This is a genomic window from Franconibacter daqui (assembly GCF_014644275.1).
Lineage (GTDB): Bacteria > Pseudomonadota > Gammaproteobacteria > Enterobacterales > Enterobacteriaceae > Franconibacter > Franconibacter pulveris.
Window position 1 is genome coordinate 114173 of record NZ_BMKJ01000002.1, and the last position, 113856, is coordinate 228028.

General features: G+C 56.7%; 107 protein-coding genes, 1 other RNA gene and 2 pseudogenes (2 of these 110 only partly in view). 43 read left to right on the forward strand and 67 right to left on the reverse strand.

From position 1 onward, the window contains the following. The 6 genes from rpsO to mtr form a co-directional block, all read left to right on the forward strand. Positions 1 to 49: the end of a 30S ribosomal protein S15 gene (gene rpsO, locus IEX01_RS09865; RefSeq protein WP_024552689.1), read on the forward strand. It extends 221 nt beyond the left edge of the window; the window shows 49 of its 270 coding nt (coding positions 222-270); its start codon lies beyond the left edge, outside the window; it ends in the stop codon at positions 47 to 49. A 244-nt stretch (positions 50 to 293) separates the two neighbouring features. Beyond that, on the forward strand, positions 294 to 2432 hold the full coding sequence (gene pnp, locus IEX01_RS09870) for a polyribonucleotide nucleotidyltransferase (protein WP_024559296.1): 2139 nt from the start codon (positions 294 to 296) through the stop codon (positions 2430 to 2432). A 116-nt stretch (positions 2433 to 2548) separates the two neighbouring features. After that, entirely contained in the window at positions 2549 to 3433 is an 885-nt protein-coding gene (gene nlpI / locus IEX01_RS09875; protein ID WP_024559297.1) for a lipoprotein NlpI, read from the forward strand. Positions 3434 to 3540: 107 nt separating this feature from the next. Then, positions 3541 to 3621, forward strand: a complete 81-nt coding sequence (gene yrbN, locus IEX01_RS09880) for a protein YrbN (protein ID WP_125454242.1) — start codon at positions 3541 to 3543, stop codon at positions 3619 to 3621. Further along, positions 3614 to 5533, forward strand: coding sequence for a DEAD/DEAH family ATP-dependent RNA helicase (locus IEX01_RS09885; RefSeq protein WP_188723776.1), 1920 nt, complete (start codon positions 3614 to 3616; stop codon positions 5531 to 5533). The genes yrbN and IEX01_RS09885 overlap by 8 nt, the downstream gene beginning before the upstream one ends. A 144-nt stretch (positions 5534 to 5677) precedes the next feature. Next, the gene (gene mtr, locus IEX01_RS09890; protein WP_024559299.1) at positions 5678 to 6922 is read left to right on the forward strand and encodes a tryptophan permease; all 1245 of its coding nucleotides are present in this window, start codon (positions 5678 to 5680) and stop codon (positions 6920 to 6922) included. Positions 6923 to 6955: 33 nt separating this feature from the next. On the opposite strand, the gene IEX01_RS09895 is transcribed toward mtr, so the two are convergent. The 3 genes from IEX01_RS09895 to ubiU form a co-directional block, all read right to left on the reverse strand. Then, complete coding sequence (locus IEX01_RS09895; RefSeq protein WP_024559300.1) at positions 6956 to 7963, reverse strand: luciferase-like monooxygenase; 1008 nt, start codon at positions 7961 to 7963, stop codon at positions 6956 to 6958. Positions 7964 to 8114: 151 nt separating this feature from the next. Further along, positions 8115 to 8993, reverse strand: a complete 879-nt coding sequence (locus tag IEX01_RS09900) for a U32 family peptidase (protein ID WP_024559301.1) — start codon at positions 8991 to 8993, stop codon at positions 8115 to 8117. Positions 8994 to 9003: 10 nt separating this feature from the next. Further along, positions 9004 to 9999: a ubiquinone anaerobic biosynthesis protein UbiU gene (ubiU, locus tag IEX01_RS09905; RefSeq protein ID WP_188723777.1), complete on the reverse strand. Its 996-nt coding sequence runs from the start codon at positions 9997 to 9999 to the stop codon at positions 9004 to 9006. A 226-nt stretch (positions 10000 to 10225) separates the two neighbouring features. Between ubiU and ubiT the strand changes: the two genes are divergently transcribed. Together ubiT and IEX01_RS09915 are read left to right on the forward strand one after the other, a co-directional pair. Continuing rightward, complete coding sequence (gene ubiT, locus IEX01_RS09910) at positions 10226 to 10750, forward strand: ubiquinone anaerobic biosynthesis accessory factor UbiT (RefSeq protein WP_024559303.1); 525 nt, start codon at positions 10226 to 10228, stop codon at positions 10748 to 10750. After that, a complete protein-coding gene (locus IEX01_RS09915) occupies positions 10744 to 11247 on the forward strand; it encodes a GNAT family N-acetyltransferase (protein WP_024559304.1) in 504 nt (167 codons plus the stop codon). Before ubiT ends, IEX01_RS09915 begins: the two co-directional genes overlap by 7 nt. Here the strand turns inward: IEX01_RS09915 and IEX01_RS09920 are convergent. Then, positions 11244 to 11537 (reverse strand): GIY-YIG nuclease family protein, encoded by a 294-nt coding sequence (locus IEX01_RS09920; protein ID WP_024559305.1) that lies wholly within the window; start codon positions 11535 to 11537, stop codon positions 11244 to 11246. The two genes, IEX01_RS09915 and IEX01_RS09920, sit on opposite strands and share 4 nt — an antisense overlap. Positions 11538 to 11627: 90 nt before the next feature. Between IEX01_RS09920 and IEX01_RS09925 the strand changes: the two genes are divergently transcribed. Beyond that, positions 11628 to 12074, forward strand: a complete 447-nt coding sequence (locus IEX01_RS09925; protein WP_024560969.1) for a YhbP family protein — start codon at positions 11628 to 11630, stop codon at positions 12072 to 12074. Here the strand turns inward: IEX01_RS09925 and IEX01_RS09930 are convergent. After that, complete coding sequence (locus IEX01_RS09930) at positions 12054 to 12572, reverse strand: type 1 glutamine amidotransferase domain-containing protein (RefSeq protein ID WP_024559307.1); 519 nt, start codon at positions 12570 to 12572, stop codon at positions 12054 to 12056. The genes IEX01_RS09925 and IEX01_RS09930 overlap by 21 nt on opposite strands. Positions 12573 to 12715: 143 nt before the next feature. Here IEX01_RS09930 and IEX01_RS09935 point away from each other — a divergent pair, with 143 nt between their 5' ends. Together IEX01_RS09935 and IEX01_RS09940 are read left to right on the forward strand one after the other, a co-directional pair. Further along, positions 12716 to 13366: an NAD-dependent epimerase/dehydratase family protein gene (locus IEX01_RS09935; protein ID WP_024559308.1), complete on the forward strand. Its 651-nt coding sequence runs from the start codon at positions 12716 to 12718 to the stop codon at positions 13364 to 13366. Between the two features lie 75 nt (positions 13367 to 13441). Further along, entirely contained in the window at positions 13442 to 14479 is a 1038-nt protein-coding gene (locus IEX01_RS09940) for a permease (protein WP_188723778.1), read from the forward strand. Between the two features lie 45 nt (positions 14480 to 14524). Here the strand turns inward: IEX01_RS09940 and dolP are convergent, their stop codons facing one another. From dolP to IEX01_RS09960, 4 genes are read right to left on the reverse strand one after another with little or no spacing between them, the layout of a single operon-like run. Further along, positions 14525 to 15100, reverse strand: coding sequence for a division/outer membrane stress-associated lipid-binding lipoprotein (gene dolP, locus IEX01_RS09945; RefSeq protein ID WP_024559310.1), 576 nt, complete (start codon positions 15098 to 15100; stop codon positions 14525 to 14527). 9 nt (positions 15101 to 15109) lie between these two features. Further along, positions 15110 to 15700: a DnaA initiator-associating protein DiaA gene (diaA, locus tag IEX01_RS09950; protein ID WP_024559311.1), complete on the reverse strand. Its 591-nt coding sequence runs from the start codon at positions 15698 to 15700 to the stop codon at positions 15110 to 15112. 24 nt (positions 15701 to 15724) lie between these two features. Continuing rightward, positions 15725 to 16120 (reverse strand): YraN family protein, encoded by a 396-nt coding sequence (locus IEX01_RS09955; protein WP_188723779.1) that lies wholly within the window; start codon positions 16118 to 16120, stop codon positions 15725 to 15727. Beyond that, positions 16078 to 18204: a penicillin-binding protein activator gene (locus IEX01_RS09960; protein WP_188723780.1), complete on the reverse strand. Its 2127-nt coding sequence runs from the start codon at positions 18202 to 18204 to the stop codon at positions 16078 to 16080. The genes IEX01_RS09955 and IEX01_RS09960 overlap by 43 nt, the downstream gene beginning before the upstream one ends. A gap of 63 nt (positions 18205 to 18267) precedes the next feature. Between IEX01_RS09960 and rsmI the strand changes: the two genes are divergently transcribed. Continuing rightward, complete coding sequence (gene rsmI / locus IEX01_RS09965) at positions 18268 to 19128, forward strand: 16S rRNA (cytidine(1402)-2'-O)-methyltransferase (RefSeq protein ID WP_024559314.1); 861 nt, start codon at positions 18268 to 18270, stop codon at positions 19126 to 19128. A 35-nt stretch (positions 19129 to 19163) separates the two neighbouring features. Here the strand turns inward: rsmI and IEX01_RS09970 are convergent, their stop codons facing one another. The 5 genes and pseudogenes from IEX01_RS09970 to IEX01_RS09990 form a co-directional block, all read right to left on the reverse strand. Further along, positions 19164 to 20267 carry a fimbrial protein gene (locus IEX01_RS09970; protein WP_024560972.1) on the reverse strand — a complete coding sequence of 368 codons (1104 nt, stop codon included), beginning with the start codon at positions 20265 to 20267 and terminating at the stop codon, positions 19164 to 19166. A gap of 10 nt (positions 20268 to 20277) precedes the next feature. Continuing rightward, complete coding sequence (locus IEX01_RS09975) at positions 20278 to 22728, reverse strand: fimbria/pilus outer membrane usher protein (protein ID WP_444542683.1); 2451 nt, start codon at positions 22726 to 22728, stop codon at positions 20278 to 20280. 118 nt (positions 22729 to 22846) lie between these two features. After that, positions 22847 to 23548: a fimbrial biogenesis chaperone gene (locus tag IEX01_RS09980; RefSeq protein ID WP_024559317.1), complete on the reverse strand. Its 702-nt coding sequence runs from the start codon at positions 23546 to 23548 to the stop codon at positions 22847 to 22849. 99 nt (positions 23549 to 23647) lie between these two features. Next, positions 23648 to 24211: a fimbrial protein gene (locus tag IEX01_RS09985; protein ID WP_024560974.1), complete on the reverse strand. Its 564-nt coding sequence runs from the start codon at positions 24209 to 24211 to the stop codon at positions 23648 to 23650. A gap of 575 nt (positions 24212 to 24786) precedes the next feature. Beyond that, a pseudogene (locus tag IEX01_RS09990) lies at positions 24787 to 24987 on the reverse strand (transcriptional regulator); the annotation flags it as partial. Positions 24988 to 25049: 62 nt separating this feature from the next. On the opposite strand from IEX01_RS09990, the gene rnpB reads away from it, so the two are divergent. Both rnpB and IEX01_RS10000 read left to right on the forward strand, forming a co-directional pair. Next, positions 25050 to 25426: RNase P RNA component class A (rnpB, locus tag IEX01_RS09995), an RNA gene on the forward strand. 907 nt (positions 25427 to 26333) lie between these two features. Beyond that, positions 26334 to 27455 (forward strand): ribosomal protein uL16 3-hydroxylase, encoded by a 1122-nt coding sequence (locus IEX01_RS10000; protein ID WP_024559535.1) that lies wholly within the window; start codon positions 26334 to 26336, stop codon positions 27453 to 27455. Positions 27456 to 27516: 61 nt separating this feature from the next. On the opposite strand, the gene IEX01_RS10005 is transcribed toward IEX01_RS10000, so the two are convergent. The 3 genes from IEX01_RS10005 to IEX01_RS10015 all read right to left on the reverse strand — a co-directional run bounded on the left by IEX01_RS10005 (position 27517) and on the right by IEX01_RS10015 (position 29504). Continuing rightward, a complete protein-coding gene (locus IEX01_RS10005; protein WP_024560977.1) occupies positions 27517 to 28410 on the reverse strand; it encodes a helix-turn-helix transcriptional regulator in 894 nt (297 codons plus the stop codon). A 199-nt stretch (positions 28411 to 28609) separates the two neighbouring features. Further along, entirely contained in the window at positions 28610 to 28774 is a 165-nt protein-coding gene (locus tag IEX01_RS21945) for a protein YhaL (protein WP_505675176.1), read from the reverse strand. A gap of 28 nt (positions 28775 to 28802) precedes the next feature. Further along, entirely contained in the window at positions 28803 to 29504 is a 702-nt protein-coding gene (locus IEX01_RS10015) for a pirin family protein (protein WP_024556477.1), read from the reverse strand. Between the two features lie 103 nt (positions 29505 to 29607). On the opposite strand from IEX01_RS10015, the gene IEX01_RS10020 reads away from it, so the two are divergent. After that, positions 29608 to 30507 (forward strand): LysR family transcriptional regulator, encoded by a 900-nt coding sequence (locus IEX01_RS10020; RefSeq protein WP_024556478.1) that lies wholly within the window; start codon positions 29608 to 29610, stop codon positions 30505 to 30507. Here the strand turns inward: IEX01_RS10020 and IEX01_RS10025 are convergent. From IEX01_RS10025 to IEX01_RS10100, 16 genes are all read right to left on the reverse strand, one after another. After that, positions 30493 to 31515, reverse strand: coding sequence for a substrate-binding domain-containing protein (locus IEX01_RS10025; RefSeq protein WP_024560978.1), 1023 nt, complete (start codon positions 31513 to 31515; stop codon positions 30493 to 30495). The two genes, IEX01_RS10020 and IEX01_RS10025, sit on opposite strands and share 15 nt — an antisense overlap. A gap of 30 nt (positions 31516 to 31545) precedes the next feature. Continuing rightward, positions 31546 to 32961 carry a sucrose-6-phosphate hydrolase gene (locus tag IEX01_RS10030; protein ID WP_188723782.1) on the reverse strand — a complete coding sequence of 472 codons (1416 nt, stop codon included), beginning with the start codon at positions 32959 to 32961 and terminating at the stop codon, positions 31546 to 31548. Beyond that, the gene (locus IEX01_RS10035; RefSeq protein WP_188723783.1) at positions 32961 to 34331 is read right to left on the reverse strand and encodes a sucrose-specific PTS transporter subunit IIBC; all 1371 of its coding nucleotides are present in this window, start codon (positions 34329 to 34331) and stop codon (positions 32961 to 32963) included. The genes IEX01_RS10030 and IEX01_RS10035 overlap by 1 nt, the downstream gene beginning before the upstream one ends. A 68-nt stretch (positions 34332 to 34399) precedes the next feature. After that, complete coding sequence (locus IEX01_RS10040; protein WP_188723784.1) at positions 34400 to 35914, reverse strand: carbohydrate porin; 1515 nt, start codon at positions 35912 to 35914, stop codon at positions 34400 to 34402. A 164-nt stretch (positions 35915 to 36078) separates the two neighbouring features. Further along, positions 36079 to 37005, reverse strand: coding sequence for a fructokinase (gene cscK / locus IEX01_RS10045; protein WP_188723785.1), 927 nt, complete (start codon positions 37003 to 37005; stop codon positions 36079 to 36081). 125 nt (positions 37006 to 37130) lie between these two features. Further along, on the reverse strand, positions 37131 to 37496 hold the full coding sequence (locus IEX01_RS10050; RefSeq protein WP_024556484.1) for a DUF805 domain-containing protein: 366 nt from the start codon (positions 37494 to 37496) through the stop codon (positions 37131 to 37133). Between the two features lie 132 nt (positions 37497 to 37628). Then, positions 37629 to 38615 (reverse strand): glutathione S-transferase family protein, encoded by a 987-nt coding sequence (locus IEX01_RS10055; RefSeq protein WP_024561685.1) that lies wholly within the window; start codon positions 38613 to 38615, stop codon positions 37629 to 37631. A gap of 106 nt (positions 38616 to 38721) precedes the next feature. Further along, positions 38722 to 39114: a DoxX family protein gene (locus IEX01_RS10060; protein WP_024556486.1), complete on the reverse strand. Its 393-nt coding sequence runs from the start codon at positions 39112 to 39114 to the stop codon at positions 38722 to 38724. Positions 39115 to 39320: 206 nt separating this feature from the next. Next, complete coding sequence (locus tag IEX01_RS10065) at positions 39321 to 39611, reverse strand: YqjK-like family protein (protein WP_024556487.1); 291 nt, start codon at positions 39609 to 39611, stop codon at positions 39321 to 39323. Beyond that, entirely contained in the window at positions 39604 to 40011 is a 408-nt protein-coding gene (locus IEX01_RS10070) for a phage holin family protein (protein WP_024556488.1), read from the reverse strand. The genes IEX01_RS10065 and IEX01_RS10070 overlap by 8 nt, the downstream gene beginning before the upstream one ends. A 2-nt stretch (positions 40012 to 40013) precedes the next feature. Further along, positions 40014 to 40319, reverse strand: a complete 306-nt coding sequence (locus IEX01_RS10075) for an ElaB/YgaM/YqjD family protein (protein WP_024552653.1) — start codon at positions 40317 to 40319, stop codon at positions 40014 to 40016. Between the two features lie 34 nt (positions 40320 to 40353). Continuing rightward, entirely contained in the window at positions 40354 to 40722 is a 369-nt protein-coding gene (locus tag IEX01_RS10080) for a DUF1090 domain-containing protein (protein ID WP_024556489.1), read from the reverse strand. Positions 40723 to 40881: 159 nt separating this feature from the next. After that, positions 40882 to 41262 carry an EnvZ/OmpR regulon moderator MzrA gene (gene mzrA, locus IEX01_RS10085; protein WP_024556490.1) on the reverse strand — a complete coding sequence of 127 codons (381 nt, stop codon included), beginning with the start codon at positions 41260 to 41262 and terminating at the stop codon, positions 40882 to 40884. Positions 41263 to 41265: 3 nt separating this feature from the next. Next, positions 41266 to 41928 carry a DedA family general envelope maintenance protein YqjA gene (gene yqjA / locus IEX01_RS10090; RefSeq protein ID WP_024556491.1) on the reverse strand — a complete coding sequence of 221 codons (663 nt, stop codon included), beginning with the start codon at positions 41926 to 41928 and terminating at the stop codon, positions 41266 to 41268. A 320-nt stretch (positions 41929 to 42248) separates the two neighbouring features. Next, positions 42249 to 43028: a transcriptional regulator ExuR gene (gene exuR / locus IEX01_RS10095; RefSeq protein WP_024556492.1), complete on the reverse strand. Its 780-nt coding sequence runs from the start codon at positions 43026 to 43028 to the stop codon at positions 42249 to 42251. 114 nt (positions 43029 to 43142) lie between these two features. Then, positions 43143 to 44444, reverse strand: coding sequence for an MFS transporter (locus tag IEX01_RS10100; RefSeq protein WP_024556493.1), 1302 nt, complete (start codon positions 44442 to 44444; stop codon positions 43143 to 43145). 471 nt (positions 44445 to 44915) lie between these two features. Here IEX01_RS10100 and uxaC point away from each other — a divergent pair, with 471 nt between their 5' ends. The 3 genes from uxaC (at position 44916) to IEX01_RS10115 (ending at position 48523) form a co-directional block, all read left to right on the forward strand. After that, complete coding sequence (gene uxaC / locus IEX01_RS10105; RefSeq protein ID WP_188723786.1) at positions 44916 to 46328, forward strand: glucuronate isomerase; 1413 nt, start codon at positions 44916 to 44918, stop codon at positions 46326 to 46328. A gap of 31 nt (positions 46329 to 46359) precedes the next feature. After that, the gene (locus IEX01_RS10110; RefSeq protein ID WP_024556495.1) at positions 46360 to 47847 is read left to right on the forward strand and encodes a UxaA family hydrolase; all 1488 of its coding nucleotides are present in this window, start codon (positions 46360 to 46362) and stop codon (positions 47845 to 47847) included. 133 nt (positions 47848 to 47980) lie between these two features. Further along, positions 47981 to 48523, forward strand: coding sequence for a YgjV family protein (locus IEX01_RS10115; protein WP_188723787.1), 543 nt, complete (start codon positions 47981 to 47983; stop codon positions 48521 to 48523). Positions 48524 to 48555: 32 nt separating this feature from the next. On the opposite strand, the gene sstT is transcribed toward IEX01_RS10115, so the two are convergent. From sstT to IEX01_RS10140, 5 genes are all read right to left on the reverse strand, one after another. Next, positions 48556 to 49803: a serine/threonine transporter SstT gene (gene sstT / locus IEX01_RS10120; RefSeq protein ID WP_188723788.1), complete on the reverse strand. Its 1248-nt coding sequence runs from the start codon at positions 49801 to 49803 to the stop codon at positions 48556 to 48558. Between the two features lie 269 nt (positions 49804 to 50072). Then, positions 50073 to 51041: a TerC family protein gene (locus tag IEX01_RS10125; RefSeq protein ID WP_188723789.1), complete on the reverse strand. Its 969-nt coding sequence runs from the start codon at positions 51039 to 51041 to the stop codon at positions 50073 to 50075. Positions 51042 to 51521: 480 nt separating this feature from the next. Continuing rightward, on the reverse strand, positions 51522 to 52502 hold the full coding sequence (locus tag IEX01_RS10130) for a Gfo/Idh/MocA family protein (protein ID WP_024556499.1): 981 nt from the start codon (positions 52500 to 52502) through the stop codon (positions 51522 to 51524). Positions 52503 to 52588: 86 nt separating this feature from the next. Then, positions 52589 to 53272, reverse strand: coding sequence for a SanA/YdcF family protein (locus IEX01_RS10135; RefSeq protein ID WP_188723936.1), 684 nt, complete (start codon positions 53270 to 53272; stop codon positions 52589 to 52591). Between the two features lie 80 nt (positions 53273 to 53352). Next, on the reverse strand, positions 53353 to 53850 hold the full coding sequence (locus IEX01_RS10140) for a M48 metallopeptidase family protein (protein ID WP_024556501.1): 498 nt from the start codon (positions 53848 to 53850) through the stop codon (positions 53353 to 53355). Between the two features lie 85 nt (positions 53851 to 53935). On the opposite strand from IEX01_RS10140, the gene rlmG reads away from it, so the two are divergent. Further along, entirely contained in the window at positions 53936 to 55066 is a 1131-nt protein-coding gene (rlmG, locus tag IEX01_RS10145) for a 23S rRNA (guanine(1835)-N(2))-methyltransferase RlmG (protein WP_048888032.1), read from the forward strand. A 100-nt stretch (positions 55067 to 55166) separates the two neighbouring features. On the opposite strand, the gene IEX01_RS10150 is transcribed toward rlmG, so the two are convergent. From IEX01_RS10150 to lsrR, 3 genes are all read right to left on the reverse strand, one after another. Next, positions 55167 to 57188, reverse strand: coding sequence for an oxidoreductase (locus IEX01_RS10150; RefSeq protein ID WP_308423939.1), 2022 nt, complete (start codon positions 57186 to 57188; stop codon positions 55167 to 55169). Between the two features lie 355 nt (positions 57189 to 57543). Beyond that, complete coding sequence (gene lsrK, locus IEX01_RS10155; protein WP_028019974.1) at positions 57544 to 59133, reverse strand: autoinducer-2 kinase; 1590 nt, start codon at positions 59131 to 59133, stop codon at positions 57544 to 57546. A 43-nt stretch (positions 59134 to 59176) separates the two neighbouring features. After that, positions 59177 to 60145, reverse strand: a complete 969-nt coding sequence (gene lsrR, locus IEX01_RS10160) for a transcriptional regulator LsrR (protein ID WP_024556505.1) — start codon at positions 60143 to 60145, stop codon at positions 59177 to 59179. A gap of 214 nt (positions 60146 to 60359) precedes the next feature. Here lsrR and lsrA point away from each other — a divergent pair, with 214 nt between their 5' ends. The 6 genes from lsrA to lsrG are packed head-to-tail and all read left to right on the forward strand — an operon-like array spanning position 60360 to position 66112. After that, positions 60360 to 61859: an autoinducer 2 ABC transporter ATP-binding protein LsrA gene (gene lsrA, locus IEX01_RS10165; protein WP_024556506.1), complete on the forward strand. Its 1500-nt coding sequence runs from the start codon at positions 60360 to 60362 to the stop codon at positions 61857 to 61859. Continuing rightward, positions 61856 to 62893 (forward strand): autoinducer 2 ABC transporter permease LsrC, encoded by a 1038-nt coding sequence (gene lsrC / locus IEX01_RS10170; RefSeq protein WP_024560791.1) that lies wholly within the window; start codon positions 61856 to 61858, stop codon positions 62891 to 62893. The genes lsrA and lsrC overlap by 4 nt, the downstream gene beginning before the upstream one ends. Continuing rightward, on the forward strand, positions 62894 to 63898 hold the full coding sequence (lsrD, locus tag IEX01_RS10175) for an autoinducer 2 ABC transporter permease LsrD (protein WP_024556508.1): 1005 nt from the start codon (positions 62894 to 62896) through the stop codon (positions 63896 to 63898). It begins immediately after the preceding gene. A gap of 1 nt (position 63899) precedes the next feature. Beyond that, complete coding sequence (gene lsrB, locus IEX01_RS10180; RefSeq protein ID WP_029697666.1) at positions 63900 to 64916, forward strand: autoinducer 2 ABC transporter substrate-binding protein LsrB; 1017 nt, start codon at positions 63900 to 63902, stop codon at positions 64914 to 64916. 9 nt (positions 64917 to 64925) lie between these two features. Further along, positions 64926 to 65816 carry a 3-hydroxy-5-phosphonooxypentane-2,4-dione thiolase gene (gene lsrF / locus IEX01_RS10185; RefSeq protein ID WP_024556510.1) on the forward strand — a complete coding sequence of 297 codons (891 nt, stop codon included), beginning with the start codon at positions 64926 to 64928 and terminating at the stop codon, positions 65814 to 65816. After that, positions 65813 to 66112, forward strand: coding sequence for a (4S)-4-hydroxy-5-phosphonooxypentane-2,3-dione isomerase (gene lsrG / locus IEX01_RS10190; protein WP_024556511.1), 300 nt, complete (start codon positions 65813 to 65815; stop codon positions 66110 to 66112). The genes lsrF and lsrG overlap by 4 nt, the downstream gene beginning before the upstream one ends. A gap of 187 nt (positions 66113 to 66299) precedes the next feature. Here lsrG and ygjG read toward each other — a convergent pair whose 3' ends face one another. Further along, positions 66300 to 67706: a putrescine aminotransferase gene (ygjG, locus tag IEX01_RS10195; protein WP_024556512.1), complete on the reverse strand. Its 1407-nt coding sequence runs from the start codon at positions 67704 to 67706 to the stop codon at positions 66300 to 66302. A 428-nt stretch (positions 67707 to 68134) separates the two neighbouring features. On the opposite strand from ygjG, the gene IEX01_RS10200 reads away from it, so the two are divergent. The 3 genes from IEX01_RS10200 (at position 68135) to IEX01_RS10210 (ending at position 72788) form a co-directional block, all read left to right on the forward strand. After that, a complete protein-coding gene (locus IEX01_RS10200; protein WP_188723790.1) occupies positions 68135 to 69028 on the forward strand; it encodes a diguanylate cyclase in 894 nt (297 codons plus the stop codon). Between the two features lie 207 nt (positions 69029 to 69235). Further along, positions 69236 to 70768, forward strand: coding sequence for a methyl-accepting chemotaxis protein (locus IEX01_RS10205; RefSeq protein WP_024556514.1), 1533 nt, complete (start codon positions 69236 to 69238; stop codon positions 70766 to 70768). A gap of 469 nt (positions 70769 to 71237) precedes the next feature. Then, the gene (locus tag IEX01_RS10210) at positions 71238 to 72788 is read left to right on the forward strand and encodes a methyl-accepting chemotaxis protein (RefSeq protein ID WP_188723791.1); all 1551 of its coding nucleotides are present in this window, start codon (positions 71238 to 71240) and stop codon (positions 72786 to 72788) included. 74 nt (positions 72789 to 72862) lie between these two features. On the opposite strand, the gene IEX01_RS10215 is transcribed toward IEX01_RS10210, so the two are convergent. Continuing rightward, positions 72863 to 73426: a PadR family transcriptional regulator gene (locus tag IEX01_RS10215; protein ID WP_188723792.1), complete on the reverse strand. Its 564-nt coding sequence runs from the start codon at positions 73424 to 73426 to the stop codon at positions 72863 to 72865. A gap of 261 nt (positions 73427 to 73687) precedes the next feature. On the opposite strand from IEX01_RS10215, the gene IEX01_RS10220 reads away from it, so the two are divergent. Both IEX01_RS10220 and IEX01_RS10225 read left to right on the forward strand, forming a co-directional pair. Then, entirely contained in the window at positions 73688 to 74455 is a 768-nt protein-coding gene (locus IEX01_RS10220; RefSeq protein ID WP_188723793.1) for a siderophore-interacting protein, read from the forward strand. A 116-nt stretch (positions 74456 to 74571) separates the two neighbouring features. Next, entirely contained in the window at positions 74572 to 76740 is a 2169-nt protein-coding gene (locus IEX01_RS10225; protein ID WP_024560434.1) for a YgiQ family radical SAM protein, read from the forward strand. Between the two features lie 36 nt (positions 76741 to 76776). Here the strand turns inward: IEX01_RS10225 and IEX01_RS10230 are convergent, their stop codons facing one another. Next, positions 76777 to 78231 (reverse strand): DASS family sodium-coupled anion symporter, encoded by a 1455-nt coding sequence (locus IEX01_RS10230; protein ID WP_268237263.1) that lies wholly within the window; start codon positions 78229 to 78231, stop codon positions 76777 to 76779. A gap of 270 nt (positions 78232 to 78501) precedes the next feature. Here IEX01_RS10230 and IEX01_RS10235 point away from each other — a divergent pair, with 270 nt between their 5' ends. Next, positions 78502 to 78888 (forward strand): hypothetical protein, encoded by a 387-nt coding sequence (locus IEX01_RS10235; RefSeq protein ID WP_188723795.1) that lies wholly within the window; start codon positions 78502 to 78504, stop codon positions 78886 to 78888. A gap of 53 nt (positions 78889 to 78941) precedes the next feature. On the opposite strand, the gene dkgA is transcribed toward IEX01_RS10235, so the two are convergent. Beyond that, the gene (dkgA, locus tag IEX01_RS10240; protein WP_024560432.1) at positions 78942 to 79769 is read right to left on the reverse strand and encodes a 2,5-didehydrogluconate reductase DkgA; all 828 of its coding nucleotides are present in this window, start codon (positions 79767 to 79769) and stop codon (positions 78942 to 78944) included. A gap of 104 nt (positions 79770 to 79873) precedes the next feature. Further along, positions 79874 to 81037, reverse strand: coding sequence for an alcohol dehydrogenase (gene yqhD, locus IEX01_RS10245; RefSeq protein WP_024560431.1), 1164 nt, complete (start codon positions 81035 to 81037; stop codon positions 79874 to 79876). 194 nt (positions 81038 to 81231) lie between these two features. Between yqhD and IEX01_RS10250 the strand changes: the two genes are divergently transcribed. After that, the gene (locus IEX01_RS10250; protein ID WP_188723796.1) at positions 81232 to 82146 is read left to right on the forward strand and encodes an AraC family transcriptional regulator; all 915 of its coding nucleotides are present in this window, start codon (positions 81232 to 81234) and stop codon (positions 82144 to 82146) included. 34 nt (positions 82147 to 82180) lie between these two features. On the opposite strand, the gene yghB is transcribed toward IEX01_RS10250, so the two are convergent. Together yghB and metC are read right to left on the reverse strand one after the other, a co-directional pair. Then, positions 82181 to 82834 (reverse strand): DedA family general envelope maintenance protein YghB, encoded by a 654-nt coding sequence (gene yghB / locus IEX01_RS10255; RefSeq protein ID WP_024556878.1) that lies wholly within the window; start codon positions 82832 to 82834, stop codon positions 82181 to 82183. Positions 82835 to 82958: 124 nt separating this feature from the next. Beyond that, on the reverse strand, positions 82959 to 84146 hold the full coding sequence (metC, locus tag IEX01_RS10260; RefSeq protein WP_024556879.1) for a cystathionine beta-lyase: 1188 nt from the start codon (positions 84144 to 84146) through the stop codon (positions 82959 to 82961). A gap of 243 nt (positions 84147 to 84389) precedes the next feature. Between metC and exbB the strand changes: the two genes are divergently transcribed. Both exbB and exbD read left to right on the forward strand, forming a co-directional pair. Then, complete coding sequence (gene exbB, locus IEX01_RS10265; protein WP_024556880.1) at positions 84390 to 85124, forward strand: tol-pal system-associated acyl-CoA thioesterase; 735 nt, start codon at positions 84390 to 84392, stop codon at positions 85122 to 85124. A 6-nt stretch (positions 85125 to 85130) separates the two neighbouring features. Then, on the forward strand, positions 85131 to 85553 hold the full coding sequence (gene exbD / locus IEX01_RS10270) for a TonB system transport protein ExbD (protein WP_024556881.1): 423 nt from the start codon (positions 85131 to 85133) through the stop codon (positions 85551 to 85553). A 130-nt stretch (positions 85554 to 85683) separates the two neighbouring features. Here exbD and IEX01_RS10275 read toward each other — a convergent pair whose 3' ends face one another. The 4 genes and pseudogenes from IEX01_RS10275 to IEX01_RS10290 form a co-directional block, all read right to left on the reverse strand. Beyond that, positions 85684 to 86580 carry an SDR family oxidoreductase gene (locus tag IEX01_RS10275; protein ID WP_024556882.1) on the reverse strand — a complete coding sequence of 299 codons (897 nt, stop codon included), beginning with the start codon at positions 86578 to 86580 and terminating at the stop codon, positions 85684 to 85686. A 217-nt stretch (positions 86581 to 86797) separates the two neighbouring features. Next, on the reverse strand, positions 86798 to 87694 hold the full coding sequence (locus tag IEX01_RS10280; RefSeq protein WP_024556883.1) for an SDR family oxidoreductase: 897 nt from the start codon (positions 87692 to 87694) through the stop codon (positions 86798 to 86800). Positions 87695 to 88043: 349 nt separating this feature from the next. Continuing rightward, positions 88044 to 88454, reverse strand: a pseudogene (locus IEX01_RS10285) (cytoplasmic protein); the annotation flags it as partial. A 5-nt stretch (positions 88455 to 88459) separates the two neighbouring features. Further along, a complete protein-coding gene (locus IEX01_RS10290; protein ID WP_024556885.1) occupies positions 88460 to 88861 on the reverse strand; it encodes a hypothetical protein in 402 nt (133 codons plus the stop codon). A 104-nt stretch (positions 88862 to 88965) separates the two neighbouring features. On the opposite strand from IEX01_RS10290, the gene IEX01_RS10295 reads away from it, so the two are divergent. Together IEX01_RS10295 and IEX01_RS10300 are read left to right on the forward strand one after the other, a co-directional pair. Continuing rightward, complete coding sequence (locus tag IEX01_RS10295) at positions 88966 to 89466, forward strand: ESA_00282 family adhesion-associated protein (protein WP_024556886.1); 501 nt, start codon at positions 88966 to 88968, stop codon at positions 89464 to 89466. Positions 89467 to 89539: 73 nt separating this feature from the next. Then, entirely contained in the window at positions 89540 to 90034 is a 495-nt protein-coding gene (locus IEX01_RS10300; protein WP_024560003.1) for a TIGR00645 family protein, read from the forward strand. A 48-nt stretch (positions 90035 to 90082) separates the two neighbouring features. Here IEX01_RS10300 and IEX01_RS10305 read toward each other — a convergent pair whose 3' ends face one another. Further along, positions 90083 to 91123 carry an aldo/keto reductase gene (locus IEX01_RS10305; RefSeq protein ID WP_188723797.1) on the reverse strand — a complete coding sequence of 347 codons (1041 nt, stop codon included), beginning with the start codon at positions 91121 to 91123 and terminating at the stop codon, positions 90083 to 90085. 178 nt (positions 91124 to 91301) lie between these two features. Here IEX01_RS10305 and yghX point away from each other — a divergent pair, with 178 nt between their 5' ends. Both yghX and IEX01_RS10315 read left to right on the forward strand, forming a co-directional pair. Beyond that, positions 91302 to 92189 (forward strand): YghX family hydrolase, encoded by an 888-nt coding sequence (gene yghX, locus IEX01_RS10310; protein ID WP_188723798.1) that lies wholly within the window; start codon positions 91302 to 91304, stop codon positions 92187 to 92189. Between the two features lie 182 nt (positions 92190 to 92371). Beyond that, positions 92372 to 93475, forward strand: a complete 1104-nt coding sequence (locus IEX01_RS10315) for a mechanosensitive ion channel family protein (protein ID WP_024556890.1) — start codon at positions 92372 to 92374, stop codon at positions 93473 to 93475. Positions 93476 to 93505: 30 nt separating this feature from the next. Here the strand turns inward: IEX01_RS10315 and IEX01_RS10320 are convergent, their stop codons facing one another. The 8 genes from IEX01_RS10320 to IEX01_RS10355 all read right to left on the reverse strand — a co-directional run bounded on the left by IEX01_RS10320 (position 93506) and on the right by IEX01_RS10355 (position 100410). Then, on the reverse strand, positions 93506 to 94453 hold the full coding sequence (locus tag IEX01_RS10320; RefSeq protein ID WP_188723799.1) for a sensor domain-containing diguanylate cyclase: 948 nt from the start codon (positions 94451 to 94453) through the stop codon (positions 93506 to 93508). A 99-nt stretch (positions 94454 to 94552) separates the two neighbouring features. Then, positions 94553 to 95443, reverse strand: a complete 891-nt coding sequence (locus IEX01_RS10325; protein WP_035896645.1) for a DMT family transporter — start codon at positions 95441 to 95443, stop codon at positions 94553 to 94555. After that, positions 95440 to 96267, reverse strand: a complete 828-nt coding sequence (locus IEX01_RS10330; RefSeq protein ID WP_029696845.1) for a sugar phosphate isomerase/epimerase family protein — start codon at positions 96265 to 96267, stop codon at positions 95440 to 95442. The genes IEX01_RS10325 and IEX01_RS10330 overlap by 4 nt, the downstream gene beginning before the upstream one ends. A gap of 2 nt (positions 96268 to 96269) precedes the next feature. After that, a complete protein-coding gene (locus IEX01_RS10335; protein ID WP_024556894.1) occupies positions 96270 to 97010 on the reverse strand; it encodes an amino acid ABC transporter ATP-binding protein in 741 nt (246 codons plus the stop codon). Continuing rightward, complete coding sequence (locus IEX01_RS10340) at positions 97010 to 97672, reverse strand: amino acid ABC transporter permease (RefSeq protein WP_003031955.1); 663 nt, start codon at positions 97670 to 97672, stop codon at positions 97010 to 97012. Before IEX01_RS10340 ends, IEX01_RS10335 begins: the two co-directional genes overlap by 1 nt. A 43-nt stretch (positions 97673 to 97715) precedes the next feature. Beyond that, entirely contained in the window at positions 97716 to 98471 is a 756-nt protein-coding gene (locus IEX01_RS10345) for a substrate-binding periplasmic protein (protein ID WP_024559997.1), read from the reverse strand. Positions 98472 to 98536: 65 nt separating this feature from the next. Further along, complete coding sequence (locus IEX01_RS10350) at positions 98537 to 99367, reverse strand: PfkB family carbohydrate kinase (RefSeq protein WP_024559996.1); 831 nt, start codon at positions 99365 to 99367, stop codon at positions 98537 to 98539. A 5-nt stretch (positions 99368 to 99372) separates the two neighbouring features. Then, positions 99373 to 100410, reverse strand: coding sequence for an SIS domain-containing protein (locus tag IEX01_RS10355; RefSeq protein ID WP_024559995.1), 1038 nt, complete (start codon positions 100408 to 100410; stop codon positions 99373 to 99375). 230 nt (positions 100411 to 100640) lie between these two features. On the opposite strand from IEX01_RS10355, the gene IEX01_RS10360 reads away from it, so the two are divergent. Continuing rightward, a complete protein-coding gene (locus IEX01_RS10360) occupies positions 100641 to 101738 on the forward strand; it encodes a LacI family DNA-binding transcriptional regulator (protein WP_024559994.1) in 1098 nt (365 codons plus the stop codon). 15 nt (positions 101739 to 101753) lie between these two features. Here the strand turns inward: IEX01_RS10360 and IEX01_RS10365 are convergent, their stop codons facing one another. The 5 genes from IEX01_RS10365 to IEX01_RS10385 form a co-directional block, all read right to left on the reverse strand. After that, a complete protein-coding gene (locus IEX01_RS10365) occupies positions 101754 to 102110 on the reverse strand; it encodes a TehB family protein (protein ID WP_024559993.1) in 357 nt (118 codons plus the stop codon). Positions 102111 to 102185: 75 nt separating this feature from the next. Continuing rightward, entirely contained in the window at positions 102186 to 103319 is a 1134-nt protein-coding gene (gene norW, locus IEX01_RS10370) for an NADH:flavorubredoxin reductase NorW (RefSeq protein WP_188723800.1), read from the reverse strand. After that, entirely contained in the window at positions 103316 to 104785 is a 1470-nt protein-coding gene (gene norV, locus IEX01_RS10375) for an anaerobic nitric oxide reductase flavorubredoxin (protein WP_188723801.1), read from the reverse strand. The genes norW and norV overlap by 4 nt, the downstream gene beginning before the upstream one ends. Before the next feature lie 191 nt (positions 104786 to 104976). Next, a complete protein-coding gene (locus tag IEX01_RS10380) occupies positions 104977 to 105603 on the reverse strand; it encodes a DUF2238 domain-containing protein (protein ID WP_028019979.1) in 627 nt (208 codons plus the stop codon). A gap of 335 nt (positions 105604 to 105938) precedes the next feature. Further along, entirely contained in the window at positions 105939 to 109004 is a 3066-nt protein-coding gene (locus IEX01_RS10385) for an autotransporter family protein (RefSeq protein ID WP_188723802.1), read from the reverse strand. A 192-nt stretch (positions 109005 to 109196) separates the two neighbouring features. Here IEX01_RS10385 and IEX01_RS10390 point away from each other — a divergent pair, with 192 nt between their 5' ends. The 4 genes from IEX01_RS10390 to IEX01_RS10405 all read left to right on the forward strand — a co-directional run bounded on the left by IEX01_RS10390 (position 109197) and on the right by IEX01_RS10405 (position 111614). Continuing rightward, positions 109197 to 110042 (forward strand): alpha/beta fold hydrolase, encoded by an 846-nt coding sequence (locus IEX01_RS10390; protein WP_188723803.1) that lies wholly within the window; start codon positions 109197 to 109199, stop codon positions 110040 to 110042. Positions 110043 to 110407: 365 nt separating this feature from the next. Next, entirely contained in the window at positions 110408 to 110890 is a 483-nt protein-coding gene (locus IEX01_RS10395; RefSeq protein ID WP_029590420.1) for an Hcp family type VI secretion system effector, read from the forward strand. Continuing rightward, complete coding sequence (locus IEX01_RS10400; protein ID WP_024559986.1) at positions 110887 to 111366, forward strand: DUF2778 domain-containing protein; 480 nt, start codon at positions 110887 to 110889, stop codon at positions 111364 to 111366. Before IEX01_RS10395 ends, IEX01_RS10400 begins: the two co-directional genes overlap by 4 nt. Beyond that, on the forward strand, positions 111366 to 111614 hold the full coding sequence (locus IEX01_RS10405) for a hypothetical protein (protein ID WP_048887969.1): 249 nt from the start codon (positions 111366 to 111368) through the stop codon (positions 111612 to 111614). Before IEX01_RS10400 ends, IEX01_RS10405 begins: the two co-directional genes overlap by 1 nt. Before the next feature lie 1229 nt (positions 111615 to 112843). Here the strand turns inward: IEX01_RS10405 and IEX01_RS10410 are convergent. Then, positions 112844 to 113856: the 3' portion of a hypothetical protein gene (locus IEX01_RS10410; RefSeq protein WP_105535845.1), read on the reverse strand. The gene runs 154 nt beyond the window's last position; only the last 1013 of its 1167 coding nucleotides appear in the window; the start codon falls outside the window, past its right edge; it ends in the stop codon at positions 112844 to 112846.

The following is a 113856-nucleotide window of genomic DNA, read 5'->3' on the forward strand; positions in this document are numbered from 1 at the left end:
TGTTGCACGCTACACCGCGCTGATCGAGCGTCTGGGTCTGCGTCGCTAATTCTTGCGAGTTTCAGAAAAGGGGGCCTTTACGGCCCCTTTTTTCGACCAGGCGGCAGCAATTCTCTGGAAACTAATGTATTGTTGCTAAGAATGATCTTCATTGCAGAGGTTCGCGCGGCTAATGAGAGGCTTCATCCGCAAAGGCGGATTAGGGTTGTCATTAGTCGCGAGGATGCAAAGAAGGTCGGGTATAATCAGCACGGCCTTGGGCGTGCTGTTGTTCATTAAGAAAGGGTATAATTTTGCTTAATCCGATCGTTCGTAAATTCCAGTATGGTCAGCATACCGTCACGCTTGAAACCGGTATGATGGCCCGCCAGGCGACAGCCGCCGTTATGGCGAGCATGGACGACACCGCGGTATTTGTTACCGTTGTCGGCGCCAAAAAAGCCAAACCCGGTCAGGATTTCTTCCCGCTGACCATCAACTATCAGGAACGCACCTACGCTGCAGGCCGTATCCCTGGCGGTTTCTTCCGTCGTGAAGGTCGTCCGAGCGAAGGCGAAACGCTGATCGCGCGCCTGATTGACCGCCCGCTTCGCCCGCTGTTCCCGGAAGGGTTCGTTAACGAAGTTCAGGTTATCGCGACTGTCGTCTCTGTTAACCCGCAGGTTAACCCGGACATCGTGGCGATGATTGGCGCGTCCGCCGCGCTGTCGCTCTCCGGCATTCCGTTCAACGGCCCGATTGGCGCCGCTCGCGTTGGTTATATCAACGATCAGTATGTGCTGAACCCAACCCAGGAAGAGCTGAAGTCCAGCAAACTGGATCTGGTTGTTGCCGGTACTGAAAGCGCCGTGCTGATGGTGGAATCCGAAGCTGAACTGCTGAGCGAAGACCAGATGCTGGGCGCGGTGGTATATGGCCACGATCAGCAGCAGGTTGTGATTCAGAACATCAATGACCTGGTGAAAGAAGCGGGTAAACCGCGTTGGGACTGGCAGCCGGAAGCGGCTAACGAAGCGCTGAATGCGCGCGTTGCAGCCCTGGCGGAGTCGCGTCTGAGCGACGCTTACCGCATCATCGACAAGCAAGAACGTTACGGCCAGATTGACGCCATCAAAGCGGACGTTATCGCTACGCTGCAGGCTGAGCAGCCGGAAGGCGAGCAGCTTGACGAGAACGAGCTGGGCGACATCCTGCACGCTATCGAGAAAAACGTTGTGCGCTCTCGCGTGCTGGCTGGCGAACCGCGTATCGATGGTCGTGAAAAAGATATGATTCGTGGCCTGGATGTGCGTACTGGCGTACTGCCGCGTACTCACGGCTCTGCGCTGTTCACCCGTGGCGAAACGCAGGCCTTGGTTACCGCAACCCTGGGTACCGAGCGCGACGCGCAGAACATCGATGAGCTGATGGGCGAGCGTACCGACCGCTTCCTGTTCCACTACAACTTCCCTCCGTATTCCGTGGGCGAAACCGGTATGGTGGGTTCACCGAAGCGTCGTGAAATTGGTCACGGTCGTCTGGCGAAGCGCGGTGTGCTGGCGGTTATGCCTGCGGCGGACCGTTTCCCGTATACCGTACGCGTAGTGTCTGAAATCACCGAGTCTAACGGCTCTTCCTCCATGGCTTCCGTGTGTGGCGCTTCTCTGGCGCTGATGGACGCAGGCGTGCCGATTAAAGCGGCCGTTGCGGGCATCGCGATGGGTCTGGTGAAAGAAGGCGACAACTTTGTCGTGCTGTCTGACATCCTGGGCGATGAAGACCACCTTGGCGATATGGACTTTAAAGTTGCGGGTTCTCGTGAAGGTATCACTGCGCTGCAGATGGATATCAAAATCGAAGGCATCACGAAAGAGATCATGCAGGTTGCACTGAACCAGGCTAAGGGCGCGCGTCTGCACATCCTCGGCGTTATGGAACAGGCAATCAACGCGCCGCGTGGCGATATCTCTCAGTTCGCACCGCGTATTCACACTATTAAGATTAACCCGGACAAGATCAAAGACGTGATCGGCAAGGGCGGTTCTGTGATTCGCGCGCTAACTGAAGAGACCGGCACCACCATCGAAATCGAAGATGACGGTACCGTGAAGATCGCAGCGACTGACGGTGAAAAAGCGAAGCATGCTATTCGTCGTATTGAAGAGATCACGGCTGAAATCGAAGTGGGCCGCGTCTACAACGGTAAAGTGACCCGTATCGTCGACTTTGGCGCTTTTGTCGCAATCGGCGGCGGCAAAGAGGGTCTGGTACATATCTCTCAAATCGCAGACAAGCGTGTTGAGAAAGTGACAGACTACCTGCAGATGGGTCAGGAAGTTCCGGTTAAAGTCCTGGAAGTTGACCGTCAGGGCCGTGTTCGTTTAAGCATTAAAGAAGCAACTGAGCAGACTCAGGAAGCCGCTGCAGCACCGACTGCGCCGGAAGCCGAATAAGGTTTGCCATTTAGCTCTCCGCAGCGATGCGGAGAGCTGTTTGTTACCGGGCAGGACGCCTTGTTTGCAGCCGGGGGACAGGACGTTCATCCAATTGTTGTCTTCGGGAGTAGGAAATGAAGCCTTTTTTGCGCTGGTGTTTCGTTGCGACAGCTCTAACGCTGGCAGGATGCAGCAACTCTGCCTGGCGTAAGAGCGAAGTCCTCGCGGTGCCATTGCAACCGACATTGCAGCAAGAAGTCATCCTGGCCCGTATGGAACAGATACTCGCAAGTCGGGCTTTAACCGATGATGAACGCGCACAGCTTTTATATGAGCGCGGAGTGTTGTATGATAGTCTCGGTTTGAGAGCACTGGCGCGGAACGATTTTTCGCAAGCGCTGGCTATCCGACCGGATATGCCTGAAGTATTCAACTACTTAGGCATTTATTTAACGCAGGCAGGCAATTTTGATGCTGCCTATGAAGCGTTTGATTCTGTACTTGAGCTTGATCCAACTTACAACTACGCGCATTTAAATCGCGGTATCGCCCTCTATTACGGCGGACGTTACCGGTTAGCGCAAGATGATCTGCTGGCGTTTTATCAAGACGATCCCAATGATCCTTTCCGTAGTCTGTGGCTCTTCCTTGCTGAAAGCAAACTGGATGAGAAACAGGCTAAAGCCGCGTTGCAACAGCGTCTGGATAAATCGGATAAAGAACAGTGGGGATGGAACATCGTCGAATTCTACCTTGGCACCATTAGCGAAAAGACGTTGATGGAGCGCCTGAAGGCAGACGCAACGGATAACACCTCGCTCGCTGAGCATCTCAGTGAAACCAACTTCTATTTAGGTAAGTACTACCTAAGTCTGGGGGATAAGGACAGCGCCACGGCACTGTTCAAGTTAGCGGTTGCTAACAACGTACACAATTTCGTTGAGCACCGTTATGCATTGTTGGAATTAGCGCTCTTGGGCCAGGAGCAAGAAGACCTGGCAGAATCGGACCAGCAATAGCTGACGGACATCTATCAGCCCAAACATTTTTTAATGTCATCACCTTCGCGGGTGAGGGCTTTTTTGTTCCGTTAAACCATCTACTTTGAGCCGGTTCACACTTTTCAATGAAATTTGCTGATCAATTTCACGATGAGTTATGTAGACTGGCCGCCATTGATATTGAGGCACTCGTACTACATGGCTGAATTCGAAACCACTTTTGCAGATCTGGGCCTGAAGGCTCCTATCCTTGAAGCCCTTAACGATCTGGGTTACGAAAAACCATCCCCGATCCAGGCAGAATGTATTCCGCATCTGCTTTCTGGTCGTGACGTCCTGGGCATGGCCCAGACCGGTAGCGGCAAAACCGCAGCGTTCTCGCTGCCGCTGCTTAACAACATTGATCCGGAACTGCGCGCGCCGCAGATCCTCGTACTGGCTCCGACCCGTGAACTGGCTGTTCAGGTTGCGGAAGCTATGACTGAATTCTCTAAACACATGCGTGGCGTAAACGTCCTGGCCCTCTATGGCGGCCAGCGTTACGACGTGCAGCTGCGCGCCCTGCGTCAGGGACCGCAGATTGTTGTCGGTACCCCGGGGCGTCTGCTTGACCACCTCAAACGCGGTACCCTGGACCTCTCTCGCCTGAGCGGTCTGGTTCTGGATGAAGCTGACGAAATGCTGCGCATGGGCTTCATCGAAGACGTTGAAACCATTATGGCTGAGATCCCGGAAGGTCATCAGACCGCCCTGTTCTCTGCCACTATGCCGGAAGCTATCCGTCGCATTACCCGTCGCTTCATGAAAGAGCCGCAGGAAGTGCGCATTCAGTCCAGCGTCACCACGCGCCCGGACATCAGCCAGAGCTACTGGTCTGTTTACGGCATGCGTAAAAACGAAGCGCTGGTGCGTTTCCTCGAAGCGGAAGATTTTGATGCGGCGATTATCTTCGTGCGCACTAAAAACGCGACGCTGGAAGTTTCCGAAGCGCTGGAGCGCAGCGGTTACAACAGCGCGGCGCTGAACGGCGACATGAACCAGGCGCTGCGCGAGCAGACGCTGGAGCGCCTGAAGGATGGCCGTCTCGATATTCTGATCGCAACCGACGTGGCTGCTCGCGGTCTGGATGTTGAGCGCATCAGCCTCGTTGTGAACTACGATATTCCGATGGATTCGGAATCTTACGTTCACCGTATCGGCCGTACCGGTCGTGCTGGTCGTGCTGGCCGCGCGCTGCTGTTCGTTGAGAACCGCGAGCGTCGTCTGCTGCGCAACATCGAGCGCACCATGAAGCTGACCATTCCGGAAGTGGAACTGCCGAACGCAGAACTGCTGGGCAAACGTCGCCTGGAAAAATTCGCCGCTAAAGTTCAGCAGCAGCTGGAAAGCAGCGATCTGGACCAGTACCGTGGCCTGCTGGCGCAAATTCAGCCGAGCGCTGAAGGCGAAGAGCTGGACATCGAAACGCTGGCCGCTGCGCTGCTGAAAATGGCGCAGGGCGAACGTCCGCTGATCCTGCCGCCGGATGCGCCGATGCGTCCTAAGCGTGAATTCCGCGAGCGTGACGATCGTTTCGAGCGCCGTGGCGAACGCGGTGAGCGTGGCGAACGTAGCGACCGTCCGAAACGCGAGCGTCGCGATGCTGGCGAAATGGAACTCTACCGCATTGAAGTGGGTCGCGATGATGGCGTTGAAGTTCGTCATATTGTTGGCGCTATCGCTAACGAAGGCGACATCAGCAGCCGTTACATCGGTAACATCAAGCTGTTTGCTTCGCACTCCACTATCGAACTGCCGAAAGGCATGCCGACTGAGGTTCTGCAGCACTTCACCCGCACGCGTATTCTCAACAAGCCGATGAATATGCAGCTGATGGGCGATGCGCAACCGCGCGGCGAACGTCGTCCGGGCGGTCGCAGCTTTGGCGGCGAAGGTCGTGAAGGCGGCCGCAGTGAAGGCCGTCGCTTTGGCGGCGAACGTCGCGAAGGCGGCAATAGCCGTTTTGCCGGTGAACGTCGCGAAGGCGGCCGTTTCAGCGGTGAGCGTCGTGAAGGCAGCCGCGGTCCGCGTCGTGAAGAGGGCGCCACCACAGGTCGCCGTCGTTTCGGCGACGCATAAGGCCACTCGTTAAGCGCGGCTGACAAAGCGTAAAGTAAATAAGACAGCCCCGGTCAAAACGATCGGGGCTTTTTTTATCCGCTCCGTACTCATGTACTGGTACAATGCTGCATGCGATTTTGCCGTTCAGTTACAGGAATACCCATGTCGACTCTTGCTACCACGCGCGCCACGCCCTCTATCTGGGGCGGCGTTATTATCATCGCTGGCACCATTATTGGCGCAGGCATGTTTTCTTTGCCGGTAGTGATGTCGGGCGCATGGTTTTTCTGGTCGCTGCTGGCGCTGGGCTTCACCTGGTTTTGTATGCTGCACTCCGGGCTGATGCTGCTTGAGGCTAACCTTAACTATCGTATCGGGGCAAGCTTCGACACGATGACCAAAGACTTGCTGGGCAAAGGGTGGAACGTCATCAACGGCGCTTCGGTCGCCTTCGTGCTTTATATCCTGACCTATGCTTACATCTCCGCCAGCGGATCGATTATTCAGCATACGCTGGGTGAAATGGCGATAGCGTTTCCGGCGCGGATGGCGGGGCTGTTGTTCGCGCTGGCGGTGGCGTTTATCGTCTGGCTGTCGACCCGCGCGGTAAGCCGGATGACGGCCATTGTGCTTGGCGCCAAGGTCATCACTTTCTTTCTCACGTTCGGCAGCCTGTTGGGTCACGTTCAGCCCGCTGTGCTGTTTAATGCCGCCGAGGCGCACGCCAGCTACACGCCCTATCTGCTGATGACGCTGCCGTTCTGTCTGGCCTCGTTCGGCTATCATGGCAACGTGCCCAGCCTGATGAAATATTATGGAAAAGATCCGCGCACGATTGTTCGTTGTCTGACGGGCGGCACGCTGATTGCGCTGGGGCTTTATGTGGTCTGGCTGCTGGCGACAATGGGCAATATTCCGCGTCCCGGGTTTATCGCCATTGCGCAGCAGGGCGGCAATATCGACGTGCTGGTCGGGGCGTTAAGCGGTGTGTTGCACAGCCGTTCGCTGGACTTGTTGCTGATTGTTTTTTCTAACTTTGCCGTCGCCAGCTCTTTCCTGGGCGTTACGCTTGGGCTGTTTGACTATCTGGCGGATCTGTTTGGTTTCGATGATTCGCCACGAGGGCGCTTTAAGACGGTGCTGCTGACTTTCGCGCCGCCGATGCTGGGCGGACTTATCTGGCCGAATGGTTTTTTATATGCCATTGGTTATGCGGGGCTGGCGGCGACTGTCTGGGCCGCTATTGTGCCTGCGCTGCTTGCTAGCGCGTCTCGTAAGCGTTTTGGCAGTCCCCATTTTCGCGTGTGGGGCGGCAAGGGAATGATAATGCTTATCCTGCTGTTCGGCGTGGGCAATGCGATGGTGCATCTGCTTTCAAGCTTTAATCTTCTGCCGGTCTATCAGTAAAAAAAGAGGCGGGGAAACCGCCTCTTTTGCATTTTACAGGAGCTCTTCGCGAACCTGCATCGCCAGGTCGAACGAGTGCAGTCGCGCGTCGTGATCGAAGATCTGGCCGTTGACCATGATCTCGTCCGCTTCGGTCTCCCGCAGCACGGAAAGCAGGCCGTGGCGGACTTTCGCTTTATCCCCCACCAGCGACATGCCGAGCGCCTGCTGCACACCGTACTGCTCGGCAGGGCTCCAGACGCTATCCATGCTTTCAATCGGCGGCGGCAGCTGGCCTGTTTCGCCGCGACGCAGCTTCACAAAGGCCTGCTGCATCGAAGTGAAGAGAAACTCCGCATCCCGGTTGCTGTCAGCGGCGACAATGTTAATGCACACGGTGGCGTACGGTTTTTCCAGTCGCTCCGAAGGTTTGAAGTGAGTGCGGTAGAGGTGCAGCGCCTGGAGGAGCATATCCGGCGCGAAGTGCGAGGCGAAGGCGAAAGGCAAGCCCATTTGCGCCGCCAGCTGTGCGCTGTAAAGGCTTGAGCCCAGCAGCCAGACGGGGATTTTCGAGCCGTAGCCCGGCACCGGACGCACAGCCGGGTTCGGATCGCGGGCGTCAAACCACTCCACCAGCTCATTTACATCCCGTGGGAAGTTATCGATATCGGCGCTCATATGGCGGCGCAGCGCCATCATGGTGCGCTGGTCGCTTCCTGGCGCGCGGCCCAGCCCCAGCTCGATGCGGCCCGGATAGAGCGCATTCAGCGTACCAAACTGCTCGGCAATCACCAGCGGCGCATGGTTCGGCAACATTACGCCGCCGGAGCCCAGACGCAGCGTTTGGGTGTTCGCCGCCAGGTAGCCTATCAGCACCGAGGTGGCGGCGCTGGCGATGCCGGTCATATTGTGGTGTTCCGCCAGCCAGTAGCGGTGATAACCGCGCTTTTCAGCGAGGCGGGCTAAATCCAGCGAATGGCGAAAAGCGTCCTGCGCGGTGGACCCCTGCGGGATCGGCGCGAGATCCAGCACCGAGAAGGGCACTACAGATTTATCAGACATAACGGCTCACTTTGTTACAGCATAGTCATCAGATTGAAGGTCTTCTTCCAGCCTGGCTGCCGGAGCGGATTTGTCCAGCGAGCCGCCAGAAAGCTGTACTTTAATACTGCAGTAAAAACCGCCGAACGTTGTTAACAAAGCGAGCCTTTTCTCAGGGCTGCAGCGCCAGCCCGGCGAGACGTTTCCAGTAGCCGTTGCAGTCGTTCTGTTCGGTCAGCGGCAGCGGCGCCGCGCCCGACTCGTTCGCCCGGAATGCGTCTATCATTGCCAGTGTCTCATGCCCCATCGGCGAAAGCCGCACCATGTCCACCAGCCCGTGCATGGAAGCAAGTTCATTGCCCAGGTTGTAGACGTAGCCGCTCATGGTCTGAATGCCGTTGAGCACGAACACCTGCTGGTTTTCCTGAGAATCAACGCGACGTCCCTGCGGATACTTGATGCAGCAGGTTTCGCACTCATCTTTCGGCCGGTCTTCCGAGCGGGCGGTAAAACAGCGGGCGGAGTAAGCGAGCGGCAGGTGACCGTAGCTTAAGACTTCAACCTCGAACTGGTGACGAATGCCCAGCTCATCGCACTGACGGAGCACGTTGCTGAGCCAGTCGCGGGAAAGTTCGACCGGCATACACCAGCGCACCATGCCCTGTTTTCGCAGCAGGCGAAGGGTAACGGCGTTGTAGCAGTTAAGCGCATGCCCGGCGACAAACGGCAATTTGCGCTCGGCGGCGAGATTCACCGCGCCCAGGTCGTTGGCTTCAATGAGAAATTCGCCGTTATCCACGTAGCGCCTCAGCTCGTTGAGCTCAGAGGGCGCCTGCACCAGCGCAAGGGTGGAAAGCACCACCTGTTTACCGCTGGCGGCGAGCGTTTTCGCCATGGCCAGCCAGTCGCCTGCTTTGGTTTCACGGCGCTTGCTGCAGACCGCTTCGCCCAGATAGATAACGTCGGCGCTGCTTTGCGCCGCCGCCTGATAAAAACTCTCCAGCGTCGCTTTCGGCCAGTAGTAAAGCACCGGCCCTAAAGAATATTGCATCACGGCTCCTTTACTGCCATTTACGGTGATAAGCGCCAAGGGTGGTCTGCGCGCCTTCCGCCATTGCGCCCAACGCGTCCATCCATACCTGCTGCGGGACATAGTTGCTCGGGTCCGCCTTGCAGCTATCTATAGCCTGACGCCATACTTTCGCCACCTGGCTGACATAAGCCGGGCTGCGCTGGCGGCCTTCGATTTTCACCGACGCGATGTTCGCGGCGAGCAGTTCCGGCAGCAGCTCAAGCGTATTGAGGCTGGTGGGCTCTTCCAGCGTGTGATAGCGCTGGCCGCCTACCAGATAACGGCCTTTGCACAGGGTTGGGTAGCCCGCGTTTTCCTCTTCCTGATAGCGGTCAATCAGCACGTCGTTCAGACGAGATTCCAGACCCAGAGGTGTCTGTTGCCAGCGGACAAATTTCGCCGGCGAGCAGGCGCCTACGGTATTGGGCGACTCGCCGGTCAGCCAGGAGGAGAGATAGCAGCGGCCTTCTGCCATAATACAGAGGCTGCCGAAGGCGAAAACTTCCAGCGGCACGGGGGTAACGCGCGCCAGCTGTTTCACCTGATGAATGGAAAGCACGCGCGGCAGCACAACGCGCGCCACGTCAAAGTGGCGATGATAAAAGCGAATGGCTTCTTCGTTAGTGGCGGAAGCCTGTACAGACACATGGCGCTCAACGTGGGGATAGCGCGTGGCGGCGTATTCCAGCATCGCGATATCCGCGAGGATCAGCGCGTCGGCGCCCAGCTGCGCGGCCATATCCACCGCGCGTTCCCAGCGGGCATAGCCGTCCGGATGCGCAAAGGTGTTGATAGCGATATGCAGCTTGCGGCGATGCTGATGCACAAAGCTCACCGCCTCCTGTAACTTTTTCTCGGTGAAATTGAGCCCGGCGAAGTGGCGGGCGTTAGTATCATCTTTCAGGCCGATATAAACCGCATCCGCGCCATTTTCGATGGCCGCCTTGAGGGCCGGAAGGTTGCCGGCAGGGCAAAGCAATTCCATAGGATTTCCTGACCAGTAGGATGGCTGCTGAGGTGCAGCAAAATTGTTAATGAAGCGGGATTTTAGTTAACCTGCCTGCGACAATTTTTGATTTGAGGCAGTTAAAGGCGTATTGATGGCATCTATAAATGGGTACGCAAACCCGTGGAAAGCTTGATTTGAGCCGCTATGTCACCTGCCTGATATGGCACAATGAACGGGACTTTTTTATCAAGGAGTAAAGCTCGTGTTGGATATACTGCGTTCGCGCCTGGTTCAGCTTGGCCCTTCTGTGATGAGAACGCCGGTGAGACTGGCGCCTTTTGCCCTCAAGCGTCAGGTGCTGGAACAACTGCTTGGCTGGCAGTTTCGTCAGGCGCTGGAAGATGGTGAACTGGATTTCCTGGAATCGCGCTGGCTTGGCATCGAGGTGCGGGATATCGGCCTGACATGGTATACCTCGGTGGAAGACAACAAGCTTATTGTGCGTCAGGAGGCTAAAGCGGATGTGACGTTCCGCGCCGATGCCGCCGATTTGCTGATGATAGCCGCCCGCAAACAGGATCCGGATACGCTCTTTTTCCAGCGTCGTCTGGTCATTGAAGGCGATACCGAGCTTGGGCTTTACGTCAAAAATCTGATGGACGCTATCGACCTGGACGCGATGCCGAAGCCGCTGCGCGTCACGCTGCTGCAACTGGCGGATTTCGTTGAGGCCGGGCTTAACACCCCGCCGCAAACAAATGTAACTTCCATAGGTGAGCCATGCTGATTCGTGTAGAAATTCCCATCGACGCACCGGGCATCGACGCGCTGCTGAAACGCGCCTTTAAAGGCGATAAAGAGGCGGAGTTGGTGCGCGAGTTGCGTGAAGATGGCCAGCTGACGCTGGGCCTTGTCGCTACCGATGACGAAGGGCAGGTAGTCGGCTATGTCGCCTTCAGCCCGGTGACGGTAGAGGGCGAAGAGCTACAGTGGGTCGGGCTGGCGCCGCTGGCGGTGGATGAAGCCTGGCGCGGGCAGGGCATTGGTCGTCAGCTGGTTTATGAAGGACTCGACTCGCTCAATGAATTTGGCTACGCGGCGGTTGTCGCGCTTGGCGACCCGGCGTTTTATAACCACTTAGGCTTTGAGCCTGCCGCCCGCTACGGCTTGCACTGCCGCTGGCCTGGCGCTGAAGCCGCTTTCCAGGTCCATCGTCTTGCGGATGATGCGCTCAACGGCGTGAGCGGCCGTGTGGAATACCACACGCATTTTAACCGTTTCTAATCGGCTGGCGTCTGCAGCTCTGGCAGCAGCGCCTCAAACGCTACGCTTCCCGCCACAAGCGCCTCTTTCTGGCGCTTGGTCAGTTGCTTGATGCGATACTCCGCGCGCAGCGCCTGCGAACGGTCGCCCACGAGGGCGCTGAACACCAGCGTCAGCTCGCCTTTACCGCGCAATGCCTTCGCCCCTTTCCCCGCCTGGTGCTGCGTAAAGCGGCGCGCGACATCAGTCGTGATGCCGGTATAGAGGCGGTTATCCGCCGTACGAATCAAATAAAGAAACCAGAACGTCATAATAATGCGAGAGAGTCACCGTGCCCGCACCTTACCACGCTTTGCTGTGGTAGTCTTTCAGCCATCATGCGAACAATGCAGGAGAAGCGTATGGATGCCCTTGAGGCCATAAGCCGCTGGCTAACAAAGCAGCACGTGGTGACTTATTGCGTGGGTCGGGAAGACGATTTATGGTGCGCTAATGCCTTTTACATTTACGACAGCGAGCGGGTGGCGTTTTATCTGTTAAGCGATGAAAAGACGCGACACGCCCAGCTCGCGGGCGCCAGAGCGCGTGTGGCAGGAACGGTAAACGGCCAGCCTAAAACCGTGGCGCTGATTCGCGGCGTGCAGTTTTGCGGTGAGCTGCGACGGATAGAAAAGCCGGAAAGCGAGGCGTGGCGTGAACGCTATAACCGCCGCTTCCCGGTCGCCAGAGTCATGTCATCCCCGCTATGGGAAATTCGTCTTGATGAGATAAAGTTTACCGACAACACTCTGGGCTTTGGCAAAAAGCTTCACTGGCTGCGGGAGCCGTCAGGCCCCGAGCAGGCGTAAGGCCTCACGGTTAAAGGCGGGCAGGTCGTCCGGCGTACGGCTGGTAACCAACTGGTCTTTATCCACCACCACTTCCTGGTCATAGAATTCCGCGCCCGCGTTTTTTACATCCACCACAATGGGCTTCACCGCAGTGAGCTTACGCCCGCGGATCACATCGGCGCTGATAAGCAACTGTGGGCCGTGGCAGATAGCGAAAACCGGCTTGCCGGTATTGACGAAATCACGGGTAAACGTGACAAAACGGTCATCGCCGCGCAGGGAGTCCGGCGAGTGGCCGCCTGGCAGCAGCAATGCATCAAAATCCGCCGGGCGAACTTCATCGATCGCTTTATCAATAGTGACGGTCGCTTCGCCCTGTTTGCCGGTTATCGTTTTCCCCGCCTCTTTTTCAATAGTGATAACTTCGTGTCCCGCTTTGCGGAACTCCGCGGCCGGAGAAGTAAATTCCGAGTCTTCAAATTCATCGGTGATCAAGACTGCAATCTTCTTGCTCATAGTTCCTCCGTTATTGTAATTCCAGATGTCAGCGCTTTAGTGGTCGTTTTCACCACAGATGGTGAATACTTAAAGCACGGACTATTAAGCCTGGTAGAAGGGCGCGACATTGCAAGGCAGAGAATTCTGCAAAGGGGAAAGAGATGAGCCGAGTGTTGATTACCGGAGCGACCGGATTAGTAGGCGGTTATCTGCTGCGAATGCTGGTGGAAGAGCCGCGCGTTACGCAAATCATCGCCGCCACGCGCCGTCCGCTGCCACCGATGCGTAAAGTGCTCAATCCTCACGACCCGCAGTTGACCGACGTGCTGACTCAGCTCACCGACCCGGTCGATATTGTCTTTTGCTGCCTCGGCACTACCCGGCGCGAAGCGGGCAGCAGAGAGGCGTTCGTGCTTGCCGATTATACGCTGGTGGTGGATACCGGCATCGCCGGGCTGCGTCAGGGCGCAAAGCATATGCTGGTGGTCAGTTCCGTTGGCGCCAATGCCCAGTCGCCATTTTTCTACAACCGGGTAAAAGGCAAAATGGAGGAGGCACTGAAAGCACAGCGCTGGCCGCGCCTCACTATCGCCCGGCCTTCGCTATTGCTGGGTCACCGGGAGAAACAACGTCTGAATGAGTCGCTTTTCTCGCCGCTTTTTCGGGTACTGCCGGGACGATGGCGGGCGATCCACGCACGCGATGTCGCGCGGGCTCTGTTGAGTGAAGCGCTGTCGCCGGGGCACAGCGACGTCACCATTCTTGATTCCAGTCAATTGCGTGAGAAAGCTGAACAATCATCCATCTATTGAGCTTTCCCAACCCGCGCCGCGGGCGTAGTATTGACGCCGCTTATTTAACCTCGTCTTAAATTCCAGAGGAATGCTATGGCTGGTCAGTCTTCGTCTCTGGCGCTGAAACCTCACGCCTTGTGGAAACCTGCGCTTTTCTTTCTCGTTCTGATTGTGGGTTTATGGTACGTAAAATGGCAGCCCTATTACGGCAAAGCCTTTACCGCGGCCCAAACGCACAGCATCGGCAAATCGCTGCTGGCGCAGCCGGAAACCAACCCGCTACGCGCGGCGCTGGATTATGCGATGGTCTATTTTCTTGCAGTCTGGAAGGCGGCGGTGCTGGGCGTGCTGCTTGGCTCGCTGATTCAGGTGCTTATTCCGCGGGACTGGCTGATGCGCACGTTGGGACAGGCGCGTTTTCGCGGCACGCTTATCGGCACGCTTTTCTCGCTGCCCGGCATGATGTGTACCTGCTGCGCGGCGCCCGTGGCGGCGGGGATGCGCCGGCAGTCGGTTTCCATTGGCGGCGCGCTCGCCTTCTGGCTGGGCAACCCGCTGCTGAACCCGGCTACGCTTGTGTTTATGGGCTTCGTGCTGGGCTGGCATTTTGCATTGGTGCGTTTGCTGGTGGGACTGGTGATGGTGCCAGGCGTCGCCTGGCTGGTGCAGCGCTGGGTTAAAAATGATGGCGCCCCAACGCTGACGCTGCCTGAGTCGCAGCCGCAGCCGCAAGGCGCGTTTCTGGCCCGCTGGGGCAAGGCGCTGTGGACGCTCTTCTGGAATACGATCCCGGTCTATGTGCTGGCGGTACTGGCGCTGGGGGCGGCGCGCGTCTGGCTTTTCCCGCACGTGGACGGCGACGTGGGCAACACGCTGATGTGGGTTATTGCCATGGCGATAGTCGGCTGCCTGTTTGTCATTCCCACCGCGGCGGAAATTCCGATTGTGCAGACCATGATGCTGGCGGGAATGGGCGTAGCGCCCGCGCTGGCGCTGCTGATGACGTTGCCTGCCGTCAGCCTGCCTTCGCTCATTATGTTGCGTAAGGCATTCCCGACGAAAGCGCTGTGGCTTACCGGAGCGCTGGTGATGTGTTCAGGCGTAATCGTGGGGACGCTGGCGCTGCTGTAGGTTTTGCTGTGGCCCTCTCCCGGGCGGGAGAGGGCTGAAGTACAGTTACTTAATGTAGGTAAAAGCGGTGGTGACGTGCTTAACGCCGCTTACGCGACTGGCGGTATCCGCCGCGGCTCGCCCTTCACGCTCGGTTACCAGGCCAAGCAGGAACACCTCGCCATTTTCGGTGGTCACTTTCACGTTCGACGATTTCACCTGATCGCTCGCCAATAGCTGGGAGCGGACTTTGGTGGTAATCCAGGTATCCGTTGAGGCGGTACCGAGGCTAATCGGCTGGCCGTTGCGGATCTCGTTATAGACTTCTGTTGTGCCTTCAACGCCCATCGCTATCTGTTTAGCGCGGGAGGCGAGCTCGGTGTTCGGCGTCTGGCCAGTCAACAGGACTTTGCCCTGATAGGCGGTGACCTTCACGCGAGCTTCTTTTTTCAGCTGTTCGTCTTTATCCAGCGCGCTGTTTACGCGCAGTTCCAGCGTGCCGTCATCCACCTGCGTGCCTACCGTACGCGGGTCGGTGGCGGCTTTGGTTCCCACGGCGGCCGTACCCACTACCGCTGCAGCAATGCAGCCCTGCAACAGTAACGCGGTAATAATGACAGCGAGGGGCTTAATCGCCTTCATGAGTGCTCCTTAGTCATCCTGGTGTGGAAAAAGCGTGTTATCGATGAGATCGCATAAGCAGTTCACCGTCAGCATATGCATTTCCTGTATGCGCGCGCTGCGATGGGAAGGGATGCGAATTTCCACATCCTGCGGGCCGAGCAGCCCCGCCAGCTCGCCGCCGTCGTAACCCGTGAGGGCGACGATGGTCATATCGCGCGTGACTGCCGCCTCGACGGCTTTAACGATATCCCGGCTGTTGCCGCGGGTGGAAATAGCCAGTAAAACGTCGCCAGCATGCCCCAGCGCGCGCACCTGCTTGGCATACACCTCATCGTGCAGCCTGTCGTTAGCGATAGCCGTTAAGACCACGTTATCGGTATTAAGTGCAATGGCGGGCAAGCTTGGGCGCTCAGTTTCGAAGCGATTGATCATGCTGGCAGCAAAATGCTGTGCGTTGGCGGCGGAAGTGCCGTTGCCACAACAGAGAATTTTGTTGCCGTTCAGCAGCGACTGGACCAGCGTCATGGCCGCACGGGAAATGGCATCCGGGAGCGCCTCCGCGGCTGCTATCTGGGTTTGAATGCTTTCCGTAAAGCAAACTTTGATTCTTTCGAGCACGATTATCCTTTGCATTACGTCGTGTTAGGAGTGGCTGGAAAACGCGTCTACAATCCACTCGATTTCATTGCCGGTGAAGGCTAACACATCAAACCGGCAATCCACAGTATCAAAACTCGCATTATGGCGGGCGAGCCACAAGCGAGCCGTTTGTAATAATTTCTGTTGCTTGTTACGGGTGACGCTGGCGGCGGCCCCGCCGAACAGAGAGGATTTGCGATAGCGCACCTCCACAAACACCGTGACGTGCTGCTGGCGCATTATCAGGTCTATCTCGCCGCAGCGCTCGCGGACATTGGCTGCGACGAAGCGCAACCCCTGGCGTTCAAGCCACTGACGCGCCCGGTTTTCCCAGTGCGCGCCTGCGGCCTGTCGGTTTAGTTGACCGGAACGATTTGTCCTTGCTGGTATTTGAGCCACATTAACTTCCTGTTAATGACGCAATCCTGATTTGCCGTGAGCGCGCCGGTATTGCCGTTAATCTGGAATCCGGGCACCTGGCGCATTTGCGAGAAGTGATTGGCAAGCGACCATGCATCCACGCCCATGGCGTAAAGGCGCGCCAGCGAGTAATCGTTGTTGACGCTGGAAAGCGCTTGCTGCTGCAGCGACGGGTTGCCGCCCGCGAGCATCGGGATTTCGCTATATTGCAGCCCTTCCATTTCCAGACGGAAATCGGGGCCAGCGTTACTCTGGGCGCTGCGGGAGCTTGCATAAAGCGCCGCGCCGCCGTGACTGCCGTTGCGCATGGCGATCATTGGTTTGATCAGGGCGACTTCATCCTTCGTGGCGACGATATAGACAGCGTCCACATTGCCGCTGCTGCCGGCAGTAATCTGAGCATCTGTCGGCGGCGCCGGGATAGTCAGGCCGCCGATAGTGACGCCCTGCTGCTGCGGCAGGCTGGTGGTAACAGGGCTGCCGGTCAGCGCTATGCCGGAGCCGCTGTTGATGTTCATTTTCAGCTCCGCGACAGAGCCGAATTTCTGCTGCAGCACTGTGCCGCCGCCCAGATGCTGCCACTGCGCGGCGAAAGCGTTGGTAACGCGGTCGCCCAGCGCGCTTTGCGGCACCAGCACCAGCGGCGCGCGATGGCCTTCCTGCCAGATATGGTTGGCGGCGTCGCGAGCTTCATCTTCCGGGGAAAGCGCGAAGTAACAGATGTTGGCGCGGTTCTGCACCGACTCCGGCTGGTTAAGCGCCAGCACATTCAGCGGCGTGTTGCTGCGGATAACTTCATCCACTTTCTCCTTCAGCAGCGGGCCGACTACGATGCTTGCGCCATCCTGCTGCACCTGGTTGAGGATTTGAGTAAGCGGCTGCGAGCTGGTGTCGTAAACCTTCAGCTCTGCCGAAGGGTTAGCAGGCGTTGACGCCGCGGTTTGCTGAGGCGAAGGTTGCCCGCCAGCGGTAACCTGCTGAGCTTCTGTCGCAGGCTGCCCTTGCGCGGCTGGCTGCTCTGCGCCCGGACCGGGTTCAAGCGCAGGTTGTTCGGCGGCAGGCTCATTCGTTAAATCATTAACCGGCGCGCTGGCCGGGCTTGCAACAGCACCGGCCGCGACAGGGGTTGCCTGAGGCGTGGAAACAGACGCGGGTTGCGCTGCAGGCGGCTGGGATTGCGCAGGCGCGCCAACCGGTGCGGCGCCTGCGTTTTTCGCTGCTTCAAAACCTTGCTGGATGGCGCGGCCAAAGACAGCCGCCTGGCCGTTCAGCGGCAGCAGCAGCGCGATTTTTTCGGTAGAGGCGGGTTTGAAGTTCTCCACATTTACCAGTTGGGTTGGCAGCATCTGCGCGCCTGGGTTTTGCGGATAACGGGTTTGCCAGTCTTTAATGCCCGCCTTCATCATGTTTGGATCGTTGCGGTTATCAAACCAGACGCGTTGTAAGTCGAGCCAGCCTTGCAGCGTATTTTCATCGGCGTTAATCACCAGCGCGCGCGCCTGCTCCGGAGTCATTTGAGACAGCGCCTGCCAGGTGGCGTCGATATTTTTCTGCTTATCCGCGCCCTGAAGCAGCGGCTCCTGCGCTATCAGCGCGCGCAGCAGGGCGAGAGAAGGGCGACCCTGACTGACGGTGATTTGCGCCTGGTAGTAACGCGCCTGCTGCGATGGGTTAAGGTCAGCCGGGTTGAGATTGCCCAGCAGCGTGCTGGCGGCGGCGAAATCTTGCTGAGCGACTTTAAGCTCCACCGCCAGCAAAGCCTGTTCGCGGCGCTGTTCGTCGGTCAGCGTCTGGGGCAACTGGTTAAACAGCTCCAGCGCATGTTGGCTTTTGCCCTCTTTAAGCAGGGCACGTATGGCGAGTAATTGCCAGTTGGTCTTGCTATCATCTGTGCTCTGCTGCATTTGATGCAGGTAGTAGCCAGAATCCGCCTGCGTTTCCCCCTGCATATGCGCGGCGGTTTGATCCGGCGTCTGGGTGCCACAGCCTGCAAAAAACAACGCTGCCAGCACAACGGGCAGGCAGCGCGCGGCCTTCGAACGAACAAATTTAGACGGTACCATACTGTATCCAGTGAGTTTTTTATCGCTAATGTTCAATTTTAAATCGGCAATACGGACTAAACAATGAAACAACACGATTCGGCGGAGAATTCTCAAGGCCAGCTCTATATTGTCCCGACGCCAATCGGCAATCTCGGCGACATTACGCAACGCGCCCTGACAGTGTTGCAATCCGTCGATCTGATTGCCGCAGAAGATACTCGTCATACCGGCCTGCTGTTACAGCATTTTGCGATTAATGCGCGCCTGTTCGCACTCCACGACCACAATGAGCAGCAAAAGGCGGAAACGCTGATAGCGAAATTGCGTGAAGGGCAAACTATCGCGCTGGTTTCCGACGCCGGAACGCCGCTGATTAATGACCCGGGCTACCATCTTGTGCGCGCCTGCCGCGAAGCGGGGATCCGCGTCGTGCCGCTGCCAGGACCCTGTGCGGCTATCGCTGCGCTTTCCGCAGCCGGCCTCCCTTCCGATCGCTTTTGCTATGAAGGCTTTCTGCCTGCAAAACCGAAAGGCCGCCGCGATGCGCTCAAAGCGCTTGAGCAGGAGCCGCGCACCCTGATTTTCTACGAATCCACCCATCGCCTGCTGGACAGCCTGCAGGATCTGCGCGACGTATTAGGGGAGAACCGTTACGTGGTGCTCGCCCGCGAACTCACTAAAACCTGGGAGTCGATTCACGGCGCGCCGGCGGGGGAGCTGCTCGCCTGGGTGCGGGAAGATGAAAACCGCCGTAAGGGTGAAATGGTGCTGATCGTTGAAGGATTTAAAGCGCAGGAAGAAGAGCTTCCCGCCGATGCGCTGCGCACCCTGGCGCTGCTTCAGGCCGAACTGCCGCTAAAAAAAGCCGCTGCGCTGGCCGCGGAGATTCACGGCGTGAAGAAAAATGCGCTTTACAAGTACGCACTGGAGCAGCAGGAATAAATATACAGGGGGCAGCAGGCTCGCTGCCCCAAAATTTATCTTACGATGACGGTAATCGTTGCGGTTCCGTGAAACGGTCCGGAAGCAAGCGCTCCACCAATAAGATTGATGGGCTCCACGCGCATCTGGGCACTACCCTTTCCTGATTTATCCAATAAAATAAGCCCTTTATTGAAAGGAACGACTGTATTGCCGCCCTGAGTTACTTCATACATTTTTATACCAACATCGGGCTTATTATCACTTTCCCTGTGCCTCGCAATTAACAGTCCGTTACTATTAACCTCATCACCTTGTATTTCCATATCCAGTTGATTATGTATATTAGTGATATCTCCACAGTCATAGAGGATATTAAATTCAACCGGAGGGTAATCATCCGGGGCGCCATTTTTGGTAGTAAAGTTTTTTGCCGGAATAAAACCCATATTTACCTGAATAGTTGTGCCTTGATTAATTTCACATGACTGTGGAACGGTCACTTTACCCTGTATAGAAATAGTCGCTGTGTCTGCAAACATATTTCCTTTTGGTGCGGCTGTATTATTGCTCCATGCTGACTGAAGAGTGAAGATTTTTGTTTCAGGAATGATTAACTCTCCAAGGAATGGTCGCGTTACGTACAACTTAAATGTGACGCTTGATCCTATCGTAACGGGGGCGGCGTGTTTATCCGGAGCATCATTAGTACAGACGCTATTATTGTCATTAGCGGAAAAGCTGCCTACTCCCATTTTAGGAGCGTTCAGGCTTATAGGGATCTGCGTGGGGCCTACGCCAGGAATATCATTGATAGTCGTTGCAATATCAAGGCTATCATTAAGCTTATAGTAATTATTGCCATGGCCAGTAGGTAAATTGCTGACCGCCGCGTAATAGATATTGACTTTTGAGCCCGCTGGACAGTTACAGCTTAGTTTATAACTACCGCCCACGCCTGAAGTATCGATAACGTCTTCGAAACCAATCATATTATCTTCTTTGCGCCAGTCGCGCTCAATGGGTGACAGCCAGGGTTTAACGCCGCTATCAGCCGCACATCCACCCGTAGAAGCAATCAATGATGTACTATAGGATGCGGTAATAAATATAAAAAAAGCGAATAACGTTTTTAGAAGTGGGCCCTTTTTAGACAGCATTATAGTTTCCTTAATGGCAGGTTGCGCTTTCTCGGCTGATTGCATTGACAGATTTACTGGCTGGCAGACTGACAGTAACCGTGCAGTGTTGGGAGGGAGATTGTCCCCATTTTATATGCCAGACTTGAGGTTTTTCATTTATACCACTCAAATAAAGTACCCCACCTTCATCAACTATACTTTCCTGTAGCTGTGCTTCATTATTGGCTATCGCTCCAAAAGGTACCGGAGAGCCATCCGTTTGGTATAGCGTCAGTAAAAGACGATGGCCGATATGGCTGTTAAAATGGGCAGATACCGCCGCGCCTTTATCGGGGATAACGGTGACTACATTATCGGAAATATCAACATCATCAGGTAATGTTGTAGTATCTAATGTAATTCGATTTTCCTGGTAGGCAGTCAAGAAAGGGATCACGGCGTAACCAAAATAATCCGTTGCAACGCCCGGATAATTTTGGATGCGTATGTTTGCTGCTCCGTTAGCATCTATTATCGCGAATGCGCTGCCTAACGGCTGGGATAATGTAACGCCTTCCGGATGCGCAACTATTCCGCCAGCTAAGCCATAATTCAACTGGCGATTAGCTTCGCCATATTCATAACCTGCTGTCAGCGTGCCATACGCTGAACGATAGGAAGTATACAGGCTACTGCTATTACCTGTACCGTTATCCGAATGGCGCTGAAGTAAAGTGTAATTCAGTCTTCCATCATTCAGTAATGTGCCATTGAGCCCAACCTCATGCTGAGTAGCGCCATTATTATCATTGGTCAGGCGATAGGTTGCTCTGGTGTGCGGTAGCCAATAGTCCAGCGGTATGCTCATATTGAAAGATATAATTTGATCGTTATTTTCGGTTGAATAATCGTTATATTGATATGACAAGTTATAACTTATTGATGATAAGCTGCCACTGAGTCCAAGAGAAATGTTTTTATCCCGACGATTACTGTTCCAATAAGTTTGTTGGTAGCCAGAGGCATAGAAACTCAAGCCATCCAGTAATGGTTGGTTTAAACTGATCTGCAGCTGGTCATGCGAGCGTTCGTCTTCTTGATAATCTTTCTGGTTTGACTCAGAAAAATCAAAATAACCATCGTTAAGATATCGATAATAGTTGAGGGAAATAGTCGTTCCGGTCTTATCAAAATCTTTTATATATTGCGCTCGCCAGAGATAGCCGGTATTTTTTTTCCCGTCATAAAGGGTCGAATCAGCACGGCCAAAATCCGTCGATAACGAACCCAATTGAGCAAGCCCTGTCCCGGCACCGATGCCTACGGCCTGGTAATTCTGAGAAACCAATCCGCCGCCATACAGAGTCAGCATGTTAGTGACGCCATAACTTGCGTTACCTTCAATGAATTCAGGCTCGCGTGTGCTGTTTTCGTTTTCCGCGGCGCGGTAACGACCTGTTGTAATACTGTATTTAATCTTACCAGGCCGCTGCATAACGGCGAGTGTAGAGTAAGGTTGAATGAAACGTCTTATAGAACCGTCAGCTTCTTCAATTGTTACCTCCAGATCGCCGCTAAATGAAGTGGGAGAAAGGTCATTGATTTCGAAAGTGCCAGGCGCAACATTATTTTGATAAATGGTAAAGCCATTCTGTTTAACCGTGACGATAGCGCTTGAATTAGCGATTCCCCGAATTGTTGGAGCAAACCCTCTCAGGCTGTTAGGTTGCATATTCTCATCAGATGCCAGCTGGACACCGGTAAATAAATAGCTAGGAAAAGTTACCCCTGACGTTGCGCTTTCACCAATAACTAACTGAGATTTAAGGATTTTTATATCACGCTGAAGCCAGGTATTGATGCTATTCCAATGCGATTTATCGGCGTCATGAGTCCATGTTGAATAATTTCGTATTCTCCATACACCAACATTTACGCCATTTTGCATATTCAAATATTGTCTTTCACTACTTCCGCTATTACTGACACGAGAATGAGAGCCTGAAAAAGTATAGTTAGTGAAAGCAACTGGCATACCGCTGTCCCAACGGGCAGGATCAATATATCCTCTGGCTTGATAGTGAAGGAAAATCTGCGGAACGCTTACATCGAGTTTATTATGATTAATATCAAAATTAGCGGACATGCCTGGTATATATGAAGCTATATCAGGGATAACTTGCTGACTGTCCAACGAATTAAGCGCCGTAATATCTTCTACTTTAATACCTAATTCATAAAGAATCGCGGGGGTAAATTGTGGTAGCAGAGAACCGTTTTTAGCCGCTGCAAAATAAATCTGGCGACGTGTTTTCTTTTTATTGTTAACATAAATGTCAACAATATAGTTTCCCGGTAATTGAACTCTCTCTTTTGAAAAAAGAGATAGATCGACAGGTTGGAAACCACTATTTTTAGTTTCCAGTAATCTGGGGTCGAAATAAAAGGTTTCTGCCCTGAGGGAAGTGATATAGACAGAACAGCTCAATCCCCATGTCATTACTATGGTTTTAAAGGCGTATGCATAAAAAGCGCGTCGCTGGCTATAAGTATAACGTAAGACAACCTTACTTAAACGAATGCATCCATTCACTCTGATATTAACTCCCAATTCTCATTTATTCTTGTATGGAGCGCGTCAGTGTTTGTGTTACACCACCATAATCATTTATCGCAGCCCATTTAATAATGCTTCCCGAAGCGACTGGAACAGGCAGTTTTTTATGTTCGCCTGGCGAAATAAAATCAATTTTATCAGTTAACTCAGTATTGCCTATGGATAGGCCACTAAACACAACGAAATATTCAGTAGGGTTATATATATATAACGTGTCCTGGGTGCGATTAAATTGCAGCTTTTTATACGCGTCAACAGCTTTATCTTTTAGCGTGCCCGGGCGATAAAAAAGTTTAATTCTTGTTTTTACCACAAGAGTTAACAGATTTTTGTTGGTGTCAGACACGCTGGAGGCAGGGATTGCGCGGACATCAATATAAAATAAAGATTCTCTGTCTTCAGGTAGTGAAGCATCAGTTTTAATTATCCTGAGGGTTGAGCTTTCTCCACCATTGATTCGGAATAATGGCGGAGTCACAATAAAAGGCCCTCGGGAATTACCTTTTTCATTTTCAACCCAGGATTGAAGCAAGAAAGGCATGGTTCTGGCGTTATTAGTAACCGGCAGAGCCGCTTCTTTTTTGTCCGCATAGTAAATCACGCGTGTTTGACCAAGTACGATGCCTCCTGCATAGCAGGAAGAGGTCAACGCCCAAAAAAGCAGCAAGGCGATTATAGGTTGCATAAATAATTGTTTTTGCATTTGCGCTTTCAAATGTATTTATTTAATAAATAAAGACTAAAGGCATCATCAAAACACCTTATAACAGGCGTCTGAGATGATGCGCTTTAGTTAACTTAATTAACGGTAATCAAAAGTGATATCGACAACACCGTCGGCTTCACCGGCCGTGATGTCGGAAGCTTCGACGAGCGATTTATAATAAGCAGCAAGATCAAGATTCATGCTTCCTGCAGTAATCGGAAATTTTACTGCGGGCGTTGTCAGCTTATTCAGGGCAAGCGGAGTTCCATTTGCTGTTTCTATTTTGATACCAACACCTGTTGCGGCTGTATCCATAGATGCAGGTTTAACCATATCGTTGTTTTCACCTACCGTTTCGGCGGTTTGCAGCCAAATCTGGAAAGAGGCGTCAGTGGTGCCATCAATATGTTTCCATGCAGTTGTAGGACAATTCTTCAATGGAATTGAAAACGGAATGGTGGGGCTTTTATCGCCCGGATACTGGAATTGGTTTGCAGCATAGGATCCTAATTCAACGTTGACAACACCATCAGTGGTGTCAATGGTACAAGTATCAGTCATAATTGCGCCATTGAATTCAATGGTACCATCCACCGCCTGAGCAGAGCTTATTAATAGCGATAATAAGCCTCCAAGAGCAACTCTTGTAGAAAGGTTCATATAAACTATCCTTATTTATGATTGCTGATTTATTCTATTGTTCAGTTCTAGGGTGAACTGTCGTAGAGATAATATTGCACACTGATATTAACATTTTACTTTTATTTGAATAGTAAGGTCCGTTTGATTAGGCTATTTTACAGATAAAATTTAGGTGAGATGGTCAAAAAACGACCTTTACATCAGCCTTTATAATTTAAATTGCACCTTGCTTTTTTAAAGGCTGTTTGATATTTGTGAGTGGAGTATCAGGCATATGAATGAATTACTCATTTTAATAGTTACTTTGTAATTAATGGTTCATCTAAAGGATTAGTAGACCAGGGCAGGCAACATCCTGTTAATAATTTAATTAGCTTGTCGTTGTATTGAAATGAAGCCCTTGATATCAAGGGCTTCATTAGCTAACAGGGCTATTAGGGTGATCGTTAATTAAGGATTACATACCTGCTATAATAATTTTGTCATATTCTAACAACCCGTAATTAAACGCCGGTTTTTTCAGCCCAGCCTTATTTTTTTAGTGATGCCTTGAGCGGAAATAACGCAATCACTCTCCTCCATCGACAGAGAGAAGCTGCTGGCAGGCTATTCTTAATCACAGTGATATTGTTCATTTTCAGCAGTTGACTGGTAATCAGCAGCGTTGTGCCGCCGCTGTCGAGAATTTCTGCCATTCCTTCGGTGATGGCGGCGTGCGCAATGCGTTTTTTCGGGGCGCTCGCCAGCGGGTAACGCTCTTCCAGCCTCGCTTCCAGGTTCCCGCTTTCTGTCAGCAATGCGCAAAGAGAACGGGCGCGCGTGACAGGCGAGCGTAAACCCTCTATACTCCTGCGCCGAAGCTGACCAGACAGTCGCCGCTTCGTCGTCGTCCTTTCGGGGAGACGGGCGAAGGGGAGGAAAGTCCGGGCTCCATAGGGCAGGGTGCCAGGTAACGCCTGGGGGGCGCAAGCCCACGACCAGTGCAACAGAGAGTAGACCGCCGATGGCCCGCGCAAGCGGGATCAGGTAAGGGTGAAAGGGTGCGGTAAGAGCGCACCGCGCGGCTGGCAACAGTTCGCGGCACGGTAAACTCCACCCGGAGCAAGGCCAAATAGGGGTTCGCATGGTACGGCCCGTACTGAACCCGGGTAGGCTGCTTGAGCCAGTGAGCGATTGCTGGCCTAGATGAATGACTGTCCACGACAGAACCCGGCTTACCGGTCAGCTTCACACATTAAAAGCCCCGCTTCGGCGGGGTTTTGCTTTTTCAGCGGGTGGAAGATGAATGATTGTCCACGACGCTATACCCAAAAGAAAGCGGCTTACCGGTCAGCTTCACACATTAGTAACCCCGCTCCGGCGGGGTTTTGCTTTTTCAGCGGGTGGAAGATGAATGACTGTCCACGACGCTATACCCAAAAGAAAGCGGCTTACCATTCAGCTTCACACATTAAAAGCCCCGCTTCGGCGGGGTTTTGCTTTTTAAGCGGCTGGAAGATGAATGACTGTCCACGACGCTATACCCAAAAGAAAGCGGCTTACCGGTCAGCTTCACACATTGCTTTTTAAGCGGCTGGAAGATGAATGACTGTCCACGACGCTATACCCAAAAGAAAGCGGCTTACCATTCAGCTTCACACATTAAAAGCCCCGCTTCGGCGGGGTTTTGCTTTTTCAGCGGCTGGAAGATGAATGACTGTCCACGACGCTATACCCAAAAGAAAGCGGCTTACCGGTCAGCTTCACACATTAAAAGCCCCGCTTCGGCGGGGCTTTGCTTTTTCAGCGGGTGGAGGATGAATGACTGTCCACGACGCTATACCCAAAAGAAAGTGGCTTACCGGTCAGCTTCACACATTAAAAGCCCCGCTCCGGCGGGGTTTTGCTTTTTAAGCGGCTGGAAGATGAATGACTGTCCACGACGCTATACCCAAAAGAAAGCGGCTTACCGGTCAGCTTCACACATTGCTTAACTGGCGCACAAGATGGATGAGCGTCCGCGTAGCGCCTTCGCGTAACGTATGGCGAGCGAAGCGTTATCCGCCCACTCATAATGGTGCGGCTTTGACCAATGACAAAGCGGCCCGGCGCTTCGTCTCTCTATAATCAGGCCCGTTTTTCTTCTTACTGGTCTAAAGCGATGGCTTATCAACTCAACCTTAACTGGCCCGAATTCTTGGCAACTTACTGGCAGAAAAAACCTGTCGTCCTGAAGCGCGCGTTTGCGAATTTTATCGACCCCATCACGCCGGACGAGCTGGCCGGGCTTGCGATGGAGGCGGAAGTGGATAGCCGGCTGGTGAGTTTTAAGCACGGCCAGTGGCAGGCCAGTAACGGGCCGTTTGAAGATTTCGATAATCTGGGCGAAACCGGCTGGTCGCTGCTGGCGCAGGCCGTCAACCACTGGCACGCGCCGTCTGCCGAGCTGGTGCGCCCGTTCCGCGCGCTGCCCGACTGGCGTCTGGATGACCTGATGATCTCTTTCTCCGTTCCCGGCGGCGGCGTGGGTCCGCATATCGATCAGTATGATGTGTTCATCATTCAGGGGATGGGCAGTCGCCGTTGGCGCGTGGGCGACAAGCTGCCGATGCGGCAGTTTTGTCCGCACCCGGCGCTGCTTCACGTTGACCCGTTCACCCCGATTATTGATGAAGATCTGGAGCCGGGCGACATCCTCTATATTCCGCCCGGCTTTCCACACGATGGCGTCACGCATGAAACCGCGTTGAACTATTCTGTCGGTTTCCGCGGGCCAAACGGCAGGGATCTGGTGAGCAGTTTCGCCGACTACGCGCTGGAAAACGACCTCGGCGGCGAGCATTACAGCGATCCGGATTTAACCTGCCGGGAACATCCGGGCCGGGTGGAAGCGTATGAGCTGGATCGCCTGCGTGAAATGATGATCGCCATGATCAACCAGCCCGCCGATTTTAAACAGTGGTTTGGCCGCTTCATCACCACGCCGCGCCACGAACTGGACATCGCGCCTGCTGAGCCGCCTTACGCAACGCAAGAGATTGTCGAAGCCCTGAAGGCCGGGGAAGTGCTGACGCGCCTGAACGGGCTGCGGGTGCTGAACGTTGACGAGACCATTTTTATCAATAGCGAGCGGCTGGAGACGGCTGACCTGAAAGCCGCCGATGCGCTATGCCGTTACACCTTAATCAGCCAGCAAGAGCTAGGCGAAGCGGTTGATAACCCTGTATTTATGGCGGAGTTAACCGAACTGGTGAACCAGGGGTACTGGTACTTCGACGAGTAACAGCAACACAGCGCCATCAGAAACCCCACCCCGCAGCGCCGCGGGGTAGGGTTTTTTCTTACTACGCCGGCGTCAGTTCAGCGGCGTGCTGTTGCAATTCGCTGACGAATTTTTCCTGCCAGGCGGTGGGCGAAACGATGCGGATTTCCGGCAGCCAGTAGCGCACCCAGCGGAACAGCAACTGCGGGTCTGTCACCGAGGTCGATAACGTAACGCCGCCGTTAGGGTGGGTGCGTTCAATCTGCTGATGCGGGAACAGGGGACGACGTTGCAGATAACTGGCCGCTTTGGGCGTTGCTTCCAGCACAACGGTAGTCCGTTCACCAAACCAGATGCCGTTCTCTTCATGGATAGCGTTAAGCCGCGCTGTCTCCATGACAAAGGTTTGCGGGTAAACCTGTAGCCGTTGAATTTTCGCCAGTTCGAACGCCTTCATTCTCTCCGCTTCGCAGGCGGCCAGGTACCAAAGCCCGCTTTGATTAATCAGCTTATAAGGTTGCGCCAGCCGGGGTTTGCTTTTATAGGTGAATCCCACCAGTTGCCGCCTGGCGATGGCTTGTTTTAAATCGTGCAGGACGCTTTCAACCGCGCTGTTATTGCGCGTGCTGTTGCCCTTAATCATCAGGGTCTCACGGTGGTTAAGCGCTTCGCGCAGCTTTTTACCATCAGCGTCGGGAAAGAGTTTCGCCACATCGGTAAGCTGGGCGAATTCGCTTAGCTGGGAGTAGCTCAGGCCGGGCTGAAGCGTCGCCGCCAGACGATATTTGCCGGGCGAAATCTCATCCACGAGGTGGGCAATGCGGGAAATATCCCGGTAGGCAGTGCGGGGGGTGATGGCGTACGTTTCGCACAGCCAGTTTTTATCCAGCGTTTTTCCCTGGTAAAGCCGCTCGAAAATGCCAGACAGCCGCTCAATCAGAATCTGATGCTTCGCTGCTTTCGCTTCGCTGCTCATACTTTTCCTTACTCTGTGTTCGGCGCAAACAAATGTCCGCAGCGTTAATCTCGTCGTCACAAAAGGAAACTATAACGGCGACGAATGACAGGCCGCGTCACTCTGAAATCTATATCGACACAAAAGAGCAAAAAGATGAGGGGATTTTGATGCTGTGATAGAAACAGGCAGCCACGGAGGTCGCTGCCTGAGGAGGGAATTACGCCGCCGCTTCTTCTTCAGCAAGGCGTACCTGCGCGTCTTCAACAATCGCTTCCAGTTCGCTGAGCATGTGCTCGACATTAAATTCGCGATGTTCAGACAACGGTGCGGCAAGCGTAGCCGGTTGATGAGTCTTCATTTCTGAGCTTTTCATGGTTTTCATAATCTATTCAATACGTTTGAACGGCGGGTTACACCGGTAAATCAATCAACAATGCGCGCAGCGGCGTATCGGCAACAATGGTCAAATTAGCTTCGTCGCGAATAAACGCGCCGTCGCCGCAGGCGAGCGCTTCTTTCTCTTCCGCAGGCGTCACGGCATGAAACTGGCCGTGGATAGACTGCAAATAGGCGCGCGGCCCGTGCAGCGTAAAATCGAGCCGTTCGCCTTTATCCAGCTCAATGTGATGCAGCCAGACCTGCTGGCGCAACTGCAAACTCTGCTCTGCGCCGTCTGGCGAAGCGATAAGCTGGCGTGCCGCCTCCGCCAGCGTTATTTTCTGCACCGCCGGGTTTTCCCGCTCGGGGCAGGCATCGAGCCAGAGCTGCATACGGGTGAGCGATTTATCCTTGCTCAGGTTATGTTCGCTGTAGCTGATGCCAGGCTGCGTGGAGAGCAGCAGCGCATCGCCGGCTTTCGCCTGCACATGGTTGCCTTCGCTGTCGCGGTATTCCGCTTCACCTTCCAGAATGAGGTTCAGAATATCCACTTTCGGGTAGGTGCGTGGCTGGAAGGCGGCGCCGGGCGCCAACACCTCCTGATTAAGCACGCGCAGGGACGCGTAGCCCAGCAGTTTCGGGTCGAAGTAGTGTCCAAAGGAAAAGGTATAGCGAGCCTGCAGCCATCCATAGTCAGCTTGCCCGCACTGTTTGGCTGTTCTCGTCGTAATCATGTTCTTGACCTCTCTTTACTTGCTTTTATGGTAAAGGTCTGGACGGTGCAATGTTAGCCAGTTAATCTGCTGCCTATGTTCAAATTTCCTGAATGAGAACCCGATGGCTAAAGAAAGGGCGTTGACGCTGGAAGCATTAAGGGTAATGGACGCTATCGACAGGCGCGGCAGTTTTGCCGCTGCGGCGGATGAGTTAGGGCGCGTGCCGTCTGCGTTAAGCTATACCATGCAAAAGCTTGAAGAAGAACTCGACGTAGTGCTGTTTGACCGCTCCGGGCACCGCACCAAATTCACTAATGTCGGCCGGATGCTGCTTGAGCGCGGTCGCGTGTTGTTAGAAGCGGCGGATAAGCTCACAACAGATGCCGAAGCGCTGGCCCGCGGTTGGGAAACTCACCTGACGATAGTCGCCGAAGCGCTTGTTCCCACCTCCACGCTCTTCCCGCTGGTGGATAAGCTTGCGGAAAAGGCTAACACCCAACTTTCTATTATTACCGAGGTCCTGGCGGGCGCGTGGGAGCGGCTGGAGCAGGGGCGGGCGGATATCGTCATTGCGCCGGACATGCATTTCCGCTCTTCGTCGGAAATCAACTCCCGCAAGCTTTATAAAGTGATGAACGTGTATGTCGCCGCGCCGGATCATCCTATCCATCAGGAGCCGGAGCCGCTCTCGGAAGTCACTCGCGTGAAGTATCGCGGCGTGGCGGTGGCGGACACCGCGCGTGAAAGGCCGGTGTTGACGGTACAGCTGCTCGATAAGCAGCCGCGCCTGACGGTAACGTCGATTGAAGATAAACGCCAGGCGCTGCTGGCGGGGCTGGGCGTGGCGACGATGCCTTATGCGATGGTGGAAAAAGATATCGCGGAAGGCCGACTGCGCGTGGTTAGCCCGGAATACACCAATGAAATCGATATCATTATGGCCTGGCGGCGCGACAGTATGGGCGAAGCCAAGGCCTGGTGCCTGCGTGAAATTCCGAAGCTGTTTTCAGGAAGACACTGACGCCTGATGACGCCATTGCAGCGTGGCCGGAAGGTGGCGTTGCAGCGGCGTCGGGTCATTCTCATCCACCAGTTGGGTCAGCATTTCAAAGCAGTGGTACGCCAGCTGGCGGCAGTCCTGCTGTACCGTATCAATGCGCACCGAAAGCGAATCATAAAGATAGTGATCGTCAAAGCTGGCGAGATGGATATCGCTTTCCAGTAAACCGTGCTGGCTCATGTAGCGCAGCACCCCTTCCAGCAAGCCGCAGGCGGCGGTAAAGAGCGCTTTGGGCGGGCGCCCCAGCCTGGCGCACAGGGCGGCGAACATCTCGTAACCGCTGCTTGGGTGATAATTGCCGTGAATAATCCACTCCGGTCGCAGCGCCACGCCCGCCCGCTCAAGCCCCTGCTTAAAACCTTCAAGCCGGTCTTTCGTCGGCGAAAGCCTGGGCTGGCCGCCAAGAAAATAGATCTCGTCAGGATGGGCGCGCGCTACCCGCTCAACCAGTTCGGCGGTGGGCGTCACGGAATCGGTCATCACCAGCGGCAGGCGAGTATCGCTCATGTGGCGGTCAAACAGCACGACCGGCAACTGCTCGCTGAGTTTCACGTAATCGCTGTCGCTTAGCATGCTGGAGGCGACAATCAGCCCGTCTACCTGGCGCGCCACAAGGTTGTTCACCACCACCGTTTCCTGACCGGGGTTCTCATCGGTGCAGGAGATAAGCAATTGCAGGCCCGCTTCGCGGCAGAGGTTTTCCAGTTCGTAAGAGAAAACGGCGAAACCATAGTTGGTGATTTCCGGCACCACCAGCCCCAGCGTATGACTGCGGTTTTCCCGCAGCAGGCGAGCGTGAATGCTGGGTTGATAGTGCTGCTGCTGGGCGATAGTAAGCACGCGCTCACGTGTCTCTTGCGCGACGCGCAGCTCTTTGCCCCGTCCGTTGAGCACCAGGCTGGCGGTGGCTTTGGAGACCCCCGCCAGCGCGGCGATATCACTAATAGTAACGCGTTTGGTTTTTCTCACGGCGATGCACTGGTCAGGAAAAAGGGACCGTCATTCTACCATGCAGGGGCGCAACGACCAGTAGCGGGCCCGCAGTTCTGCGCTGCCGCTGAAAGTCAGCTGCGCCGGCTGCGTGGGAAAATAGCGGCTGCTCATGACCCCTTCGCCTTCATTGATAAAGATCTCAACGCTGGAGCTATCGCACAATATTTGCAGTTTATGCGCGTCGCCCTGCCAGTAGCGGTAAAGCCATTCGCCGGTTTGCAGGCTTCTGCGCGCGAGGCGCAACGCGTCGCGCCGCCATTCCACGAGCAAGGTATCGGCGAAGTTAAGCGTGACGTCGCCCGCGCTTTCCAGTTCCAGTTCCAGCTCAAGGCGTTGCGCGTTAAGCGCCGGCGCCGCAGCGGCGTTGCCCTGGTAACGCTCTTCTTCGCCGCGCAGCGCCTGAAGCTCGCGCACCGGCTGCTGATACAGCTTGCCGTTTTGCTCAGAAAGCTCACGCACGCAGGTCATCTGGTGGATCCAGCCATACGCGGTCGTGGGCTGGTGCATCTCTTCGCCATCCGGCACCCCCATCCAGCCCACCAGCAGCCGTCTGCCGTCGGCCGTCAGCGTGGTTTGCGGCGCGTAAAACTCAAACCCGGCGTCAATCTCATTTAGCGGGCCGTGCTGAAACGAGGCGCGCGCATAGTCAAACTCGCCGCTCAGATAAGCGCTGGGGTGAGCATTCAGAAAGCGCTTTTCCTCACGCTCAACGCCCTGCGGGCAGCAGAGAAGAAACGTTTTTCCGCCGAGGGCGAAAAGATCCGGACACTCCCACATGTAACCCGCATCACCAATGCCGTTCAGGCCGCTGCCGGCGATTTCGCCCAGGCTCTGCCAGTTCCACAAGTTTTCCGAGCGCAGCAACAGCACTTTGCCCTGCAGTTCGAGGTCCTGCGCGCCCAGCACCATGTACCAGTGATGTTCATGCCGCCACACTTTCGGGTCGCGGACGTGGCCGGTATAACCGCCCGGCAGCGGCACCACCGGCCCCCGTTTATCGAAGCCCCCTTCGGCGTTTTGCACCGCGAGACACTGCCAGGCGGTGCGTCCGCCGTCATCGAACTTTACGTTGCCTGTATAGCACAGCGTAAGCTTACCCTGGTTATCCACCGCGCTGCCGGAGTAGCAGCCGTTGCGGTCATACTCTTCATCGGGCATCAGGGCGATGGGCTCGTGCCGCCACTGCACTAAATCCGCCGAGCTCCAGTGACCCCAGCATTTGTACTTATGCTCACAGCCAAGCGGGTTCCACTGGTAAAACAGGTGGTAGCGCCCCTGGAAGTGGATAAATCCGTTCGGGTCGTTTAACAGCCCGGTGACCGGGGCGAGATGCCAGGCCGGGTAGTGGTCGTCACGCAGCGCCTGCGGCTGACCTTTCATCACTGCCTGCAAAATCGCAGGCAGCCGCGTTGTCGAAGCCATTATTCAGAATCCGTTTTGTATTTCAGCAGATAAGAAACGACAAAGGCGACGCAAAAAGCGATAACCATGCCGATGGCGTAATTCAGCAGCGAGCTGGCCTGCACAATGGCCATGCCGGGAATGCCGGTCAGGCCTACGGCGGTCATATAGACGTGAACGGAGACGACCCACGCGCCGCCCGCCGCGCCGCCGATAAGCCCGGCGATGAAAGGCTTCATAAAGCGCAGGTTGATGCCGAAAATGGCCGCTTCGGTAATGCCGAGCAGCGCCGAGAAGCCGGAAGGCAGGGTAATGGCCTTGATTTTAGGATCTTTCGTTTTAAACCACACCGCCAGACAAGCGCCGCCCTGCGCCACGTTCGCCATCGCCCAGATGGGCAACAGGAAATTCACGCCGATAGAAGGGTTGCCGAGCAGCCCCGCTTCGATGGCGTGAAAACTGTGGTGCACGCCGGTAATCACGATAACGGAATAGAGCCCGCCGAAGAGCAGACCCGCCAGCCAGCCGGCGTGGGCGATGAGCGTGCTTAGCACGAAAGAGATGCCGTCGCCCAGGGCCCGGCCCGCCGGGCCAATCACCAGCAGCGCGATAAAGCCGGAGATAATCACGGTAAAGAAGGGCGTTAAGATAAGATCGAGCGCATCCGGAATAACGCGGCGCAGCTGCTTTTCCACCAGACTCATAAACCATACCGCCAGCAGCACCGGGAAAACCGTGCCCTGGTAGCCTATCATCGCCACCTCAATGCCGAAGAAGTTCATGGTGTGGAAGCCTGCCGCCACCCCCCAGGCGTTAGTCAGCGCCGGGTGGGTGAGGATGCCGCCGAGCGTCGCGCCAAGGTAAGGGTTGCCGCCGAATTCACGCGCCGCGGTAAAACCGATAAGTATCGGCAGAATGATAAACGCCGCCGAGCTGCACATATCCAGCATGATGTAGAGCGCGTTATCCGGGTTGACCCAGCCGTAGGTTTTCACCATGCCGAGCAAGCCCATCAGCAGGCCGGAGGCGACAATCGCCGGGATTATCGGTACGAAAATATTCGAAAGCAGGCGCGCCACGCGCTGGAACGGGTTGAGCTTGCGCGCGGCGGCGTTCGCGGCTTCCGTTTTGCTCGATTCGTTAATGCCTGCGACCTGAATAAACGCGGCGTAAACTTTATTCACCACGCCGGTGCCGAAAATCACCTGCAACTGACCGGCATTGCGAAAGCAGCCTTTCACTCCGTCCACCTTGCCGATGGCGGCGGTATCGGCTTTCGCGTCGTCCGCCAGCACCAGACGAAGGCGCGTGGCGCAGTGGGCTGCGCTGGCGATATTTTCCTTGCCGCCCAGCAGCGGCAGCAGCGCGCGGGCAATCTGTTCAAAATCCATAACAACCTCTGTCTTATCGTTTTGGTAGTCTCAGCCCGGGAGAAGCGGCCCCGGAAGGGGCCGTGCTGTCAGAACCAGGTTTCCATCTGTACGCCGAAGTTCCACTCGCCGCCGGCAGCGAAACCGCTGCTGCCGAAAGCGTCGCCGCTGGCATAGTTATCCAGACGGTGATCCCAGTCCATCCAGGTGGCGAAAAGACGCAGTTCGGGGCGTTTGAGGAATTCGCCCACGTCGCTGGCTTTAAGCGTCGGCGCGACGGTGAGTTTATAGAAGTTACCGCTGACGGCGTTGCGGCTGTTGTAACCTTCCGGCCGCAGGTCCATGTACTGGTAGGTGCCTTCGTACTGCATCTCGAAGTTCTGGGTTATTTCCTGAATCAGGCGCGCGTTGACGGTCGCCCATTCGTAGCTGTCGCCCTTCACGTAGCGATCCTTGCTGCTCTGCGCCAGCACCGCCGGTGCGATGTGCCAGCCGCCGCCGAGCGGCGTGATGCCGTAGCTTGCCAGCCGCCAGGTGTCCGCTTCCGGCAGCAGCGCGCCGTCGGCGCCGATGGTTTTCACCTCGGCGCCCAGCCCGTGGCCATACAGCAGCGCGGTTTTCGAGGAGCCTTCACGCAGGCCGTAGAAGCTTTCGTTATGCAGGCCGAGCAGCGCATGAACGCCATGCTCCGCCGCATCGCCCTTCACTTCGTTGCCTTCCAGGTCGAGGCGGTCTTCATTATCTTTGGCGCGCATGCCGCTTACCATCAGCTGCACCGGGCCGAAGTAGTTATTCAGCGTCAGGATGTAGTTCTGGGCGGTGTTTTCGCTGTTTTCGGTATCGCCGAAGGTGCGGCCATAGAGCGAGAAGTTGCTGCGCGCCTCGTCGCTCCACGTCATGTCATAAATCCCGGCGCCGGTACCGGCCAAGAACACCACGTCAGAGTCGAGCCAGTGAATATCGTAGTTATCACGGTCAAAGCGTTTGCCCGCCCAGACGGTGGCGTCCTTGAACGCGCCGGTAAAGGTGGGCAGATGGCCGAGTTCCGTAAAGGCCTGGCGGACGTTGAGATCGCTGCTTTCGGCGGTCCAGTCGTTGTAAGTGCGCTGTCCGTCGGCAAGCATGACCTTAAAGCGCGTAGTGGCGCCGTTTGCGAGCGTTTGCTTATGCTCAAGGTTCATCTCGACGTAGGTATCCGGCTCGTTGCCCAGACGGCCTACGTGGCCGCCGGTCTCCCCGGCAGGGGTGACGGTCGGGCCGCCCTGGGTTTTGGTGGCGGAGTCGTTCATCAACAGACCGGAGCGGGCGTAGCCGTGGAATTCAAAACCGCCTTCGTCGCTCGCTTTTTGCTCAAGCTTTGCGGTGCGTTGCTCGACCTGCGCGGCGGCGGTACGGGTCTGCTGCTGCGCGGCGGCCAGTTCGCGAGCCTGTTTCTCTGCCGCTTCGGCGCGGGTTTCGGCGGCGTTGGCGCGCTGTTCCGCCGCCTGAAGACGCTGCTCCAGCGCGGCGAGACGCGCTTCAATGCTGCTCATGCTGGCATCGCCCCAGGCCGGGCCGGAACCGAGCAACAGGCCAAGGGTGACGGCGAGCGTGGTTTTTTTCATCGTTTTGCATCCGTGATAAAGAGGTATCGTCATTATGTAAGTTTGCTAAACCGGTTTAGGTTTAAATCATAATCACGGTTAATTTTGCAGGGCAATGAAAAGTGCTAAACCGATTTAGTGAATGTGAGACGGGTCGCAAAACGAGCCGCGAACGCGGCCCGGGATCAGGCAAGCTGTTGCTGAAGCTGATGAAAATAAGGCAGGGCGGTCATAGCCCCTCTGGCGGTAGTGGCGAGCGCGCCGCAGATTTGCGCGCTGGCGAGACAGGCGGCGAGCTCCGCTTCGTTTTGCGGCAGGCCGCGCTCCGCCAGCCCGGATAACAGCCCGGCGACAAACGCATCGCCTGCGCCCGTTGTATCGACGCTTACTACCGGCAGCGTTGGGTAATGGCGAATGTCGTTGCGGTGCCAGGCCAGCACTCCGGCTTTGCCCTGCGTCACCAGCAGAAGTTCAATAGCGTAAGTCTCAGCAAGGCGCGCCAAGCTGGTTTTTATCTCTGTCGACCCGGCGATAAGCCACAGCTCTTCTTCTGAAAGCTTAACCACATGCGCCTGCTTCAGCGCCTGCGACAGGCACTGGCGTAACAAGGCCGGGTCGTGCCAGAGGTCTTCGCGGATGTTCGGGTCGAAAGAGACAAAACCGCCCGCCGCGCGCATGCGCTCCATCGCCGTAAAGGCCGCGGTGCGAGAAGGTTCGGCGCTCAAAGCAATAGAGCAACAGTGAAGCCATTCTCCCGCCTGGAAAGGCGGCAAATCGCTTGTTTCCAGAAACAGGTCAGCGCTTGGTCGCACCATAAAAGTAAAAGAGCGTTCGCCTTCATCATCCAGCGCCACTACTACGGTAGAGGTGCGATGAGAGGCATCAGTACGCATAAACCTGATATCCACGTTTTCATGGTTAAGTGTGCGCTGCATAAAACGGCCAAAAGGATCGTCGCCAACCCTGCCGATAAATCCGCTACGGCCGTTAAGCCGCGCCACGCCGACCGCCACATTCGCCGGCGCGCCGCCCGGGCATTGTAAAAGCCGCCCCTCGCCATCCGGCAGTAAATCCACTACTGCATCGCCGAGCACCCATACTTTCGCCGTCATCAATTTGCTCCTTAAAGGTTGTCGCTAAACTTTTGTTAAACCGTTTTAGCAAATTAATTGGCTTTCAGCGAGTGGGGAATAACAAGATAGAAGGGGAAACGCCGCAGAAAAGCGGCGTCGGGAGATCAGGTGATGTGTTTAGGGTTCGGTCCGAAGCGGTTTTCGCCCGGAGTGCTGTCCTGGCAGTTAAACGCCAGAATGATAAGCCAGCCTACAATCGGGATAATAAGCAGCAGCAGCCACCAGGCGGAACGATCGGTGTCATGCAGCCGCCGGAACTGCACCGCCCACCAGGGGAGGAACACCAGCAGACCATAAATTGCAGTCAGTATGCCTTCATCCCCCGCCACGCGCAGCCCCAGCATTTTATCAACCATGCTGAGCACGCCGGTCAGGATGATGTTGACCAGAATAAACATCCAGTACTCTTTGCGGCGCGCCCGGCCACTGAAGCCAATGTAGTTTCTTAAAACTTTAAAATACCAGTCCATCATATGCTTTCGCCTCGTCTGAACATCAATCGCTTGTTTTATAAGCGATAGTGAAAGCGTAGACGGGAATCAGCGGCGGGTAAATGAGACGCGGGGAAGGAAAGCGGCGCCCGTGACGGCGCGCCGGAAAGTTTAGCGGAATCGTTCGTCGCGACCGTGCGGTTCGTCGAGATCCTGCCACGGCCCGATGGAAATAATACCCGTCGGGTTAATGGTTTTGTGGCTACGGAAATAGTGATTGCGAATATGGTCGAAATTAACCGTCTCCGCCACGCCCGGCATCTGATAAATATCGCGCAGGAAGCCATGCAGGTTCAGGTAGTCACTGATGCGGTGCTTATCGCATTTGAAATGCGTGACATAGACCGGGTCGAAGCGCACAAGCGTCGTCCACAGGCGAATATCCGCCTCGGTGAGCTGGTTGCCGGTCAGGAAGCGGTGCTGACCGAGAATTTGCTCAAGGCGGGAAAGTGAAGCGAAAACGCCATTCACCGCCTCGTCATAGGCCTCCTGGCTGGTGGCGAAGCCCGCTTTATAGACACCGTTATTGACCGTGTCGTAGATCCAGCCGTTCAGCTCGTCAATCTGCCCGCGCAGAGCCTGCGGGTAGTAGTCCCCGGCGCGTGCGCCCAGCGCGTCGAAAGCGCCGTTAAACATGCGGATAATGTCCGCCGATTCGTTGCTGACGATAGTCTGCGTCTTTTTATCCCACAGCACCGGCACCGTTACGCGCCCGGTGTAATGCTCGTCGGCGTGCAGATAGAGCTGATAAAGAAATTCGTTCTGATAGAGGCGGTCACCGGTGGCATCAGGGAAACTGTCATCAAAGGTCCAGCCATCCTGCAGCATCAGCGGGTGCACGACCGAAACGTCGATAAACGGCTCAAGCCCTTTGAGCTTGCGCATAATCAGCGTGCGATGCGCCCAGGGGCAGGCGAGGGAGACATACAGGTGATAGCGATCTTTCTCGGCGGCAAAACCGCCTTTACCGGTCGGCCCCGGCTCGCCGTCGGCGGTAAGCCAGTTGCGCCAGGCGGATTCAGAGCGTTTAAAACGCCCGCCGGTGGATTTGGTGTCATACCACGTGTCGTGCCAGACGCCGTCGATAAGTTGTCCCATCTCTTTTCCTCCCGTTTTCCTTCGCTTTGCCTGTCGCATCGCTTCAGCGTAAAAGTGAAAAGCGAGGAATAAACTCCTCGCTTTTGATGATTTCAGTATAGAAGCCTTACCACTTTTTATTCAGCACGCGGTCAAGGCTGAACGCGCCTGGCCCGGTGATGGCCAGCAGCAGAAAACCGCCAGCAATGGTCAAGTTTTTCATGAACATAATCGAGTTCGGCGCCTGCGAGAAGTCGATGTGGAAGATAAAGGCCGTCATCAGCGTGAACAGGGCGGTGATGATGGCGGTGGTGCGCGTCAGGAAACCGAAAATAATCGCCAGACCGCCGCCGAACTCAAGCAGGATAGTCAACGGCAGGAAGAAGCCCGGTACGCCCATCGCTTCCATATACTGCTGTGTGCCCGCATAACCGGTGATTTTGCCCCAGCCCGCCACGATGAACAGAATCGGCATCAGAATACGTGCTACCAGAATACCAACATCTTCGAATTTTTTCATTTCTCTCTCCAGTGCGCCTTATTACAGGTGCTTAAAACAATCTATTGATTAGATAAGATTTTTTGTTTTGATTACCGAAGTAATCCTGATGGAGAGAATCATAAGCGGCGGAGAAAAAGATTGTTAGCAAGGAAAACTGTTAATCTTTTTCAAATTAGATGAACAAGGCAAGAGGGGCGCTTTCCTCTCCCGCAGGAGAGGAAGCGTTAGTGGATTTGCTTGTGCATGGTGTTTTTAAGCAACCGCCATGCGCTCCAGCCGGCAAAGGCGCGTTTGCCCCAGCGCAGCAGAAAGTTCGGGTTGCGGACGCTCCAGATAGCCATAAAGCTGCTGCCCACCAGCAGCCACGATCGCAGGCTGAGAATCGTATTCCAGCCGCGGTCATAGGCGCCGGTCGACTCCAGCCACTCGCGGCGGCTGGCGGAGAGATCCAGCCGCTGTTGCTGGATCTGGCTTAACAGGAACGCTTTACGTCTTTCACGTTCCTTTTTACTCATGGGGTTTATCCTCAAGCAGCGCGCGGTCGTTCGCCAGCTCGCCGCGGGTATGCCGCAAAAGCGTCGACTGGCGTGATTTCTTCAGTGCCCATACGCCGCATATTATCGCGAGAATGAACAACACGGCGGTGGTTGCGATAATCGCGTTAAGTCGATACTGCGCATCGACTGCCCAGATAATCAATACCATCAGGCTCATCAGGCCAAAAGCGGCGAACAGCATGGTCAGGCCTAACATCAGGAGAAGCTGGATGACGTTTGCTTTCTCTTCTTCCAGCTCCACCACGGCGAGACGTAAGCGGGTTTCCACCATCTCTACAATGATGGTGACCATACGCTGTCCAATGCCAAGAACGCTTTTTCCTGGGCCCTGAGGCGGTACGTGACGAGTCTCAGCCATAATCAACGACGCGTCAGTAGCATGCCCAGCACGACGCCCACAGCGGCGCCAATACCGACGCCAGTCCACGGGTTCGCACGAACATAATCTTCAGCCCGGGCCGCCGCTTCACGGGTCTGTTTCGCGATAATATCGCCGGTATCGCTCAGTTGAGAGCGGGTATCTTTCAGTGCGCGCTCTGCTTTGCTGCGCAGCTTGCTCATCTCTTCTTTCGATTTATCGCCTGAGGAAGAGAGCACCTCTTCCAGCGTGTCAGCCAGGGATTTCAACTCAGCGCGCAGATGATCTGTGGTTGTATCTTTTGACATAATTCTCTCCAGTGAGTGAGGGGTATCCATAAACTCAGTAGTCACGAGCTTTTAACGCTTTAAGCTCCTGCTCAGCCTCGTGAAGCTTCTGCTGGCGCCGGGCGATCTTTTCGGCATCGCCTTTTTGCTTCGCCTCGCTAAGCTCCGCTTTACGTTCCGACACTTCCGCTTCTTTCTCGGCCACCGCTTTACGATGGTCGGCGCGAAGATTGCTGTCACGGCAATTCGCGCGAACCTCGCTTAGCGCTTTGTTCAGTCCATCGATGCGGCTCTGGTTGTGGTGCTTCTCCGCATAGTGGATTTCACGCTGTATTTCCTGTTCCTTTTCCTGGCACAGGGAGACGGCGTGGCTTGCCGTGGCGACTGAAAAAAGGGCTAATGTCAGTACGGTGCGGTAATGCATAGTGAAAACTTTCCTTTGTGTCACAGCGCCGGTAAAGGCCTGTGATTATCCAGTTGCGTATTCTGCGCAGGGAAACCAAAGGGATGCGCTGACTTAAGCATAGTAAGTAATAGCGCAAACCCCAAAGTCAGTGAAAAGATTCAGATTAATAGCGAAGGGCTAGCCAAGCTGGCGAAAATCGTGACGCAGGCGGTTAAGCCAACCCGGGCCCGGCGCGTCTTCATCCTGTTGCGCGATGATAAAACCGCGCGGCAGGGTGCGGTAAAGCACCTCGCGGGCGGCGGCGCTCTGGTCGCTGGAGTCAAACTTAATCAGCAGCGTATCTTTTTGCGGGGTAATGCTTTTGAAGCGGATGCCGTTGGCGTCCAGATGATGCCAGACGGAAAAGCCATCGGGGATAACGGCGCCTTGCGACGCAGCGCGGATCTCAAGCGTCGACTCCTGCTTCTGCATGGCCAGAAACAGAAGCGCGCTCAGGGCCACCGCGGCGGCAATCAGCGTGACAGAGAGAGATCGTAGAAAAATCCTTTTCAGCGCCATTCCTTAGCCTCGGTTTCCATATTTTTTCTTCCACAAAACCACCAGCGAGCCAATCAGGCCGAACACCAGCAGCACCACCGGCAGCAGCATCAGGCAGGACATCAGCGCATCCTCATACTTCAAAAAGACCGGCGTCTTGCCAAGCAGGTAGCCAAGGGTAGTAAGGATAAGCACCCACAGCAGACCGCTTATCCAGTTGAAGAACTGAAAGCGCGCGCTGTTCAGTCCAGAAAGGCCAGCGATGGTCGGCAGCAGCGTGCGGACAAAAGCGATAAAGCGGGCAATCAGCAACGCGGACAAACCGTGTTTGTGAAACAGGTGATGGGCGCGCTGATGATAGTGAGCGGGCAGATGCGAAAGCCAGTTCTGCACCAGCCGCGTGTTGCCGAGCCATCGTCCCTGAATGTAGCTAAGCCAGCAGCCGAGGCTCGCCGCCGCGGTTAACAGCAGCACGGTTTGCGGATAGCCCATGGCCCCCTTGGCGATAAGCACGCCCACCAACACCAGCAGGCTGTCGCCCGGTAAAAACGCGGCGGGCAGCAGGCCGTTTTCAAGAAACAGGATCATAAACAGCACGAAATAGAGCATGCCAATCATGGATGGATTGGCGAGGGTCTCATAATCCTGGCTCCACAAGGCGTTGAGTAATTGGGTCAAAAGTTCCATTCAGTGTTCCTGGCAACAGCGGTTAAAGCCAATGGTTACAGTTGAAGAGAACAGCGCGGCGACAGAAGTTATTTTGTAATGGCGTCGACACGGCTGTACTGATTCTGATGCCTTCACATTTCCTTGTGAACCTGGCACGGTGAGTGGGTACTTACCCGCTCAGCCACAATTTGCGTCTAATTGTAACAAAGCCCAAGGTTTTACGTCACAGAAATTGTGCTTTGTTAAAGATTGATTTTGCTTACCGAAGAGAAGGGTGGCGAGGGTATTTACAAACGCTGACACTATATACGTTTTGCTTACCCTCGCCCTGAGAGCGGCTATTTTACGCCGTTAGCGGCAGTATCGAGATGGACAACCGGATTTTCGGCAAAAAGATAGCGGTCGGCATTGAATTCAAAGTCATCGCTGGTTTCGTTGAACAACATCTGTTTGGTGTTTTCCAGATGCTGCCACATAGCCACTTTGGCGCCATGCGGGTCTTTACGAATCAAGGCCTTAAGAATTTTATCGTGATCGTCGCACCAGTTATCTACGGTGCGGGCGTCAATGTGTTCGTGCAGTTTTTTCCAGTACGGGTTATGAACGCGCTGAGTCCACATTTTTTCAACGATGGCGGCAAGCGCGGAGTTTTGCGTGGCGAGCGCAACCTGAACATGGAACTGCAAATCCCATTCAGAGTCGCGAAAGCACTGCTCTTTGCGCGCCATCTCCTGGATTTCCATCAGCTTGATAATGTCCTGCTTGGTCACCTGCGTGGCGGCAAACTCAGCGATATTGCTCTCGATAAGCTGACGCGCCTGAAGCAGTTCGAACGGACCGTAATTAGCGAACTCCAGCTGTTGCTCATCGACGGCGTTGTGATACTTCGCCTGGTTTGAGATGACGTGAATGCCGGAGCCTTTGCGCACCTCCACGTATCCTTCCACTTCCAGCATAATGATGGCTTCACGCACCACGGTGCGGCTGACATTTTTTTCATCAGCGATAAAACGTTCGGCGGGTAATTTTTCCCCAACCTGATAAACACCATCTTCAATGCGCTGCTTAAGTTCAGCGGCAAGCTGTTGATAAAGGCGACGAGATTCGGTGAGCTCCATAGACCACTCCAGTGAACAGCAAGACTGCTTAGATTTGTTATACCACTTTTGGCCTCTGCGCTCCACAACGCCAGAATGAAAAAGCCGCCCGCAGGCGGCTTTCGCGACGATTTATTAAGGTTGTGTGACGGGACCGCCAGTTCGCTGCTCTTGCTGCAGCTCAGCGGCAGGTTTGTTTTTCAGTACCGTCCAGATAACCAGCGCGCCCATCAGGTCAAACACGGCCAGTACGGCGAACAGCGGGCTAAAGCCAATGGTATCGGCCAGCGCGCCCACGACCAGCGCGAACAGGGTGCTCGCAGTCCAGGCCGCCATACCGGTCAGGCCGTTGGCAGTCGCCACTTCGTTACGGCCAAACACGTCGGAAGAGAGGGTAATCAGCGCGCCAGAGAGCGACTGGTGGGCAAAGCCGCCGATGCACAGCAGGCCGATAGCCACATAGGGGCTGGTGAACAGGCCGATCATGCCAGGGCCAATCATCAGCAGCGCGCCCATGGTCACCACCATTTTGCGCGAGACAATCAGGTTCACGCCGAACCAGCGCTGGAACAGCGGCGGCAGGTAGCCGCCCACGATGCAGCCGAGGTCGGCGAACAGCATCGGCATCCAGGCGAACATTGCAATCTCTTTCAGGTTAAAGCCGTAGACTTTAAACATGAACAGCGGGATCCAGGCGTTGAACGTACCCCAGGCCGGCTCCGCCAGGAAACGCGGCAGCGCGATACCCCAGAACTGACGGGTGCCAAGGATCTGCCACGGCGTCATCTTTTTCGCGTTATTGGTCTGGTGCTGCGCTTCCTGACCGCCAATGATGTATTCACGCTCTTCCTGGGTCAGCTTTTTCTGGTCGCGCGGGTGCTTGTAGAAAACCAGCCACGCCATCGCCCAGGCAAAGCTCAGTACGCCGGAGATAATAAACGCCATTTCCCAGCTGTGCATCACGATGGCCCACACGACCAGCGGCGGAGCAATCATCGCGCCGATAGAAGAGCCCACGTTAAAGTAGCCTACGGCGATTGAACGCTCTTTCGCGGGGAACCATTCGGAACTGGCTTTCAGGCCCGCCGGGATCATCGCCGCTTCCGCAGCGCCTACCGCGCCGCGCGCCAGCGCCAGACCGCCCCAGCTTCCCGCCAGCGCCGTGGCGCCGCAGAAGATAGCCCAGGTGACGGCGAAGAAGGCGTAACCGATTTTCGTGCCGAGAATATCAAGGATATAACCCGCAACCGGCTGCATCACGGTGTAGGCCGCGGAATACGCAGCGATAATATAAGAGTATTGCTGTGTGGAAATATGCAGCTCTTCCATCAATGTGGGCGCAGCCGCCGCCACGGTATTACGGGTCAGGTAGCCCAGCACGGTGCCCAGCGTCACCAGCGCAATCATGTACCATCGTAACCCTTTAATTTTACGCATTTCGAACCTCATCGTTGTGTCGTTTACCGTGCGTGACACGGTCGATCGCCTGACCTGTGGCATTGCATGTTTTAGGAGTGGACGTGGGCGGGAGAGATTTCCCGGTACGGCCGACCCTGCCAAAGCATTTATGAGTAAGTGCGGTATCCGTACCGTTAAATCCGGTGCATCTTCACCGGTAAAACATTCCGTGGGTTTATGTATCGCGACGGCAGCAAAGATAACTTGTCATACAGCTTTAAAAGTTGAGTGACATCACAAAAGCATTTTTCTTTGTAAGGGTACGTAAAGGCGGGCGGCAAGCCAGAGCTGGCGCGGTCTGGAGCGGGTTTTACTCCTAAAAAGGTAGATTATTTGTGAGGGATAATTGATCTAACTCACGAAATTATCCTCCGTCTATAGAAATTGGTGTGATAACTTTGTCAGCATCATGCTAACGCATCTGAATCACTCGCTCAGAGGAAGCATAAAATGACCCCGTTTATGACTGAAGATTTTCTGTTAGATACCGAATTTGCTCGCCGTCTGTACCATGATTACGCGAAAGATCAGCCGATTTTCGACTATCACTGCCACCTGCCGCCGCAGCAAATCGCCGAAAACTACCGTTTTAAAAACCTGTATGACATCTGGCTGAAAGGCGACCACTATAAATGGCGCGCCATGCGCACGAACGGCGTGCCGGAGCGCCTGTGTACCGGAGACGCCAGCGATCGCGAGAAGTTTGACGCCTGGGCCGCCACCGTGCCGCACACCATCGGTAACCCGCTTTATCACTGGACTCATCTGGAGTTGCGTCGCCCGTTTGGCATTACCGGCAAGCTGCTGTCGCCGAAAACGGCGGATGAAATCTGGACGCAGTGCAACGAGCTGCTGGCGCAGGATAGTTTCTCCGCGCGCGGAATCATGCAGCAGATGAATGTGAAAATGGTCGGCACCACCGACGATCCGGTGGATGATTTAAGCCACCACGCCGCCGTCGCCAAAGACAGCAGCTTCAGCATCAAGGTGCTGCCGAGCTGGCGCCCGGATAAAGCCTTCAACATTGAGCTGGCAACCTTTAACGATTACATGGCGAAGCTTGCTGAAGTCTCCGATACCGATATTCGCCGCTTCAGCGACCTGCAAACCGCGCTGACTAAGCGTCTGGATCACTTCGCCGCGCACGGCTGTAAAGTGTCCGACCATGCGCTGGACGTCGTGCTCTTCGCCGAAGCGAGCGAGGGCGAACTCGACAGCATCCTGGCGCGCCGTCTGGCGGGCGAAGCCTTAAGCGAGCGCGAAGTGGCGCAGTTTAAAACCGCCGTGCTGGTGTGGCTGGGCGCGGAATACGCCCGTCGCGGCTGGGTGCAGCAGTACCATATCGGCGCGCTGCGCAATAACAACCTGCGCCAGTTCAAGCTGCTGGGGCCGGATGTGGGCTTCGACTCCATCAACGACCGTCCGCTGGCGGAAGAGCTCTCTAAACTGCTCAGCAAGCAGAACGAAGAAAACCTGCTGCCGAAAACCATCCTGTACTGCCTGAACCCGCGCGATAACGAAGTGCTGGGCACCATGATTGGCAACTTCCAGGGCGAAGGCATGCCGGGCAAGATGCAGTTCGGCTCCGGCTGGTGGTTCAACGACCAGAAAGACGGCATGGAGCGTCAGATGACCCAGCTTGCGCAGCTCGGCCTGCTAAGCCGCTTTGTGGGCATGCTGACCGACAGCCGCAGCTTCCTCTCTTATACCCGCCACGAATATTTCCGCCGCATCCTTTGCCAGATGATTGGCCGCTGGGTGGAAGCGGGCGAAGCGCCGGGAGATATCGAGCTGCTGGGCGAGATGGTGAAAAACATCTGCTTCAACAATGCGCGCGACTACTTCGCCATTGAACTGAACTAACCACTGATTACATCAGGCCTTTGAGGTTGATATGCAATACATCAAGATCCATTCGCAGGACAATGTCGCAGTAGCGCTTGCGGATCTGGCGGAAGGGACCAGCGTGACGATCGACGACCAGAACGTCACGCTGCGGCAACCGGTGACGCGCGGCCATAAGTTTGCGCTGCGCGCCATCGCTCAGGGAGAAAACGTCGTTAAATATGGTTTGCCGATCGGTCATGCGCTGGCGGCTATCCAGCCGGGCGAGCACATTCACTCCCACAATGCCCGCACGAACCTGAGCGATCTGGACGAGTACAGCTATCAACCTGATATCCACGCGCTACAGGCGCAGGCGGGCGATCGCGACGTGCAGATCTACCGCCGCGCCAATGGCGACGTGGGGATCCGCAACGAACTCTGGATCCTGCCGACGGTGGGCTGCGTTAACGGCATCGCCCGTCAGATCCAGAATCGTTTTCTCAAAGAGAGCAACGACGCACAAGGCATTGATGGCGTATTCCTCTTCAGCCATACCTACGGCTGTTCCCAGCTGGGTGACGACCACATCAACACCCGCACCATGTTGCAGAACATGGTGCGTCACCCTAACGCGGGCGCGGTGTTGGTCATCGGCCTGGGCTGCGAGAACAACCAGGTGGACGCCTTCCGCGAAACGCTGGGCGACTTCGACCCGCAGCGCGTTCACTTCATGGTCTGCCAACACCAGGAAGACGAAGTGGAAGCGGGGCTTGAGCACCTGCGCGAGCTTTACGCGGCGATGCGCAACGATAAGCGCGAAGCGGGCAAGCTCAGCGAGCTGAAGTTTGGGCTGGAGTGCGGCGGTTCCGACGGGCTTTCGGGCATTACCGCAAACCCGATGCTCGGCCGCTTCTCCGATTATGTCATCGCCAACGGCGGCACCACGGTGCTGACCGAAGTGCCGGAAATGTTCGGCGCCGAGCAGATCCTGATGAGCCACTGTCGCGATGAATCGACGTTTGAAAAAACGGTCACCATGGTGAACGACTTCAAACAGTACTTCATCGCCCATAACCAGCCGATTTACGAAAACCCGTCGCCGGGAAACAAAGCGGGCGGTATTACCACGCTCGAAGAGAAATCGCTGGGCTGCACCCAGAAAGCGGGGCAGAGCCAGGTGGTGGACGTGCTGCGTTATGGCGAGCGGCTGAAAACGCCGGGGCTGAATTTGCTGAGCGCGCCGGGCAACGACGCCGTCGCCACCAGCGCATTAGCGGGCGCGGGCTGTCATATGGTGCTGTTCAGTACCGGCCGCGGCACGCCGTACGGCGGCTTTGTGCCGACGGTGAAAATCGCCACCAACAGCGAGCTGGCGGCGAAGAAACCGCACTGGATCGACTTCGACGCCGGTCAATTGCTGCACGGCACCGCCATGCCGCAGCTGCTGGAAAAGTTTGTCGATGTGATTGTCGATATCGCCAGCGGCAAGCAAACCTGCAACGAGCGTAACGACTTCCGCGAACTGGCGATTTTTAAAAGCGGCGTCACGTTATAAGTTCATCCGGCGCCTTTCGTGCTACGGCGGCGGTCCTTGCCGTAACGCGAAAAAGGTGGGTAAATGCGGGTATCGTGACAAAACGGCGCTTCGTTTCTAAGCGCCGTTTCTTTTTTAATCGCAAGGACTCCTCATGACTGCATACTGGCTGGCCCAGGGCGTTGGCGTGCTCGCCTTTTTGATAGGCATCACCACGTTTATTAACCGCGACGAACGACGCTTTAAAATGCAGCTCGCGCTCTACAGCGCCACCATTGGCGGGCATTTCTTCCTGATGGGGGCGATTCCTGCGGGCATGAGCGCGGAACTGAACGCCCTACGCACGCTTATCTCCATGCGCACCCGCAATCTGTGGGTGATGGTCATTTTTATTTTCCTCACGCTCACCCTTGGGTTGGTGAAGCTGCATCATCCCATCGAACTGCTGCCGATTATCGGCACCGTCGCCAGCACCTGGGCGCTGTTTCGCTGCAAAGGGTTAACTACCCGCTGCGTGATGTGGTGCTCCACCGCCTGCTGGGTAACGCACAACTTCTGGCTGGGCTCCATTGGCGGCACGCTGATTGAAGGCAGCTTTCTGGTCATGAACGGGGTCAACATCATTCGCTTCTGGCGCATGCAAAAAAGGGGGATCGATCCGTTTAAGATTGAAAAAGAGGTGGCTGAGAAGAGATAAGGGCTGGCGACGAACGCCGCCAGCCGCAGAAGTTAACTACGCAGCGCGTTCTGCGCCAGACGCTGGTCTTCCGCCTGGCAGGCTGCCGCGGTGAAGAGCACATCCGTTGAGGAGTTGAGCGCGGTTTCGCAGGAATCCTGCAGCACGCCGATAATAAAGCCTACCGCCACCACCTGCATCGCCACCTCGTTCGGGATGCCGAACATGTTGCACGCCAGCGGGATAAGCAGCAGCGAGCCGCCCGCCACGCCCGAAGCGCCGCAGGCGCACAGCGACGCCACCACGCTCAGCAGCAGCGCGGTGGGCAAGTCCACCGCAATACCCAGCGTATGCACCGCCGCCAGCGTCAGCACCGTAATGGTGATAGCCGCGCCCGCCATGTTGATCGTCGCGCCAAGCGGAATGGAGACGGAATAGGTGTCGCGATCCAGATTCAGCTTCTCACACAGCGCCATGTTGACCGGAATGTTGGCGGCGGAGCTGCGGGTGAAAAAGGCCGTTACGCCGCTTTCGCGCAGGCAGGCGAAGACCAGCGGGAAGGGGTTGCGGCGAATTTTAAAAAACACAATTAGTGGGTTAATCACCAGCGCCACCAACAGCATGCAGCCAATCAGCACCACCAGCAATTGCGCGTAGCCCCACAGCGTGGCGAAACCCGTCGTGGCGAGGGTGGAAGAGACCAGGCCGAAAATGCCGACTGGCGCAAAGCGAATCACCAGTTTCACCATAAAGGTGACGGCGTCCGACATGTCGTTAATGAAGTTTTTGGTGGTGTCGTTAGCATGGCGCAGCGCGAAGCCCAGACCCACCGCCCAGACCAGGATGCCGATATAGTTGCCTTTCAACAGCGCATCCACCGGGTTAGACACCATGCTCATCAGCAGGTCGCGCAGCACCTCGACGATGCCGCTCGGCGGCGTAATTTCTGTCGCGCCAGTGGTTAAATGCAGCGTAGAGGGGAAAAGAAAGCTAAAAAGCACCGCCGTCAGCGCAGCGGAGAAGGTGCCCAGCAGATAAAGCCAGAGAATAGGGCGAATGTTGGTTTTTTGTCCGTGCTTGTGGTTGGCGATAGAAGCCATGACCAGCACCAGCACCAGCACCGGCGCCACGGCTTTCAGCGCGCCGACAAACAGCGTACCGAGCAGCCCGACCGCGACGGCGGCAGGTTTAGAAAGCCAGGCGAGCAGGATGCCGAGCACCAGACCGACAAGTATTTGTTTTACAAGGCTGCCGCTCGCCAGGCGCTGCAACAGACCCCTCGATTGGGATTGCGTAGTCATGCGTATTTCCTTCAGATGTGATGTCGTTCCATCCCGTTCGCTCTCTTGGGTAACGTTTAATCAGGATGTAACAAAAGTTTGCATGGAGGAGTATAGGGATTTGCTGTGGCGAAGGAAGGGGATAGTGCTGGATTTTCAGCACTGCTCCCGTTTTTTAACTAGCTATTAACGTTATTGTGACAATATCAACACTTCTACTGTCGGGAACATTGCAAAAAAGGAGGTTTGCGACAGGAGATTCTTCCCGCCAGGGCGGGAAGAAGAGAGGATTATTCCATCTGCCCTTTTTTATCGTTACGGTGGTTAACCCAGGCGTTGATCAGCAGCGTCAGCGTCAGGATGCCGCCCACCACGCCAAGGGAGATGGCGATGGGGATATGGTAGAAGTCGACAATCAGCATCTTCACGCCGATAAACACCAGGATCACCGACAAGCCATATTTCAGCATGGAGAAGCGCTCCGCCACGCCCGCCAGCAAGAAGTACATGGCGCGCAGACCCAAAATCGCAAACAGGTTAGAGGTCAGCACGATAAACGGGTCGGTGGTCACCGCGAAAATCGCCGGGATACTGTCGACCGCGAAGATTACGTCGCTCAGCTCAACCAGGATCAGCACCAGCAGCAACGGCGTGGCGAACAGCAGGCCGTTCTTGCGTACAAAGAAATGTTCGCTTTCGATGCTGTCGGTCATTCGCAAGTGGCCGCGCAGCCAGCGCACCAGCGGCTTGTCGCCAATGCCCGCTTCATCCTCTTTCGCCAGCGCCATTTTCACGCCGGTAAAGAGCAGGAAGGCGCCAAACACATAGAGCAGCCAGTCAAACTGCGAAATCAGCCAGCTGCCGGCGAAGATCATAATCGTTCGCAGCACGATAGCGCCCAGCACGCCGTAGATCAGCACGCGGCGCTGCAATGCAGGCGGAATAGAAAAATAGCTGAACAGCATTAACCAGACGAAGACGTTGTCGACCGCCAGCGCTTTTTCAATCAGGTAGCCGGTAAGGAAGGCGAGCGCCTGAGCATCCGCGACCGCACGGCCTTCGGTGCCGGAGAGATACCACCAGAAGGCGGCGTTAAACAACAGGGAGAGCGAGACCCAGACAATCGACCAGACAGCTGCCTGCTTCATGGACATCGTATGGGCGCCACGGCGGCCCTGAAGCAGAAGGTCGATAGCCAGCATAATCACGACGACGACTGCGAAACCGCCCCACAACAGGGGAGTGCCGACACTATTCATAGGCAAAATTCCTTAAAAACAAAAACGGCTAACGTCGGAAGACGTCAGCCGCGTTGCTTTTCAATGCGCAGACCTTGCCTTCCGGCAAGGTCTCACTTACAACCTGAATCCCGTCATACTGCGCGCCGCAGCGGCGTTGGCCGCGCTCGTTCACCCCAGTCACTTACTCGTGTAAGCTCCTGGGGATTCGCTCGCTTGCCGCCTTGCTGCAACACGCATTATTCGGGATTCTCCCGCTTTTACACGCGCCGCAGCGGCGTTGGCCGCCTTGCTGCAACACGCACTATTCGGGGTTCTCCCGCTTTTTGCGCGCCGCAGCGGCGTAGCTGACTCTGAATTCAAATTGCCCGGCGACCGGAAGCGTAGCTTCGTAATGACGATCGGCCGGCAATGAAGTTACTCCCCTTTGCTGGTAACAAAATATGTCGAAATATTCATGCGATCAATTTTGTCACGCCGCTTTTACATTGCTTTACGCTGTCACTGGCTGTCGGCCGGGAATATCACGCCAGTTTGAACGCGGATTTCCGTCAGCAGCTTCGCCGTAATCAGGCTTACTTCAAGCGCCGGGTGCTCTACCTGGTTGGCGCTTACTAACCCAGCGAAAGTCTCCGCTTCATAAAGCATAGTATTGATATGCTGCCCCTGAGTCAGTTCCTGCACTCTGCCGCCGCGAGGCACAAAGGTCAGGCGCTGGCATTCCGAAAGCTTCTCAATAACCAGCGAGCCCGCCTCACCCTGAATTTCGCTTGGCAGAGTGGAGTCGCTGACTTTGGAATGCAGCAGCGTGACGTCCGCATCGCCGTAGCGCAGCACCACCGTGCCATGGGCATCCACGCCGCTTTCCAGCAGGCAGGCGGAGGCGATAACGGCGTCCGGCTCGCCCCACAGCGCCACCGCCGAGGCCAGGCAGTAATAGCCAATGTCCATGATCGAGCCGTTGGAAAACGCCGGGTTAAAAGTATTGGGGTTCTCTCCGTCCAGATAGCGCTGGTAGCGAGAAGAGTACTGGCAGTAATTAAACAGCGCCTTGCGTAAGCGGCCCACTTTCGGCAGCGCCTGTCGCAGGGCGAGGAAGTTAGGCAGGCTGGCGGTTTTAAACGCCTCGAACAACACCACCTGGTTTTCCCGCGCGCAGGCGATAACGGCCTGCGCTTCGCGTAAGGTGGAAGCCAGCGGCTTTTCGCATATCACATGCTTTTTATGATTCAGGAAGAGGCAGGCTTGTTCGGCATGCAGCGAATTGGGGCTTGCAATGTAAACGGCGTCCACCGCGTCGCTTTGTGCCAGCGCTGTCAGCGAGGTAAAGAGATGCTCAACCGGATAGTCGCTGGCGAAATGCTGCGCCTGCTCAAGCGTACGGGAATAAACGGCGGTGAGTTGGTACTTGCCCGTCTCATGGGCGGCATCAACGAACTGGCGGGTGATCCAGTTCGTTCCTACAACGGCGAAACGTATCATAGACGTCTGGTTGCTCCGAAGGCTGAATAACGGCCAGAGCGTAACACGACAACGTTTAAAAAGTAGCGGTCTGCCGCGCAGAACCGCTATTCATTGCCCGTACCGGCGGGGCAGCCACGCTGCGCGTGCGCGTCGATAACCACTTTATCGCCGAGAAAATGGGGCGTGCGGCGCAGCAGCGTTGCATCCAGCAGCGCGCGAACCCGGGCGAACCGCTCGCGAAACTGCGTGTATTTACCGTGTTGAAAATCGAGATCTTCTGCGTTCAACGCAATCGCATCAATACCATAATGTTGCGCCAGGTAAATCGCCCGCTGGTTATGAAACGCCTGCGAGACGATGATAATGCGATCTTCACCGAAGACGTCGCGGGCGCGCACAACCGAATCCAGCGTTGTAAAACCCGCGTAATCACAAAAAATCGCGCTGGAAGGTACGCCTTTGCGCATCAGCGCCTGCCGCATCGCCGCCGGTTCGTTGTAATCCTTATGCCGATTATCACCGCTCACCAGCAGCCAGGAGACTTTGCCCGCCTGCCAGAGCGCCGCCGCCGCGTCAATGCGCCGCGTAAAATAGCGGTTTCCCGGTTTTGCGCCCAGCACCAGCGCCACCTTGCGGGCCGGAATAGCACTAACGTCATCAAACAGCCTTGCTTTGCTGGCGGCGGTGACGTGTTGGTTTGCGTAAAACACCAGCCCCGCCAGCAGCGCAGCCAGCAGTAAGCCCAGCAAGAAAAGATGACGCAGCGTGCGCCGGTAACGGTAAAACATCCTTGTTATGCGCATAACATCTCCTTTTGGGGGGCGCGGCGATAGCGATACGGCGTAAAAGCGTATGGCATCATAACCGCTTAGCGATTTTTAAGCGCCTGGTTCGTCAGCCACAGCCGGGTATCAAACTCCAGTTGATGGTACTGCGGCTCCATATGGCAGCAAAGCTGGTAAAACGCTTTGTTATGCTCTTTCTCTTTCAGGTGCGCCAGTTCGTGCACCACGATCATGCGCAGAAAATCTTCCGGCGCGCTGCGAAACACCGTGGCGACGCGGATTTCCGCCTTCGCCTTCAGCTTGCCACCCTGCACGCGGGAGACGGCGGTATGCAGTCCAAGCGCGTTTTTTAACACGTGAATTTTATTGTCATACGCCACTTTATTGACCGGCGGGGCGCTGCGCAGATAGCGGTTTTTCAGCCCCTGCACGTAATCATACAGCGCTTTGTCGGTGGTGACGGCGTGCGCCTGCGGGTAGCGTTTTTCCAGCACTTCGCCGAGGCGGTTCTGCTCAATCAACTGGCGTACCTGGGCAAGCAGCGATTCAGGATAGCCCTGCAGGTAGATAAGTGCGGTCATGGCGGCCTCGGTGGGTGAAAAAAAGGTTTACTCGCGGATGCAATTAAGGGATAAAACGCGCGGATTTTACCATTCGGGAGGGCCGATGAGCCAGGTGGACTTATTTAATCAAACACTCATGTTGCAGCGCTTTCCGCCAATGCCGGAAGAGACGCCGCTACAGGCCTGGGACGCGGCGGACGACTATCTGCTGCAACAGGTCGGCGAGTGCGACGGCCCGCTCCTGATTTTCAACGACAGCTTCGGCGCGCTCGCCTGCGCGCTGGCGCAAAAACGCCCCTGCAGCGTCAGCGATTCGTTTATCGCCCAGCAAGCCACGCGCCACAACCTGCGGCTGAACGAGATTGACGAGGCGCAGGTGACGCTGCTGGACAGCTTAAGCCCGCTGCCCAACGCGCCTGCGCTGGTGCTGATTAAAATTCCTAAACAGCTCGCCCTGCTGGAGCAGCAATTGCGCGCGCTGCGCCGCGTCGTCACGCCGCAGACCCGCATTATCGCGGGGGCGAAGGCGCGTGATATTCATAATTCCACGCTGGCGCTGTTTGAAAAAATTCTCGGCCCCACCACCACCACGCTCGCCTGGAAAAAAGCGCGGCTTATCCATTGCGCTTTCAGCGAGCCTGCGCTGGCCGCGGCACCGGAAACGCAGAGCTGGAAGCTCGACGGCACGCCGTGGCTGATTCACAACCACGCCAATGTCTTTTCACGGGCGAGTCTGGATATCGGCGCGCGCTTCTTCCTGCAACATCTGCCGGAGAACGTGGAAGGGGAGATGGTGGATCTCGGTTGCGGCAACGGCGTAATAGGCCTGAAGCTGTTAGAACAAAACCCGCTGGCGCGGGTGCGGTTCGTGGATGAGTCTTACATGGCTGTCGCCTCAAGCCGTCTGAACGTAGAAACCAACCTGCCGGACGATCTCGCGCGCTGCGACTTTATGGTCAACAACGCGCTGACGGGCGTAGAGCCGGAAAGTTTCCACGCCGTGCTGTGCAACCCGCCGTTCCATCAGCAGCACGCCATTACCGATCACATCGCCTGGCAGATGTTCCAGGACGCGCGCCGCTGCCTGAAGTGGGGCGGCGAGTTGCGCATTGTCGGCAACCGCCATCTGGATTATTTCCGCAAGCTGAAGAAGATTTTCGGCAACTGTACGACCGTTGCAACGAATAATAAGTTTGTCGTGCTCAGGGCGGTGAAACTGCGTAAGAGCCGATAGTGGGTCAGCGCAGCGCGTAGGGTTACGCTTTCGCTAACCATGCCGGGGCGGCGGTCTATTCCTCTGCCCTGGCGCGCATCCTGTTGTGTCAGCCATCACATTAAATCCCCATCGCCAGCCGCGTGCCCTGGGCGATGGCTCGTCGGGCGTCCAGCTCCAGCGCCACGTCGCAGCCGCCAATCAAATGCACCGTTTTGCCCGCGAGGCGCAGCGGCTCCGCCAGCTCGCGCTGCGGCTCCTGACCTGCGCAAATCACCACGTTATCCACGGCCAGCACCTGCGGTTCGCCGTTAACCAGAATATGCAGCCCTTCGTCATCAATCCGTTCGTAGCTCACCCCCGGCACCATTTTCACCCCACGGGAAAGCAGCGTGGCGCGGTGGATCCAGCCGGTGGTTTTGCCAAGCCCGTCGCCCGGTTTGCTGGCTTTGCGTTGAAGCATTACTATCCGGCGCGGGCTTTTCGGTAACTGCGGCCCTTCCGGGCGCAGGCCGCCCGGCTGGTTCAGGCTGGTATCGATGCCCCATTCCACACAAAACGCCGCCAGGTTCTGGCTGGTGGACTCGCCTGGCTGACTTAAATACATGGCGGTATCAAAACCAATGCCGCCGCAGCCGATAATCGCCACCCGCTCGCCCACCGGCGCTTTGTCGCGCAACACATCGAGATAGGTCAGCACGCTCGGGTGATCGATGCCGGCAATCAACGGCACGCGTGGGGCGATGCCGCTTGCGAGGATAACCTCGTCGTAGCCGGTGAGCATTTCACCGTTTACCCGCTCGTTAAGCCGCAGCGCAACGCCGGTGACCTGCAACATGCGGCGGTAGTAGCGCAACGTTTCGTAAAACTCTTCTTTGCCGGGGATTTGCTTTGCGATATTGAACTGTCCGCCAATTTCGGCGGCGGCGTCGAAAAGCGTAACGCGGTGGCCGCGCTGCGCGGCGTTTACTGCAAACGCCAGCCCCGCCGGACCTGCACCCACCACCGCCAGGTTTTTCGGCTGCGTGGCGGGCGTCATCACCATCAGGGTTTCGTGACAGGCGCGCGGGTTGACGAGGCAGGAGGTCACCTTGCCTGCAAAGATCTGGTCCAGGCACGCCTGGTTGCAGCCGATGCAGGTGTTGATTTCATCCTCGCGCCCCTGCGCTGCCTTGCTAAGGAGTTCTGCATCCGCCAGAAATGGTCGCGCCATCGAGACCATATCGGCGTCGCCCGCCGCCAGAATCTGCTCCGCGACGGCGGGGTCGTTGATGCGGTTAGTGGTGACTAAGGGCAGCCTCACATGGCCGCGAAGCTTACGCGTCACCCAACTGAACGCCCCGCGCGGCACAGGCGTGGCGATGGTGGGAATGCGCGCTTCGTGCCAGCCGATGCCGGTGTTGATAAGCGTAGCGCCTGCCGCTTCGATAGCCTGCGCCAGCTGCGCGGTCTCTTCAAAAGTGGAGCCGCCCTCAACCAGGTCGAGCATGGAAAGACGATAAATAATGATGAAGTCGTCGCCCACCCGCTCACGCACCGCCCGCACCACTTCAACGGCGAAGCGCATCCGGCGCGCGTAGTCGCCGCCCCATTCATCCTCGCGTTGGTTCGTGCGCGCAGCGAGAAACTGGTTTATCAGATAGCCTTCAGAACCCATGATCTCCACGCCGTCATAACCCGCCTCGCGGGCCAGCAGCGCACACTGCGCAAAATCGTTAATCAGCGACAGAATGTCGTCGTGCGTCAGCGCATGGGGTTTAAAGCGGTTGATGGGCGCCTGTAAGGCGGAAGGGGCGACCGGATGGGGCTGATAGCTGTAGCGGCCAGTGTGGAGAATTTGCAGGGCGATCTTTCCCCCTTCGCCATGCACCGCTTCCGTCACTACGCGGTGCGGCGCAAGCTGACTTGCATCGTTCAGCATCGCGCCGCCCTCCAGCGCTACGCCGCAAGCGGAAGGCGCCACGCCGCCGGTGACAATCAGCGCCACGCCGTGACGCGCGCGCTCGGCGTAAAAGGCCGCCAGCCGTTCGGCGCCGTCCGGGCGCTCTTCCAGACCGGTGTGCATGGAGCCCATCAGCACGCGATTTTTCAGCTGCGTAAAGCCAAGATCCAGCGGGGCGAACAGCGAAGGGTAGCTCATCATTGCGCTCACTAATGTAAAATAATTGTTATGTGGTCGGATGAGTTAATGAATAATCGATCGTTGGATAAAAGGGAAAAGGGCGATCGAATCATTGTGATGGGATTCAAATTTCATCGCAAAGCGCTTGCCATGCAGGAAAGCATATAGACGGTGCGGTGAAGTGTTCCGTTCGCCTGCAAGTGCTCGAACAAGGGCATCTTCGCTTACGCGAACGTGCAAAGGGGCGCGACGCCGCCCCCTTTGCAATCGTGGCGCGCGGCGGAAAAGCCGCCGCAGAAAAACCGTTCCCGGTTGCGTTATTTTTTGATTTTTAAAGGGCGGGTTAGCGAAGCGCCACCCGCCATTCCTGCAAACGTTACGCCCGCGCCGCCGCCTGCTTCGGCGCCAGTCCCGGTGCGCGCCAGAGCGAGGTGGTAAGCCCGCTGTCCACCAGCCCCAGCTGGTCGGCGTAGACTGCCTGCCACTTTCGCATCATCTGGTCGTAAAGGTCGCGGTGCGCCGGGTTTGGCGTAAACTCGCGGCTCCACTGCACCAGCCGCTCGCCGGTGGCGGCAAGGTCGTCATACAGCCCGGCGCCCACGCCTGCGGCTATCGCGCAACCAAGCGCCGTCGCCTCTTTCACCTGGGGCACCCGCACCGGCAGGCCGGTCACGTCGCTTAAAATCTGGCTCCAGAGCGCGCCTTTTGCGCCGCCGCCGGCAAAGACCAGCGAATCAAACTTCACCCCGGAAAAGCCGGAGATCTGCGCGAGATTGCAGGCGGAAACGATCGCCGCGTTCTCTTCCAGCGCCCGGAACAGCGTGGCTTTGTTGCATTTCTCCGGGTCGATGGAAAGGTTAATGAACGACGGCGCGGCGTGGTACCACTCTTTAAAATGCATGGCGTCGGAGAATATCGGCATCACGCCGTGGGAGCCTGCCGGCACCCGGCTCGCCATCTCCTCCAGCAGGGCGTAAGTGTCTGTGCCGAGCCGCTCGGCAATCAGTTTTTCCTCAGCGCAGAAGGCGTCGCGGAACCAGCGCATGGTCAGCCCGGTGAAGAAACTTATCGATTCCGCCTGCACCATGCCGTGGATCACGTGCGGGTTGATGCGAATATTCATCTCCGGGTCGGTGCGGATGGCGGGCAGGTTGACCACCTGTTGCCAGAAGGTGCCGCCAAGAATGGCCGTTTGCCCGGCGCGCACCACGCCCAGCCCCAGGCAGCCAAGCTGCACGTCGCCGCCGCCCATCACCACCGGCGTGCCTTCCCGCAGGCCGCTTTGCGCCGCTGCCTGCACCGTGACGCGCCCAAGCACCGTGCCGGTCTCTTTTACCGGCGAGAGCATGTCCGCGCGCAACCCCGCCATATCGAGCAGGGCGGGGCGCCAGTCGCGGGTGTTGAGGTCGAGCATGCCGGTCGTGCCGGCATTGGAGGGGTCGACCGCCAGTTCGCCGGAAAGCTTCGCCGCCAGCCAGTCGCTTATCATGGTGACGGTGGCGGCCCGGCGATAAATGTCGGGGCGATGATGGGCAAGCCAGAGCAGGCGCGGCATGGCGCTTAAGGCGAGCGTCTGGCCGGAGACGTGATAAACCTCAGATTCAAACTGGTTATCGTGAAGCGCTTTCAGCTCCGCCACCTCCTGGCTTGCGCGGGCGTCGACGTTGGCGCAGGCCCAGATGGGCTCGCCGTTGCGGTCATAGAGCACAATGCCTTCACGCATGGAGCAGCAGGCGATGGAGGCGATATCGCTGGCGTTGAGGCTTGCCTGCTGCAACGCCTGGTGTACGCAGCGGCAGGCGAGCTGCCAGTTCGTGTCGAGGTCAAACTCCATGGAGCCCGGCACGTCCGCCACGCTCAGGTGCTTCCACTCCGCCTGACCGACCGCCACCTGGCGGCCTGAGAGGTCGAAAATTACGGCGCGGATGCTCCCTGTTCCGGCGTCTAACGCTAAAAGATAACTCATCGACTTGCCTCGCTGTTGTGGCGGCGCGGCAAGCCTCGGGCGTTTATTCCGCCAGGGCCAGCACAGCGCGCGCTGTCGCTTCTTCCGTCACCAGGCCGTTGATCCGCTGGCCTCGCAGTGCGGCGTAAATCGCTTCCGCTTTCTCTTCCCCGCCCGCCACGCCGATGATGGTGGGCAGCTGCGCCAGCTCGTCGAGCGTGACGCCGAGCAGTTCGCGGTGGATCTCAAGCCCCTCCACTTTTTGGCCGTCGGCCTGCAGGAAGTAGCCAAGAATGTCGCCCACCGCCCCTTTACGGGCGAACATCAGCTGTTCGCCTTCACTGATATAGCCCGAGCGTAAAATCGTGGCGTCGCGCTTCTGGTTGACCGAGCCGATGCCGACTACCGCCACATCCGCCGCCGTGGCCGCGAGGATCACGTCGCGCACGCTGGATTCGCGCTTGAGGATCCCGGCTACGTCGGCGGAAGAGACCCGCAGCGGCGCCGGGATCATGCTGACGCTGCAGGCAGCGTCGAGCTGGCCGATACCGGTCATATACGGCCCTACGCCGCCAGAGAGCGTCACCAGGCGGATCTGCTGCGATCCGATAAAGCCGCTTAGGTGCTGCAGGCAGCTCATGGTGGTTTCGCCAAAGCCCACCGCCAGCAGCTGGCCCGGCTGGAGCACGCCCATCAACGACTGCGCCGCGCCAATGCCGAGGCGAGTCGTCATCGGCGGCGTATTCAGCGCCGGCAGCACGCGGGCGAGCTTCAGCGCAAAGCGTTCCGCCAGCGCCGTTTCCAGCGCAAGGCAGCCCTCATAGCGCGAGTTTATCTGCACGCGGATCACGCCGGACTGCCGTCCTTTTTCCAGCAGGCGGGAGATCTTCAGCCTCGGCAAGCCAAGCCGCTCGCCGATGTCGTTTTGCGTCAGCCCGTCGTGGTAATAAGACCAGGCGACCCGCGCCAGCAGCTCTTCTTCCGCCATCGCCAGCCCGGCGAACTTTCCTTCTTCTGCTTTTTTCTCGCTCATAACTGAACTCTTATCAAAATTTAGATCATATGTTCGGCTCTGCCCGGTGAGAATTTGTGAAGCGCCCGGCAAAAAGATCATTTTGCTGGCGCGATTCCCGGAAGGCGATCTAATGCACGAAAGTGTGATCCCTGCACGGTTGTAAATATAGTTCACCGACTACGCTTTTGAACATTATTAAATTTAAAAATCTTTTGTTCAACGCGGAGCGAAGATGATCAATCCGATTCCCCTGCTTGAAGCGCGCGCCATCAGCAAGCAATTCTCCGGCGTTCCGGTGCTGAAAGGCATCGATTTTACGCTGCTGCCGGGACAGGTTCACGCGCTGCTTGGCGGCAACGGCGCCGGGAAGTCGACGCTGATGAAAATCATTGCCGGAGTGGAAACGCCGGATAGCGGCGAACTGGTGATTAACGGCAAAGCCTGGCCGCGACTGAAGCCTTCTCAGGCGCATGAGCAGGGCATTTATCTGGTGCCGCAGGAGCCCATGCTCTTTCCCAACCTCAGCGTAAAAGAGAACATTTTGTTTCGACTTTCGCAAAAGCCCGAGGTGATGACGCGCCTGAACGAGAAACTCGCGCAGCTTGACTGTCATCTGAACCTGCAGGCCAGCGCCAGCACCCTGGAGGTGGCGGACCAGCAGATGGTGGAGATCCTGCGCGGGCTCATGCGCGAGGCGAGAATCCTCATTCTCGACGAGCCCACCGCGTCGCTTACCCCGGGCGAAACCGAGCGGCTTTTCCGCCAGATCCGCGCCCTGCAGGGGCTTGGCGTCGGCATCGTCTTTATCTCCCACAAGCTTCCTGAAATTCGCGCGCTGGCAAGCCATATCTCAGTGATGCGCGACGGCGCGGTGGTGCTTGAGGGGGAAACCACCGCGCTCACTAATGAGCAACTGATTAACGCCATGACCCCCGTCAGCCGCGAGCGGCAGTTGAGCGACACGCAAAAGCTCTGGCTGGCGCTGCCCGGCAACCGCCGCACCCAGCCGCAGGATTTCCCGGTGCTGCGGGTGGAGTCGCTCACCGGCGAAGGGTTTCTCGACCTGAGCTTTGAGATTTACGCCGGCGAGATAGTCGGCCTGGCGGGCCTTGTGGGTTCCGGGCGCACTGAACTTGCCGAAACGCTCTACGGCCTGCGGCCCGTCCGTGCCGGGCGCATATGGCTTGAAAACCGCGAGCTTGGCCGCGACGCCACCAAAGCCCGCCTTGAGCGCGGGCTGGTCTATCTGCCGGAAGATCGTCAGGTCTCCGGGCTGTTTCTTGATGCGCCGGTGCGCTGGAACACCGTGGCGCTGAACGAACCTTCTCTCTGGCAGCAGCAGCAGCGCGAAGCGGCGGTGGTGGAGCGTTATCACCGCGCGCTCGGCATCAAGCTCAACCATGCCGACCAGCCGGTGCGCACGCTCTCCGGCGGCAACCAGCAGAAGGTGCTGCTGGCCCGCTGCCTGGAGGCGAACCCGCTGCTGCTGATTGTCGATGAGCCGACGCGCGGGGTGGATGTCGCCGCCCGCGCCGATATCTATCAGCTCATCAAAAGCGTCGCCGCGCAGAACGTGGCGGTGCTGATGATCTCAAGCGATCTCGATGAGTTTCCGGGGCTGGCGGACCGGGTGCTGGTAATGCATCAGGGGGCGCTCAGCGGGGAGCTTGCGAAATCGGCGGTGTCGGTAGAAAGGATGATGAAGCTCGCTTTTGGAGGAACTCACGCATGAAAACCCTGCTGCGCAACCGCGAGCTGAGCGCCTTTCTCGCCATCCTTGCGCTGTTTGTCGTACTGGTGGCGCTCAACCACAGCTACTTCAGCCTGCAAACGCTGTCGATGATTTTCAGCAGCGCGCAAATCCTGATTCTGCTGGCGATGGGCGCGGCGCTGGTGATGCTGACGCGCAATATTGATGTCTCTGTCGGCTCCACGCTTGGGCTGTGCGCTATCGCCGTCGGCGTGGCGCTCAATAATGGCTACAGCCTGCCGCTCGCCATGCTGTTCGCGCTTGGCATCGGCGCGCTGTGCGGCTTTTTTAACGGCGTGCTGGTGGTGGGGCTGCGCATCCCGGCGATTGTCGCCACTCTCGGCACGCTGGGGCTTTATCGTGGCGGCATGCTGCTGTGGACGGGTGGCAAATGGATAGAAGGGCTGCCGGCGAGCCTGAAATCGCTCTCTGAACCGCTCGCCTTCGGTATTTCGCCGCTCGGCGTGATGGTGCTGGCGCTGCTGGCCGTGGGCGCGTGGGCGCTCGCGAAAACCGCCTTCGGGCGCGATTTCTACGCCGTGGGCGATAACCTCGCCGCCGCGCGCCAGCTCGGCGTGGCGGTGAACCGCACCCGGCTGCTGGCCTTCACTTTCAACGGCATGCTGGCCGCGCTCGGCGGCATCCTCTTTGCCTCGCAGATTGGCTTTGTGCCAAACCAGACCGGCAGCGGACTGGAGATGAAAGCCATCGCCGCCTGCGTGCTCGGCGGCATTTCGCTGCTCGGCGGCACCGGCACGCTGATTGGCGCCTTTCTCGGCGCCTTCTTCCTCACGCAAATCGACACCGTGCTGGTGTTATTCAAGCTGCCCGCCTGGTGGAATGACTTTATCGCGGGCCTGGTGCTGCTCGGCGTGCTGGTGCTCGACGGCCGCCTGCGCCAGGCGCTGGCGCGCCATCAGCGGGCGCTGAAGTACAGCCGCTTTGTGCCGGGCAACACAGGGGTGAAAAACGTGACCCCGTTTCCCCGGCGCAAAAGCAAAAAGGAGGTGGCGTAAATGAAGCTTAACTGGGAAGGGGCGCTGCTCGCGCTGCTGGTGGTGGAGATCCTGCTCTTCGGCGCGTTCAACCCGCGCATGCTGGATCTCAACATGCTGCTTTTCAGCACCAGCGATTTCATCTGCATTGGCATTGTGGCGCTGCCGCTGACGCTGGTCATCATCAGCGGCGGCATCGATATTTCGCTTGGCTCCACCATCGGCCTGTGCGCCATCGCGCTCGGCGTGATGATGCAGGCGGGGTTGCCGATGATGGCGGCGGTGCCGTTAACGCTCGCGCTCGGCCTGCTCTGCGGGCTGCTGAACGCGGCGCTTATCCACTACACCGGCATCAGCCCGCTGGTGATAACCCTCGGCACGCTCTACCTCTACGGCGGCGGCGCGCTGTTGCTTTCGGGTTTCGCCGGGGCGACGGGCTTTGAGGGCATCGGCGGCTTCCCGGACGCCTTCACCGCCTTCGCCAACCTGACGCTGTTTGGCCTGCCGGTGCCGCTGGTGCTGTTCCTGATAATCACGCTGCTTTTCTGGGTGCTGGCGCATAAGGCGCGTTTCGGCCGCCATCTCTTTTTATTAGGGCAGAACCCGCGCGCGGCGCGCTACGCGGCGATGCCGGTGAACGGCATGCTGTATGGCGTCTATGGCCTGGTGGGGATTGCTTGCGCCGTCGCCGCGCTGGTGCTGGTCTCCTATTTCGGCTCGGCGCGCTCCGATCTGGGGCGCGATTTGCTGATGCCAGCACTGACGGCGGCGGTGCTGGGCGGCGCGAATATTTACGGCGGTTCCGGCTCCGTCATCGGCACCGCGGTTGCGGCGCTGCTGGTGGGCTATTTGCAGCAGGGGCTGCAGATGGTGGGCATTCCCAATCAGGTGTCGAGCGCGTTGTCCGGCGCGTTGTTGATTGTGGTGGTGATTGGCCGTTCGGCGAGTTTGCACCGTGAAACCCTGCGTGCGGCCTGGCGCCGCTGGCTGGCGCGACGCGGTGCGGTTAACCAATCAGGAGCTTAATATGAAAACAGCAAAACGTGCCCTGCAACTGAGCGTGCTGGCGCTGGCGCTGGGCGTCGCCTCCGCGCAGGCGGCCGACCGCATCGCCTTTATCCCGAAACTGGTCGGGGTGGGTTTTTTCACTAGCGGCGGCAACGGCGCGATGGAAGCGGGCAAGGCGCTCGGCGTGCCGGTGACCTACGACGGGCCGACGGAGCCGAGCGTTTCCGGGCAGGTGCAGCTCATCAACAACTTCGTCAACCAGGGTTACAACGCGATTATCGTCTCCGCCGTGTCGCCGGACGGCCTCTGCCCGGCGCTCAAGCGCGCCATGCAGCGCGGCGTGAAGGTGCTGACGTGGGATTCAGACACCAAACCGGAGTGCCGCAGCATTTACATCAACCAGGGCACGCCGGAGCAGCTTGGCGGCATGCTGGTGGAGATGGCGCAACAGCAGGTGACGAAGCCGGACGCCAAAGTCGCGTTCTTCTATTCAAGCCCCACCGTGACAGACCAGAACCAGTGGGTGAAAGAGGCGAAGGCGAAAATCGCCAAAGATCATCCGCAGTGGCAAATCGTCACCACCCAGTTTGGCTATAACGACGCGACTAAATCGCTGCAAACCGCCGAGGGCATCCTGAAGGCTTACCCGGACCTCGACGCCATTATCGCACCGGACGCCAACGCGCTGCCCGCCGCCGCGCAGGCCGCCGAAAACCTTAAGCGCACTAACGTGGCCATTGTCGGTTTCAGCACGCCGAACGTCATGCGCCCCTACGTTGAGCGCGGCACGGTGAAAGCCTTTGGCCTGTGGGACGTGGTGGAGCAGGGGAAAATTGCGGTCAACGTGGCGGATACGCTTCTGAAGAAAGGCGATCTGAACGTAGGCGACAGCATTGAGGTGAAAGATATCGGCACGCTGAAAGTCGAGCCTAACAAAGTGCAGGGCTACCAGTATGAGGCGAAGGGCAACGGCATCGTGCTGCTGCCGGAGCGCGTGGTCTTCACCAAAGAGAACATCAGCAAATACGATTTCTGAGGAGGGTGCATGGCGGATTTAGACGATATCAAAGACGGGAAAGATTTCGGCCTCGGGCGGCCGCAGCAGAACACGCCTTATACGCTTAAGGGCTGCGGGGCGCTGGACTGGGGCATGCAGTCGCGCCTGTCGCGCATCTTCAACCCGAAAAGCGGGCGCACCGTGATGCTGGCTTTCGACCACGGCTATTTTCAGGGGCCGACCACCGGCCTTGAGCGCATCGACCTCTCCATCGCGCCGCTCTTTGAAGAGACCGACGTGCTGATGTGCACGCGCGGCATTCTGCGAAGCCAGGTGCCGCCCGCCGCCAACCGGCCGGTGGTGCTGCGCGCCTCTGGCGGCAACTCTATTTTAAGCGAGCTTTCGCGTGAGAGCGTGGCGGTGGCGATGGAAGACGCGCTGCGCCTGAATGTTTGTGCGGTGGCGGCGCAGGTTTATATCGGCTCTGAATATGAGCACCAGTCAATCAATAACATCATTAAACTGGTGGATGAAGGCGCACGCTACGGCATGCCGACGCTTGCGGTGACGGGCGTGGGTAAAGAGATGACGCGCGACGCCCGCTATTTCTCGCTCGCCAGCCGCATCGCCGCCGAGATGGGGGCGCAGTTTATCAAGACTTACTTCGTGGAAGAGGGGTTCGAGAAGGTCACCGCGAGCTGCCCGGTGCCGATCGTTATCGCCGGCGGTAAAAAGCTGCCGGAGCACGAGGCGCTGGAGATGTGCTGGCGCGCTATCGATCAGGGCGCATCAGGCGTGGACATGGGGCGCAATATTTTCCAGTCCGAGGCGCCGCTCGCCATGCTCAAGGCGGTGAAAAAGGTGGTGCATGAGAACCTGAGCGCCCGCGAAGCGTATCAGTTCTGGCAGGAAGAGAAAGCGCAGGGGGGAAGGGGATGAATGTGACGCTGGTGGAAATCAACATTAAACCCGAGCGGGTGGATGAGTTTCTGGCGGTGTTTCGCGCCAACCACGAAGGGGCGCTGAAAGAGCCTGGCAACCTGCGCTTCGATGTGTTGCAGGACCCGGAAACCCCAACGCGCTTTTTTATTTATGAGGCGTATAAAGACGAAGAGGCCGTACAGGCGCATAAAAAGACGCCTCACTATCTCGCCTGCGTGGAGAAGCTGGAGGCGTTAATGTCCGGTCCGCGCCAGAAGCGGAGTTTTATCGGGCTGCTGCCGGAGGTGGAGTAAGGAGAAGAGCAGGGCAGGTAAGCGAGGGGCGAACACGTGCGCTGAAAATAACAACCCTCTGAGCCCTTATGAGGCTCGGGCGGGTGGCGCTGCGCTAATCCGCCACACGGCGGCATCCGCCTGTTTGCCTAAGCGACACCCCAAAAACAAAGCCCCCTTAACGGGGGCTTTAACTTAGCGAGATGACTCAGAGGGATTCATTTTCTTCGGCGGTTGCCGCTTTGCTGCGGGCTACGCACAGACTCTCCATCGCCTTGCGCGCGGCGCTTAACACCTGTTCGCACTGCTCAATCGTTAGCGTAAGCGGCGGCTCGATGCGGATGGTTTTCGCGTTATTCAACGTGCCCGCCACCAGCACATGCTGGCGGAACATTTCGCTCGCGAACTGATAGCCGATTTCGTTATTGGTAAACTCAATCGCCATCAGCATCCCTTGCCCGCGCGCCTCCACGACCAGCTCCGGGAATTCCAGCGCCAGCTGGCGGAAGCCGTCGAGCAGCATGTTGCCTTTCTGCTCCGCCTGCTGCGGCAGGTTCTCTTCCAGCAGCACGTGAATGGTGGCGAGCGCCGCGGCGCAGGCCAGCGGGTTGCCGCCAAACGTAGTGGTATGCAGGAAGGGGTTATCGAACAGGACAGAGAAGACCTCTTCGGTTGCGACGGTCGCGCCAATCGGCATTACGCCGCCGCCCAGCGCTTTGGCAAGACAGAGAATGTCGGGATGCACATTCTCATGCTCGCAGGCGAACATCTTACCGGTGCGGCCCATGCCGGTTTGCACTTCGTCGAAAATCAGCAGCGCGCCGAATTCATCGCACAACTGGCGCACCGCAGGCAGGTAGCCCGGCGGCGGCAGGATCACGCCCCCTTCGCCCTGAATCGGCTCCAGGATCACGCCAGCGATGTCGTCTCCGGTTTTACGGCATTCGGTGAAAAGCTCGCGCATAGCCTCAATATCGCCGTAAGGCACATGGCGAAAGCCTGGCAGCAACGGCATAAAGGGCTTACGAAATGCCGCTTTCGCGGTGGCGGAAAGCGCGCCGAGCGATTTCCCGTGGAAGGCGCCGGTCGCGGCCACAAAGGTATATCTGCCGCGCGGGGCCTGGTACGCTTTGGCGAGCTTAAGCGCCGCCTCCACCGATTCCGTGCCGCTGTTGCAGAAGAAGCTATATTTCAGTTTGCCTGGCGTCAGCGTGGCGAGGGTTTTCGCGAGCATGGCGCGCAGTGGGTCGAGCAGCTCCTGACTATGCAGGGGTTGTTTGGCAAGTTGGTTCTGTACGGCGGAAACCACTGTTGGATTACGGTGCCCCACGTTAAAGATGCCGAATCCACCCAGACAATCGAGGAACTCCTGTCCCTGGGTGTCGACAAGCGTATTCAATCCTCCCGCTTGCCATTCTACGGCTCCGTAATCCCCGCCGGCGGTTACAGACTTGCGATATTCTAAGAACCCTGGATTGACGTGCTGCTGAAAGTAGTCGATGACCTCCCGGTTCAGTGCTTTCATCTCCTCATGCGAAAGCGTCTGCTTTTCGATGAGATTCAGTGCGTGCGCGGTACAGGCAAGAGCCGAGGCGCTGTTAGGTAACCTGTTCAAAATATGCTCCTGGGGATCGCGTATCACATGATACCGATTTAAGTATTGCAGTCTTTACGCCACATCGAAGGCGTTAACAAAAATCGGGATAAAAGCCAGGCGACGTCGCAAAAGTGCGAAACTTAATCGTCCCCATAAGCGATAAGCGAGCGTTAATGCTGCCCTTTGATTGACGAGGCGGCAGGAAAGCGTGGCGGGGGCGCATCATAAAAGCGCAGACTGCGCCAGGATGGTGCGTAATAACGCAGCGCGGCAATAAATATTCACACGTTGAATATTTGAGTCTTAATTTAATTTCCATGTGAATTAATTATGCTGAAAATTGATTTCGTATTTTTTCATGCCCGTCTCCTGACAGATGCGTTATTCTCTCCCTTCTCCTTATTTAATTAATACGCAGCGCTGTGAAAAAACGGCGTGATGAAACGATGAATATTGCCGATTCGGATCTCGCTTTAATTGAATTAAGCACGGCGCAGAAAGCGCATTTTCAGTGGCTTGGAAAATTGCTGGAGCTTAGTTTGCTGGGCGGCGAGCCGGATGCAGAGCTAACCCATCCCCATGCGCATGAGCTGTGCCGCTTTAGCCACTGGCTGCGTCATGACCAGAACCGGCAGGCGCAGCACAGCGGCTACGTTTTTAACATCGAGTCTGCCCATAAAGTAATGCATGACCGCGCCCGCGAGTTGATGCTGGCTATCCATCAGCAGGCGGTTACCGCCAGCCTGCTGCGCCGTTTTCATCAGGCCCAGCAGGAATTTATGGGCCACATTGATAAATACCGTGAATGTTTGTTGGTGTTTCGCAATATGCACGGCACCTTAACCGGCCTGCCGCTGCGCCATTTGCTTTATCAGGATTTTGATTTTATTCGCACCCGCTGTGAAAACAATCATCAGGCGTTATGGCTGCTTATGATGGATATCGATCGTTTTAAATCCATTAATGACAGCTGGGGACATAACGCCGGCGATGATGTATTACGCAGCGTGGCGGCAACATTTAAAACGTGCGCGCGGGAGAATGAGCGTATTTATCGTTTCGGCGGCGAGGAGTTTATTATGCTGCTGGAAGTCACCGGTGAAAAAGAGGCGCAGCAGGCGGGCGCGCGTATTTGCGATTATCTTTCACGTCATCCCATCATTATTAAAGAGAACGCTTTAACCGTCACCGTCACGGGAGGAATAACGCAGGTCGAAAGTAATGAAACGTTACATCAGGCCATCGGCCGCGCCGATAAAGCGATGTATTTTGGCAAAAATAATGGACGCAACCAGTGCGTGATGATTCGCCAGAATGGGGAGATGAGGCGGCTTGCGTAGACAAAACAGAGCCAGTTAAGCAGTAATAATAACTAACATAAATAATATACCTGCGTAATTATCCCGATAATCCTCATGAAAAATGTGGCTGATAGCACAAATTGCGACCTGAAGCGGCCTTTATCGTTAAAGTAAATTTACGTCGCGCCGACATTACAAGGCAGAAAAATATATTAACAATTGGATAACCTGCCTAAGGACGCTGCTATGCCTTCACAGCCCTCCGTCACCCAGCGTGAGCTGATGCTGGATGACAATACCACCCTCATGTCCACCACCGATCTGCAAAGCTATATTACCCACGCTAACGATACCTTTGTGCAGGTGAGCGGCTACACGCTGCATGAACTGACTGGTAGCCCGCATAACCTGGTTCGCCATCCCGATATGCCGAAAGCGGCGTTCGCTGACATGTGGTACACCCTCAAACAGGGCGAGCCCTGGACCGGCATCGTGAAAAACCGCTGCAAAAATGGCGATCACTACTGGGTGCGCGCGAATGCGGCGCCGGTTGTGCGTAACGGGAAAACCACCGGCTATATGTCTATCCGCACGAAAGCCACGCCGGAGGAGATTGCCGCGGTCACGCCTTTATATAAAGCCTTAAACGAAGGCAAAGCGAACCGACGTCTTTATAAAGGGCTGGTGCTGCGCAAAGGCTGGCTCGGCAAGATGGCGACGCTGCCGCTGCGCTGGCGCGTGCGCGGCGTGATGAGCGGCATCTTTCTGGCATGGCTTGCCGCGATGCTGCTCGCCGGGCAGAGCGGGGGCGGCCTGCTGCTCTCCGGCATCGTCTGCGCGCTGGTGATGACGCTCGGCTGCGCCGCGTTTGAGTGGCAGATTGTCCGTCCGGTAAGCAACGTGGCGCGCCAGGCGCTGAGCGTAGCGACCGGCGAGCGCCAGAGCATCGACCAGCTTAACCGCGCCGACGAAATTGGCGTGACGCTGCGCGCCGTCGGGCAGCTTGGCCTGATGTGCCGCTGGCTGATTAACGATGTTTCAAGCCAGGTGATAAACGTGCGCAGCGGCAGCGAAACGCTGGCGCGCGGTAATGATGATTTAAACGAGCGTACCCGCCAGACGGTGGTCAACGTGCAGCAGACTGTCGCCACCATGAACCAGATGGCGGCCTCGGTGCAAAGCAACTCCGAAACGGCGGTTGCGGCGGATAAACTCTCCAGCGCCGCAAGCGAAGCGGCCCGCCACGGCGGGCAGGCGATGGAGACAGTGGTCAGCACCATGGACGAGATTGCCGACAGCACCCAGCGCATCGGTTCTATCACGTCGCTTATCAACGATATCGCTTTCCAGACCAATATCCTTGCCCTGAACGCGGCGGTGGAAGCGGCGCGGGCGGGCGAGCAGGGCAAAGGTTTTGCGGTGGTGGCAGGCGAAGTGCGCCATCTGGCGAGCCGCAGCGCCAACGCCGCCAATGACATTCGCAAACTGATTGAGGCGAGCGCCAGCAAGGTGGAGTCGGGCGCGGTGCAGGTGCACGCTGCGGGCCGCACGATGCAGGATATTGTCAATCAGGTGCAGAACGTCACGCAGCTTATCGGCCAGATAAGCCAGGCGACCTCCGAGCAGGCGGGCGGCCTTGCCGATCTCACCCGCGCCGTCACCGAGCTGGACGCCATTACCCAGAAAAACGCCGGGCTGGTGGAGGAGAGCGCGCAGGTCTCCGCGATGGTTAAACACCGCGCCACCCGTCTGGAAGATGCCGTAACCGTACTGCACTGATCCTGTCGCAACGTTCCCCCGGGCGGCGCTCCGCCGCCCTTATTTTCTTCTCTCCTTCTCTTATTTTTGCTGCTAATTCACGCAACGATACCGTTAATTGTGAACTTATTATTTTTACTTTGTTAATAATGTATTAATAAAAAAGTGGCGCTGAAAAAATAAGCGCGACGAAACATAAGCAATAATAAATGCACTGGTTTTAAGTCTGGCTAATTAATACTTAAATAACCCTTCATTGATAAGATAAATAGAGAAAGCGGTCGATCAATAATCAAAAATTAATAGTTTGCAGCTATCAAAGCGAAGCGATAAATAAGAAAAAAACGATCAAAAAGGTAAAGTCAGAGGCAATGTTACCGATAAACCTTCTGTCGCTCCCCTTGTTCGGTGAACTGCCGCCTCTCTGACTGCATGTCTTATGCGGCATTCCCGTTCCGTCAGCTTAATTAACCCGCTTTACGGAGAAAATATGTCTTTCCGCGATGTAAAAATAAGCACGAAATTAATACTAGCCTTCGCTTTCTTTATTATCTTGCTGATTGTGAGCGCCTCTCTTTCACTGCTGAGCCTCAGTCAGGCGAATAATAATATTCAGGGCATCGTTAATAAGGATTATCCCGCCACGGTAAAAGCCAACCAGCTAATAGAAACCTTCCAGAGTTTTGTCAGCACCCAACAACTTATGCTGCTCGATGAAAACCGCCGTTGGGCGCAGGATTCGGAAAAGCAGCTTAACGCTCTGAGCGCCCGCATTACCGCACTGCTCGCCGACCTGCAAAAGAGCCTGCCGGATGAAGCCTCGCAACGCGCGCTGGCGCAAATTCGCGAGATTCGCCAGCAATATATCGATTCCCGCATGCGCATCCTGACCGCCGTACAGAACAATAACCGCGACGCGGCGCTGGCGGAGATGATGTCCACCACGCTGAACCTGCAAATAAGCTACAAAGAGAAAGTGCAGGCGCTGATCGCCATTCAGAACCAGAACATGGCTGATGCGGGCAAGCATGTCGCGAAGAGCTATGGCAATAACCGCACCATGCTGATTGTCCTGGCGCTGATCTCCGTCGTGATCGGCACGGCTATCGCAGCGCTTATCATTCGCGCCATCACCGCCCCGCTCGGCCAGGCGGTAAGCTTTGCCGAAGCCATTGCCGAGGGGGATTTAACCCGTAACGTGGAAACCGGACGCCGTGATGAAACCGGCCTGCTGCTGACCGCGCTGATGGAGATGAAAATGCGGCTGCAGGCGATCGTTGAGGAGGTGCAGAACGGCGCGGAAACCATTTCGTCTGCCGCTTCGCAGATTGTCGCCGGCAACCAGGACCTGGCGGCGCGCACCGAAGAGCAGGCAAGCTCGGTGGAAGAGACCGCCGCGTCCATGGAGCAGATGACCTCGACCATTAAAAACACCTACGACAACACCAGCGTCGCCACGCAGCTCTCGACCGAGGCTGCTAACACGGTGAAAAATAATGGCCAGATGATGCGTCAGGTTACCGACAAGATGCGCCTGATTAACGAAACGTCTAACCGGATGTCGGAAATTATCAACCTGATCGACGCCATTGCTTTTCAGACGAATATCCTGGCGCTGAACGCGGCGGTAGAGGCGGCGCGCGCCGGAGAACATGGCCGTGGGTTTGCGGTTGTCGCAGGCGAAGTGCGCCAGCTGGCGCAGAAAAGCGCGGCTTCGGCGAGTGAAATTCGTACGCTGATTGAAAACTCCACCAACCAGACGCGTGAAGGGATGGGGCTGGTCGAGCAGGCGAGCGGGTTGATTAACGGCATGGTGACGAACGTGGAAGAGATGAACCACATCCTGCATGAAATCGCCCAGGCGAGCCGCGAACAGACCGACGGCATTACGCAAATCAACACCGCTATCGGCATGATTGATACCACCACCCAGCAGAACTCAAGCCTGGTGGAGGAGTCGGTCGCCGCCGCCGCATCGCTCAGCGATCAGGCGAATCAGCTCAAAACGCTGGTGAAAGTGTTCCGCCTGCGCGAGGCGTAAAAGCGAGGCGAAAACGCCGCCGTAGATGTAATGGCGCGGCGGCGTGACACATCAAAGGGGGGTAAACCCGCGTGTTAATCGAGCTGCGAAATCTCCAGCGCCGCTTTATCGATAATCCCGACAATCTTTTTCAGCAGCGTGGGTTCGATGGGCGCCTGGTTTACTTTTAAATCCAGCACCGCCTTGAGGTTCTCCAGCGCTCGCTTCATCTCCGGGTTTTTACGCAGCTCGTGGCCGATAATGCGCGCCTTTACACGGGCATGGATATGCGCCAGATGGTCGCTGTTTTCTTCAAGCCAGGCGGTGCCCGCTTCGGTGATAACAATCTTCTTGCGTCCGCTTTCCTCTTCGCTCAGCGAGATAAACTGCTGCTCTTGCAGAAAATCGAGCGTCGGGTAGATAACGCCCGGGCTGGGCGTATAGTTGCCGCCGGTCAGCGCTTCTATCTCTTTGATTAACTCATAACCGTGGCTGGCGCCGCGGGTCAGAATGTCCAGCATCACCAGGCGCAGTTCGCCGTGGCCGAAAAAGCGTGGGCGGCGCGCGTGACCCTCTTCATGATGGCCATGCCCGTGATGGTTGCGGCGCATGCCGTGCGCGTCGCTATGGAGATCGTGGTAACGGTGAAAGTGTCGCATGGTCGTCTGCTCTCGCGATATTTAGATATATCTATATATATCGAATAGTAAGGATTTTGCAAAGCGCAAGCGGTAAAGAAAAATCATTAAACGCTCAATTTGTTGATTATTAAGTTTTTTAAGCGAAGCGTTGTCATTCTGTGCCGCAGCGCCTGAACGCTATCTAAAAAAACTTGCATTCATGCTTAATAGCAACCATTATCATTTACGAAAATTTTAGATATATCGTAATTTCTTCACTTTCACACTGGCAGGTTGAACATGACTCAGGTCACTACTTATCCGCAGCGCGTGCGCAATGAGCTGCGTTTTCGCGAGTTAACCGTGCTCAGCAGCGAGCGCGTGAGCGGCTTTCAGCGTATTGTCTTCGGCGGCGAGTCGCTGACGGGGTTTACCTCCCGCGGTTTTGACGACCATATCAAACTCTTTTTCCCGACGCCGGGAACGGAATTTGTTCCGCCTCAGGTGACGGAAGAGGGCATTGTCTGGTCTGGCGATGTGCGCCCGCCGTCGCGCGACTACACGCCGCTCTTCAACGCCGCGCGTCAGGAACTGACCATCGATTTCTACGTGCACGAGGCTGGCGTGGCCAGCGACTGGGCGGTCAACGCGAAGCCTGGCGACACGCTCTGCATTGGCGGCCCGCGCGGCTCGCTGGTGGTGCCGGAAGATTACGGCTGGCAGCTCTATGTCTGCGATGAATCCGGCATGCCGGCGCTGCGCCGCCGCCTGGAAACGCTGAGCGCGTTGAACAAGGCGGTGAAGGTGAAAGCCCTTGTCACTATCCGCGATGAAGCGCTGAAAGGCTACCTGGCGCATCTGGCGCAGTTTGATATCGAATGGCTTGTCGGCCACAACGAGCAGGCGGTGGCGGAAAGGCTGGCGGCGCTGAAGCTGCCGCCGCAGGATTATTTCCTCTGGATAACCGGCGAAGGCAAAGTGGTCAAGCGCCTTTGCGAGCCGCTTGAAGGCAAAGTGGACGCCCGGTTGCTGCGCGCGCAGGCCTACTGGCACAGCAAAAACGAGTAATGCCGCAGCGGGAAAGAGCCGCACGCTTTTTCCCGTGAATACCCCTTCTTTTTTTGCCGCTTCCGGACGTATAATCGCCGCCCTTTGCTAATTTTTGACCACTTCCCGGAAGCACTATGAGTTCCCTTAGCCTCATCCAACCCGACCGCGATCTTTTTTCCTGGCCTCAATACTGGGCTGCCTGCTTTGGTCCGGCGCCGTTTTTACCCATGTCGCGTGAAGAGATGGATCAACTTGGCTGGGACAGCTGCGACATTATCCTGGTGACGGGCGACGCCTACGTCGACCATCCAAGCTTCGGCATGGCTATCTGCGGCCGCATGCTGGAGGCGCAGGGCTTTCGCGTGGGCATCATCGCCCAGCCGGACTGGTCCAGCAAAGAAGAGTTCATGCGTCTTGGCAAGCCGAACCTCTTTTTCGGCGTCACCGCCGGCAATATGGATTCGATGATCAACCGCTACACCGCTGACCGTAAGCTGCGCCACGATGACGCCTATACCCCGGATAACGAAGCGGGCAAGCGTCCCGACCGCGCCACGCTGGTTTATACCCAGCGCTGTAAAGAAGCCTGGCGCGACGTGCCGGTTATCCTGGGCGGCATCGAGGCGAGCCTGCGCCGCACCGCGCATTATGATTACTGGTCCGACACGGTGCGCCGCTCGGTGCTGGTGGATTCCAAAGCGGATATGCTGATTTTCGGCAACGGCGAGCGCCCGCTGGTGGAAGTAGCGCATCGCCTGGCGGCGGGGGAGCCGGTGAGCGAAATCCGCGACGTGCGTAACACCGCCATCATCCTGAAAGAGGCGTTGCCGGGCTGGGCAGGCGTCGATTCCACCCGCCTCGACACGCCAGGGCGCATCGATCCTATCCCGCATCCTTATGGCGAAGATTTACCCTGTGCGGATAAAGGCAAACCGGCGGTGCAAAAGCAGGAGGCGAAAGCGGTAGTCGTACAGCCGCCGCGCCCGAAGCCGTGGGAGAAAACTTACGTGCTGCTGCCGTCGTTCGAAAAAGTCAAAGCGGACAAGGTGCTTTACGCTCACGCTTCGCGCATTCTGCACCATGAGACAAACCCTGGCTGCGCCCGCGCGCTGATGCAAAAGCACGGCGACCGCTACATCTGGATAAACCCGCCCGCTATTCCGCTCTCCACCGAAGAGATGGACAGCGTCTTTGCGCTGCCTTACCAGCGCGTGCCGCATCCGGCCTACGGTAAAAAGCGCATCCCGGCGTATGAGATGATCCGCTTTTCTGTGAACATCATGCGCGGCTGCTTCGGCGGTTGTTCGTTCTGCTCTATCACCGAGCATGAAGGACGCATTATCCAGAGCCGCTCTGAAGAGTCGATAATCAACGAGATTGAAGCCATTCGCGACTCGGTGCCGGGCTTTACCGGCGTTATCTCCGATCTTGGCGGCCCGACGGCCAATATGTATATGCTGCGCTGCAAATCGCCGCGCGCCGAGCAGACCTGCCGCCGCCTGTCGTGCGTTTATCCCGATATCTGCCCGCATATGGATACTGACCATACGCCGACGATCAACCTCTATCGGCGCGCCCGCGATCTGAAAGGCATTAAGAAGATCCTGATCGCCTCCGGGGTGCGTTACGATCTGGCGGTGGAAGATCCGCGTTACGTGAAGGAGCTGGCGACCCACCACGTCGGCGGCTACCTGAAGATCGCGCCGGAGCACACCGAAGAGGGCCCGCTTTCTAAAATGATGAAGCCGGGAATGGGCAGCTACGATCGCTTCAAAGAGCTGTTCGACACCTATTCAAAGCAGGCGGGGAAAGAGCAGTACCTGATCCCGTATTTTATCTCCGCGCACCCCGGCACGCGGGATGAAGACATGGTGAACCTGGCGCTGTGGCTCAAGCAGCGCCGTTTCCGTCTCGATCAGGTGCAGAACTTCTATCCTTCGCCGCTCGCCAACTCCACCACCATGTATTACACCGGCAAGAACCCGCTCGGGAAAATTGGCTACAAGAGCGAAGAGGTGGTGGTGCCGCGGGGCGACCGCCAGCGCCGTCTGCATAAAGCGCTGCTGCGTTATCACGATCCGGCCAACTGGCCGCTTATCCGCGAAGCGCTGGAGGCGATGGGCAAGAAGCACTTAATCGGTTCACGCCGCGACTGCCTGGTGCCCGCGCCTACGCTTGATGAAATGCGCGAAGCGAAGCGCCAGAACCGCAACACCCGGCCTGCGCTGACGAAGCACACGCCGATGGCTATCCAGCGCCAGAAGCCGGCGGTGAAGAAAGCGCGCCGCGATAAAACGCAGTAATAAAAAAACCCCGCTCCGGCGGGGTTTTTTGTGGGGTTAATACAGCCCGAGCAGCTTCCACCAGGCAAGGCCGAGCGTCAGGAAAATCGCCTGGTTAACGAGGCTGATGATAAATCCGGTGCGCCACCAGACGCCGGTCGGCACATAGCCCGCGCCAAACAGGATCGGGCCGCGGGCGTGGGTGTACTGGGTAAGCGAGCAGTAAAGGCTGCTGGTGAAGGCGAGCATCAACGCCATCGGCGCCGGCGGGATGTTAAGGTTCAGCCCCACTCCGAGGAACACCGCATACAGCGCGGCGATTTGCGCGTTGCCGCTGGCGAAAAAGTAGTGCGTATAGAAATAGGCGGCGTTCAGCAACAGCAACACCAGCACCCAACTGGTGCCGTGCATCATGTGACCGATGCTGTCGCCAATCAGGTTGCCAAACCAGCTGGTGAAGCCGAGCTTTTTCAGCTGGTTCGCCATCATCAGCAGCGCGGCGAACCAGATAAGCGTATCCCACGCGCCTTTCTCGCTTTTCACATCCTCCCAGCTCAGCACCCCTGAGAGCAGCAACACCGACAGCCCGACAAACGACGCCGTGGTCGGGTCCACGCCGAGCTGTTCGCCAAAGATCCAGAGCACCAGCAGCACGACGACGGTGGCGAGCATCAGCCATTCGCCGCGGGCCATCGGCCCCATCTGCGCCAGCTCATCCCGGGCGATGCGGGGCGCGTCCGGCGTATGTTTGATTTCCGGGCGGGTGATCCAGTAAACCAGCAGCGGCACCAGAATCAGCGACGCCAGGCAGGGCAGGAGCGCGGCAAAAAACCAGCCGCCCCAGCTTATCGTCACGCCCGCATTGGCGGCGAGCTTCACCGCCAGCAGGTTGCCGGTGTAGCCGGTCATAAACAGTGCGGCGGTGACGTCGTTCACATTGCCGATGCAGGTGATAAGAAAGGTGCCGATTTTTTTACGCGACTCATCCTCCGGGCGGGAGTCGAAGCTGCGCGCCAGCGAGTCGGCGATAGGGTAAATCACGCCGCCGCAGCGCGCCGTGTTGCTTGGCATGGCAGGCGAGAGGATGAGATCGGCGAAGGCGAGGCCATAGGCCAGACCCAGCGTGCGCTTGCCGAGCAGGCGAATCATTTGCAGGGCGATGCGCCGCCCGAGGCCGGTTTTGATAAAGCCGCGGGCAATCATAAACGCCACTACGATAAGCCAGATAAGCGAGCTGTTCAGGTCGCTTAGCGCCGTGGCGATGGCGTCGCTGGCTTTGCTGTCGCCTGCGGCATAGGTCAGCGCGAACACGGTTATGCCGATAATGCCGACGGCGCCTATCGGCAGCACTTTAGCGACAATGGCGGCGATGGTGCCGACAAAAATAATGGCTGAGCGCCAGGCCGGCGCGGTAAGCCCTTGCGGCGGCGTGATTTGCCAGAGCGCCGCCACGCAGAGCGTAATCATGATTAACGGCAGCCAGCGTACGCCAGCCGGTGATGAGTGAGCCACAATCGTACCCCTATTCATGCAAGTTATTGGAAAGTGCTTAAAAATTCATTTCTTGAATAAGTCATTGTTTAATCAAGCTTTTTCTATTTTGCGCCGCATCGCTTTCCAAATGCACATTTATTTTATGGTTTAAGAAAGTGGCTATTGAACGGGGGGAAGGATTAACCGGTTGTTATTGCTCTGCTTGCAGGTTTAAGCCTTTTTTACGATGGTTAAAATTTCGCCAGCTTATAGAAATAGAGATATGTTGAACGGTTCCGGGCGAAATAAATGTACCTTTCATGGTGGTTAATCGCGCCGCTGCTGCTGGCGGTGGTGGTGCTCTTTAAAATGGTCTCCCGGCTCTCGCGGGAGGTAGATAAGCTGGAAGGGGAGCTGGAAGAGAGCAAAGGAAAAGTCGAACTCTTCCGGCAGTACGCCCATCGCTTCAAGCTGGTTAACCTGAAAATGGCGGCGGGACTTTCGCAAATCAGAACGCTTTCCCACAACATGGCGGGCGGCGACGAGGCGGAAAAGGCGCGGCTGCTGGCGGAAATTGATGAGGCGTTGAAAAGGGCGACCGAAGAGGAGCCCTTTGTAGACAGGCAGACGCTGAGCGCGCCTGCGCAAGAGGCGCCAACGGAACGAAAGCTTCAGCCTCAACAGGCGAGCAATTAACAGAAAAATAAAAAGCGCCGCCCGCGCATAACGGGCAGCGCTTTTTGCTGCGCTTAACCGCCGAACTGATCCGGGTCCGGCCCCAGCCGTGTGCCTTTATCCAGCTTCGCAATTTCGCCCAGTTCATCTTTATCGAGGCGGAAATCCCAGACGTTAAAGTTTTCCACGATGCGCGCTGGCGTGACCGATTTCGGGATAACCACCAGCCCGCTGTCGAGATGCCAACGGATAACGATCTGCGCCGGGGTTTTGCCATATTTATCCGCCAGTTCACGGATAATTTTCTGATCAAACACCCCCTGGCCGCCCTGCGCCAGCGGGCTCCAGGACTCGGTCTGGATCTTATGGGTAGCGTTCCAGGCATGGAGCTGGCGCTGTTGCAGCAGCGGGTGCAGCTCAATCTGGTTGATAACCGGCGTTACGCCAGTCTCGTCAATGATGCGCTGCAGGTGATTTACCTGAAAATTACAGACGCCGATGCTTTTCGCCAGCCCCTGTTTTTGCAGCTCAATCATCCCCTGCCAGGCTTCCACATAGTGATCGATGGCGGGAACGGGCCAGTGCATCAGATAGAGATCCACATAGTCGAGCTGGAGTTTTTCCAGGCTCTCCTGCAGGGCCTCGTGAGGACGCTGCTGATCGTCATTCCACAGCTTGGTGGTAACGAAGATCTCTTCGCGCGGCACGCCTGCGCTTTTTAACGCTTTACCGACGCCTTCTTCGTTTTTATAGGCCGCTGCGGTATCAATGGAGCGATACCCCACTTCCAGCGCCTTGTGGATTGCGTTCACCACTTCTTCGTTGCCCGCTTTCCACACACCGAGGCCGAGCTGAGGCATGATAGTGCCGTCATGCAGCTTGATTACGGTCGGATTTGCCATGCATGTCTCCTTCTGAGCTAGCACGCCGGGGAAGCCCCGGCGAAAGTCACGTGAGATTAAGTCTGGACGAAATAGTCAAAAACGAAAGGCCGATGGCGAAAAGCTTAACGCGCCGCTTCGTAAATACGACGGCTGACCTCAAGCGTAATATCCTTGTGCTCGCCAAGCTGCGTCATGCCGTGCTCTTCAAGCTTGGCAAGCAGCGCCGGAATGGTGCTGCCGTCAAGGTCCCAGGCGGACAGGCGGGTCGGCGTGCCCATTTGTTCGAAGAAGTGACGCGTCGCGTCGATGGCGGCGTCGATGCGCGCCTCTTCGCCGCCTTCTCGGATGTTCCAGACGCGTTCGGCGTACTGCAACAGCTTCTCGCGCTTCTGCTCGCGTTTTTCGTTCAGCAGCGCAGGCAGCACGATTGCGAGCGTCTGGGCGTGGTCGAGGCCATGCATGGCGGTCAGCTCATGGCCGAGCATATGGGTCGCCCAGTCCTGCGGCACGCCTGCGCCAATCAGGCCGTTCAGCGCCATGGTCGCCGCCCACATCACGTTGGCGCGCACGTCATAATTTTCCGGCTCTTTAAGCGCTTTCGGGCCTTCTTCAATCAGGGTCAGCAGTAGCCCTTCGGCGAAGCGATCCTGCACCTTCGCATTAACCGGGTAGGTCAGGTACTGCTCGATGGTGTGAACAAACGCGTCCACCACGCCGTTCGCCACCTGGCGCGGCGGCAGGGTATAGGTGTAAACCGGGTCGAGAATCGCGAAGACCGGCTGCACAAAAGGCGATTTAAACGCCTGCTTGTCGCCTGTGGCGCGACGGGAGATAACCGCCCCCTGGTTAGATTCGGAGCCGGTGGCGGGCAGCGTCAGCACGGAGCCCATCGGCACAGCGGCGTTGATATCGCGGCCATAAGTTTGCAGGATATGCCACGGGTCGAGCTCCGCCGGATAGCGGGCCGCCGCCGCGATAAACTTGGTGCCGTCCAGCACGGAGCCACCGCCGACCGCCAGCAGAAACGTCACGTTTTCTTTACGCACTATGTCCACCGCTTTCATCAGCGTTTCATAGGTCGGGTTCGGCTCGATGCCGCCGAATTCCAGCACGTCAACGCCCGCCAGCGCCTGGTAAACCTGGTCCAGCACGCCGGTCTTTTTCACACTGCCGCCGCCCCAGGTAATCAGCACGCGGCTGTCTGCCGGGATCTGCGCGGGCAGGTCGGCGATGGCGTTTTTACCAAACAAAATACGGGTGGGCGTATGGAGATTAAAATTATTCATTAGCAGATACCCTCTTAACAGGTAAAGAAGTGGCGGCAAGGCGCAGCCTGATGACGGTTATTGTCCGCCCCGGCGGGCCGCGCGCTCAATGCTCATTTCTGCCTTTGTCTTGCCTGTTCCTCCTGGGCTCTGGAGAAAACGGCGATTTTTACGCACACTGTCAGCGCTGAAAAAGAGAAGCGGAGCAGCGCGAAATGAATCGTCAGGCAATCTGCCAGCAACTGGCGGAGAAAATTAAACTATTGAAATTTAAAGATGCTATTCCGGATGGTCTGGCTTCAGAGGTGCGTTTACTCTATGGCACTGAGCCGCATCCGCGCACGCCGGTGATGTATCAGCCGGGCGTCATATTTCTCTTTTCCGGCCACAAAACGGGTTATCTCAATAACCGCGTTTTCCGCTACGACGCTAACGAGTACCTGCTGCTGACGGTGCCGCTGCCTTTTGAATGCGAAACCTTCGCCACGCCGCAGGCGCCGCTTGCCGGGCTGCGCATTAACGTTGATCTTTTACAGCTGCAGGAGCTGGTGATGGAGATTGGCGAGGATGAGCGTTTTCGTCCGGCTTCGTCGTCCAGCGGCATTAATTCCGCCACCCTTTCTGACGAAATCCTCTGTGCGGCTGAACGGCTGCTGGATGTGCTTGAACATCCGCTCGACGCCCGCATTCTCGGCAAACAGATTATTCGCGAAATCCTCTACCACGTGCTGATGGGGCCGCGCGGCGGCGCGCTGCTGGCGCTGATAAGCCGCCAGACGCACTTTAGCCTGATAAGCCGCGTGCTCCGGCGCATTGAATCGCAGTACACCGAAACGCTTTCGGTCGATCAGCTGGCGGCGGAGGCGAACATGAGCGTGTCAGCGTTTCATCATAACTTCAAAGCGGTAACCAGCACGTCGCCGTTGCAGTACATCAAAACCTTCCGGCTTCATAAGGCGCGAATGCTGATGCTGCACGACGGCATGAAGGCGAGCGCGGCGGCGCTGCGGGTCGGATATGAAAGCGCCTCCCAGTTCAGCCGGGAGTTTAAGCGCTACTTCGGCGTAACGCCGGGGGAGGATATTGCACGGATGCGGCTGTCGCCGGGGCTGGAGCTGCCGCCCCGTTAAGCAGTGCCCCGCGCGGTGAGGCGGGGCGGGAACATCAGGCGGCGCGTTTCTTCAGCACCACTATCACGGCGCTGAGCAGGCCGACGACCAGCAGCACGATGGGCAGCACCATCAGGAACGTCATCACTTCGTCTTCATGGCGCTTCACGAAAGGGATCATGCTCAGCGCATAGCCGAGGCTCGTTACCACACCGACCCACAGCAGAGCGCTCAGCCAGTTGAAAAGCTGAAAACGGCGGTTAGAAAGGCCGGAGATGCCCGCCATGGTGGGCAGCAGCGTGCGCACAAACGCGAGAAAGCGGCCAATCAACAGCGCCAGCAGGCCATGGCGGTCGAACATGCAGGTGGCCCGCTGATGATATTTTTGCGGCAACTGCGCAAGCCACCCTTTCACCAGCCGCGTATTGCCCAGCCAGCGCCCCTGCACATAGCTTAGCCAGCAGCCGAGGCTGGCGGCGGAGGTGAGGATAATCATGGTGGGGACAAAATCCATCACGCCTTTGGCTATCATCGCGCCCGCCAGCAGCAGCAGGCTGTCACCCGGCAGGAAAGAGGCCGGCAGCAGGCCATTTTCCAGAAACAAGGTCGCAAACATCACGAACCAGACAACGCCGACAATATGCGGGTCCGCCAGCGCGGCAAAATCGTGTTGCCAGAGCGCAGCGATAATATTTTGTATAACAGCCATGAATAATCCTGTGGAACAGCCTGTGTCGTCTTATTGTACTCGCAAACGCCCGCAACATCTTGATGCAGGCGTATTAAACGCCGGAAATTCCGTCAGCCTGGGTGTCCACATTGATTGAGAAATGTTATGCAATACGCTGGAAACCGGCTTCCAGATCGGCGATGAGATCGTCGACGTTTTCCAGACCTATATGCACCCGCACCAGCGTGCCGGTGAAATCCACGCCGCCTGCGGGGCGGAGCGCGGCTATCTCTTCCGGCTGGTTGGCTAGAATAAGCGATTCATAGCCTCCCCAGGAATAGGCCATGCTGAAATAGTGGAAATTGTCGAGGTAGCTCGCAAATTCCGTCTCGTTCAGGCGCTTTTTAAGAATGAATGAGAAGAGGCCGCTGCTGCCGGTAAAGTCCCGCTTCCAGAACTCATGGCCTTTGCTGCCCGGCAGCGCCGGATGATTCACGCGCGCCACCTGCGGATGCTGCGAGAGCCATTCGGCAATTTTCAGACTGCTTTCCTCATGCTGGCGCAGACGCACGCCAAGGGTACGCAGGCCGCGGCTGGTCATATAAGCGGTATCGGCATCCAGCATCTGGCCCATCAGGTAGGCGTTTTCACGAAGCTGCGGCCAGCAGCGCTCATTAGCCACCGCGGTGCCCACCATGCCGTCGGAGTGGCCAATCAGATACTTGGTGCCCGCCTGAATGGAGATATCAACGCCGAAGTCGAGCGCGCGGAAAAGAATGCCGGCAGCCCAGGTGTTGTCGATCATGATGATGGCTTGCGGCGCGACGCGACGCACCGCCTCAACAATCGCAGGGACATCATGCACTTCCATGGTGATGGAGCCGGGCGATTCCAGAAACACCACGCGGGTGTTGGGCTGAATAAGCGTGGCGATATCCGCGCCAATCAGCGGGTCGAACCAGCTGGTGGCGACGCCAAGCTTGCCGAGGATTTTGGTGCAAAAATCCTGAGTGGGCTCGTAGGCGCTATTGGTCAGCAGCACGTGGTCGCCTTGCTCGACAAACGCGAGAAGCGTATTGGCGACAGCCGCCGCGCCGCAGGGAAACAGCGCGCACCCCGCGCCGCCTTCCAGTTCGCACATCGCTTCTTGCAGAGAGAAGTGGGTGAGGGTGCCGCGACGACCATAGAATAGCTCGCCCTTAGCGCGGTTCGCCGCAGCGTGCTTCTTGGCTTCCACGCTCTCAAAAACCAGCGACGAGGCGCGCTGGATAACGCTGTTTACCGATCCCTGCGTGTAACGCTTACCGCGCCCGGCGTTTATCAGCGTCGTCTCGATGTGCTTTTCTGTCATGTGGCTTACCCTGTTTATACGTCTGGATGTCTAAACATACGTTACCACGGTTCATCGCCGCTGTTTCGTCCGACAGTAAAAAAAGCGGAAAAATCACCATCGGGCCTGCTTTACTGCGTGAGCGCAAAGAAATTTTCCCTTCGCCAGGGCATTCTGTAAATACTAATGAGAACTACTATCAATTCGACGTCGTTTTGGTATTATTACGACAGTTTTGGTGTTTTTTCGTCCTGGAGATGAAGAGTGGGAAATAATTTGATGCAGACGGACCTTTCCGTCTGGGGGATGTATCATCACGCCGATATCGTGGTAAAGATTGTCATGATCGGCCTGATTCTGGCGTCAGTGGTTACCTGGGCTATTTTCTTCAGCAAAAGCGCAGAGCTGCTGAGCCAAAAGCGCCGCCTCAAGCGCGAGCAGCAGCAACTGGCTGCCGCCCGCTCCCTGAACGACGCCTCAGAAATGGCGGCCTCCTTCCACAAAAAAAGCCTCAGCCAGCAGCTGATTAACGAAGCGCAAAACGAGCTGGAGCTTTCCGCAGGCAGTGAAGATAACGAAGGCATTAAAGAGCGTACCGGTTTTCGCCTGGAGCGCCGCGTGGCGGCCGTTGGGCGTCACATGGGCCGCGGCAACGGTTATCTTGCAACCATCGGCGCGATTTCGCCGTTTATCGGCCTGTTCGGCACCGTGTGGGGCATTATGAACAGCTTTATCGGTATCGCCCAGTCGCAGACCACCAACCTCGCCGTTGTGGCGCCAGGTATCGCCGAAGCGCTGCTCGCCACGGCGATTGGTCTTGTCGCCGCTATTCCGGCGGTGGTCATTTACAACATCTTCGCCCGCATGATCGGCAGCTATAAAGCTACCCTCGGCGACGTCGCCGCGCAGGTGCTGCTGCTGCAAAGCCGCGACCTGGACTTAGGCGCCAGTTCACAGGCTCATCCGGTGCGTCCGGCTCAGAAACTGCGCGTAGGTTAATGCCCCATGGCGATGCGTCTTAACGAAAACCTCGACGATAACGGCGAAATGCACGAAATCAACGTCACGCCGTTTATCGACGTGATGCTGGTGCTGCTGATTATCTTCATGGTAGCCGCGCCGCTTGCCACGGTGGATGTGAAGGTGAACCTGCCCGCCTCCACCAGTCAGCCGCAGCCGCGCCCTGAAAAACCGGTTTATCTGTCAGTAAAAGCGGATAAGACCATGTATCTCGGCAACGATCAGGTGACGAAAGACACCATGATTACTGCGCTGAACGCGGCCACCGCCGGCAAGAAAGATACCACCGTCTTTTTCCGCGCGGATAAAACCGTGGATTACGAAACGATGATGAACGTGATGGATACGCTGCATCAGGCGGGATATCTGAAGATTGGCCTGGTAGGCCAGGAAGTCACGAAGAAGTAATCGTGTGAAAAATGAAAAGGCGCGGCGAATGTCGCGCTTTTTTTATGGGCGCTTTTGGCGGTGGGGTTTGAGCGCGGACAGCGTTATCTGGTGGGTGGCGCTGCGCCTGCCGCCATGTTCGTGATATCGCTTAGCCGCAATGATAACCGCCCGTCACGCCGTGCACTTCAGCGGTCACGTAGCTTGATTCCTGGCTTGCCAGATAAACATAAACCGGCGCCACTTCCGCAGGCTGGCCGGCGCGCTTCATCGGCGTCGGCTGGCCGAAGCTGGGTATCACCTCCTGAGTCTGCCCGCCAGTCACCTGCAACACCGTCCAGATGGGGCCGGGCGCGACAATGTTCACGCGAATGCCTTTCTCCGCCACCTGCTTCGCCAGCCCGCGGCTGTAATTCATGATAGCCGCCTTGGTCGAGGCGTAATCCAGCAGGTTGGGGTTCGGCTGGTAGGCTTCAATAGAAGAGGTGGTGATAATGCTGGCGCCCGGTTTCAGGTGCGGGATCGCCTCCTGGGTTATCCAGAACAGGGCGAAAACGTTAGTGGCGTAGGTGCGCTGGAACTGCTCGCTGGTCAGGTCCGCAATACGGGTGACGGCGGTCTGCTTGCCTGCCACCAGCGCCATAATATCAAGCCCGCCCAGTTCCTGAACCGCGCGCTGCACCAGCTCGCGGGCAAACGCTTCCTCACAGATATCGCCGGGGATCAGTATCGCCCTGCGGCCTGCTTGCTCAATCAGCGCTTTGACCTGGTCGGCATCTTCCTGCTCTTCAGGCAGATAGTTTATCGCCACGTCCGCCCCTTCCCGGGCGAAGGCGATGGCGGCGGCGCGCCCGATGCCGGAATCGCCCCCGGTCACCAGCGCTTTACGGCCCGTTAATCTTTCCCGCCCCACATAGGTTTTCTCGCCGCAGTCCGGCACGGGACTCATTTTGGATTGCAGGCCCGGCGGGGGCTGCTCCTGGTTCGGATAGTCGCCGTTGAAGTATTGCGTGGCGGGATCCTGAATCTGCGTCTGGTCATTAGGCATACGGTGTCTCCACTTCTCCGAGTTTAAAAACGTCCTCTTAAGGGTAGTGTGTTATTCTGAGGTAGATAGCATTGGTGGGTTATTATTATTTAGGTGTCGCTTAAGCCAGACGTTTATTCTAAGGAGGATTTTGCGGCGCGTTAATGAAAAAAGGGGCCTGCCGCCCCCTTTATGTTGAACCGTTACCCGGCTGCAGGGCAGCGCGGGTTTTCAGGTGTTAGCTCAGGTGCTCGCCACCGGTTACGCCGTGCACTTCGGCGGTCACGTAGCTTGATTCCTGGCTTGCCAGATAAACATAAATCGGCGCCAGTTCCGCAGGCTGACCGGCGCGCTTCATCGGCGTCTGCTGGCCGAACTGCGGGATTTTCTCCTGCGGCTGACCGCCGCAAATTTGCAGCGGCGTCCAGATGGGGCCCGGCGCCACGATGTTCACGCGAATGCCTTTTTCCGCCACTTGCTTCGCAAGGCCGCGGCTGTAGTTCAGAATAGCCGCCTTAGTGGAGGCGTAATCGAGCAGGTGCGGGCTTGGCTGGTAAGCCTGAATGGAGGAGGTGGTGATAATGCTGGCGCCCGGTTTCAGGTGCGGGATAGCCTCCTGGGTAATCCAGAACAGCGCGAAAACGTTGGTCGCGTAAGTTTTCTGGAACTGCTCGCTGGTCAGCTCGGAAATCTGCTCGACAGCGGTTTGCTTACCGGCGACCAGCGCCAGAATGTCCAGCCCGCCCAGTTCCTGAATGGCGCGACGCACCAGATCGCGGGCAAACTGTTCATCGGTTAAATCGCCCGGGATCAACACCGCCTTACGACCGGCTTCCTCAATCAGCTTTTTCACCGCTTCAGCATCTTCCTGCTCGGCAGGCAGATAGTTGATGACCACATCCGCGCCTTCACGCGCGTAGGCGATGGCGGCGGCGCGTCCGATACCTGAATCACCGCCAGTAACCAGGGCCTTGCGACCTTTAAGGCGTCCGCTTCCGACGTAACTCTGCTCACCGCAATCCGGCACCGGATCCATTTTTGCCTGCACGCCCGGCGCGGGCTGCGTTTGTTTAGGATATTCGCCGGTGAAGAACTGGGTGGTAGGGTCCTGAATTTTCGTCTGATCGTTTGCCATTAGATCGCTCCTCTGTTTAAAAGACACCTCTTAAGGGTAGTGTCTTCTGCTGCGCTGTCGAAAATTCTCGGGATATTCCGGTTATTCGTCAGGCTGACGCGTGTCTTCAGAAAAGAGAAGCCGCCGCTTAAGAGCGGAAAGAAAGGGCTTTCAGCAGAGGTTACGGCTTTGACGGGGGAACTGGCGCAACCCGCGGCGGCGCGACAACCGGTTTTGAATAGGTGGCGCTCCAGGGCGCCTGAGGGGCAGGCTCTACGTTCGCAGGCGGCATCGCTTCAGGCGCGGCGGGTTCAGCGTGTGAAGGAACAACGGGCTGCGCGACCACCGTTTGCGGCGTAATCGCGGCGGCTGGCGGCGTTGCGCTGGCGGGCGCGGTGGGTTTAACCGTGGAGGTTTTGCAGGTGCCTTCGGCGAGCGTTCGGCTTAACATCAGCGTCGAGGCTTCCTGCGCCTTAATCTGCTGATAATTCTCCTCTAACTGCACCATAATTTGCGATTTCAACTCGGGATAGCGGTTAATAATCTCCAGCAGCACTGCGCCGTATACCTCTTCTTTAACCCGCAGCGGATAAATTTCACGGCGATTTTGCCACTTAAGGTGCACCAGCGCGGAGGGAATCGTCACCATGGCTCGCGTATACTCGGCGATAGCCTGGTCACGGGCATATATTAACGCCTGCTGGTTCTGACTTAAGATAAATTTCTGTTCAACCTGTTTATCTAAAGCGAAATAAATATCGTTATTGGTTATTTCGGCCACGCCCGTTAATCCTCGAACTGATAAAATAGCGGCGTCGCTTTTTCCCTGGTGATGAGATTAAGCCAAATTTTATTACCCGCTTCATTGATGTGCGCCGTTTTCGCCGCAATCAGTTCCGCCAGTTCTTCCGCGTTTATGGTTTTATCTTCGACCAGGCCGTTCAATACTTTAGCGAAAGTTTCGATTTTAACCACACAGAACAGGCGTTCTTTTATATGGCGATCATGTTCTTCAAGCAGCATGTTGCCGCTTTGCCCGGCTCGTGATTTACTGGTTAAAATATCACTTTCGTAATCGGCGAGCGTTGGCTTTCCTTTAGTTAAATTTTCACTGCTTTCATCAGTCGCCGGCTGCGTCTCAGGAGTGGGAATATGATAGCGCGCCGGCACAATATTGTCGGGCAACATAATAATATTTCCTTTAATTTCAGAAAGGTAAATTAGAAGGCAGGGCGGTTTGCGTTGACAATAACATGCCGCAAAATTAAAATCAAAGAAAACGGAGCCTGCGCATGAGCACTATTTTTTATTGTGTCATCACCTTGCTGTTACTTTTATGCGTCGTTCTTTTATTAATGAAAGAGAGTGAGCGCAATACTACCGAAAACAGTGAAGCCGCGAACCCATCCTCGCCGCAAAACCGACAAAAGGGTGAGGAACATTTCTCCGTATTGCTTAACGCCATTACGCCGGGCTGGTATTGGCGTGTCAATCATGAATATAGCGACTTTATTAACGCCACCATTAAAAAAATGAGTTTTGAAGAACTTAACGCAACGCCAGGTTTATTTGAGGCGCAGCGTCGGTGCAGCAATCTTAATTCCGCGGTGTATAAATATTACGATAATTTAAAAAAACGCTGTCTGAATGGCGAGCTGGTGATGTTTTCCGATATCGAAGTGTTGAATTTACGTCATTGTTTCCATGAGTTTAGCATTGAGGCCTATCCGGCGCTGGTCGCCATCGTCTGGCCGCAGTATCAACGTCCACAGGTCTCCCTGTCCGACGTGTAGCGGCGGGCGTGGTTGCCAGCCGTCAACCTTTCTGCGTTATACTTAGCGTCTTTGGGTTAACTTCCAGGACGCTATGGAACGCTTTTTAGAAAACGCAATGTACGCCTCTCGCTGGCTTCTCGCCCCGGTCTATTTCGGTTTATCCCTGGCCTTGCTGGCGCTGACCGTCAAGTTCTTCCAGGAAATTTTCCACGTTCTGCCCAATGTGCTCACCATGGCGGAGGCCGATCTCATTCTGATGCTGCTGTCGCTGGTGGACATGACGCTGGTTGGCGGGCTGCTGGTGATGGTGATGTTCTCCGGCTATGAGAACTTCGTTTCACAGCTGGATATCGCCGACCATAAAGAGAAGCTGAACTGGCTTGGCAAAATGGACGCCACCTCGCTGAAGAACAAAGTGGCGGCGTCGATTGTTGCTATCTCTTCCATTCACCTGCTGCGGGTGTTTATGGATGCCAAAAACGTGCCGGACAATAAGCTGATGTGGTATGTCATTATCCACCTCACCTTCGTGCTCTCCGCCTTCGTGATGGGCTATCTCGACAAGCTCACGCGCCACGACCACTAAGCAAAACCCACGGCCCGCACCGTGGGTTTTTTTATGCGCAGCCTGCGTTTATTTATCCGACGACGCCTGCCAGAGGTTCAGCTCGCCGTCGGCGACATGTTCGTCGATTTTCGCAAGCTCCTCAGCGCTGAACGACAGGTTCGCCAGCGCCTGCACATTCTCTTCAATTTGCTCGGGGCGGCTTGCGCCAATCAGCACCGAGGTGACGCGCGCATCTTTTAAGAGCCAGCTGAGCGCCATCTGCGCCATGCTCTGACCGCGGCGCTGCGCCATCTCGTTCAGCAGCCGCAGGCTGTTGAGGTTCTGCTCCGTCAGCATGTTTTCCGTCAGGCCGCGCGCTTTTTTGCCTTCATACTGCATGCGCGACCCTTGCGGAATGCCGTTGAGGTATTTACCGGTCAGCAGCCCCTGCGCCAGCGGGGTGAAGGCGATGCAGCCCGCGCCGTTGCGCTCAAGCGTCTCCAGCAGCCCGCTTTTATCCACCCAACGGTTCAGCAAGTTATAGGAAGGTTGGTGGATCAGCAGCGGCACTTTCCATTCGCGCAGCAGCTCCGCCATCTTTTGCGTACGTTCCGGCGAATAAGAGGAGATGCCGACATAGAGCGCCTTGCCGCTCTGCACCGCCTGCGCCAGGGCGGCGGCGGTCTCTTCCATCGGCGTGCTTTCATCAACGCGGTGCGAGTAGAAAATATCGACATAGCCCAGCCCCAGGCGTTGCAGGCTCTGGTCGAGGCTTGCCAGCAAGTATTTACGCGACCCGCCGGCGCCGTAGGGGCCCGGCCACATGTCGTAACCCGCTTTGGTGGAGATAATCAGCTCATCGCGATAGGGCGCGAAGTCGGTTTTCAGCAGGCGGCCGAAATTCTCTTCCGCGCTGCCGGGCGGTGGGCCGTAGTTGTTGGCGAGGTCGAAATGGGTAATGCCCAGGTCAAACGCTTTATGCAGCAACGCGCGCTGGGAATCCAGCGTGCTGCCGTGGCCGAAGCTGTGCCACAGGCCAAGCGACAGCGCAGGCAGTTGCAGCCCGCTGCGGCCGCAAAAACGGTATTGCATCCGCTCGTAGCGGGCAGGGTCGGCAAGGTACGGCATGGTTTCTCCTTCTTCCAGAGTTATTATTTGAAACGTTGTTTCTATATTAGCGAGTCGCCGGGAGAGGACAAGCGCGCGGCATCATACATTTGGCTGATAATGCGCCGCGTCTTTAGGTAATTTCCTGCGCATGTGCTTCGCTTATAGGGCCGAATCGCACTGAAAGAAGGGAGCGCCCATGACCCGCCTGACCGCCAAAGATTTTCCCCAGCAACTGCTCGATTACTACGACTACTACGCCCACGGCAAAATCACCAAGCGTGAATTTTTGCAGCTGGCGGCGAAATATGCCGTCGGCGGCATGACGGCGCTGGCGTTGTTCGACCTGCTCAAACCCAACTACGCCCTGGCCCAGCAGGTGGAGTTCACCGACCCGGATATTTATCCGCAGTATATTCACTACCCATCGCCCAACGGCCACGGGCAGGTGCGCGGCTATCTGGTGTTGCCGAAGAAGGCAAACGGCAAAGCGCCCGCCGTGGTGGTGGTGCACGAAAATCGCGGTCTGAATCCCTACATTGAAGATGTGGCGCGCCGTGTGGCGAAGGCGGGTTTTATCGCGCTGGCGCCGGACGGTCTTTCTTCCGTGGGCGGCTATCCGGGCAACGATGATGAAGGGCGGGAATTGCAGCAAAAAGTCGATCCGCAAAAGCTGATGAACGACTTTTTCGCCGCCATTGAATTTATGATGCAGCACGAAGGGGCGTCCGGAAAGGTAGGCATTACCGGCTTCTGCTATGGCGGCGGCGTGGCGAATGCGGCGGCGGTGGCGTATCCTGAACTGGCCGCCGCAGTGCCTTTTTACGGACGACAGCCGCCCGCGCAGGATGTCGCGAAAATTAACGCGCCGCTGCTGCTCCATTATGCTGAACTCGATACCCGCATCAACGAAGGCTGGCCTGCTTACGAGGCGGCGTTGAAAAAAGCCGGGAAAACCTACGAAGCTTATATCTACCCTGGCGTTAATCACGGTTTTCATAATGATTCCACGCCGCGTTATGACAAGGCGGCGGCGGAACTCGCCTGGAACCGCACCATCGCGTGGTTCCATCAATACCTTGCCTGAAATATCTCACCTCGCGCCTGTCATATAACCGAAACAGGCGCGAAATAATTGCGTGACGTTATTATGACAATCCTGCGTTTCTGCCTGGAATAAGCCGAGTCTCAACGGCAGGCAAATCGCATTGTCTATACTGAAAGGCGCGTTTGGCCTGAGTTTTATATTTTTCATTAAGGGAGAACAGAATGGAGATACTTCAGCAAACCAATTTTATACGGTTACTGACCTCGCCGTCATTCTGGACCAATGTGTTGCTGGTTGTCGTTATTACAGCGGTGACCTACTGGGTGGCGAATAAGATCCTGGCGGTGCTGCATAAAAGAATCGCCAACTGGACGAAAGACCATGAGAGCGCCGCGCTTTACCACGTTTTTCTCGACGTTATCAGTAAAACCCGCAAAGCGTTAATTCTCATCGCCGCCTTCTTATTCAGCCTTCAGTTTGTCACGCTGTCTGACCGGCTGCACAGCCTGATATCCCACGCCTGGTTTCTGGTGCTGGCGCTGCAAATCGCCATGTGGCTCGATCAGGCCGTTCAGTCGTGGATGCGCCATTCGCTGCTGCGGCCCGGTCTGCACCGCAACCCGGTCACGCTGATTATTCTTGGGTTGATGATCCGCGCGCTTATCTGGTCCATTATGCTGCTCTCTATTCTGGCCAATGCCGGAGTGGATATTACCGCGCTGGTGGCAAGCCTCGGGGTTGGCGGTATCGCCATTGCGCTGGCGGTGCAGACGGTATTAAGCGACGTATTCGCCTCGCTCTCTATCGGTTTTGATAAACCGTTTGAAATTGGCGACTTTATTGTCTTTAACGATGTTTCCGGCACCATTGAACATATCGGTTTAAAAACCACGCGTATTCGCAGCTTAAGCGGCGAACAAATAGTTTGCGCTAACGCCATTCTGCTCCAGCAGACAATTCACAACTATAAGCGCATGCAAACTCGCCGAATTGTTTTCACCTTCGGCATTGCCTATTCCACGCCGCCGGAAAAAATCCGTAAAATTGGCCCGATGGTAAAAAATGTTATTGAAAGTATTAAAGAGACGAAATTCGACCGCGCCCACTTTTCGGTATTCGATCAGGATCGCTTGACCTTCGAAGTGGTGCATATTCTTAATACGGCCGATTACAATAAATATATGGATATTCAGCAGGAAATTAACCTGCGTATTATGGAAGAGCTGGAAGCGTTGGGTGTGAAGCTCGCTATTCCGAGCCGAATTATTATTCCAGCCGAACAGCCGGAAGATGAGCCGCAGGAGCAGGAACGCCTGCGCGCTTAAAACATGAAGGGCGGCAATCCGCCGCCCTGTTTATTCCGCCAGCGCCACGCCGTTTTTCCCGGCGTGTTTTACGCGGTACATCGCCTCGTCGGCGTGGCGCAGCGCCTCGTTAAAATCCTCATCCCGCCGCACTTCATAAATGCCAATCGAAGCGCCAATCTGCGCCGTGCCGTTATCCAGCTCAAACGGCGTAAGCGCGGCGTCCAGGCAGCCGCGCGCGGCGGTGTCGGTCAACGGATGGCGCAGGCTGAAGGGCAGCAGCAGGATAAATTCGTCGCCGCCAAGCCGGCCGATTTCTACCCCCGGCGGGCAGGCTTCGCGCATGCGCTGAGCAAGCTGAATAAGCACCACGTCACCGCTGCGGTGGCCGAGCGTGTCGTTCACATGTTTAAAGTTATCCAGATCGATAAACGCCACGCTGAGCGGCCCCTGCGGCTGTAAGGCGTCAAAGCGGCTTTGCAGCGCGTGACGGTTGGCGAGGCCGGTTAGCGGATCGTGGTTCGCAAGCTTTGCCAGCTGCGCTTCATACTGTTTTTCTTTGGTCATGTCGATATGCGTGCCGGTCACTTTCAACGGGCTGCCTTCGGCATCCCATTCGGTGACGCGCCCGCGATCGAGCACCCAGGTAACGGTGCCGTTTTTATGCTGCATGCGGTGCAGCGCCTCATAAAAAGGGGCTTTACCCTCAAGGTGGTTATAAAACGCCGCCAGCACCATCGCCCGGTCTTCCGGGTGCAGGTGCTCGCGCCAGACGTCAAAGTGGGCGCTCAGCTCTTTAGGCTGATAGCCGAGCATCGAGCCCCAGCGGCGGTTATAGATAATCAGCTTGCCGCTGGGAATATCCAGTTGCCACAGGCACAGGCCGGTGCCGTCCAGCGCCGCGCTAAGCTTGTGACGGGCGTCATGGGCGATTCGCTTTAACCGGGCGTTGTGTTTTTTCAGGTTCTGGATCTGCTGTTTGAGCGCGAGTTCGGACATCGATAAGCATTATGAATAAATAATGCCCATTTTTGGCAGGAGTGATTGAGCTTGTAAATATGGCGTGAAAAATAAGATACCCCCGCCCGCAGGCGAGGGTCAGGCGCGGACGTGACGCTCTCTGGCGACCGTCAGCGCCAGCAGGATAAGCAGCGCGCCGCCCACCTGCGACAGCGTCATCACTTCGCCATACCACAGCGCCGAGAAAACAGCCGCCCACACCGGCTCCATCAGCATGATGAGCCCGCCGTTGGGCGTATAGGCCAGCCGCTGCGCATAGTTTTGTAAAAAGAAGCGCAGGCAGGTGGGAATGAGAATGCTGAGCGCAAGCCATGTCCAGGCGGGGGCATTGAGCGCGGTGGGCCACGGCTCGAGCCACAGGCTCACCGGCAACGCCAGCAGGCCCACCGCCATCATCTGCATGGCGGCGAACAGCACCACCGGCTGGTCGGCGGCGAAGCGGTTATTCAGGCTGAAGTAAAAGGCGAAAATCGCCGCCGCGCCAAAAAACCAGAGCTGGCCCGCCTCGAACTGCCACTGGAGAAAGCCGTTGCCCACCAGTAGCGCAATGCCGGGCAGGGCGAGCAGCAGGGCGAACCCGATGCGTTTCGACAGCGCCTGGCGGAACAGCAGCCACCCTGCGAACGGCACCAGCAGCGGCCCGAGGCAGGTGAGAAACGCGCCAACGCCCAGCGCGGTCGTGAGATGCAGCGCCACAATCCAGCACATCATCGAGCCGCAAATCAGGCTGCCGATGGCGAAGGCGGGCCACAGGCTGCGCCGCCATTCGCGCCGGTCGGCGGCGGGCGCCGCCAGGCCCAGCAGCAGGCCGCCCGCCAGAAAGCGCACGGCGATAAAAAAGACCGGCGGCAGCGCGCCGAGCGCCTCTTTGGAGAAGATCCAGCCCGCCCCGGCGCAGAGCGTCACCAGCAGCAGCAGGCTTTCGCTTTTGCGCGCAGGCAGCATGGCCGCGCCGCTTCGCGCCATCATGCGAGCGCGTCGCGCAGGAACGCAATGCTCTGGCGCATCGGCTCAAGCGGCTCCTGCCAGTAGCGCCCGCCGGCTATCTCAAGCGACAGCAAACCGTTATAGCCGCCTTCGCGAAGGGCGCTGAGGTAGCTTTTCAGCGGCAGGTTGCCGTCGCCGAGCGCCAGATGGCCCGCAGGGGTGCCGTCGATAAAATGGCAGTGGCGCAGCTTCGGCCCGAAGGCGTTGAGATAATCCGTCACGCTGTCGCCGCCCACCGCCATGCCGACGATATCCAGCGCCGCGTCAAGCGCAGGCGAACTGACTTCGTTAACCAGAGACGCCAGTTCATGCACGGTGCTGGCGAGGTTGCTTTCGCGCGGCTGCAATACCTCCAGCACCAGCGTCACGCCGCGGCTTTCCGCAAGGTGCGCCAGCTGTGCCAGGGCGTCCACCGCGCGGCTGCGCGCCGCGGCGGGCTCATCCTCTTCATAACCCCAGCCTGGGGTCATAAACAGCAGCGGCGACCCAAGGCTTTCGCATATCTCCAGGCTACGGCGGAAATAGTTAATGCTGTACTCCCGCTGCTGCGGGTTTTCGGCGGCGATATTGACCGGGTAGACGCACTGCTCCGGCGTGAAACAGGCGAGCTTCAGTTCGCGCGCCGCCAGTTCCCGTCTGAGTGTTTGCAGGTCCGCTTCCTGCACGGTGTCGATATGCAGGTGCGGCGCAACGCCCCACAGTTCAAACCACTGCACGCCGAGCGCGGCGACATCGTCCAGGCAGTGGTTCAGCCGGTAGTGCGAATAGGTAAAGTTGGTGGCGCAGATATGGCTGGCGTTAAGCATGATTATTCCTCGCTGATGGGGTTGAGCACGCGTTGTAAAAACTCGCGGGTGCGCGGGTGGGAAGGATTGGTCAGCACCTGGCGCGCCGGGCCTTCTTCGGTCACCACGCCGCCATCGATAAACACCACGCGGTCGGCCACTTCGCGGGCGAAGGCGATTTCGTGGGTTACCACCACCATCGTCATCCCCTGATTCGCCAGCTCGCGCATCACTTTCAGCACGTCGCCTACCAGTTCCGGGTCGAGCGCCGAGGTGGGTTCGTCGAACAAAATGGCCCGAGGGCGCATCGCGAGCGCACGGGCTATCGCCACGCGCTGCTGCTGGCCGCCGGAGAGATCCTGCGGGTATGAATGCGCCTTGTGGTCCATCCCCACCTGTTTAAGCAGCTCCATGCCATATTCCCGGGCGGGGCCGGGGCGCTCGCCTTTGACGTAAATCGGTCCTTCGGTGACATTCTCCAGCACCGTGCGGTGCGGGAAGAGGTTAAAGCGCTGGAAGACCATCGCCACCTCGCCGCGCACCTGGCTTAGCGCGCGCTCGCTGCCGTCCACCCGCACGCCGTCGAAAATGATCTCACCGCTCTGGTAGTTCTCAAGCCCGTTGATGCAGCGCAGCAGGGTCGACTTGCCGGAGCCGGAAGGGCCGATGATGCAAACCACCTCCTGGCGGTTGATGGTTAAGTTGATGCCGTTCAGCACGTGCACCGCGCCGTAACTTTTATGGACGTTGCGATATTCAATCATCAGTGGCTCCGACGCTTGTTCATGGCGTGTTCCACCCGGCGGCACAGCCACATCAGCGGCCAGCACATCACCAGATAGAGCAGGGCGACCAGCGTGAAAACGGTGGTGTTCTGGAAGGTCGCCGAGGCGAGCAGCTTCCCTTGCAGCGAAAGTTCCGCCACGGTGATGGTGGAGGCGAGCGAGCTGTCCTTGAGCATCATCACCATGGTGTTGCCGTAGGAGGGCCAGATAATCTTGATGGCCTGCGGCAAAATAACGCGGCGCATCATCAGGCGCTTCGACATGCCAAGCGTCTGCGCCGCCTCGATCTGCCCCTTGTCGATAGCCTGAATGCCGGCGCGGAAATCCTCCGCCTGGTAAACCGAATAGGCGATGCCGAGGCCGATAATGGCGGCGGTCAGCGCCGACATCTCGATACCGATATCGGGCAGCACAAAGTAGATATAGAAAAGCTGAACCAGCATCGGGATGCCGCGCAGCACGTTAACCACCGCGCCGCTCACCAGGCGCAGCGGACGGTGGGCCGAAAGGCGCATCAGCGCCCACGTCAGCCCGAGCAGGGTCGAGAGGATAAGCGAACAAAAGGTAACCAGTACCGTGTATTTCACCCCCTCCACCAGGATGGGGAGGGCGGTGGCGCTGAAGGTAAAAAAGTCGTTCATCGCGGTTCCTGTCACGGGGTATCAGGGGCTGCGCCCCCTTGTTTTAATTAAGCTTCCACTTTTCCAGCAGCGCCGTAATCTCACCGTTGCTCTGCATGGTGGCGATGGCTTCGTTAAGCTTCGCCAGCTGCTGCGCTTCGTCCTTGCGCACGCCAAGCCCGAGCGAGCCCGGCAGCACCGGCTTGTAGCTTTTCACCAGCCGCACGTTGGGATATTCGCCAAGCGAGAGGTAATAGGCCATGGAAGGGGTATCGCCAAAGCCCGCTTTGATGCGCCCGGCGTTCACGTCTTTCATGATGCCGGTGAGGGTGTCGTAAGCTTTCACATCCTTGAAGATGTTGGCCTGCTTGAGCGGCTCGATAAAAATCGTGCCCATCTGCGCGCCCACTACCGCGCCCGGCAACTCTTTAAAGGAGGTGTAGTCTTTGGTGTCCTCTTTACGCACGATCATCCCTTCGCCGTAGCTATACACTGGCGTGGTGAAATCGATCACTTTTTTGCGCGGCTCGGTGATGTACATGCCGGTGGCGATAAGGTCTATCTTGCCGGTGCGCAGCGCCGGAATAAGCGCCGAGAAATCCATCGCCTTAAATTCCACCTCATAACCCGCGTGCTTTGCGGCCTGGCGGGCGATATCCAGCATAAAGCCGTCCAGCTCATGGGTTTTCGGGTTCAGAAAGGAGATGGGAATGCCGTTGGCTTCGGTGCCGACCACCAGCTTTTCGGCGGCCCCGGCGGGTAAGGCAAGCGAGAGTGCGGCCAACAGCGCTACTGAACAGGCTAAGGTTTTCATCTTCATGTCTTGCTCCACGTAAAAAAGGTTGGATTGCAGCCCGCCTGCGGCGGCGCGTTATGGCATTGCGACTACGGTTGTTGTTTTGCCTCCGGCGGCAACGGCGTTAGCGGCACGCCGCTGCCGAATGCGCCGAGGCGTTCGCAAACCCGCGCCGAGGCGAGAGCCGCATCGTGCGCGGCGTCGGCAAGCGTCGCCCCCTGGCCAAGCTTCACCAGCAGCGTGGCGATAAACGCATCCCCCGCGCCGAGGCTGTCGACAATCTGCGTCGGCAGCGCGGGCTGGCGGTGGCGTTCGCCCCGGTGGCTGATAATCGCGCCGTCCGCGCCCTGCGTGACCAGCACGGTGGCGACGCCCGCCGCGTGCGCGTTGGCAATCAGCGTTTCAATCGCCTGCGGCGTGCTGCCGCTGCGCGAAAAGGTGGCGACCTGCACCCAGCGAAGCAGCGGCTCGGCCCAGGCGTCGTCGCGCGAGCCGAAGTCGAACGAGAGCGGCGCGCAGGCGGCAAGCTGGGGAAGCTGCGCTTCCAGCCCGCTGTAATCGCTGGTGTGCAGCAGGTCGAAGCCCGCAAGCCACGCCAGGTCCGCCTCGCTCAGCCGCAGCTGGTAAGGCGGCGGCACGGAGCCGACGAAAAAGCGGTTGCCTTCGGCGTCGATATCGATTTGCGAAAGCGCGTTAAAGCTTTCGTTGATCCGCACGCGGCTGATGTCCACCCCTTCAGCGCAAAGCGCGTGGCGAATCACGCCCGCCGGAATATCGTTGCCGGTGATGCCGAGGTAGGCGGCCTGCGCCCCGGCCTGGCGGCCAAAAACCGCGAAGTTGAGCGCATTGCCGCCCGCGAACATCAGGTCGCAGTGCAGGTAGCGGTCAATCACGTTGTCACCCACTCCACAAATTCGCATAGCTATCAATATTCCACTTTGTACATGTAACGGCGGTCGTCGAGAGAGTGGCCGGTGTGATGCTCCAGGTGATCTGCAAGACGCGTGCCCATCAGGCCCAGCGCGATAGCGGCGAAGCGCGCTTTCACTTCTGGCGCCGCGCCCGGCAGGGTAAAGCCAGCGGCGTCAAACACATGGACGTTTTCGGTGTAGCGGCGGGCGAAGTCGATGGCGCGCTGCGTCATGGCGCGGCTGTCGTCATCGGCGTGGAACACCACCAGATGCGCACCCGGCAAAATCATCTCAAACGGGCCGTGGCAGAAATCCCCCGCCAGCACCGGGGTGGCGTTGCGCCACTGCATCTCCATCAGGTAGCAGTAGGAAAGCGTGTAGGCCGCGCCGTAGTTCGCGCCAGCGGCGGTAACGTAAATATCGCCGCCCTTCGCGATGGATTTCGCAATGGCGTCGCCGACGGCTTCTTGTTTATCGAGGTACTGCTGCAGCGCCGCAGGCAGCGCGGGCAGGGCGGCGCGCCAGGCGCTGACGTCCACGTTATCCACGCGCTCCAGCAGTTCAATCACCAGTTGCAGCAGCAGAAGCTGTTTGCCTGGCGTCACGGTGCGCGGGCTGTGGTAAACCAGCGCGGTGTCGGCGGTATTGGCGAGCGGCGTGTTCAGCTCCTGGCTTAGCGAAACCACATACGCGCCGTAAGATTTCGCAAAGTCCGCCGCCTGCGCCGTTTCCGGCGTGGCGCCGGAGTGCGAGGAGAGGATCACCAGCGACGACGCCCCCAGACGAGCAGGCGGCAGCGCCATAAACTCCGCCGCGTTCAGGTTCCACGCCTGAAGCGTTTTACTGTGGCGGCAGAGCAGGGCGTGGGCATGCACAGAAGAAGAGAATGAGCCGCCGCAGCCGACAAAATAGATATCTTTCAGCGGGCGGGAGGCGACCGCCTCGGCGATGCCGGCGATGGCGTTTTTCTGCGCCAGCACTTTCTCAAGCGTCGGGATGAAGTCCGCTTCCAGCGGGCGCAGCGGCAGTGAAGCTGTGGTGTTTTGCGTCATGTTGGTTTACCTGTCCGTCTCGGTTGTTATGGGTGTGATAACGTTATCAGTCCGTCTGCAAAATAAACCCGCGATTTACAGCAGCGGGTGGATTATCCTAAAATGAGAGAACGTTATCACACGGTGAATAATTCGCCGGTGTTAAAAAATTGTCAATGATCTTTTTCTTATGATTTCGCCGGAAATCGATAACCTCCGGGAACAGAAAAGCGGAGCAGACAAGACGTCTTATGAACAAGAAAAATAACCGAATCACCGTGAAAGACGTGGCGCGCAAGGCGGGAGTTTCCACCGCGGCGGCGGGCCGGGCGCTGGGAGGTTACGGCTACGTCAGTGAGGAGCTGCGTGAAAAAATCATGCGCGCCGCCGAAGAGCTGGGCTATGTGGCAAACCAGGTGGCGCGGGCGATGATCACCGGCAAAAGCCAGACTATCGGCGTTGTGGGCGCGGACATCAGCAACCCCTTTTTCGCCGAGGCGCTGCGCGGCATCAGCGATATTGCCCGTCGCCACGAGTTCGGCGTGCTTATCACCAGCAGCGACGAAGACGTGCCGCGCGAGCAGGAGGCGGTGCGCATTCTGCTGGAGAAACAGGTGGACGGGCTTATCGTCTCGCCTGCCGACATCAACAATTGCCGCCACCTCGACCAGGCCATCGCCCAGGGCATTCCGGTGGTGCTGCTCGACCGTAAGCTGCCGACGCTCGCCGCCGACGCGGTGCTTATCGATAACGTGCACGCCAGCCGCGAAGCCACGCGCTACCTGCTAAGCTGCGGCCATCGCCGCATCGCCATCATCACCGAGCTAAGCTCGGACTACGATACGCAACTGGCGCTGGAGCCGGAGAAGTTTGCGACGATCAACGCCGACCGGCTTAACTCCAGCGGCGCGCGCCTGCTCGGCTACCTGCTGGCGCACCACGAAGCGGGCGTGGCGGTGGAGAAAACCTTAATCCGCCGCACCGGCAAATACTGCGCCCAGCGCGCATTTGAAGAGACGCTGGCGGTGCTGGACGACGCCGCGCCCACGGCGGTTTTCGCGGTGGATAACGTCATGACCCAGGGCGCCTGGCGCGCGGTGCGCGAGCGCGGCATCGCCGTGCCGCAAAAGCTCTCTTTCTTCGCCTTCGACGAACTCGACTGGCTGACGCTCACCACCCCGCGCATTTCCACCGTCGCGCAGCCGATTCACCACATGGGCGTGCATGCCGCCGAGCTGCTTTTCAGGCGCATACGTGAGACAGATTTGCCTGTCTCATGGCAAACGTATCAGGTGGAGATGAAGCTGCGCGAGTCGGTGGCGACGATCGCGGTGAAAGTAAAAGGATAACGTTCTCCGACGCGCTTAGCGCCGGTGCGTATTCACCACCTGGCCGATGCCTTCGCCTTCCAGCGCGTGCGCCGGGTCGGCGAAGAAGTCGATGTTGAAGTACGTCTCATCTGTCAGCAGCTCGATGCGGTGCCAGTACTGCGGCGGGCTGATGCCGAAATGTCCGGCTTCGATAACCACTTCGATTTCCGGCGTTTCGTCATGCTGGTGGTGAAAACCGATGTATTTCACCGCGCCTGCCATCACCGAAAGACGGCCGTAAACCCCTTTTTTGGTGTTGTGGTGGGTAAGCAGCGCCTGCGGCACCGTCTCTTTGTTCCAGAACGGGGTGGAACGGGTGTGACGAAAGTGGAAGGGAATTTGGTGTGCCATAATTTTCTCCTCGGGAAAGGCCCTGCATGAAGCCGCAGGGCAAGCTGTGCTGCGCCTTTCGACGCAGCGAGGTTTTTACGGTTTCAGCTCTCTGAGCAGGGCGAAGGCCTGCGGCATGCACGCTTCGCTCACCACGAAGGCCCTGAGCCTGCCCTCGCCGTCAATGCCTTTCGCCACCATGCCCTCGCCGCCGAGGGCGATATGCCAGGCGAGATCCGCGCTTCGCGTATCGCCCGCCAGGTGCAGCGGCAATTCCGGCGTTTTTACTTTCACCAGCATCGCCGGCAGGGTGAGGGGCTGACCGCCGCCTGTGAGATTTTTCGCCGCCGTCATGGCGCTTAGCTGAATGGGTTGCAGAAACGGCAGCAGCTGACCGTTGATTTCCGCGCAGTCGCCCAGCGCGTAGATGTGCGGGTCGCTGGTCTGCAACTGGCTGTTGACCACAATGCCGCGGTTCACCGCCAGCCCTGCCCGGCGGGCGAGGTCAATATTCGGGCGCAGGCCGATGGCGGAGATGGCGGCGTCCACTTCCAGCGTGCGGCCGCTGGCGAGCGTCGCCTGGAGACCGCTTTCGCCCGGGCGTAAGGCCGTAAGCTGCTGGTTCAGCGCCAGCTCCACGCCCATCTGCGTTAATTTGTATTGTAAGCGAGCGCTCACTTCCGGCGGCATCAGCGAGGCGAGCAGGGAGGCGGCGTTGTCCACTACCGTCACCTGTTTCCCGGCGCGCTTGAAATCCATCGCCAGCTCGCTGCCAATCAGTCCGCCGCCCAGCATCAGCACCCGCTGCGCGTCCCGCAGTTGTGATTCGCACGCCTGATATTCCTGCTGGCTGTTGAGGGTCAGCATCAGCTCGCGCCCTTCTACCGGCGGCGTAATGGCGCTGGCGCCGGTCGCCAGCACCAGCTGGTCGTAGCGCCAGCTTTGCGTCTGGCTTTTCACGATGCGGGCCTGCGGGTCAATTTCCGTCACCCAGGTAGCGGGGAAAAGGCGCAGCTGATATTGCTCAGCAAACTCCCCGGCGCGCTGGCGGGTTAAGTCATCCGCCCGCTGCTGCTGGCTGATGACATGGCTCAGGTCCGGCTTGTTGTACTCGTCCATGCTGTCGGCGGCGATAAGCGTTATCGTCACCTTCGGGTCTTGTTTGCGCAGGTTTTTCACCAGCTGACGGGCGGCGAAGCCCGAGCCGATAATCACAATGCCGTCGCTCATACCGCCTCCACCGCCAGCGCTTCAAACACCTCTTTGCCCAGCGAGCATTCCGGGCAGAGGAAGCTCTCCGGCACCTCGCTCCACGGTGTGCCGGGCGCGACGTTCTGCATCGGTTCGCCTTTTTCCGGGTCGTAGATCCACTGGCAGACGCTGCACTGCATGCAGCCGCCGGTGTCGGCGCTTTCCGCCTGCGGGGCGGCGGCTTGCGGGGCGGCAGCCTGAAGCGGCGGAGCGTCAGTCGTAACGGGCCGCGCTTTTGTCGGCAGCGGCGAGAGCGCCCACTCGCGGGCGATTTTCCGCCCATGCTCGCGGCACGCTTCCAGCGCGTTAAGGTCCGGACGCCATTTAGCTTTCAGGCTCAGCGACATCTCGAAACCGGCGTCCTGCAGGCGCGTGGAGAGACGGTCCACCGCGCCGCCGCTCCAGCCATGCGAGCCGAAGGCGCTGGCGCGCTTGTTGCGAAAGCGCAGGCCGGTCATCTCCTCCACCAGGCCTGCGATTTTCGGCATCATCACGTTGTTCATGGTGGAGGTGCCGACCAGCACGCCTTTGGAGCGGAAAACGTGCGTGAGGATCTCGTTTTTATCGCTGCGGGCGACGTTGAAGATTTTCACCGCCACGCGCGGGTCCACTTCCGCGATGCCCTGGGCGATGGCGTCCGCCATCATGCGGGTGTTGTTGGACATGGTGTCGTAGAAAATCGTGATGCGGTCTTCCTGATAGTCCGCCGCCCATTTCAGGTAGAGCTCGACGATTTGCGTCGGGTTGTCGCGCCACACCACGCCGTGGGAGGTGGCAATCATATCCACCGGCAGGTTAAAGCCGAGAATTTCGGTGATTTTCGGCGTCACCAGGCGGCTGAAGGGGGTGAGGATGTTGGCGTAGTAGCGCTGGCACTGCTCGAACAGTTCCGCCTGATCCACTTCGTCATTAAACAGGTGCTCGTCGCAGTAGTGCTGGCCGAAGGCGTCGTTGCTGAAGAGCACCGCGTCGCCGGTGAGGTAGGTCATCATGCTGTCTGGCCAGTGCAGCATCGGAGTTTCAACGAATATAAGCTGTTTGCCGTTGCCGATATCCAGCGTGTCGCCGGTTTTCACCACGTTGAAGTTCCATTCCGGGTGATGGTGGTGGCCGTTGATGGAGTCGATGCCGTTGGCGGTGCAATAGATGGGCGTATCCGGGATGCAGTTCATCAGCTCAGAGAGCGCGCCTGCATGGTCCTCTTCGGCGTGGTTAATAACGATGCAGTCGATATCGGCAAGGTCGATTTCCGCACGCAGGTTCTGCACAAAATCGCGGCTGAACTTATGGTCGACGGTGTCGATTAATACGTTTTTCTCTTCGCGAATAAGGTAGCTGTTATAGCTGCTGCCCTTGAGCGTCTTATATTCGGTGCCGTGAAAATCGCGTACTTCCCAGTCGCGCTGCCCAACCCAGTAGATATTGTTTTTAACGTGAATAGTCATTTGTGTTTCTCCGCAGAAGGTCAATGTTGCGGTGACTATTACAAGAGACGTGCCAGGTTTTCATATTATTGATTTAGCTGTAAATTAATGGATTAACAGGTTCTTGAATTGTCTTTTTGACTGTTAATTTATTTGTCTTTTTGACACTGCTGAAAGTCATTTTGACCATCTCAGCCTCTTTTCAGCCCGTTTCATTGACGGGTGCGTTTCATCGCTTTTTCAATCTGCCTGTCATGCCAGCGGCGCAGCGCAAAGAGGGTGAACATGGCGCCCAGCAGCGCGCAGAGCATATCCGCCTGCGTATCCCACTCGTCGCCCTGGGTGCCGAGGAAGTCATCCGCGTCCTGACCCAGCGCCAGCGCTACCCACCACTCAATCAGCTCGTAAAAGGCGCCGATGGCGAGCGTTATGCAACAGACGATAAAGGCCAGCATTTTGCCCCCGCGCACGCGGTTGCCGCGTACCAGCACCTCCCGCGCCGCCAGCGACACCACCAGCCCCTGCAATACATGGCCGATTCTGTCGTAAGGGTTGCGTTCAAGCCCCAGCCACGCCTGTATATGAAAGCCGGCGGGCACCCGGGCGTAGGAGTACATGCCGCCGACGATGAGCGAGGCGCAGCCGACAAAGATAAACGCATAGAGCAGGGGCGTGAGCGGGTAGCGCTTTGCCGTCGCCCAGAGGATGGGCGCGACGATAAACACCGGCAGCACTTCCATCAGCCAGGTAAGCTTACGGGCGGTGGCGATGCCGGTAATGATAAGCAGCAGCGCCAGTAGCGCAACGCCTGCGGAAAAATAGAGCGGACGGGTTTTCATCAGCGATCCTTCACTCAGGTAAAAGTACTGTTTAGTTGAAATGCGTGAAAAAACAATGTGGATGAAGCGCAGAAAAGTCCTCCTGACGGCTTGCTATGCGTCGATGGAACGAAATTGATCGTGTTAATTTTAGATGCACTACTGCTCGGGCTCATGATTAAACAGGCGTTGAGCGCGAACGAACCCCGGGGCGTCTGGTGAGAGAGCGTTACGCAGGGAGAAGACGTTAGCCGTACGCGAGACGAGTGGATTTACTGAATATCGTTTCGGGTTAAGCCGCTTAGAAATAAAAAACGGGGCCGTACGCGGCCCCGTTGGTTTATCTGCGTTAGCGCTTAGAACGATTTGTTCAGGCGCAGGCTGAAGGTGTGCGCCTGGTAACGCTCGCCCGCCTGCAGGTCGTAACGGGCGTCAATGCTCAGGTCGCTGACGTTATACAGCGCGCTGCCCACCGACAGCCCCGCCATATCCTCAACCGGAGACGCGCCTTTGGTGGTGAATTGCGTTTCACCCAGGGTGTCGGCGGCGTAAGAGGCGGTGTTGCTCATACGGCGGTTGTCGTACTGGTGGATCCAGGAAAGCTGTGCGAACGGCGTCAGGTTGCCAAGCGCGGTGTCGAAGGTTTTCTCTACACGCGCGCCAAGATCGCTGATAACCGACTGCGAGTGTGAGGCGCCAACGTTAAGCGCCATGCCGTTGCCGCCGCTCTCTTTATAGTCATCCACGTGCTGATAGCCGTAAGCCAGGCTTGCCAGCGGCGTGATGACAACGTCAGCAGGCAGCGTGAACGGGTAGCCGAATTCGCTTTGCAGCGTGACGGACTGACCGTCGAACTTGCCGTGCGCCGCGCCGGAGAAGCCGGTGAAATCGGCGCGACGGACAGACTCATAGTTCTGACGGGTCAGCGCCGCCGACAGGTTCACAAACCACGGCTCGCCGGAATAGCCCGCGTAACCAATCACTCCATAGTTATCGGCGGTGGAGGTGTTGCCATTCAGGTTATCTTTGCCGTGTACGGAGGTGTTGCTGTAGTTCAGGGCCGCACCTACACGCCAGTTGTCAGTGACCGCGCGGTCAGCGCCAAACAGCAAGCCGCCGAATTTCGCGCTGTAACCGCTCACGTCGTCGCTGCTGTCCTGACGGGCATAGCCGCCGTAAGGACGAGCCCAGACTATCCAGTCGTTGTACGCGTCGCCCGTCGCCACGCCGCTCAGACCTGCGGTCTGCGGGTTGCGCAGGGTATCCAGGTGGGTGCCGACCACGGACATCGCCGTTGAGGTCGCCACGCCGCTTGCCGTGCTGGCGCTGATGTTCTGGCCGGTTGACAGACGTTCGCCCACGCGGTTGGCTTCTTTTTTGCCTTCAATCGCCAGCGAGGCGTTGTACAGTTCAAGCAACTGCGGGGAGATGCCGGAGTAGCCGCTCAGGCCGCCCAGCGACGCGGTGGCGTTCCGGATGGTCGCACGGCCCGGTTTGGTCACCGGCGTGGTCGGCGCGGTTGGCGGCGTTTCGACGACTGGCGGCGTTCCGACCACAGGCGGCGTTTCGACTACTGGCGGCGTTCCGACCACAGGCGGCGTTTCAACTACCGGCGGCGTCGGCGCTGCTGTCAGCGTAACAACCAGCGCGCTGTAGGTGTCATCAACATAGGTTGAGCCGGTCACCTGGCCGTTGTAGCCTGCGGCGCTGTAATTAAGTTTATCGGCGTTGTAGTTGGTGCCCGTGCTGTTGGCATCAATCACCACATAACGCTGACCTGCGGCAAACTGGTAGGTGTTGCCGGTACGGGCAAGCGATACGGTAGAGCCCGCGTCCACGTTAGCCGAGCCGGTAACCGTCAGACGACCATAGCCGGTATCCGCCGCTTTATCGCCTTTCGCAACCGCAGTATCGTTAACGCCCAGAATCAGCGATGCCGCTGCGTTCTGCTGGTAGTTGCCGGTGATGGTCAGCGGGTTATTAACCTGCAGTCTGGCGGCGTCGTTAATCACGGTGCCGTTGGTGTTGATGCTGCCGCTCTCAAGCGGCGTAATGCTGTCAGCGCTGAGGCTGCTGACGATCAGCTCCTGAAAGCCGATATTGTCATTAAGCAGGACAGAGCCGGAACGGAAGATAACATCTCCAGCGCTGGTAATATTACCCACGCTCTCAGTGCCGGACGCCGTATTTTCGTCACCAACGCTGGCAAGGTTAATCACCTGACCGTTGCCTGTCAGCACGCTCTGTTTATCTGAATCATTAATAAATTCCAGCGTAGCGCCGTTGCGAGAGCGAATGTCGCCTTTAATCACGCCGGTATTGTTTATTATAACGCTGGAACCATAGTTGCCTGACATATTAACAGCGTAACGGGTGCCAGAGATCGTGCCGTTATTCACAAGCGTAGTGGTATTGGCGCTGTTGCTGTCATAGACACTAACACCGTAATAGCCGCTGATCGTCCCGTTATTAATAATGTTCTGGCTGGAGATAATCGAGTTACCATTCAGATAGTTATCATATAAAATACCGTATCTGCCGCCTTTGATTTCACCATTGTTTGTTAAGGTGCCAATCTGCCCTATGTTATAAATGCCGTAGTAGGCATCGGAGATCTTCCCATCGTTCGTCAGCGTATTGATAACACCGGGATAGGTGTTGTAAATGCCTGAATCGCTATAAACATAGGAGTTTTCAGTGGCGTTAGTGATAATGCCAGTGTTATGCAGCGTATTGATAGTGCCAGAGTTATAAATAACCGCAGAAGAGTTACAGCAATAATTTCCATTGATGTTGTTATTATTCGAGCTAATCTTGCCAGCATTTTCCAGACGATCGATATTTCCGCTATTATTTACACCGGTCCTGCCTGAAATAATACCGGTTAATTCGTTCTTCAGTGTGCCCAGCGTACCGCTGTTAGCAATGCCGCCACCCTGAGTGTAACCAGTGTTGCTGTCATAATAAATCGACTCCGGGCCAGAAATAGTTCCACTATTGATTAGCGTACCAACGTTACTGGTGCTGGTAAGGTTAATTGCGTTGCTCGAAGAGTTAACGTTGTTGCCGGTTATTTTAATACTGCCTGCATTATCAAGCGTAACGATAGTGCCTTGGTTATTTAAACCGAAAAGCGCTGTGGTGTTGATATCGCCATTTTCTGTTGTAATCGAACCATCGTTATCGAAAGTGGTGAGGGTAACACCCTGCGCGATGTCAAGCGCCGTGCCGCCGCTGCTAGTTGCAGATCCCTGCTGGGTAATATGCACCAGGTTAAAGGAACTCGAAATAGGAATCTCCGCCTGCGGAGCGTAAATGATGTAATCGCTTGTAACCGCGAAGGCATAGGGTGCCAGCAGTCCTTGCGCAGAGGTTAACGCTACCAGCAAGGTTCCTTGCTGGCTAAACCGTGATTTCTTCATGATGTACCGTGCGATGTCGCGCTTGGGGTTAACGAAAAGAGCCGTTATATGTTACGTTCAGATTTATCTGATTACATTTCGTTTCGAAATATACATCTGCTTGCAAAGAAAACAATCAGCGAAGCTAAATTATTTCCGGCTCAGGCCGCGCGGAACTTTAGAGTTTCACTTAAATAAAAGTGTGAAGAGCGAATGAAAAAGACAAAAAAAGCCCTGACCTTTACGTGTGTAATATTGATTAGTATGACTTTTTTGTTAACGGGATGTGTCAGCAAAAATCCGCGTGAAAGCGCCGATATATTGGCGAAACAAAGTGGTCTTACCAGTGAAAATTTTTCTGCGAACGGAATATATTTTCGCACCTGGCATCGCATTACGCCGCCGGTTACGCTTTTGCGGGTTTATGTGGAAGGGGACGGATTCGCCTGGGTGAGCCGTACGCGTCCTTCAGATGACCCAACGCCGCACAATCCCGTTGGCCTCGCGTTAGCCGCGGCGGATCAATCCGCTAACATCCTTTACCTTGCGCGACCGTGTCAGTTTATCGGGCCGCCGTTGCCCGCCGCCTGCAATGTCCATCTCTGGACAGATAAGCGCTTCTCATCAAACGTTATTCAGGCGATGAACGAGGTATTAAGCCAGGTAATACAACGCTATCCGCAGGTGAAAGTAGAGCTGGTGGGGTATTCAGGCGGCGGCAACATTGCCGCGCTGCTTGCGGCGCGGCGGACGGATGTGGTTTCGCTGCGTACGGTGGCGGGGAACCTTGATGTCGCGTACGTGAATGCACTGCACCGTGTTTCCGCCATGCCGGATGCGCAAAGCGCGGCAGACGTCGCGCCAGAACTGGCGGGCCTGCCGCAAATCCATTTCAGCGGCGCGGATGACCGCACGGTGCCGCCCGCTGTCGCGGCGCGTTTTCAGCAGGCGACAGGAGCGCGCTGCGCGCAGGTTGAAGTGATGCCGGGCATGGCGCACGGCTCCGACTGGACGGCGCTCTGGCCTGGTTTGCTGGCGAAAGCGCCGGTTTGCCGGTGAAGGGGCGGGAACGTTTGTAGGCTGTGGAAATATATGTGCGAACCAATAAACGTTTTATCGCCACAGCCATTTCAAACCACGCGTTTATTTTCGTTCAGGAGGTTGGTTCCGGAAATGAAAAGGGCCTGCGGGGTTGGGAGTTAAGTTATTTGATTCATTAACTCTGTATCACGGGGGTATTGGGCTTGCAGAAATAAGCGTTATTTAATGACTTAAGGATTAGCGATTATCTTGTCTATGATTTTATAGTATATATTTCAAGAAGTTATTCGTGCAATCTATGGCATTTTTTGCCTGGTATTATTATCTGCCACGGGGTTTATTAGTTAGCAGTATTTTTTCCAACTAATAAAGGAACAATGGAAATGGCTATCCCGGCGTACTTATGGCTTAAAGATGATGGCGGTGCAGATATTAAAGGCTCTGTTGATATAAAAGACCGAGAAGGAAGCATTGAAATACTATCATTTGGGCACGGGCTGCATCTGCCTACTGATACCGCAACAGGAAGGATTACGGGAACGCGTCAGCATTGTGCACTGAGTTTTCAGAAAGAATTTGATTCCTCCAGCCCCTATCTTTACAAAGCGATAGCGACGGGCCAGACGCTTAAAATGGCTGAAATAAAATGGTACCGCATCAACGATGCAGGGCAGGAAGTTGAATATTTTAATATGTTGCTTGAGAAAGTTAAGGTTGTCAGTTGTTGCCCCTGCATGCTGGATATAAAAAACCCGGCCACTGAAAAGCATAATCATTTGGAAAATGTATCGCTGCGTTATGAGCGGATTACCTGGAAGTATTGTGACGGCAATGTCCAGTTTACTGATGCGTGGAATGAAAGATGATCCGCTGTACTTTTCATCTGAATGGTGGACAGTTATCAACATTAAGTTGCCCAGGCGTGGGTTTCTTTTCCGCCTATTCCGGTAACGCTGGCCCGCACCGTAATAATCCCGACTCGATAGCAATCCCGAAAAAAGGCCCTATTCCACCGGGAAATTATTACATCGTTACGCGCCCGCGCGGCGGCTTCCGCACGCGCTGGCAGGATATGATCCACGGCCTGGAAAGCGGCTCAGATCGTGATCTGTGGTTTGCCTTATACCGGGAAGACAGCGCAATAGATGACTTCGCATTTATTGAAGGTGTGGAAAGGGGACACTTTCGGCTACATCCTGCAGGCCAGTCCGGGATCAGTAACGGTTGCATTACCTTAACCAGCCATGCTGAATATGACATTTTGCTAAACGCGCTGTTGAAAACACCATCAATAATGGTAACCGCGCAACTTAAAGCTTTTGGCACTATACAGGTGTATTAATGAAGCCCATTCACTATGTTTTTATTTGGCTGCTTGAGCTTTTATCGCTGTCTGTTATTTATAGCCTGCTTTGTTATGTTATGCCGGATGAAGCATTATTTTTATGGTATGAAGACAGATATGGCATGGTAATGGAGAATCAATGGTATGACGCGTATACATTAATACTGATGCTAATAGCCATTTTTATTAATTGCGTGTTGATCTGGCTGATTTTTTCTGCCTGCAACAGGAAAGAATTAACATAATAAAAACGGCGCAGAGTGAGATTCAGCCTGCGCCGTTTTGGTCTGGATTAAGCAAGAATCGCAGCGGCCAGTGGGTTAACCGCGTTAACCCCAAAGGATTTTAAATCCCTCGTTATGCTTCAGTGGAAAACGGATGCGTGAAACATATTTTGCGAACTGAATTCCATATCACGATGAAAGGCGCGGCAACTGTCCAGGAAGCGGTAAACGCAGGCGCTTAAGTTCTTGAAGCGCATAACCTCTCGTTGTATCGTTCACCCGCGCCTGCAAAATCAGGCGCCGGGATTAGCCTCCTGCCAAACTTCACTGGCGACACATGACGCTTAGCGTCTTTTTTTGTGTCGTTCGCTCGGCTACACCTCAATGGTGGGCCGGGCGGGGACGTCGCAAGACGCGCCCCTATCCGATGGAACCGGTGAGACCAATTCCGTTCAGTTCTCCGCCCGCAAGATTAATCTCTTCGGTGGTGAATAAATATCTACTCATCAGAGACTGCCTTGTGGCTACAACCCTTATCCACGTCCCAGCTAATATCTCTGCGCATTTACCCAAGCTTTCCACTGTTTTTCCTCCACGTTTTATTCACATTCTCAACCCGGCATTAGCAAGGGAGTAGCGAACAACATATTGGAATGTCAAACGTAGGTTTCTTGCACGAAATGGGCTTTTATTAAGTAAAGGAATGGCACATAGCCACTAAAGGATAGGGAATCGCCAAAGACAAAGTTCAAGCTGGATGCAAGAGTGAGCGCAGCGAAACTGTAACGCCCGGTAACGTATCACCCCCAAAAGCAAAAACCCAGCCATAGGCTGGGTTTTCTGAATAAGTGGTGCCCGGACTCGGACAAAAACGCCGGGAGCGTTTTTGCACAGCGCGAACCGCGCTGGCCCCGCAGGGGTGAGCCACAGGGAGGTGGCGAACAATCGAACATCGTTCGATGAAGAGTCCGGAACCCCCAAAAGCAAAAACCCAGCCATAGGCTGGGTTCTCTGAATAAGTGGTGCCCGGACTCGGAATCGAACCAAGGACACGGGGATTTTCAATCCCTTAAAAAAAGACCAAACGATCTATTAGAACTTACAGCCTTTTACTGGTTTACCTTAAGAAAAATGTTGCAGTTGGGGGCTATAAGCCCTAAATGAGGTTCAAATGAGACGTTTCGAAGCTACCAGATAACTACCATTGAGTACGGATGGCTTATTAAAGTGTAGCTTCGGAGGTCTGATACCTATGTTGCATTAGATGAAAGAACCTCATCCTGAGCAAGCAAGGTAATTACATCCCCAGCAATATCTGACCTGATTCCCGGTGATTTATGAGCCACATAGGTAGCAACAGCCAGAGGCCTCAAGTTTAAGTTAGCTGAGATGCGTTTGATTTCTTCGATAACGTTGAATGCGTCACATTCCAGTGCAAGGCTCGTACGCGCAGTATCGAGAGCAATTCGTTGAACAGCAGTGAGGGGGATGTGTTTCTTCAGTTCTGCTGTGATAATCCGCTGAGCTTCAACGCCAATAGATGCGCCTCCTTCAACTATTCCCGTTAGTCCTACAAGTTTTCCGCCATCGCTGCGACTATTATCATCTTTGACCTTTGGAGGGGGGACTAAGGCAGTTATATCAACATCCTGCTGAAGCAAATCCAGAAGTTCGGGGAGTATCTCCGGCTTGATAACATTTTTTAAGGCTGCGGCTCTGTTCGCAAGGTTGACAGGAGAAACCCCTAGCCGTGCTGACATAGCAATGAGACAATTTGCTACGATAATAATATCGCTGATACCTGCCAGATGTGCACATTCATCCCGGAAAGCTTTATCGTCACGTAGTACTTTTGGGAGCTGGATGTGTTTTAATATTTTCTGTTTCTGCGGTGATTTGGAATAACCACGTAAAGCCATTTCGGCACTTTTTGTAACTTCTCTGATACTATCGGCCAGTTCGTCGCCGCCTTCCAGACTCGTAGTAAGCTGTAGCATGTAATTGAGTCTGGCAGGCATGTCATGCGTGGCTTTCCCTGATGCAATTTTCTGGCTAATTTCATTCAAATTGCTGATTACCCCAAATGCGATTTTTGATGGCGGTTTTGCTGTATTAGTAACCTTGTGCCTTGAATGTACTTCTTGAGACATCAATGTAAGCGCTTTACGCCAGTCGGGTTGGATACCGGCTTTTAGCGTCTCAAGATTGCTGATGATGTTACGAAGATTGTCGCATCTTGCCAGTGGTATTGGTTCACCGTTAG

Coding starts and splice junctions, on each gene's coding strand:
- nlpI (WP_024559297.1), top strand. CDS start 2,549: ATGAAGCCTTTTTTGCGCTGGTGTTTCGTTGCGACAGCTCTAACGCTG.
- yrbN (WP_125454242.1), top strand. CDS start 3,541: ATGAAATTTGCTGATCAATTTCACGATGAGTTATGTAGACTGGCCGCC.
- IEX01_RS09885 (WP_188723776.1), top strand. CDS start 3,614: ATGGCTGAATTCGAAACCACTTTTGCAGATCTGGGCCTGAAGGCTCCT.
- mtr (WP_024559299.1), top strand. CDS start 5,678: ATGTCGACTCTTGCTACCACGCGCGCCACGCCCTCTATCTGGGGCGGC.
- IEX01_RS09895 (WP_024559300.1), bottom strand. CDS start 7,963: ATGTCTGATAAATCTGTAGTGCCCTTCTCGGTGCTGGATCTCGCGCCG.
- IEX01_RS09900 (WP_024559301.1), bottom strand. CDS start 8,993: ATGCAATATTCTTTAGGGCCGGTGCTTTACTACTGGCCGAAAGCGACG.
- ubiU (WP_188723777.1), bottom strand. CDS start 9,999: ATGGAATTGCTTTGCCCTGCCGGCAACCTTCCGGCCCTCAAGGCGGCC.
- IEX01_RS09915 (WP_024559304.1), top strand. CDS start 10,744: ATGCTGATTCGTGTAGAAATTCCCATCGACGCACCGGGCATCGACGCG.
- IEX01_RS09920 (WP_024559305.1), bottom strand. CDS start 11,537: ATGACGTTCTGGTTTCTTTATTTGATTCGTACGGCGGATAACCGCCTC.
- IEX01_RS09925 (WP_024560969.1), top strand. CDS start 11,628: ATGGATGCCCTTGAGGCCATAAGCCGCTGGCTAACAAAGCAGCACGTG.
- IEX01_RS09930 (WP_024559307.1), bottom strand. CDS start 12,572: ATGAGCAAGAAGATTGCAGTCTTGATCACCGATGAATTTGAAGACTCG.
- IEX01_RS09935 (WP_024559308.1), top strand. CDS start 12,716: ATGAGCCGAGTGTTGATTACCGGAGCGACCGGATTAGTAGGCGGTTAT.
- IEX01_RS09940 (WP_188723778.1), top strand. CDS start 13,442: ATGGCTGGTCAGTCTTCGTCTCTGGCGCTGAAACCTCACGCCTTGTGG.
- dolP (WP_024559310.1), bottom strand. CDS start 15,100: ATGAAGGCGATTAAGCCCCTCGCTGTCATTATTACCGCGTTACTGTTG.
- IEX01_RS09960 (WP_188723780.1), bottom strand. CDS start 18,204: ATGGTACCGTCTAAATTTGTTCGTTCGAAGGCCGCGCGCTGCCTGCCC.
- rsmI (WP_024559314.1), top strand. CDS start 18,268: ATGAAACAACACGATTCGGCGGAGAATTCTCAAGGCCAGCTCTATATT.
- IEX01_RS09970 (WP_024560972.1), bottom strand. CDS start 20,267: ATGCTGTCTAAAAAGGGCCCACTTCTAAAAACGTTATTCGCTTTTTTT.
- IEX01_RS09975 (WP_444542683.1), bottom strand. CDS start 22,728: ATGACATGGGGATTGAGCTGTTCTGTCTATATCACTTCCCTCAGGGCA.
- IEX01_RS09980 (WP_024559317.1), bottom strand. CDS start 23,548: ATGCAAAAACAATTATTTATGCAACCTATAATCGCCTTGCTGCTTTTT.
- IEX01_RS09985 (WP_024560974.1), bottom strand. CDS start 24,211: ATGAACCTTTCTACAAGAGTTGCTCTTGGAGGCTTATTATCGCTATTA.
- IEX01_RS10000 (WP_024559535.1), top strand. CDS start 26,334: ATGGCTTATCAACTCAACCTTAACTGGCCCGAATTCTTGGCAACTTAC.
- IEX01_RS10005 (WP_024560977.1), bottom strand. CDS start 28,410: ATGAGCAGCGAAGCGAAAGCAGCGAAGCATCAGATTCTGATTGAGCGG.
- IEX01_RS21945 (WP_505675176.1), bottom strand. CDS start 28,774: ATGAAAACCATGAAAAGCTCAGAAATGAAGACTCATCAACCGGCTACG.
- IEX01_RS10015 (WP_024556477.1), bottom strand. CDS start 29,504: ATGATTACGACGAGAACAGCCAAACAGTGCGGGCAAGCTGACTATGGA.
- IEX01_RS10020 (WP_024556478.1), top strand. CDS start 29,608: ATGGCTAAAGAAAGGGCGTTGACGCTGGAAGCATTAAGGGTAATGGAC.
- IEX01_RS10030 (WP_188723782.1), bottom strand. CDS start 32,961: ATGGCTTCGACAACGCGGCTGCCTGCGATTTTGCAGGCAGTGATGAAA.
- IEX01_RS10035 (WP_188723783.1), bottom strand. CDS start 34,331: ATGGATTTTGAACAGATTGCCCGCGCGCTGCTGCCGCTGCTGGGCGGC.
- IEX01_RS10040 (WP_188723784.1), bottom strand. CDS start 35,914: ATGAAAAAAACCACGCTCGCCGTCACCCTTGGCCTGTTGCTCGGTTCC.
- cscK (WP_188723785.1), bottom strand. CDS start 37,005: ATGACGGCGAAAGTATGGGTGCTCGGCGATGCAGTAGTGGATTTACTG.
- IEX01_RS10050 (WP_024556484.1), bottom strand. CDS start 37,496: ATGGACTGGTATTTTAAAGTTTTAAGAAACTACATTGGCTTCAGTGGC.
- IEX01_RS10055 (WP_024561685.1), bottom strand. CDS start 38,615: ATGGGACAACTTATCGACGGCGTCTGGCACGACACGTGGTATGACACC.
- IEX01_RS10060 (WP_024556486.1), bottom strand. CDS start 39,114: ATGAAAAAATTCGAAGATGTTGGTATTCTGGTAGCACGTATTCTGATG.
- IEX01_RS10065 (WP_024556487.1), bottom strand. CDS start 39,611: ATGAGTAAAAAGGAACGTGAAAGACGTAAAGCGTTCCTGTTAAGCCAG.
- IEX01_RS10070 (WP_024556488.1), bottom strand. CDS start 40,011: ATGGCTGAGACTCGTCACGTACCGCCTCAGGGCCCAGGAAAAAGCGTT.
- IEX01_RS10075 (WP_024552653.1), bottom strand. CDS start 40,319: ATGTCAAAAGATACAACCACAGATCATCTGCGCGCTGAGTTGAAATCC.
- IEX01_RS10080 (WP_024556489.1), bottom strand. CDS start 40,722: ATGCATTACCGCACCGTACTGACATTAGCCCTTTTTTCAGTCGCCACG.
- mzrA (WP_024556490.1), bottom strand. CDS start 41,262: ATGGCGCTGAAAAGGATTTTTCTACGATCTCTCTCTGTCACGCTGATT.
- yqjA (WP_024556491.1), bottom strand. CDS start 41,928: ATGGAACTTTTGACCCAATTACTCAACGCCTTGTGGAGCCAGGATTAT.
- exuR (WP_024556492.1), bottom strand. CDS start 43,028: ATGGAGCTCACCGAATCTCGTCGCCTTTATCAACAGCTTGCCGCTGAA.
- IEX01_RS10100 (WP_024556493.1), bottom strand. CDS start 44,444: ATGCGTAAAATTAAAGGGTTACGATGGTACATGATTGCGCTGGTGACG.
- uxaC (WP_188723786.1), top strand. CDS start 44,916: ATGACCCCGTTTATGACTGAAGATTTTCTGTTAGATACCGAATTTGCT.
- IEX01_RS10110 (WP_024556495.1), top strand. CDS start 46,360: ATGCAATACATCAAGATCCATTCGCAGGACAATGTCGCAGTAGCGCTT.
- IEX01_RS10115 (WP_188723787.1), top strand. CDS start 47,981: ATGACTGCATACTGGCTGGCCCAGGGCGTTGGCGTGCTCGCCTTTTTG.
- sstT (WP_188723788.1), bottom strand. CDS start 49,803: ATGACTACGCAATCCCAATCGAGGGGTCTGTTGCAGCGCCTGGCGAGC.
- IEX01_RS10125 (WP_188723789.1), bottom strand. CDS start 51,041: ATGAATAGTGTCGGCACTCCCCTGTTGTGGGGCGGTTTCGCAGTCGTC.
- IEX01_RS10130 (WP_024556499.1), bottom strand. CDS start 52,502: ATGATACGTTTCGCCGTTGTAGGAACGAACTGGATCACCCGCCAGTTC.
- IEX01_RS10135 (WP_188723936.1), bottom strand. CDS start 53,272: ATGTTTTACCGTTACCGGCGCACGCTGCGTCATCTTTTCTTGCTGGGC.
- IEX01_RS10140 (WP_024556501.1), bottom strand. CDS start 53,850: ATGACCGCACTTATCTACCTGCAGGGCTATCCTGAATCGCTGCTTGCC.
- rlmG (WP_048888032.1), top strand. CDS start 53,936: ATGAGCCAGGTGGACTTATTTAATCAAACACTCATGTTGCAGCGCTTT.
- IEX01_RS10150 (WP_308423939.1), bottom strand. CDS start 57,188: ATGATGAGCTACCCTTCGCTGTTCGCCCCGCTGGATCTTGGCTTTACG.
- lsrK (WP_028019974.1), bottom strand. CDS start 59,133: ATGAGTTATCTTTTAGCGTTAGACGCCGGAACAGGGAGCATCCGCGCC.
- lsrR (WP_024556505.1), bottom strand. CDS start 60,145: ATGAGCGAGAAAAAAGCAGAAGAAGGAAAGTTCGCCGGGCTGGCGATG.
- lsrA (WP_024556506.1), top strand. CDS start 60,360: ATGATCAATCCGATTCCCCTGCTTGAAGCGCGCGCCATCAGCAAGCAA.
- lsrC (WP_024560791.1), top strand. CDS start 61,856: ATGAAAACCCTGCTGCGCAACCGCGAGCTGAGCGCCTTTCTCGCCATC.
- lsrD (WP_024556508.1), top strand. CDS start 62,894: ATGAAGCTTAACTGGGAAGGGGCGCTGCTCGCGCTGCTGGTGGTGGAG.
- lsrB (WP_029697666.1), top strand. CDS start 63,900: ATGAAAACAGCAAAACGTGCCCTGCAACTGAGCGTGCTGGCGCTGGCG.
- lsrF (WP_024556510.1), top strand. CDS start 64,926: ATGGCGGATTTAGACGATATCAAAGACGGGAAAGATTTCGGCCTCGGG.
- lsrG (WP_024556511.1), top strand. CDS start 65,813: ATGAATGTGACGCTGGTGGAAATCAACATTAAACCCGAGCGGGTGGAT.
- IEX01_RS10200 (WP_188723790.1), top strand. CDS start 68,135: ATGAATATTGCCGATTCGGATCTCGCTTTAATTGAATTAAGCACGGCG.
- IEX01_RS10205 (WP_024556514.1), top strand. CDS start 69,236: ATGCCTTCACAGCCCTCCGTCACCCAGCGTGAGCTGATGCTGGATGAC.
- IEX01_RS10210 (WP_188723791.1), top strand. CDS start 71,238: ATGTCTTTCCGCGATGTAAAAATAAGCACGAAATTAATACTAGCCTTC.
- IEX01_RS10215 (WP_188723792.1), bottom strand. CDS start 73,426: ATGCGACACTTTCACCGTTACCACGATCTCCATAGCGACGCGCACGGC.
- IEX01_RS10220 (WP_188723793.1), top strand. CDS start 73,688: ATGACTCAGGTCACTACTTATCCGCAGCGCGTGCGCAATGAGCTGCGT.
- IEX01_RS10225 (WP_024560434.1), top strand. CDS start 74,572: ATGAGTTCCCTTAGCCTCATCCAACCCGACCGCGATCTTTTTTCCTGG.
- IEX01_RS10235 (WP_188723795.1), top strand. CDS start 78,502: ATGTACCTTTCATGGTGGTTAATCGCGCCGCTGCTGCTGGCGGTGGTG.
- dkgA (WP_024560432.1), bottom strand. CDS start 79,769: ATGGCAAATCCGACCGTAATCAAGCTGCATGACGGCACTATCATGCCT.
- yqhD (WP_024560431.1), bottom strand. CDS start 81,037: ATGAATAATTTTAATCTCCATACGCCCACCCGTATTTTGTTTGGTAAA.
- IEX01_RS10250 (WP_188723796.1), top strand. CDS start 81,232: ATGAATCGTCAGGCAATCTGCCAGCAACTGGCGGAGAAAATTAAACTA.
- yghB (WP_024556878.1), bottom strand. CDS start 82,834: ATGGCTGTTATACAAAATATTATCGCTGCGCTCTGGCAACACGATTTT.
- metC (WP_024556879.1), bottom strand. CDS start 84,146: ATGACAGAAAAGCACATCGAGACGACGCTGATAAACGCCGGGCGCGGT.
- exbD (WP_024556881.1), top strand. CDS start 85,131: ATGGCGATGCGTCTTAACGAAAACCTCGACGATAACGGCGAAATGCAC.
- IEX01_RS10275 (WP_024556882.1), bottom strand. CDS start 86,580: ATGCCTAATGACCAGACGCAGATTCAGGATCCCGCCACGCAATACTTC.
- IEX01_RS10280 (WP_024556883.1), bottom strand. CDS start 87,694: ATGGCAAACGATCAGACGAAAATTCAGGACCCTACCACCCAGTTCTTC.
- IEX01_RS10290 (WP_024556885.1), bottom strand. CDS start 88,861: ATGTTGCCCGACAATATTGTGCCGGCGCGCTATCATATTCCCACTCCT.
- IEX01_RS10295 (WP_024556886.1), top strand. CDS start 88,966: ATGAGCACTATTTTTTATTGTGTCATCACCTTGCTGTTACTTTTATGC.
- IEX01_RS10300 (WP_024560003.1), top strand. CDS start 89,540: ATGGAACGCTTTTTAGAAAACGCAATGTACGCCTCTCGCTGGCTTCTC.
- IEX01_RS10305 (WP_188723797.1), bottom strand. CDS start 91,123: ATGCCGTACCTTGCCGACCCTGCCCGCTACGAGCGGATGCAATACCGT.
- yghX (WP_188723798.1), top strand. CDS start 91,302: ATGACCCGCCTGACCGCCAAAGATTTTCCCCAGCAACTGCTCGATTAC.
- IEX01_RS10315 (WP_024556890.1), top strand. CDS start 92,372: ATGGAGATACTTCAGCAAACCAATTTTATACGGTTACTGACCTCGCCG.
- IEX01_RS10320 (WP_188723799.1), bottom strand. CDS start 94,453: ATGTCCGAACTCGCGCTCAAACAGCAGATCCAGAACCTGAAAAAACAC.
- IEX01_RS10325 (WP_035896645.1), bottom strand. CDS start 95,443: ATGATGGCGCGAAGCGGCGCGGCCATGCTGCCTGCGCGCAAAAGCGAA.
- IEX01_RS10330 (WP_029696845.1), bottom strand. CDS start 96,267: ATGCTTAACGCCAGCCATATCTGCGCCACCAACTTTACCTATTCGCAC.
- IEX01_RS10335 (WP_024556894.1), bottom strand. CDS start 97,010: ATGATTGAATATCGCAACGTCCATAAAAGTTACGGCGCGGTGCACGTG.
- IEX01_RS10340 (WP_003031955.1), bottom strand. CDS start 97,672: ATGAACGACTTTTTTACCTTCAGCGCCACCGCCCTCCCCATCCTGGTG.
- IEX01_RS10345 (WP_024559997.1), bottom strand. CDS start 98,471: ATGAAGATGAAAACCTTAGCCTGTTCAGTAGCGCTGTTGGCCGCACTC.
- IEX01_RS10350 (WP_024559996.1), bottom strand. CDS start 99,367: ATGCGAATTTGTGGAGTGGGTGACAACGTGATTGACCGCTACCTGCAC.
- IEX01_RS10355 (WP_024559995.1), bottom strand. CDS start 100,410: ATGACGCAAAACACCACAGCTTCACTGCCGCTGCGCCCGCTGGAAGCG.
- IEX01_RS10360 (WP_024559994.1), top strand. CDS start 100,641: ATGAACAAGAAAAATAACCGAATCACCGTGAAAGACGTGGCGCGCAAG.
- IEX01_RS10365 (WP_024559993.1), bottom strand. CDS start 102,110: ATGGCACACCAAATTCCCTTCCACTTTCGTCACACCCGTTCCACCCCG.
- norW (WP_188723800.1), bottom strand. CDS start 103,319: ATGAGCGACGGCATTGTGATTATCGGCTCGGGCTTCGCCGCCCGTCAG.
- norV (WP_188723801.1), bottom strand. CDS start 104,785: ATGACTATTCACGTTAAAAACAATATCTACTGGGTTGGGCAGCGCGAC.
- IEX01_RS10380 (WP_028019979.1), bottom strand. CDS start 105,603: ATGAAAACCCGTCCGCTCTATTTTTCCGCAGGCGTTGCGCTACTGGCG.
- IEX01_RS10385 (WP_188723802.1), bottom strand. CDS start 109,004: ATGAAGAAATCACGGTTTAGCCAGCAAGGAACCTTGCTGGTAGCGTTA.
- IEX01_RS10390 (WP_188723803.1), top strand. CDS start 109,197: ATGAAAAAGACAAAAAAAGCCCTGACCTTTACGTGTGTAATATTGATT.
- IEX01_RS10395 (WP_029590420.1), top strand. CDS start 110,408: ATGGCTATCCCGGCGTACTTATGGCTTAAAGATGATGGCGGTGCAGAT.
- IEX01_RS10400 (WP_024559986.1), top strand. CDS start 110,887: ATGATCCGCTGTACTTTTCATCTGAATGGTGGACAGTTATCAACATTA.
- IEX01_RS10405 (WP_048887969.1), top strand. CDS start 111,366: ATGAAGCCCATTCACTATGTTTTTATTTGGCTGCTTGAGCTTTTATCG.